Below are 107,228 nucleotides of genomic sequence, written 5' to 3' on the forward strand. Positions count from 1 at the left end.
TCGCCGACCGGCACATCTCCCCCGGCAGCCGGCTGCCGTCCGAACGGTCCCTGGCCCACCGTTACCACGTGAACCGGCAGACGGTGCGCAGCGCGCTCCAGCTGCTGCGCGAGGAGGGCCTCGTGGTCACGGACCGGCGGGGCACCTTCGCGGCCGGTGCCGGACACGCGGCTCCCGCGCCCGCTCTGACGGTGCGTCGGCAGCACTTCCCCGGCGGCACGGAGGCGGCCGAGGCGCTGGTCCGCGCGGCGCTGGGGTGGGAGGTGCCGCCCACCGCGCTCGCGGGCCGGCTGACGCTGGTGCCGGGCGAACCCACCCTCGTCCACCGGCATGTGGTGCTCAGTCCGGGCGGAACGCCGTTGCAGCGCTCCGTCTCGTGGTTCTCCCGGCCGGCCCTCGCGGAGATCCCGCAGCTCGGCCGGTACCGGCGGGTCACCGGCTCCGCGCAGCAGCCCGACCTGAGGCTGCTCTACCACTGGATGCACCAGGCGGGACTGCGGCTGACCCGGCGCGAGTCGATCGCCGTGCCGCACGGGCCCGCCACCGGCGTCGGCGCGGACGACGCCCGGCTGGTCGTCCACCGGGTGGTGAGCGACCAGCACGGGCACGCGCTGGAGATCACGGACATCGACTTCGCGGCCCATGCCGCGCCCTGGACCTACGAGTTCTCGGCCTGAGCCGTGGACTCCGGTCCCGGACGGGGCCGTTCGCGGGGTGTCAGACGATCCCCTCGGCGATCTCGGCCTCCTCGCGCGCGCTGCCGTACGCCGACGGCGTGCCGTACGAGCGGCGGGCGACGTACCACCACAGGGTGGCGAGGACGAGCACCACGGCGAGCGCGATGGCCGCGTAGTTCATCGAGTCGATGGTCACCGGGGACTTCTGCGGCAGGCAGAAGAGGACGGTGACGAGAGCCACCCAGATCACGGCGGTCCAGCCGATCGGCCGGCTCCACCGGCCCAGGCTCCACGGGCCCGGAGTGAACCGCTTGCCCGCCCGCAGCCGCAGGTAGATCGGAATGGCGTAGGCGGGGGTGATGCCGATGACGTTGATGGCCGTCACGGCTCCGTAGGCGGTGGCGGAGTACAGCGAGGGCACCGCGAGCAGGGCGGCGACGGCGACCGAGAGCCACACGGCCGGCACCGGGGTCTGCGTGCGGCTGCTGACCTTGCGCCAGAGGGCCGACCCGGGAAGGGCGTTGTCGCGGCTGAAGGCGAACACCATCCGGCTGGCGGCGGCCACCTCGGCGTTGCCGCAGAACAGCTGGGCCACGATCACCACGAGCAGCAGGGCGGTGGCACCGCCGCTGCCGAGCGCGTCGAGCAGGATCTGTGCGGGCGGGACGCCGGTGGCGCTGTTCTGGGTGCCCACGTAGTCCTGGATCGCGAAGGTCAGCCCGGCGAGCAGCGCGAATCCGGCTATCCAGGAGACCCAGATGGCCCGGACGATGCCCTTGGCCGCGCTGACCGAGGCGTTGGAGGTCTCCTCGGACAGGTGGGCGGAGGCGTCGTAGCCGGAGAAGGTGTACTGCGCGAGCAGGAGCCCGATCGCGGCGACGTAGAGCGGGTTGGCCCAGCCCGTGTCGTTCACGAACTCGGTGAAGACGAACTCCGTCGACTGGTGGTGGTCCGGGACGATGGCGAGGGCGCCGACGATGAGCGCGACGCCGCCGAGGTGCCACCAGACGCTGACCGAGTTGAGGAGGCTCACCAGCCGGACGCCGAAGAGGTTGAGCACGGCGTGCAGCAGCAGGATCACGAGGAAGATCACGAAGGTGCCGCCGGGCGTGGGCACGATGCCCCACTGGAGGTTGAGGAAGGCTCCGGTGAAGAGCGCGGCGCCGTAGTCGATGCCCGCGATCGCGCCGAGCAGGCCGAGCAGGTTGAGCCAGCCGGTGTACCAGCCCCAGCGGCGACCGCCCAGCCGGTCGGCCATGTAGTAGAGCGCGCCGGAGGTGGGGTACGCGCTGGTGACCTCCGCCAGCGCCATGCCGACGCAGAGCACGAACAGGCCGACACCCGCCCAGCCCCACAACATGACGGCGGGGCCGCCGGTGCCCAGGCCGAAGCCGTAGAGCGTCATGCAGCCGGAGAGGATGGAGATGACGGAGAAGCTGATGGCGAAGTTGCCGAAGCCGCCCATGCGGCGGGCGAGGACGGGCTGGTAGCCGAGCTCCCTGAGTCTGGCCTCCTCGTCCTGGGCCGTGGGGGGCCCCGGTGCCGTGTCGACGGGGACTGTGCGGGACATGCCAATTACCTCCGGGGAAGGGGTCGGGCGGGGTGTTCGGAACCGGGGAGCGGCGCGACGAGGCCGGGTGTCAGCCGTCGAGGCAGCGGGCGCGGGCCCGCAGGAAGACCTCCTCGGCCAGCACCCGGTCGTCGGGGCGGGCCGTCCGGTAGGCCCACGGCAGCACCGTGTAGTACGGGCCGAGCGCCTCGAAGACGCGGGCCGCGTCGGCGAAGCGCAGGGCGCCGAAGAGGGCGTGGGCCAGGTGGTTGAGGTCGAGGAGCGAGGCCTCGTCGGTGGCGCAGAAGAGGAACCAGGTGTCGAGCGCGCGCTGCGCGTCGCGCACGGCGTCCTCGGCCACCCAGTGCAGGTCGAGGGCGCGCTCGTGACCGCGCTCGCGCCGGTAGCGCTCGACCCGGACATAGAGCGGGAGGGCGTGCAGGGCGGAGCCCGGCGGGGCCGAAGCGGCGGCCCACTGGACGTAGTTCACGGCCTCGGCGAGCGGTCCGGAGCGCCGGGCGTAGAGGAACTGGAGCATCCGGTGGTACGCCTCGCGGTTGTGCGGGTCGCGCTTCTCGGCCTCGGCGAGGAGTCCCCAGGGGCCTGGCGGGAGCATCGGCGCCGGGGGGCGCAGCCGGTGCTCCTCCATTCGCTGCCGGTCGTCGAGGGCCGCAAGGGCGAGCAGGCAGATCCAGGGCACCGGGTCGTCCGGGGCCGCCGACGTGGCGTGGCGACAGGCCGTCCACGCCTCCTGCCACAGCTCGCGGGTCCGGGCGTGACCGGCCCGGTGCGCGCGCACGGCCCGCTCCACCACGACCCGGGTGTGCATGACGGTGGCGGCCACGCTGTCCGGCTCCTCGGCGCGCCAGGCCTGGACGACGTCGGTGCCGGCGGCGACCGCGGCGAGCACCTGGGTGCGCTGGGTCCAGCCGGCCCAGCCGTCCGTCTCCTCGAGTAATCGGGCCATGGCCACCCAGCGGCCGGTCCGCAGGTCCTGGACGGCGTTGCGCAGGGCGTGGTCGTGGCCCGCCGGATGGTAGACCGGCCGGAAGCCGTGCCCGGCCATCAGGGCGCGGAGCGTGCGGTGGGCGACATGGGGTGTCCTCGGTGGGGTGGAGGGGGTGGTCAGTCCCCCCGGTGGGGCGTCCCGGCCGTTGATCGGCGATCACTATAGAGGGCTCTGGACGATCGAGGTCCAGTTTCATATCTGATCGTAACTATCCAGCCACGGACCGAATTTGACTTTCAGTCAGCTGCGCAACGCAGCTGACATGAACGCCGTCGGCGGCTTGACGGGTGGGGCCGGCTGCACCAGGATTTCCGCTTCGATGATCACGGCAGGCGGCGTCCCAGGATCACGGCGGCCCGCCTCCGAGGACGGGAGCACGAGGATGACGGGCCCGGTACTCGCCGTGGACCAGGGCACTTCGGGGACCAAGGCGCTCGTCGTCTGCCCCGAGCGGGGTGTCATCGGAAGCGGCTCGGCCCCGGTACGGCCCCGCTACCTGCCCGGCGGCCTCGTCGAGGTCGATCCGCGCGAACTGCTCGACTCCGTGATCGCCGCCGGTCGCGCCGCGCTCGCCGAGGCGGGCACCCCGGTCGTGGCCGTGGGCCTGGCGAACCAGGGTGAGACGGTGCTGGCCTGGGATCCGGCGACCGGCGAACCCCTCACCGACGCCCTCGTCTGGCAGGACCGCCGCGCCGCCGAGCTGTGCGCGGAACTGGCCGTGCACGGGGATTCGTTGCGGCAGTGGACCGGGCTGCCGCTGGATCCGTACTTCGCCGCCCCGAAGATGGCCTGGATCCGCCGCCACCGCACCGGCGCGGGCGTGGTCACCACCAGCGACGCCTGGCTCGTCCACCAGCTCACGGGGGGTTTCGTCACGGACGCCGCGACCGCGGGCCGTACCGGACTGCTCGACCTGGACACCGTGTCGTGGTCCGCCGACGCCCTCGACGTCTACGGTCTCGGCGGCGAACGGCTGCCCCGGGTCGTCGACGCGGACACCCGCGTGGGCACCACGACCGCGTTCGGCCCGCCCCTGCCCCTCACCGGGCTGCTGGTGGACCAGCAGGCCGCGCTGCTCGCGCAGAGCGTCACCGAACCGGGCGCCGCCAAGTGCACGTACGGCACCGGCGCGTTCCTGCTGGCCCAGACCGGCCAGCGCCCCCGCCGCGGGGACTCCGGCCTGGTCAGCTGCGTCGCCTGGCGGCTCGCGGGCCGGACCAGCTACTGCCTCGACGGCCAGGTGTACACCGCGGCCTCCGCCGTGCGCTGGCTCACCGACCTCGGGGTGATCTCCGGGGCCGAGGAGCTCGACGGCGTCGGCGGCTCGGTGCCGGACACGGGCGGCGTCACGTTCGTGCCGGCGCTGGCGGGGCTCGCCGCGCCGTGGTGGCGCGGCGACGTCCGCGGGTCGCTCACCGGACTCGGCCTGGACACGACCGGCGCCCATCTGGTCCGCGCCCTGTGCGAGGGCATCGCCGCCCAGGTGGCCGAACTGGCCGACGCGGCGGCGTCCGACCTCGGCGCGCCCCTCACCGCGCTACGGGTGGACGGCGGCCTGACCAGGTCCGCGCTGCTGATGCAGACACAGGCGGACCTCCTCCGGCTGCCCGTCGAGGTCTCGGCCCTGCCCGACGCGACGGCGCTGGGCGCCGCCGCGGTCGCCCGGCTCGGTCTCGATCCCGGCCTCGCGGTCCACGAGGCCGTACCGGACTGGAAGCCGTCGGCCGTCTACGAGCCGCGGATCACGGCGGCGGAGGCGGGCGAGCGCCGGGCGAGGTTCCGCGACTCCGTGGCGGCCCTCCTCGACGCGGGTCCGGCGGAGTGACGGCGGAGCGGTCCCGGGACACCGACCGCCGCCCGGACGGCGAACGGTGCGTGGGCGTGGACGGACACAGCGGCGCCGGGACACGGACGGAAGGGCGCGGGCCGGCGTCACAGGGCGCCCCGGGGGTGGGTGCGTGAGGCGCGCGGCAGCGGGGCGCGGGAGCACGGACCGGGCCACCGGGGAGGGGCTCGTCACCCGCGGGGGTGCGCTGCCCGACTCCGGCTCGCCCGGCGCGGAGTACGACGTCGTGGTCGTCGGCGCCGGCGTCGTCGGCTGCGCCGTGGCCCGGGAGCTCGCAGGTCACTCCCTGCGTGTCGCCCTCGTCGAGGCGTCCGGAGACGTCGGCGACGGCACGTCGAAGGCCAACACCGCGATCCTGCACACCGGTTTCGACGCCGTCCCCGGCTCACTGGAGTCCGGGCTCGTCCGCGAGGGGCGGCGCCGGCTCGCCGCGTACGCGGCGGAGACCGGCATCCCGGTCGAGCCGGTCGGCGCGCTCCTCGTCGCCTGGGACCAGGAGCAGCTGGCCGCGCTCCCGCGCCTCGCGGACAAGGCCGCGGCCAACGCGTACCGCGCCACCCGGCTGCTGGGACCCGACGAGCTGCGTGCACGGGAACCCCACCTGGGGCCCGGCGCTCTGGGCGCGCTGGAGGTCCCCGGCGAGTCGATCGTCTGCCCGTGGACCACGACGCTCGCGTACGCCACCCAGGCGGTCCGCTCCGGAGTCGACCTCCATCTGAACTGCCCCGTGCGGAACGCCGACCCGGGCCGCCCGCACCGGCTGCACACTCCTCGCGGCACGCTGGGCGCCCGGTTCGTGGTCAACGCCTGCGGGCTGCACGCCGACACGTTCGACGCACTGTTCGGCCGGCACGACTTCCGGGTGACGCCGCGCCGCGGACAGCTGATCGTCTTCGACAAGTTCGCGCGCGGGCTGGTCCGGCACATCCTGCTGCCCGTCCCCGGCGCGCTCGGCAAAGGGGTGCTGGTCGCCCCGACGGTGTACGGGAACGTCATGCTCGGTCCGACCGCGGAGGACCTGGACGACAGGACGGCCACCGGGTCGACCGCCGAAGGGCTGGCGGCGCTGCGCGCGCAGGGCCGCCGGATCCTGCCCGCGCTCCTGGACGAGGAGGTCACGGCCGTCTACGCCGGGCTGCGGGCCGCGACCGAAGTGGACGACTACCGGGTGTCGGCCCGCCCGGGCCTGCGCTACGTCACGGTGGGCGGCATCCGGTCCACGGGGCTCACGGCCTCGCTCGCGATCGCGGCGCACGTGGTGGGGCTGCTCCGCGACGCCGGACTGAGGACCGGCGAGCCGCGCCCGCGCACCCCGATCCGTATGCCGAACCTGGGCGAGGCGTTCCCCCGGCCGTACCGGGACGCCGAGCTGATCGCCGGGGACGGCGCGTACGGCAGCGTCGTGTGTCACTGCGAGCGGGTCACCCGCGGGGAGGTCCGGGACGCGTTCGCCTCGACGATCCCTCCCGCCTCCCTGGACGGCCTGCGCCGTCGCACCCGGGCGCGGGGCGGGCGGTGCCAGGGATTCCACTGCGGTGCGACGCTCCGCTCGATGCTGGAGGAGGCGGGGCGGCCGTGACCGGGGACCTGGAGCGCGGCGTGGACGTCCTCGTCGTGGGGGCCGGTCCCGCCGGGCTGGCCGCCGCCGCCCGGCTGGCCGCCGCGGGGGCAGGGCGGGTGGAGGTGCTGGAGCGGGAGCAGCGTGCCGGCGGCGCGCCGCGGCACTGCGCGCACGGCGGCTTCGGCCCGCTCGACGGGCCGGGCTACGCGCGGCGCGCGGTCCGTACGGCACTGCGGGCAGGCGCCACGATCCGTACCGGTGTCACGGCCACCGGCTGGTCCGGGCCGCTGACGCTGGACGTCACCGCTCCCACCGGCCTGGAGCGGGTCACGGCGCGGGCGGTGGTCCTGGCGACCGGCGCCCGGGAACGGCCGCGCAGCGCACGGCTGGTGCCGGGGTCGCGGCCGGCCGGTGTGCTGACGACCGGCGAACTCCAGCAGTCCGTCGCCCTGTTCGGGCTGCGCGGCGAACGGCTCGGCCGCCGTGCGGTCGTGGTCGGCGGGGAGCCGGTGGCCGCTCACGCGGTGGGGGCCCTGCGCCGGGCCGGGCTCGACGTGGTCGCGCTCGTGACCGAACTGCCCGGGGGACCGGGCCGGTTCGGCGCCGTCACGCCGCCGCCGCTGGTCGCCGGCGCGACCGTGACCGAACTGCTGGGCCGCGGGCGGCTCACGGGTGTGGGGGTGCTGCGCCGTGACGGGCTGCGGGGCGTGATCCGCTGCGACACCGTCGTCTTCACCGCCGACTGGATCCCGGAGCATGAACTGGCCCGCTCCGGTGGGGTGCCGCTGGACCCGGGGACCCGGGGGCCGGCCGTGGACGGCGCGTTCCGTACGGCGTCCGCGGGCGTCTTCGCCGTCGGCAACGTGCTGCGGGGCGTGGAACCCGCGGCCTGGGCCGCGGCCGAGGGGCGGGCCGCTGCCGACGCCGTGCTGGACCTGCTCGCCGGGCGGGCCGCCGAGGACCCGGGGGTGCCGGTGGTGGTCGAGGGGCCGCTGCGCTGGGCGTCGCCGAACCGGATCACGGGCGCGGGCCACGGCCGCCCGCTCTTCGTCCGGGCGGCGCGGCCGCTGCTCCGGCCGGTGGTGACGGTGACCCAGGACGGGCGCGTACTGGACCGCCGTCCCGTTCAGGGCACGGCCGGGCCGTCGCGGTCGGTGCGACTGGGGACCGCGTGGTCGCGTGCGGTCGATCCGGCGGGCGGGCCGCTGGTGATCCGGGCCGAGGACTGAGCCGCCCGGAGTCCCCGCCCCTGCCGGCTCGGGAACGGCGCGGGCCCGTCAGTGGCCTGGTCCTGTGGCATGTGTCCGGACCCGTTGACCACCCCTCGCTCCACGCCTCATGCTCATGACAGAAATCTCTCCCATCCCTTCTTCCCCACGGAGGTGTCATGGTCCGGCGCACGGTCAGATCCCTGCTCGGCCTGGTCCTGCTGGTGGTCACCGCCCTCGCGGGCACGGTCGCCACATCGGGTACCGCCCATGCCGACGAGTGCTACACCTGGGGCCGCACGCTCTCCTCCGGCATGTCCGGGGCGGACGTCACGCAGCTGCAGATCAGGGTGGCGGGCTACCCCGGCTACGGCGCCGTCCTGGGCGTCGACGGCGCCTACGGCCCGGCCACCAAGGCCGCGGTGACCCGCTTCCAGCAGGCGTACGGCCTCGCCGCCGACGGTGTCGCGGGACCCGCGACCTTCGCCAAGCTGTACGCGCTGCAGGACGCCGACTGCACACCCCTGCACTTCACCTACGCCGAGCTGAACAAGTGCAACGGCGACTTCTCGGGCGGCGCCGTCGGCGCGGCCACCGCGAAGTCCAACGCCCTGCGCGCGATGTGGAAGCTGGAGGCGCTGCGCCACGCGCTCGGGGACGTGCCGATCTCGGTGAGCAGCGGCTTCCGCTCGTACGCCTGCAACTCGGCGGTCGGCGGCGCCTCGGACAGCCGGCACCTGTACGGCGACGGCATCGACCTGACCGGCTCGCCCTCCCTGTGCACGCTGGCCAAGCAGGCCCGCAACCACGGCTTCAACGGGATCCTGGGCCCCGGCTACCCGGGCCACGGCGACCACGCCCACGTCGACACCCGGTCCTCCCGCTTCTGGTCGGCGAGCAGCTGCGGGATCTGAACCGGTCGGCCAGACTGACCGCATGCAGGACAAGCGCAGCGCCGGGCTCCTTCTCTTCCGCGAGGCGGCGGGCGGCGGCATCGAGGTGCTCATCGGCCACATGGGCGGACCGTTCTGGGCGTCGAGGGACACCGCCGCCTGGTCCGTCCCGAAGGGCGAGTACGGCCCCGAGGAGACCCCCGAGGCCGCCGCCCGCCGCGAGTTCGAGGAGGAGCTCGGACTGCCGGCGCCCGCGGGCGAGCGGATCGCGCTCGGCGAGACGCGGCAGGCGAACGGAAAGACCGTCACGGTCTGGGCCGTCGAGGCCGATCTCGACCCGGCCCGGATCGTGCCGGGGACCTTCACCATGGAGTGGCCGCGCGGCTCCGGCGTCCGCCGGGAGTTCCCCGAGATCGACCGCGTCGGCTGGTTCTCCCCGGAGCGGGCGGCTCCGCTCCTGGTGGCCGGTCAGCAGGTCTTCCTCGAACGCCTGGTCACGCACCTGACCGGGCGGGGCGAGCCTCCGTTGTCAGACCCGTAGGAGAGGGTGGAAGGCGCCAATCTGTCGAGAGGGAGCCCGACATGACCACGATCACCGCCCGTGAGCGCGCCGCTGCCCAGGCGTACCTTCGTCTGCTGGAGTCCACGCAGGCGGTCCTGACCGATCCGCGCCTCGCCCCGTACGCCGGGGCCATGCTGACGAACCCCATGGCCGAGGCGGACGCGGCCCTGCGCGCCGCCGGCCTCGACGGCAACGAGGCCCATCTCCTGCACCTCGTCTCGGCCCTGCGCGCGTCCCCCGCCGAGGAGCGCGGCAGGGCGGGGTGAGGGGCCGGCGCCGCGAGCCCTACCGGCGCTGCTTCGGAGACAGGTCCTGGCCCCAGGTGACCGGGAGCGCGCGGACGCTGTTGCCCACGAAGCTCGCGTGGCGGGTCAGCTCCTCCTCGGGGACGGCGAGGTCGAGGTCAGGGAAGCGGGTGAAGAGCGCCTCCAGGGCGATGGTGGCCTCCATGCGGGCGAGCGGCGCGCCCAGGCAGTAGTGCGGTCCGTGGCCGAGGGACAGGTGCTTGGCCGCGGGGACCCGCGTGATGTCGAAGCGGTCGGCGTCCGGGCCGTGCGCCTTCGCGTCCCGGCCCGCGGCCGAGTACCCGGCCAGGACCGGGGTGCCCCGGGGGATGAGGGTGCCGTCGACGGTGAGGTCGCGGGTGGGGTAGCGGAACGGGAAGTAGCTGACCGGGCTGTCCCAGCGCAGGGTCTCCTCCACCACCGCCGCCCAGTCGGCGCGCCCTTCCGCGAGATGGGCGAGCTGCTCGCGGTGGGCGCACAGGGCGCGTACGGCGTTCGTGATGAGGTTGAGCGTCGTCTCGTGCCCGGCGATGATCATCAGGACGAGCGTGCCGATCAGCTCGGCCTGGCTGAGCCGGTCGCCGCCGTCGTCCCGGGCGGCGATGAGCGCGCTGGTCAGGTCGTCGCCGGGGTTCCGGGCCCGGTCGGCGGCGATGGCGGCGAGGACCTCGGCCAGTTCGCGGTTGGCGGCCATGGCCTGCTCGGGTCCGATGTCGGTGGCGACGACCTGGCTGCTCAGGTGGTGCAGGCGGTCCTGGTGGGCGGCGTCGACGCCGAGGAGTTCACAGATGACGCCGAGCGGCAGCGGCAGGGCGTAGTGCCGGCGCAGGTCGGCGACGCCGCCTCCGTCCCGGGCCGCCTCGGCGAGGCCGTCGAGGAGGGAGGCGGTGACGGACTCGATGCGCGGACGGAGCTCCTCCACGCGCCGGGCCGTGAAGGCCCGGCTGACCAGGGAGCGCAGCCGGCGGTGGTCGGCGTCGTCGGCGGTGGTCATCCCCTGGACGGTGGCGAAGGTGCGCAGGGGCCAGCCGTCCGGGATGCGCCCCTCGGTGAGAGCGGTGAAGTGGTGCGCCCCCTTGGCGACTTCGGGATGGGAGAGGAAGTCCCGCAGCGCGTCGTGCCCGAGGACGGCCATGCCCTCGACCTCGCCGGGCAGCACCACCGGGGTCACCGCTCCCTGCGCGAGCAGCCGGGCGTTGGCCGCGTGCGGGCAGCCGCCGGCCGGGTCGAGGCGGTGGGGCGTGGCGTTCAACGGGCACTCCTGACTGCTGAAGCGGGCCGGACTGGGGGGCGTCTTGTCGATCAGGCCGGATCAGTGAGCGGCGTCCTGGGGCTTCGGATCCACGGCGGAGGAGAGAGGCATGGCGGAGCCATGCCGACCGACGACGACGCCGGAGACGGAGCCTCAGGACACGGCGAGCCCGGCAAGATCGACAAGACACCCCCCAGGCACGTGAGCGGTCAGATCCTACGGTCAACCGGCCGTCCGGCGAACCCGGTTGGGCACGTCGGTCCGCCGGGCGGCGGCCCCGGCAGGTCCCGGAGAGGCCCTGCCGGGCCCGTACCGCACCCGTGGGACCCGGCGGAACGCGCCGGGCCGGCCCCGTCGGCCGCCCGAGCCCGGCGGGAGGGCCTCAGACGTCGGCCAGCGCGGCGTTCGCCCGCTCCGTGACCAGCGTCAGCACGCGGCCCGCCACTTCCAGATCCTCGGCCGGAATGCCGGCGTACAACCGGGCGGAGATCTCGGCGCTCGCGGCGGCTGCGCTCTCGTACCGCTCCCGACCGGCGGCCGTGAGCCGCAGGCCGGACCCGTCCGCGGGGTCCGCTTCCAGGAGTTCCGCGGCGGTCAGCTCCTCGATCACACCGAGGACGACCGACTCGTCGATCTTCAGCGAGCCGGTGACCTCGCCGACGAGCTCGTCGCGGCCGACGGACTCGCCCGCGACCGCGACGGCGCGGAGTGTGACGTTCTGGTGGAAGGTGGCGCCGTGCCGTGCCAGCACGTCCTCCAGGAGGGCACGCGCGGCGTGGTGCGCCAGGGCGACGACGCGGGCGTCGACGGCGGGTGCGGTGGTGGTCATGGCTGCTCCTCTTCGTGTTCCGTGTACGGATCGAGTGGTGCGTCGAGCAGGGTCGCGATGTCACGGGTGAACTGCCGTGCGCGCGGGCCGTCCTGTCCCCCGAGCGGTTCCAGCAGCTGGTCCAGGAGACCCTGGACCACCGTGATCGCGCGGCCGGTGACCTCGCGTCCCTGCTCCGTGAGCGACAGCTGCATGGCGCGCGGGTCGTCCGGGTCCCGGGTACGGGCGACGAGGCCGGCGGTCTCCAGGGCGCGGGCGAGCTTGGAGACGTAGAGCGGTTCGAGCCCCGTGTGGTCGGCGAGCCGCCGCTGGCTCGGCCGCAGCCCGGAGCGAGCCATGCCGTACAGCGACGCCAACACCACGTACTGGGCGTGGGTCAGGCCCAACGGCCCGATCGCCCGGTCGACCGCCACACGCCACTTCATCGACAGCCGCCAGACGAGGAACCCCGCGGTGGCGCGCTCATTCACTGAACTCACGAGAGATACCGTACATGGCTACTATGTACATGGCTAGTATTTTGCAGGGAAGGCCGGGCCACCCCGGACGGGGCGCGCGGCGCCGAGGACGGGCTCCGCGTCCGAAGCCCCCGACGGCGCGACTCCTGGGCCGGCGCCCTAGGGCCGCGGGCGCCGGCCCAGGAGTTCGGCCAGGCCGCGGCGGGTGGCGGCGACCACGACGTGCTCCCCCGGGCGCAGCACCCGGTCCGGGTCCAGCTGCCAGACGAAGCCGGCGCGGGGGCGGTCCGGCGGGACGGAGCCCGCCGTGAGGGCGATGACCCGCCAGGATCCCGGGTGGAACGCCTCGGACACCTTGCGCTCGTCCAGGAGCGGATTGCCGGCCACCTCGACGGCCGCGAAGAGCAGCACCCGGCGCTCCACCGGGATGGCGCCCAGGATCCGGCGGCCCATCATGGCCCCGGCGAAGGCGGGCGCGGCCAGGTGCGAGACGCTGCGGCTGCGGGTCAGGGCGTCGGGGTGGGCCGTGCGGAGCGTGCGGTAGACGGCGGTGGCGAAGTCGTCGTCGTAGAGCCGCAGCGCGACCCTCAGGTCGGCCTTGAGGGACCGGGCGGACAGCGCCGCCTCCAGGTTGGTGATGTCGATGCTGGTCAGGGCGAGCAGGGCGTGGGCGCGGTGGATGCGGGCCGCTTCCAGGACGCCCTCCTCCGTGACGTCCCCGATGACCGTGGGCACCCGCAGCCGGCGGGCCAGCGCCACTCCGCGTGCTTCCGGGTCCGACTCCACGCAGACGACGGGGATGTTCAGCCGGCGCAGGCGCGCCAGGACGCGCGTGCCGACCTTGCCGAGCCCCAGCAGCACCACGTGTCCGGACAGGGTGCGCGGGGGCCGGCGCAACGAGGTCGCCGAGCGGAAGGTGCCGAGTCCTTCGAGCAGGGCCGCGATCAGGACGGGCAGCAGGAGCAGGCCGACGAATCCGGCCAGGATCTGCAGCACCTGCCGGCTCGTCGGCTCGCCGACGGCAGGATCACCGATGGCGAAGATGTCCAGGAGCGTCAGATAGGCGGCGTGCAGCGGATGGTCGCCGGTGGCGATCGAGGAGGCGAGGGCGATCGCGGCGACGGCGGCGGCCACGCCGGCGAGGGACCAGCGCAACCGGCGGGAGAAGAGGGAGGCGACGGGCAGCACCGAGGTGCCGAACCGCTTGGACCGCAACGTCGGCCCGGCGTAGCTGATCGCCTCCAGGGCGACGGTGCCCCGGCCGGGTGCCGCGGCCACGGCCCCTTCGTCGGGCAGCAGCTGCGGGCCCTGGTCGCCACTGTGCTCCGAGCCCTCGAGGCCGGCCGGATCGTTGGCGGTCGCCGAGAGCAGGGCGAGCGTGCACAGCCCGGGGTCGGCGCGCTCCCCGCCGGCGGCCGGGGTCCGCTCCACGGCGTGCAGGAGCAGGCCGCCCGCCTGGACGACCTTGCTGGTGCCGGCGATCGCGGTGGCCGCGAGGGCGGGGGCCGCGGTGTCGGCGTCGGACAGGACGGTGGTCGAGGCGTCGAGCAGCCCGGGGTCGAGGCCGGGCTCGGCGACGGCTGCGGCCTGGTCGAGCAGGGTCTCCAGATGCTGGCCGAGCCGGCGGTTGTAGAGCCGGATGACCAGCCGCAGGCGGGGGTTGAGCCGGCGTGCGGCGAGCGCGTCGCGGATGTTGGTCTCGTCGTCCTCGTGGACCAGGGCGAGTGCCGCCGCCCGTTCCACCCCCGCGTCCAGCAGTGCGGTGTCGTCCACCTCGGCCGTCTCGACCACCCGGAGGGCGCGGTCCGCGGTCGTGCCCCGCGGATCCGCGGCCGCGGTGCGGGCCACGGCGGCGGTGACCCGGCCGAACAGCGCCTGGGCGAGCCCCGCGCCCGGTCCGGGCCGGACGGACGGTCGCGGCGCGGGCTCCCGCGGCGCCGGTACGAGCAGGGTGACGCGCTCCCCGTACACATCCTGGAGCTCGCGGGCCAGCCGGTGCGCGAGGACGTCGTCGCCGCAGACGATCATGTGGCCTGCCGGGACGGCGTGGGACTGCCGGTCGGGACGGGCCACCGGCGCGCCGGACGGCGCGCCCTGCGGTGCCGCGACGGCCGGTCGCGCGTCGGGCTGGGGCTGAACGGGCCTGCTCTGGTGCGGGAGTGAGGACACGTCACCAGCATGCCTTGCCGTGCCGACAGTTCCGCCGCCCGGTCGGAACGGTCCGGGCACGGCTGTCCCGCCGCACCGCGTCGGCCGTCCGGAGGCACCGTCCCCCAAGTGGGCCGACGCCTGTACGCCGGTCGGCGCACTTCGATCTGCGGGCTGCCCGAGCGCTTCCTACGGTGGCTGAATGATCGTCAAGTCTGCTGTCCGTCACGCCGTCGTCGGCACCGTGGCGCTGCTGCTCGCGCTGCCCGTACCGGCGGCCTCGGCCTCGTCCGTCACCGAACCCGCGCCTCCCGCGGAACGCCAGGTCGATCCCGCCCGCCTCTACCGCTCCGGCACCCAGGCGCAACCGCTGGCCGGGGCACCCGACGTGCCGAGCCTCTCCGCCCTCTCCTGGGTGGTGGCCGACGCCGATTCGGGTGAGGTGCTGGCGGCGCGCAACGCGCATCGGCGGCTCCCGCCGGCGAGCACCCTGAAGACGCTCTTCGCCGTCACCGCGCTCCCTCACTTCGACCACGAGCAGCGGCACACCGTGGAGGACTGGGAGCTGGAGGGCATCGGCGCGGGCAGCAGCCTCGTCGGCGTCCAGTCCGGATACTCGTACAAGGTCTCCGACCTGTGGAACGGCGTGTTCCTCAGCTCGGGCAACGACGCCGTCCACGTGCTGGCCGCGATGAACGGCGGCTGGGAGTCCATGTCCCGTCAGATGCAGGAGAAGGCAAAAGCGCTGGGCGCGTACGACACCCGTGTGGTGTCCCCGGACGGGTACGACGCACCGGGTCAGGTCTCGTCGGCGTTCGACCTCGCGGTGTTCGGCCGGGCCGGGCTGCGGGACCCCGCGTTCGTCCGGTACTGCTCGACCCGGTACGCCGACTTCCCCTCCGGCTCGTGGTCCTACGGGATCCGCAACACGAACCGGCTGCTGACCGGCGAGGACGGCGTGGACCGGTACCCCGGCCTCATCGGGGTCAAGAACGGCTACACGAGCGGTGCCGGCAACACCTTGATCGCCGCCGCCCGCCGTGACGGGCGGACCCTGGTCGTCTCGGTCATGAATCCCCAGTGGGGCGGCGGTCGCGCCGTCTACGAGGAGGCGCGGACGCTGCTCGACTGGGGATTCGAGGCGGCGGGCCACGTACGGCCCGTGGGCTCGCTGCAGCCCCCGCAGGCACGGGCCGAGTCACCGGCGAAGGTGCAGGCCAAGGGGGCGCGGGAGGCGGTGAAGAGCAAGACACAGGGGAGCACCGCTCCGCAGGCCGGTCCGGAGCGCGGCGCGCGCAAGGCGACGCCCGCGGCGGCGGCCGGAGCGTCGCCGTCGCCGTCGGGGCAGGCGTCCGCACCTCCGGCCCGGGCGGCCGCCCTCTCCGGCCCGGGACAGGGCGCGGCGCACGAGGTCGCGCATTCCGGGACCGCTCCGGCGGGACTGTGGTCGGGGCTGCCGCTCGCCCTGGTGGGTTCGGCGCTCGGTGCGGCGCTGACGCTCTGGATCTGGCGCAGGCGGACGACCCGGCGTGAGGACGGCGGCGCCGAGGTGTGAACCGGGTGGACGCCGAAGGAAGAGCGGCGACGTCCCGGTGGTGCCGTCCCCGCGACAGGGGCACGGCACCACCGGGACGGCCGGTCGGGAGCAGCCGGTCGCCGCGCCTCCCGTCAGGCCGGCAGGAAGTCGCCGAGGAGCACGGCGAACTCCTCCGGATCCACCAGCCGTATGCCCAGCTCCTCGGCCTTGGTCCGCTTCGAGCCGGCCTTCTCGCCCGCGACGACCAGGCCGGTGCGCTTGGAGACGCTGGAGGAGGACTTGCCTCCGGCGCGTTCGATGAGCTCGTTCATCTGGTTGCGGCTCAGGGCTTCGAGGGGGCCGGTCATGGCGCCGGTGACGACGACCGAGAGGCCGGCCAGCGGGCCCGCCGCGGTGTCCTCGGCCGGGGTCTCGGCCTCGGTGCCGGGCGGGGGCGGCGGGGTCGCCCCCGGTTCGGTCATGTTCACCCCGGCGGCGACCAGCTTGTCCACGACCGGGGCCAGTTCGGCGAGCTCGGCCACGATGACCGGCGCCTTCTCCGCCCCGATCCCCTCGACCTGCTGCATCGCCGCCGCGTCGGCCGCCCGGATGTGGTCCATCGTGGCGAAGTGGCGGGCGATGCGGCGGGACATCGAGCGGCCGGTGCCACGGACGCCGAGCGCGCACAGGACCCGGCTGAGCGGCCGGCTCCGGGCGACGGTGAGCGCGGCCAGGAGGTTGTCGGTGCTCGTCTCGCCCATCCGGTCGAGGCCCAGCAGCTGCTCCCGCGTGAGCGTGAAGAGGTCGGCCACGTCGCCGACGAGGCCGGCGTCCACGAGCTGGACGATCCGGCTCGCACCGAGCCCCTCGATGTCGAGCTGGTCGCGCCCGACCGCGTACGAGAGGGAGGCGACGAGATGGCAGTCACGGCCACGCACGCACCGCCACCGCTGCTCGCTGCGGTCGATCTCGGAGCCGCACTGCGGGCACGCCTCGGGGAAGCCGATCGGCTTCTCCTCGCCCGTCCGCAGGTGGGCGACGGGCGCCTCGACGCGCGGGATGATGTCGCCGGCCTTGTAGACCATGACGTGGTCGCCCAGCCGCAGGTCGCGCCGGGTGATGTCCGACGGGTTGTGGAGCGTGGCGTAGGTGACGGTGCTGCCGTCGATCTCGACCGGTTCCAGGACCGCGCGGGGCGCGATGATGCCGGTGCGTCCGACGTTCCACTCGACGCCGAGCAGCCGGGTGACCTTCTCCACGGCGGGCAGCTTGTAGGCGATGGCCCAGCGCGGCGCGCGGGAGCCGGAGCCGGCCTCACGGCGGTCGGCGGCGAGGTCCGCCTTGATCACGATGCCGTCGATGCCGAAGGGGAGTTCCGCGCGGAGCGCGGCGATCTCCGCCACCCGGGCCAGCACGTCCTCGGCGCCGGTGACCACGCGGCCGGGGACGGCGGTGGCGGCGGACGTGTGGAGTCCGAGGACCGCCGCGTAGGCGAGGAGTTCGCTGTGCGCCCGGTCGTCGAGCACCGCCACCGGGTCGCCGCCCGCGTCCGGCGCGCCCGCCGCGTCCTCGGTACCCGGGCCGCCCGGGGTGCCGGTGCCCGTGGGCTCGCGCAGCGGCAGCATGTCGTAGGCGAAGAACGTCATCTCGACGCGGTACGCGCGGTCCTTGGCCCGCAGCGTGCCGGCCGCGGCGTTGCGCGGGTTGGCGAAGGGCTCGGCCCCGTGCGCGACCCTGACCGGGTTGGCCGCCTCGAACTGCTCGGTGGTCATGAGGACTTCGCCGCGGACCTCCAGCGTGACCTCCTCGGCGAGCCGCTCGGGCAGGCCGACGATGGTGCCGATGGCGTGCGACACGTCCTCGCCGGCGGTGCCGTCGCCCCGGGTGACGAGCCGGGCGAGCCGCCCGTGCTCGTAGCGGGCGGCGACGGCCAGTCCGTCGAGCTTCGGTTCCACGCTCCAGCGCTCGACGGCCCGGCCTATCCGTCGCTCCAGGGAGGCGGTCCAGCTCGTGAACTGCTCGGCGGAGAAGACGTTGTCCAGGGAGAGCATCGGCCGGGTGTGCGGCACGTCGCCGGTGGCGGCGCCGCCGGCGACCTTGCCGGTCGGGGAGTCGGCCCGCACCTGGTCGGGGTGGTCGGCCTCCCACGCCGCGATCGCCCGCCCGAGGCGGTCGTAGGCGTCGTCGTCGAGCGGGGACGTGCCGCCCGCGTAGTAGGCGGCGGCAGCCTGCTTGGCGTCCTCGACCGCCTGCGCGTACGCGGCGGCATCGGCAAGACCCGAAGTCGTTGTCATGGGTCCATCCTGCCGGTGACCACTGACAACGGGCTCCCGCCACCGCGGGCGGGCGCCTCCCGCCCCGCGGGACCGGCTCGCTCGCGGGTCAGGCGCCCGGCAGGCTCTCCAGCGCGGGCCGGGCCACGGGGCCGCCGCCCTGCCCGACGTAGCGCTCGGCCGCGTGGACCGCCTCCCGGGCGTCGCGCTCGCCCATGAGGACGCACAGCGTGTACGCGGTGTCCTCGAGGCGCCGTCGGATCGACAGGTCGCACGGCCGGGCCAGGACCACCCTCTCCTGGTTCCGGTAGTGCCGCAGCAGCCGGTCGATCGCGTTTCTGTCGGGCAGCAACATCATGTCCTCCTGGCACGCCCCCCTCCCCTCTCTCGCTACATGTTCGGGGCACTCGCGCACCTTCGCGAGTCGCACGGACACGTTCCGTGACGGGCCGGCGAGGCCGAGGTGCGCGCCCGTACCGGATGGCGGAAGGTCGAGACATGAACCCCAGCGAGCGACTGAGGGTGGTCGTCACCGGCGCGACGGGCAACCTCGGCACGAGCCTGGTCCGGGCACTGGAGCGGGAGCCGCGGATCGCCTCCGTGCTGGGTCTCGCCCGGCGCCGGCCGGGGCTCATCCTCTCGAAGACCGAGTGGGCTGAGGTGGACCTGTCGATGGAGCGCGACGGGCCCCGGCTCACGCAGTACGTCGAGGACGCCGACGCGGTCGTCCACCTGGCGTGGGCCTTCGGGCCCACCCACGACCCCGTGGCGACCTGGCGGACCAACGTGCTCGGATCACTGCGGCTGTTCGAATCGGTCGCGCACGCGCGGGTGCCGGTGCTCGTGCACGCCTCGTCCGTGGGGGCGTACTCCCCCGGCCCGAAGACCGGGGCGGGCGTGTCGGAGTCCTGGCCGACCCATGGCTGGCCGGGCGCCGCGTACACCCGCGAGAAGGCGTACCTGGAACGGGTCCTGGACACCTTCGAACGCGACCATCCGCAGATCCGGGTGGTGCGCATGCGACCCGGGTTCCTCTTCAAGGCGGAGTCGGCGAGCGAGCAGCGCCGGATCTTCGCGGGCCGGTTCTTCCCGGGCGCGCTGCTGCGACCGGAACTGCTGCCCCTGGTCCCGGAGTTCGCGGGTCTGCGCTTCCAGGTGCTGCACACCGACGACGCCGCCGACGCCTGTCTGCGGGCGCTGCTGCGCGATGTCCGTGGCCCCTTCAACCTGGCCGCCGATCCGGTGATCGACGGCCGGGCGCTGGCCGGGCTCTTCGACTCCCGGGCGGTGAAGGTCCCCGGCCGTGCCGTGCGCGGGGCGCTCGCCGCGGCCTGGCGCATGCGCATGGCCCCCGCCTCCCCCGGCCTCTTCGACGCGCTGCTCCACCTCCCCCTGCTGTCCACCGAGCGGGCACGCCGGGAACTCGAATGGGAGCCGTCCACCAGCTCGTTGGAGGCGCTCGACGCCTTCCTGCGGGGCGTCCGCGCGGGCGCCGGCGACGCCACCGCGCCGCTCGCGGGGCGCCGGATCGGCTAGGTCCCTGGTCCGGCCCGGCGGGACGGACCGGGACTGCCGGACGTGCCCGCGGGCCGCGGGTGTTCAGTCCAGGCGGTGGGAGGGCCAGTCGACGATGCGGATCGCGCCGCCCGCCGCCTCCCGGCCGCGGCAGTGGGCGCGGTGCCCGACGGCGAGTGCGTCGATGTCGAGGTGACGGCCGAACTCGTCATGTCCGGCGAGGCGTTGGGCATACGACCAGAGCGCCGGATGGTCCGCGACCCGGTCCATGGCGGCGGCGTCGAGGTGCCAGCGGTGGACCGTGTCGAGCTGGACGAGCGTCACCCACACCTGGACGTCGGCGGCGGTCGGCGCGGATCCGAGCACGTAGGGGTGGCGGGCGAGTCTGCGCTCCAGCGAGCCGAGCGCCGCGAAGAGCACGGTGAGCGGGTCGCGGTGGGCGGACTGCTCGTCGAGCCCCAGTTCGCCGGCGTGCTGGGCCGCCCGGTTGACGCGGCGGGCGCAGAGGTCGCCGATCGCCTCGATCTCGGCCTCGCGCCCCTCGGGCACCAGGTCGGGGCCGTCGCCGCGGAACCGCAGGGCGAGGTCGCGCAGGATGTCGGGCACGTGCGTGCTGACGATCCTGCCGGTCCAGTCGTCGCCCAGGACGGGGGCGGCGGCGGGTCCCGCGTACTGGTGCGCGCTGGCCTCGTAGAGCGGCCGCAGGGCGGTGTAGCCGCCGTCGGCGGTGTCGGGGGCGGCGGGCAGGAGGGTCAGGGGGACGGTCTCGTCGAGTCCGAGGAGGCTGTGGGTGACGGCGATGCCCAGACAGCCGGGCGAGGACGGCGTCAGATGGAGGCGATAGCGGTGCGGGACGGCGTAGTGGCCGCTGCGGACGTCGCAGCCGATCCGGCCCCGGAAGGGGGGCGCCACGATGGAAGGGGTGACGGACATGCTTCTCCCTGGAGGTGCTCGGTGCCGGGGCGCGACGGCGCGCGGCGGCTCGGCGCGCGCCCGGAGGCAGCGGAGTTGCGGGACGGAGGAGAGCGGGGGCCCGACGGAGCGGGGCGGTCAGGCGGGACGTCCGGGTCCCGGAGGGGACCTACCGGGCGGCGCCGGCGCGGTGCGCGCGACTCGCCGCGCTGCACACCCGCAGCAGATCGATGTGGCGGCGGGAGGTCAGGGGCAGCGAGCGCGGCAGCGGGACGGTACGCGACCTGTCCACCACTTCCGTGCGCACCATGGTTCCCATTCCCTACCTGTTCGCTCGGTTTCCCGTCCCGAGTGTGGGATCGCCCGCGTCCGGCGTCAAGAGGGCGGACGCACCGAGGGACGGCCTCGGCGGGGCTCGCGCGGCCCGGGCCGGTGGGCCTCGGTCGCCGCCGGCCCGCGTTTCGACCCGTGAGCGTACGAATCCGGTCACGACGGTGCGGAATAATGCAGGCATGCGCATCTCAGCCAGGGCCGACTACGCGGTGCGTGCCGCCCTTCAGCTCGCCGCCGCCCAGGACGCGGCGCCGTTGAAGGCCGAGGCGATCGCCGAGGGCCAGGGCATCTCGCACAAGTTCCTCGAAGGGATCCTCGGCGACATGCGCCGGGGCGGTCTGGTGCTGAGCCAGCGCGGGGGCAACGGCGGATACTGGCTCGCCAAACCGGCCGAGTCGATCTCCGTGGCGGACGTGATCCGCTGCGTGGACGGCCCGCTCGTGTCCGTGCGCGGAGTCCGCCCGCCGGAGCTTTCGTACACCGGGGCGGCCGAGTCGCTGCTGCCGCTGTGGATCGCCCTGCGCGCCGGCGTGCGCCAGGTGCTCGACGGCGTGTCCCTGGCGGACGTGGCCGCGGCGAAGCTGCCGCCGGAGATCTCCGCCCTGGCGGAGGACCCGGAGGCCTGGACCAATCCCTGACGCCGGTGACCCGGCGGCACTCCCCCATGAGGACATCTCGGCTGCCGAGACGTCACTGTCCATGATGTGAACGCCTCTTGGGCGCCCCGCCCTCCCTCTGCGACTATCCCTACTATTCCAGTGGGAATACTAGGGATCATGCGAGGTGACGTGAGAACGCCGAAGAAACCAGCGATGCGCCCCACCTCCGGACGGGCCGACCGGCCTGCGGACGACGAGATCTGGCGCCGCATCACCCGGGAACTCGCCGACGACCTCGCGGTGGACGCGCTGTCCAGAGACCGGGCCGGCAAAGCTCCGTTCGACGAGCTCGCCCGGCTGCAGGAGGCCGGGCTGCCCGCCCTGCTCACCCCGCCCGGCCCGGACGGGCGGGGGGCCGACTGGCGTGCCGCGTGCGCGGTGATCCGGGAGATCTCGGCCGCCGACAGCTCCGTCGGTGAGCTCCTCGCCCATCACTACGCCCTGTCCTGGAGCGCCCGCTTCTTCGGCGCCGCCGCCGGACCGCAGGCCGTGGAGGACCGCGCGGCCGGGGAACGGTGGCTGCTGGCCGGAGGCGTCGACCAGCCCGTCGGCGCCGGCGGGACCGGCCTCACCCTCACACCGGTCGACGGCGGCCATGTGCTCGACGGCCGGCGCGCCTTCGCCTCCGGGGTCGCCGTGGCGGACCGGCTGGTGGTCGGGGCGCGGTGCACCGAGACCGGTGACTTACTGGTCGCCCTCGTCGACCCGGCCCACCCCGCCGTCTTCACCGACGCGGGCACCGATCGCGTCGGGCAGCGTCTCGCGGGAGCCGGCACCGTCACGTTCGACCGCGTCCCGGTCGCGCCCCACGACCTCCTCGGCTCGCTCCCCCGCGACGAACACGCCGCCTCCCCCTTCGCCACCCTGGCCCCGCTCGCCCTGCGACTGGTCCTGGTCCACGTCGGGCTCGGCATCGCCGAGGGCGCGCTGGCCGAGGCCCGGGACGTCAGCCGGGCCGCGCAGGCCGCCGTGCCGCACGCCCACCCCGCCCCCGACGGAGTCGACTACCCGGTCACCGGCGGCGACGATCCCTACCTCCTGCTGGCCTACGGGGAGTTGGCCACGGAGGCCCACGCGGCCGCCGCGGTCGTCGAGCGGGCCACGGACGCGCTGGCGCGCGGGCTCCCCGCGGAGCACGCGCTCGGCGTGGACGAGCGCGCCGACATCGCCGTGCTGATCGCCGCGGCGGAGGCGGTGACCAGCAGGTCCGCCGTACGGATCACCACCCGGATCCTGGAACTGGTCGCCGGCACGGAGGCCGCCGACACGGCGCCGACGGGACCGGGCTTCGACCGCTTCTGGCGGAACGCGCGCGCCCTGACGGCCCCCACGTCCTCGGCAGGCCGGCTGCGGGCCATCGGCGACCACTACCTCAACGGAACCCACGCGCGGCTCACCCTGCTGGCCTGACCGACGGGACGCACCCTCGACGAGACGCCGCACGGCGGCCGTTCGGGACGGGCGGACCGGCATGTCAGGACGTCCGGCCCTCCCCTCGACCGGCCTTCGGGCCCAAACTGGAGGCAGCGGGCCGGGCCGGACGGCCGGGCCATCGACGTCACGGAGGCAACCTGATGAGTCGTGAGATCGTCGCGGGAGTGGACGGATCCCCGGAGAGCCTCGCCGCGGCGGACTGGGCCGCGCGCGAGGCGCACCACCGGGGCCTGCCCCTGCGGCTGGTGCACGCCTGGCGATGGGAGCCGCTGGACATCCCGCTCGAACAGGACCGGGGGTCCCAGGAACGGATCGCCGAGCAGGTGATCCGCGAGGCGGAGGCCAGGATCGCGGCGCGCCGCCCCGGCCTCGCGCTGACCGCGGAGGTCCTGCACGACACGCCGGTCGCCGCACTCCTCAGCACCGAGAAGGAGGCGGAGATGCTCGTCATCGGCTCGCGCGGGCACGGGGCCCTGGCGGGCTTCCTGCTCGGCTCGTACGGACAGCAGATCATCGCGGAGGCCACCCGTCCGGTCGTGGCGGTGCGCTCACGGGACGGCGACGGGGTCGAGGCCACCGACGGCGACAGCCACGTCGGCGGGGAGATCCTCGTCGGTCAGCAGGGCGGGCCGGAGGACAGCGCCCCCGCTCTCGGCTTCGCGTTCGAGACGGCCGCGGCGCGGGGCGTGCCGGTGCGGGCGGTACGGGCCTGGAGCCTGCCGGCCCTGTACGCCTACAGCCCGGCGTCGATGGCACTGGCGGACCAGGCGGGCGGGCTCGTCCCGTTCGAGGAGAAGGCCCTGCGCGAGGCCGTGGCGCCGTGGCGGGAGCGGTTCCCGGACGTGCCGGTGACCGAGCACGTGGAGGTCGGGAGCGCAGGGCAGGTGCTGCTGTCCTCGTCCGGAGCCGCCGGGCTCCTGGTCGTCGGGCGCCGGGCCCGGCGTGGGGCTCTCGGGTCGCGGATCGGGTCCGTGGCGCACGCCGCCCTGCACCTGGCGCCCTGCCCGGTGGCCGTCGTTCCCCACGTCTGACGCGCTCATTCTCGACCGGTCGGGGAGGGTGGTCAACGAGGGTTGACGCCACGGGTTGACGAGGTGTGTCGCGGTGGCGGAAGCCGGAAAGTGATACGCCCGTCGCCCCGGCAGCGCTCCCCCTGCCGAACCCCGGGCGGCCTCGGACAGAGAGCGGAGCCCCATGGACCACCACGACGCACGCAGCCCGCACGGCCCGAAGGCGAGCGGCGGCCGTCACCGCGGAGGAGGAAACCGGCGGCGGGTGCCGGGCGTGCCGTCCTTCCGGACGGCGGTCACCCTCACGGGGGTGGCGGCGGCCGTCCTGACCGCGGCCCTCGGCGCCTACGTGGCGGCGACGGAGCGCGCGGCAGGGACGGAGCCCCGGGCGCGGACGGCGGCCGGGTCCGTCCCGGCACCGCTCGCCGCGGGGGCCGCACCGCCGACGGCACCGCCGGCCGGGTACGGCGCCGCCCGCCCCGCGACCGCGCCGGCCCGGGTCTCCCCGGCGGGAACCGTCTCCGGGCCGGTCCGGGGACGCTCACCCTCGCCCGACGCGGGTTCCACCGCACCCCTTACGGGCACGCTCCCGCCCGCCCCGATCCACCGGGAGACCGGCCGGACGACCGGCGCTCCGGTCGGCAGGGGACCCGCCGACTACGTCGAACAGGTCATCGCCCTGGTCAACGAGGAGCGGGAGAAGGCGGGTTGCCGCCCGCTCCGGGCCGAGCAGCGGCTCCGGTCCTCGGCCCAGGCACACGCGGACGACATGGCCGCCCGCGACTACTACGAACACCAGTCCCCCGAGGGCCGGAACGCGGGCGACCGGATCAGCCGCACGGGCTATGCCTGGTCGGCCTGGGGCGAGAACATCCATCGCGGCCCGAAGTCCGCCGTCCGGGTGATGGAGGACTGGATGGACAGCGACACCCACCGGCACAACATCCTCAACTGCTCCTTCAGGGAGATCGGTGTCGGTGTGGCCCTCACCGCCAACGGCCCGTGGTGGGTGCAGAACTTCGGCGCCCGCCGCTGACGAGGCGCGCGCCGCCCGCCCGCCGGGCACCGGTACGGCGGCACGCGGGTCCGGCTCAGCCGGCGGGCCTGGCCAGCTTCTGCACCCAGACCGTGCCGTCCGGGCCGGGCACGGCGGCGACACCGGTGTCGCGGTAGCGGCAGTCCAGCATGTTCTCCTGGTGCATCCCGCCGTCCATCCAGCTGTCGAAGACCGTCGCCGGGTCGCGCATCCCGCGCGCGAGGTTCTCGGCCCAACGGCTCCACGCGTATCCGGTGTCCGAGATCCGGGTGTCGGCGAACTCGCCCTCGGGGCTGCTGTGCCCGTAGTAGTCGCGGCGCACCATGTCCCGGGCGTACGCGCGGGCCGCCTGCGTGAGCCGGTCATCGGTGCGCAGGGGAGCGCACCCCTCCTTCGCGCGGCGCTGGTTGACCAGCCGGGTCAGCCGTTCCGCCGCCGTGGGCGTCGGGGTCGGCGCGGGCGTGGCCGTGCGGCTCGGGCGGGGCGTGGTGGGCGGCGGTGGTGCGGGGGAAGCCGGGGCACTGGCCCGCACGGGGGGCGCCGCGGCGGGGGCGACCGGCGCGAACTCCCGCTCCTCGGGCGCCGAGGGGACGAGGAGGATGATGCCGCCGAGGACACCGAGCGCGGCGGCGCCGGCGATCCAGGCCCGGCCCAGGGTGCCGCCGCCCCCGCGCGGGCCCGGGACGGAACCGGGCGGGAGGCCCGCGCCGCCCGCCGCCGGATCCGCGGGAGCCGCCCCCGCCGGATCGGGGGCCGGAAGCCCGGTGGCGGAGGGCGCCGCCGGCTCCGGCCAGGCCGCGGTGGCCAGGTCGCCGGGGGCCACCGGTGCCGACCGCAGGCCGAGCAACGGCGCCACCAGGCCGAGGCCCACCAGCAGCCCCTCGGCGGGGGCGAGTCCGGCACGGGCGGGGGCGCACGTGGAGCAGGTCCGCAGGTGGCGGGCGATCCGCTTGCGCCACAGCGGGGAGGGGTGGCCGTCCCAGCCGTCCAGGATCCCGGCCAGTTCGGGGCAGGGCGGCGTCGCGGCCAGCGCCCGTACGACGGCCCGGCCCGTCTCCAGCTGCCCCTTCATCCGCTGGACGCGGACGGCGGCGTGCTGCGCGGTGAGGTCGAGCGCCTCGGCCAGTTCGGCGCGGCTCAGTTCGCCGGTGGCCTCCAGCCACCACAGGGAGAGCAGTTCACGGTCCGTCTCGTCGAGCCAGCGGGTCGCCTCGGCGACCTCGCGGCGCTGTCCGGACAGGCCGAGGCGCAGGATGGTCAGGTCGACGAAGTCGCCGCCCGGGTCGGCGAGCTCCGCGGCCCGGTCGAGGCCGGGGAGCGCACCGTGCTGCCGGTCGCGCCAGCGCCGGCGGATCTGGTTCATGGCTATCGCGACCAGCCAGGAGCGGAAACGCGCGGGGTCGCGCAGTCCGGGCAGGCCGTCGAGGGCACGGAACATCGTCTCCTGGACGACGTCGTCGACGTCGGCGTGACCGTCGAGCGCCCGGCCGACGATGTTGTAGACGAGGGGAAGACAGGCCCGCACCAGGCGTTCCCGGGCAGCGGGGTCTCCCGCCGCGGCCGCCTCCACCAGCTCGGCCGCGCCGTGCTCGTCGCTGTCCATGTCGTGCTCCCTCGTCCCTGGGCCTTCCCGTCCCCGTACTGAGGAGACCCGTGGGCGCGGGCGAAATAACAGTTATGCCGTTGGATGGTGCAGGCGCGGCACGACGGCCGCGTTCCCCGCCCGGACGGCCTCGATGACCGCCTCGTGGATGTCGCGGCTCTCCACCTCGGAAGCGCACGGCACCGGACTGCCCGACATGGTGAACCAGTCGGACGCGCCGCTGTACTGCACGGCCACACGTGCTTCGTCATCCGCCCAGGTCGTGTGTATGGTCACGTCGCCCGTGAGCACACCGACCTCGTCGGTGAGCACCCCACCACGCCCGGTATAGACCCCGGCGGTCGTCCATGATGCCCAGCTCATCCATCCAGGTTCACACCCGGACGGCACATCCGCCACCGACGGGACCGCCCCGGTCGGACAGGTGTCCGGCCGGGGCGGAAAGGCGGTCGCGCCGGATCAGGCGAGGGACGCGATGGCCTCGTTGAGCGTGGCGGACGGGCGCATCACGGCCGCGGCCTTGGCCGGGTCGGGCTGGTAGTAGCCGCCGATCTCGGCCGGGGAGCCCTGCACCGCGGCGAGCTCGGAGACGATGGTGTCCTCCTGCTCGGTGAGGGTCTTCGCCAGGCCGGCGAAGGCCGTCGCGAGCTGCGCGTCCTCGGTCTGGGCGGCCAGCTCCTGGGCCCAGTACATGGCCAGGTAGAAGTGGCTGCCGCGGTTGTCGATACCACCGAGGCGACGGGTCGGCGACTTGTCCTCGTTGAGGAAGGTGCCGGTGGCGCGGTCGAGGGTGTCGGCGAGGACCTGGGCGCGGGCGTTGCCGGTGGTGGTGGCCAGGTGCTCGAAGCTGGCGGCCAGGGCGAAGAACTCGCCCAGGCTGTCCCAGCGCAGGTAGTTCTCCTTGACGAGCTGCTGGACGTGCTTCGGCGCGGAGCCGCCGGCGCCCGTCTCGAAGAGGCCGCCGCCCGCCATCAGCGGGACGACCGAGAGCATCTTGGCGCTGGTGCCCAGCTCCAGGATCGGGAAGAGGTCGGTGAGGTAGTCGCGCAGCACGTTGCCGGTGACCGAGATGGTGTTCTCACCGCGACGGATGCGCTCCAGGGAGAACGTCGTGGCGTCGACGGGGGCGAGGATCTTGATCTCCAGGCCCTCGGTGTCGTGCTCCGGCAGGTACGCGTTGACCTTGGCGATCAGCTGCGCGTCGTGCGCACGGGTCTCGTCCAGCCAGAAGACGGCCGGGTCGCCGGTGGCGCGGGCGCGGGTGACGGCCAGCTTGACCCAGTCCTGGATCGGCAGGTCCTTGGTCTGGCAGGCGCGGAAGATGTCGCCCTCGGCGACCTCCTGCTCCAGCACGACGTCACCGGCGGCGTCGACGAGGCGGACCGTGCCGGCCGCGGCGATCTCGAAGGTCTTGTCGTGGGAGCCGTACTCCTCGGCCTTCTGCGCCATCAGGCCGACGTTCGGGACGGAGCCCATGGTCGACGGGTCGAAGGCGCCGTGCGCGCGGCAGTCGTCGAGGACGGCCTGGTAGACACCGGAGTAGCTGCTGTCCGGGAGGACGGCGAGGGTGTCGGCCTCCTGGCCGTCCGGGCCCCACATGTGGCCGGAGGTGCGGATCATGGCCGGCATCGAGGCGTCGACGATGACGTCGGACGGGACGTGCAGGTTCGTGATGCCCTTGTCGGAGTCGACCATCGCCAGGGCCGGGCCCTCGGCGAGCTCGGCCGTGAAGGAGGCCTTGATCTCCTCGCCGGCCGGAAGCGCGTCGAGGCCCTTGAGGACGGTGCCGAGACCGTCGTTGGGGGACAGACCGGCGGCGGCGAGGACCTCGCCGTACTTCGCGAAGGTCTGCGGGAAGAAGGCGCGCACGACGTGGCCGAAGACGATCGGGTCGGAGACCTTCATCATCGTGGCCTTGAGGTGCACGGAGAAGAGGACGTCCTCGGACTTCGCCCGGGCGACCTGCTCGCTCAGGAAGGTCCGCAGGGCGGCGGCGCGCATGACGGAAGCGTCGACGACCTCGCCGGCCAGGACCGGTACGGACTCGCGCAGGACGCTGACGGTGCCGTCGGCGGCCACGTGCTCGATGCGCAGGGTGCCGGCCTCGGCGACGACCGTGGACTTCTCGGTGGACCGGAAGTCGTTCTCGCCCATCGTGGCGACGTTCGTCTTCGAGTCCGCGGACCAGGCGCCCATGCGGTGCGGGTGCGTCTTGGCGTAGTTCTTGACCGAGCCCGGGGCGCGGCGGTCCGAGTTGCCCTCGCGGAGGACCGGGTTGACGGCGCTGCCCTTGATCTTGTCGTACCGGGCGCGGACGTCCTTGTCCTCGTCGGTCCGCGGGTCGTCCGGGTAGTCCGGGAGGGCGTAGCCCTGCTCCTGGAGCTCGGCGATCGCGGCCTTCAGCTGCGGGATGGACGCCGAGACGTTCGGGAGCTTGATGATGTTGGCGGCCGGCGTCTTGGCCAGCTCGCCGAGCTCGGCGAGGGCGTCGTCGATGCGCTGACCCTCTTCGAGACGCTCGGGGAAGCTCGCGATGATGCGGCCGGCCAGGGAGATGTCACGGGTCTCGACATTGATCCCGGCGGTCGAGGCATAGGCCTGGATCACGGGCAGGAACGAGTACGTCGCCAGGGCGGGCGCCTCGTCGGTGTGCGTGTAGATGATGGTCGAGTCAGTCACCGGGTGTGCTCCGCTCCACGTCTGCGTCTGCGAGATTGCTCGACATCAAGATATCTCCTCCTCGGGCTCCTCGGTAAAGGGCCCCGTCCATCGGTACGGGACGGGGCGTCCGTCGAGGTCGACGTGGCGCAGCAGGGCGAGCACCAGCAGGGTCGCGGCCGCGCCGGCGCCGACGGCGAGGGCCTGTCCGGCCTGGTGGGCGAGCCGGGGCAGGGAGGGGTCGCCGGTCGCCGTGAGCAGGTAGTCGAGAAGCAGGACGAGGCCGATCCCGAGGCCGAGGACGGCGACGCCGGCCAGCGGGCCGGTGACGAAGAGGGCGCGCAGCGGGAAGCGGCGACGGGGCGCGGGGGCGACGCGGCCGCGGCGGGCCAGCATCCCGACCAGCCCGCAGCCGACGGCCAGGACCAGCAGGTCGGCGCCGATCGCGTCCCCGGGCCGGTGCCAGCCGGCCGCCAGGGTGTAGGCGCCGACGGCGGTGGCCCAGAGCGCGCAGAGTCCGGCGGCGAGGCCGCGCATGCGGAAGGGGACGACGACGAGCAGGCCGAACATCACGCTCATGGCGATCGTGGTGTGCCCGCTGGGAAAGGTGTTGTCCACGAGGTGCGGCGGCGCCCCGACGAGGTCAGGGCGCCCCAGGACGAACTCCTTGAGCAGTTCGGCGAGCAGGAGGGAGCCGGTGACGGTGGCGAGCGCGACGGCGGTGAGCGCGTAGCGCCGGCGCAGGACGCCGATCAGGGTCAGCACCACCAGGGCGACGGCGAGGGAGGAGAGGGTGACGTACCGGAGCGTCGGATGCGCCTGGTGGGCGGCGGCCAGCGTCCCGTCGGTCACCCGCCCCGCCAGCGCCGCGTTCTCCCAGCGCTGACCGGTGGCCGTGAGCACGAGTGCGGCGTAGACGACGGCCAGCAGGCCCACCGAGACGAGGGAGGCGGCCTGCATGCGCTTGCGCACCCGGGTGCAGAAGGAGTCGGCGGCCTCACCGGCGACGGCGGCGTACCACCAGGTGCCGGGCGCCGGGGGCGGCGTGAAGCCGTCCGTACGGGGCCTGTCGAAGGGAGCCATGTCCCGATTCGAACCCGGCGCGCCGTCCCGCGCCCGCTGGAGGCACCCGAACGACACGCCGAGGAACGGGCACCCGGCGGCGGTGCGGGCTCCACCGGGCAGGACGGAGCCGCCCTCCCGCGGCCCGGCGCCGGGACACCCCGCGGGCCCGGCGGGGCTCGGTCGTCCGGATCACCCGGCCGACGGGCGCATGAACGGTCCCGCACCGTCCAGGACCCCCGCGATCCGGTCCCAGGTCCCGCGGTCCCGCGGCAGCGCCGGCAGGACGGTGCCGCGGCCCGTTCCCCAGGCGTCGGCCAGCGCGACCGGGTCGCCGCCGCCGGCCGCTCCGGCCGCGAGCGCCGCCGCTCCCAGGGCGACGAGTTCGGTCTCCGCCGGGACGACCAGCGAGCGTCCCGAGAGCCGGCGGACGGTGTCGCGCCACACCCGGCCCTGGGCTCCGCCGCCGACGAGGCGCAGCGGGCGATCGGCCACGGCGGGGTCCGCGGGATCCTGGCCGCACGAGGTGAGGAGCTCGTCCAGGGCCCGCAGGACGGTGAAGGCAGCGCCCTCGTAGGCCGCCCCGAGGATGGCGCCCGGGGTCGTGGTGTGCCGCAGCCCGGTGAGCAGGCCGGTGGCGTGCGGCAGGTCGGGGGTGCGTTCGCCGTCGAGGTACGGCAGGACGACCACGCCGTCACCCGGCAGGGCATCCTCCCGGTCGAGGCCCAGGAGCCGGGCGAACCGGTCCACGGCCTGGGTGCAGTTGAGGGTGCAGCCGAGCGGGAGGTACGTCCCGTCGGCGGCGGCGAACCCGGCAAGGCTCGGGGCGGCCGGGCGGGTCCGGGTCGCGGCGAACACGGTGCCGGAGGTGCCGAGGCTGACGACCGGGTGGTCGAGCAGCCCGCCCTCGCCGAGACCGAGGCCCACCGCCGCAGCCATGTTGTCACCGGTGCCGGCGGCGACGGCGACGCTCTCGGGCAGGCCGAGTGCGTGGGCGGCCGCCGGCGTGAGGGTGCCGACGCGCGTGGCGCCGGTGGGAGCCACCGTCGGGAGCAGGGCGGGGTCGAGGCCGAGGAGATCGAGCAGCACCGGGTCGTAGGCGTGGTCGGCGGTGGAGTACCAGCAGGTGCCGGAGGCGTCGCCGGGGTCGGTCGCGGCGACGCCGGTCAGCCGCTCGGTGAGGAAGTCGTGCGGCAGCCGGACTCCGGCGGCCGCGGCGGCGGTGGCGGGTTCGTGGGCCCGCAGCCATTCCCACTTGGCGGCGGTCATCGCGGCGACCGGAACCGAGCCGGCGCGTTCCAGCCAGGCGCCCGGTCCGCCGAGCGCCTCGGTGAGGGCGGCGGCCTGCGGGGCGGAGCGGGTGTCGTTCCAGAGCAGCGCCGCCCGCAGGGGACCGCCCGCCGCGTCGAGCACGACGAGGCCGTGCTGCTGACCGGCGACGGCGATCCCCACGACGTCACCCGCCGGCACGCCCGACTCCTTCAGGCCGCGGCCGACCGCCTCCCGCAGCGCCGACCACCACTGCTCGGGGTCGCTCTCGCGCGCGCCGTCGGTGCCGGTGACCGTGTGCGGGGCCCGGCCGACGGCGAGCAGCGCGCCGGTGACGGAGTCGACCACGGCCGCCTTGGTGGACTGTGTGGAACTGTCCACGCCGATCACCACGGGGTTCTGCACGGGCATGGATGCCGCCTCTCCTGTCGATGGTGCGCCGTCGCACCGGTCCGGATCCCGTAGGCCGGCCGACGGGATCCGGACCGTCGGATCCCGATTCCCTCTGGCGCGGACGCGCCCTGGTGCCGTATTAGTTATCACAGAAAACAAATCGGTCGCCCAGACCCCGAACGAGAGGACCGGACCATGCCCGCCCCCTTCGTACCCGCCCCCGAGGACCGGTTCACCTTCGGCCTGTGGACCGTCGGCTGGCAGGGCCGCGATCCCTTCGGCGACGCCACCCGCCCGGCCCTCGACCCCGTCGAGTCGGTCGAGCGCCTGGCCGGCCTCGGCGCGTACGGCGTGACGTTCCACGACGACGACCTCATCCCGTTCGAGGCCTCCGAGGCCGAGCGCGAGACGGCGGTCAAGCGCTTCCGGGCCGCGCTGGAGCGCACCGGCCTGAAGGTGCCGATGGCCACGACCAACCTGTTCACGCACCCCGTCTTCAAGGACGGCGGCTTCACGGCCAACGACCGCGAGGTACGCCGCTTCGCGCTGCGCAAGACGATCCGCAACATCGACCTGGCCGTCGAGCTGGGCGCCACCACCTACGTCGCGTGGGGCGGCCGCGAGGGCGCCGAGTCCGGCGCGGCGAAGGACGTCCAGGTCGCCCTCGACCGGATGAAGGAGGCCTTCGACCTGCTCGGCCAGTACGTCACCGAGCAGGGCTACGACCTGCGCTTCGCGATCGAGCCCAAGCCGAACGAGCCGCGTGGCGACATCCTGCTGCCGACGATCGGACACGCCCTCGCCTTCATCGAGCGCCTGGAACGCCCGGAGCTGGTCGGCGTGAACCCGGAGACGGGCCACGAGCAGATGGCCGGCCTCAACTTCCCGCACGGCATCGCGCAGGCGCTGTGGGCGGGCAAGCTGTTCCACATCGACCTCAACGGCCAGTCCGGGATCAAGTACGACCAGGACTTCCGCTTCGGGGCCGGAGACCTGCGGCAGGCGTTCTGGCTGGTGGACCTGCTGGAGTCGGCCGGGTACGAGGGACCGCGGCACTTCGACTTCAAGCCCGTCCGGACCGACGGGTTCGACGGCGTCTGGGAGTCCGCGAAGAACTGCATGCGCAACTACCTGATCCTCAAGGACCGCGCGGCCGCCTTCCGCGCCGACGCCGAGGTCCGGCAGGCGCTGGCGGCCTCCCGGCTGCCCGAGCTCGCGGTCCCCACGGCGGCCGACGGTCTGGCCGCCCTCCTCGCGGACCGGTCCGCGTACGAGGACTTCGACGCGACGGCGGTGGCCGAGCGGTCTCTCGCCTTCGAGCACCTGGACCAGCTGGCCCTGGAGCACCTGCTCGCGGTGCGCTGACCAGCGCCGCCCTCAGGGACGTCCTCCCGACCGGCCCGGCACGCCGGGAGCCCGGCAGGACACCCCTCGGGACCGGTCGGGGCGTCGGGTGGATCCCCACCCCGGACGCCCGATCGGGCCGGCGCGACCTCGCTCCGGCCCTGCCCCGGCCCCCCGCGCCTCGTCCGGACCCCTCCCGTCCCGCTGCGGTCAGGACGAGGCGCGGACCACCAGCTCCGTCGGCAGCACGCGGCGGGGCTGCTCGGCGGACTCCTGCGCGATCTCCTGCAACAGCAGGCGCGCCATGGTGCGGCCCATCTCCTCGATCGGCTGGCGCACGCTCGTCAGCGGCGGGTCCATGTGCCGGGCCACCGCCGAGTCGTCCACCCCGACCAGCGCCACGTCCTCGGGGACCCGGCGGCCGGCCTCCCGCAGCACGGACCGCGCGCCGGCCGCCATCACGTCGGAGGCGGCGAAGACCGCGTCCAGGTCCGGGTTCCGCTCCAGCAGGTCGCGCATCGCCAGCCGGCCGCCCTCCTCCGTGAAGTCGCCGGTCGCCACCAGCGACTCGTCGGGCGTCAGGCCGGCCTCCGTCAGACCGGCCCGGTAGCCGTCGAGGCGGCAGCGGGCCACGTACATGTCGAGCGGACCGGTGATGGTCGCGATGCGGCGCCGGCCCCGGCCGGCCAGGTGGGCGACGGCGGAGCGGCCGGCGCCGATGTTGTCGGAGTCGACGAACGCCACCGGCTCCTCCTCGGACCGGCGTCCGTTGAGCACGGCGGGCAGCCCCAGCATCCGCACCTGGTCGGGCAACGGGTCCTCGCGGTGCACGGACACCAGCAGCACGCCGTCGACGCGCTGGGCGGCGAGATAGTGCTCGAAGCGCTGCCGCTCCTTGTCGTCACGGATCAGCGTGAGCAGCAACTGCTTGTCGGCATCGGCGAGTTCGACGCTGACGCCGCGGATGATGTCGAGGAAGTACGGCTCGGTGAAGAGTCGGGCCTCGGTCTCGGGGATCACCAGGGCGACCGCGTCGGTACGGCTGCCGGCCAGCGCCCGCGCCGCCCGGTTGGGGACGTACCCGAGCTCGGCGACGGCCCGCTCGACGGCCTTCCTCGCCTGGTCGCTCACCCGGGGCGAGCCGTTGATCACCCGCGAGACCGTGCCACGGCCCACCCCGGCCCTGGCCGCGACCTCCTCCAGGGTCGGCCTGCCGGTCTGCCGTCCGCTCCCCACCATCTGCCGTCTCCCCTCACGTTCCGGTGTGCCGCTGACCCTATCCCGATGGGAGCGCTCCCATGATCCTCTCGCCGTCGACCCGCCCCGGCCCGGGTCGGGCGCCGGGCGCCCTGGTCAGGGGTTGCTCCGTGGGGCGAGTTCGGCCATGGCACCCCACCCCTGCCCGGGCACCTCGACGTTGATGATCTCGGGCGTCGCGGCGATCGCGCCCGCCATGGCGTCGAGCCCCGCCGCGAAGTGGTCGGAGGCGACGTGGGCGGCGCCCGCCTCGGCGTCGGCGAAAGCCTCCAGGAGGACGTACACGTGCGGGTCGTCCACACTGCGCGACCAGTCGAAGAAGAGGTTCCCCGGCTCCGCACGGGTGGCCCGGGTGAAGTCGGCCACGAGCTCGAGCCAGGAGTCGGCGGCCTCGGGGCGGGCGGTGAAGCGTACGGCGATGAAAATCATGCCTCCAGCCTGGGCCCGCCGGGGCGGCGGGGCCAGCGGACGACCGGCGGGACAGGCGTACGACCCGATGGGATGACACTCACATTTCCGACAGATCTCACCCTGTTGGGCGTATTCTCGTCCGGGTATGTCCCGCCCGTCCCGATCCTCGAACGCAAACGGAGGCCGTGTGCGCCGCCCCTTCAACGACGTCGACACGACCACCTCGCACCCTTCGGGACGGCGCAGCCGCACACGGATCGCGGTCCTGGTCGCCGCGGCCGCCGTCGCCGCCGGCGGGGGCCTGTACATCGCCGGCCTCGTGGCCGCGGGGGACGACATATCCCAGGGCACAACGGTGGCCGGCGTGGACATCGGGGGGATGAGCCGCGCCGAGGCCCAGTCGAGACTGGACGCCGCCGCCCCCGACTCCTGGACACGCGCCATACCGATACGGGTCGGCGACAGCGCCGGCACGGTCCCCCCCGGAACCGTCGGCCTGCGGGTCGACACCGCGAAGACCGCCGAACGGGCCGCCGACTCCTCGCGTGACCCGGTGACGGTGATCGGCCGCCTCTTCTCCTCCGGCGAACGGGCCGTCGAGCCGGTCGTCGCCTTCGACCAGGGACGCGCCGCGGAGGGCCTGACGGCCGCCTCGCGGACCTACGACCGCGAGAAGGCCGAGGGCGCCGTCTCCTTCAAGGCCGGCAAGGCCGTGGTGGCCGAGGCGCGCACCGGGCAGAAGCTGGACACCGCCCGGGCCGTGGACGCGCTGCGGAGCGCCTACCCCTCGACCGGCCGGAGCCCGGTGGCGCTGCCGACGGCGGTGTCCCGTCCCACGGTCGGCGAGGCCGAGGTCGCCCGCTTCATGAAGGAGTTCGGTACTCCGGCGATGTCGGGTCCGGTGACCGTGACCGTCGACGGCACACCGCTGCGGATCTCCCCCGCGACGCTCTCCGACCACCTGAAGGTGAAGGCGGACGACCACGGCCGGCTCTCCGCGTCGCTCGACGCGGAGGGGCTCCGGCGCGACCCGGACGTGGCACGTCCGCTCGACGCCCTGGCCACCGGCCCGGTCGAGGCGAAGCTCGGCGTACAGGGCGGTCGCGTGGTGGTCGAGTCCGACGGCCGCGCCGGGCACGAGGTGACCGCCGCGGCACTGGGCGACGCCGTCCGACCCCTGCTGACGAAGACCGGCGACACCGCGCGCACCGCCCCCGTCGCCACCCGGCTGATCCAGCCGGAGCTCACCCGGAAGTCCGTGGCGGAGCTCGGGATCAAGGAGCAGATGTCCAGCTTCACGGTCGAGTTCCCGACCGCGCCCTACCGGACGACCAACATCGGGCGTGCCGTGGAGCTCATCAACGGCTCGGTCGTGAAGCCCGGCGAGGTCTGGAGCTTCAACAAGACCGTCGGCGAACGCACCAAGGCGAACGGCTTCGTGGACGGCACGATGATCCTCGACGGTCAGTACCACTCCGCGCCGGGCGGCGGGGTCTCCGCGGTCGCCACCACGACCTTCAACGCGCTCTTCTTCGCCGGGGTCAAGCCGATCGAGCACGGGGCGCACTCGTTCTACATCGAGCGGTACCCGGCGGGCCGCGAGGCCACGGTCGCCTGGGGTTCGCTCGACCTGAAGTTCCGCAACGACTCCGGGCACGGCATCTACATCTCGGCGCGTGCCACCGACCACTCGGTGACCGTCAGCTTCCTCGGCACCAAGAAGTACGACCGTGTGGAGGCCGTCGAAGGCCCCCACACCAAGCTCACGAAGCCGGCGGAACGCAAGGGCACGGGCGAGAAGTGCGAGCCGCAGACCCCGCTGGAGGGCTTCGACGTCTCGGTGGACCGCGTGTTCCACAAGGGCGGGGCGGAGGTCGGGCGGGAGACCTTCCACACGCACTACACCCCGCGCGACCGCGTCACGTGTGAAGAAGCGGCGCCTCAGCCGCCAGTATCCCGAGCAGGTGAGTGACGGCGTCCGCGACGGCCGTGCGGGCAGGACCGAGGTAGCGGCGGGGGTCGACGGTGTCGGCGTGTTCCGCCAGGTGGACCCGTACGGCCCGGGTGAACGCCTTGTTCAGGTGTGTGGAGACGTTCACCTTCGTCATCCCGGCGTTGACCGCCCAGCTGAGGTCCACGTCCCCGACGCCCGACGAGCCGTGCAGGACGAGGGGCACCGGCACGGTGTCCCTCAGTCGTGACACGAGGGCGAAGTCGAGGACCGCGTCCCGGGTGAGCATCGCGTGCGAGCTGCCCACGGCGACGGCCAGGGCGTCGACGGCGGTGGCGGCCACGAAGTCCCGCGCCTCGTCGGGATCGGTGCGCACTCCGGGGGCGTGCGCACCGTCCTTGCCGCCCACCTCGCCGAGTTCGGCCTCCACCCAGACGTCGTGACGATGGCAGTACGCCGTCGTCTCGCGCGTCGCGGCGACATTCTCCTCGTACGGAAGCTTCGAGGCGTCGAACATGACGGAGCCGAATCCGAGCCGGACGGCTTCGTGGACGAGCTCGGGCTCCTCGGCGTGGTCCAGGTGGACGGCGACCGGGACGCTCGCGCGGCGCGCCGTGGCGAGGGTGGCGAGCGCGATCGGCTCCAGGGAGCCGTGGTAGCGGGCGGTGTTCTCGCTGATCTGCAGGATCACGGAGCGGCCGGCCGCCTCGGCGCCGGCGACGATGGCCTGCGCGTGCTCGATCTGGACGACGTTGAAGGCGCCGGCGCCGATTCCGGCCTCGCGCGCCCCGAGGACGATCTCGCCGGTGGGGACGAGCGGCATCAGGCGCCCTCTCCGGCGGGCACGGAGAGGACCACGGACCGGGTGAGGTTGCGGGGCCGGTCCGGGTCCTGTCCCTGGGCCTCGGCAAGCAGGACGGCGAGCCGCTGGGCCCGGACGAGGTCGGCGAGCGGATCGAGGGCGCGGGGCGCGAACGGATCACTGTCGTCCGCGCCGGAACCCGAGCCGGAGCCGGAACCCGAGCCCGCGCCCGAGCCCGCGCCCGAATCCGCGACGAGCGTGCCGCCGACGCGGGCGACGTCGTCGGCGAGCCCGGCGGGTACCGGTCCGAACACCCAGGCCACCCGACCGGGTCCGGTGATGCTGATCGGCCCGTGCCGGTACTCCATCGCCGGGTACGCCTCGGTCCAGGCTCCGGCGGCCTCCCGCATCTTCAGCCCGGCCTCCAGCGCCAGGCCGTAGGTCCAGCCGGTACCCAGGAAGGTGAACTGCTCGGCGTCCGTGACGGCGTCGGCCAGTGGTTCGGCGACGGCGCGTTCGGCGTCATCGGCGGCCTGCGCCACGGTGCGGACGCCGGCCGGGAGCGCGTCCTCGGCCTCCAGGTGCGCGCGGAGCAGGGCGAGCGCGGTGGTGGCGAACCGGGTCTGCACCACCGACTCCTCGTCGGCGAAGTCCAGGACCGCGACGGCGTCGGCCGCCGTCATCACGGGGGTGGCCGGGTCGGCGGTGAGGGCGCCGGTGACGGCGGTGCCCCGGACCTTGGCGAGCAGGTCGAGGACCTCGGTCGTGGTTCCCGAGCGCGTGATGGCAAGGATCCGGTCGTAGTCGCGGCCCAGGGGGAACTCGGAGGCGGCGAAGGCGTCGGTCTCGCCGTGCCCGCCGCTCTCCCGCAGCTGCGCGTAGGCCTGGGCGACGAACCAGGAGGTGCCGCAGCCGACCACGGCGACCCGCTCGCCGCGCACGGGAAGAGCGGCGCGGTGACGGGGAAGGGTGTCGGCGGCCTCACGCCAGCAGGCGGGCTGGGACGCGATCTCGACGGCGGTGCGGGAGGGACCCGTGGTGGGCACGTGCGGCTCCTTCACAGAGTGAGTCATGCTTGCTTGTGCGTGAAACAGCAGACTTTCAAGCACTTCCGAGCATCATTATGATGCGCAGTATCCATCAGCGAGGGCCCGCGGTCCAGCGTCGCCACTTTGAGGACAGGCGCCCTAGACTCGCGATCCCGCACGGCGTGCGGTGCACCGCCCGGAAGGAATCCCGATGTCGAAGCACGAGCGGTGGAACACGCTCCTCGAACTGCTCGCGGCCACCGGCCGGCTGGAGGTCGAGGAAGCGGCGGCGACCCTCGACGTGTCGCCGGCCACGATCCGCCGGGATCTCGACGAGCTCGCCGAGCAGCGGCTGCTCGTCCGCACCCGTGGCGGCGCCGTCCCCCAGGGCGTCTCCTACGAGCTTCCGCTGCGCTACAAGTCCTCCCGGCACGCCTCCGAGAAGCAGCGGATCGCCGCCGCGGTGGCCGAACTCGTCCACGAGGGCGAGGTGGTGGGTCTCAACGGCGGCACCACGACCACCGATGTGGCGCGCGCTCTCGCGCTGGGCTTCGGCGCGGCGCGGCCCGAGGCGTCCCCCGGCGCGCCGACCGCTCCCGCCCTGACCGTGGTCACCAACGCGCTGAACATCGCCGCCGAACTCGCCGTGCGGCCCCAGATCAAGCTCGTCGTGTCGGGTGGCGTGGCCCGGCCCCAGACGTACGAACTCGTCGGCCCGCTCGCCGCCGGGGTGCTCGGCGAGGTGGTGCTCGACGTCGTCGTCCTCGGCGTCGACGGCATCGACCCGGGGCTCGGCATCATGGCGCACCACGAGGACGAGGCGGGCATCAGCCGGCTCTTCGCCGAGCGGGCGAGCCGGGTCGTCGTGGTCGCCGACGCCTCGAAGATGGGGCGGCGCGCCTTCGCCCGGATCTGCGGACTCGACCGGGTGGACGTCCTGGTGACGGACACGGCGATCCCCTCGGAGGCGGTGCGGCAGCTCACGGACGCCGGGGTGAAGGTCGTCACCGTCTGACCGCCCGCACCGTCATGCCCGCCGCTCCCACCCGGTCGTCGGGCCCCCTCCCCCGCTCCGGCCCCGGAAAGGTGTCCCGCCGGTCGTGCCGGCCGGCGAAGGCTCGGCGTGATCGGCGGGACACCTCCCGGGGCGCCCGGCTCAGCCGGTGGCGATGCCCGGGTCGCTGACGCCCACGGCGCCGTTCTCCACGTGACCCGCGAAGCGGCGCAGGAAGGTGGCGGCCCGGTCGGAGACCACCGACACGTCGTACCAGCGACCGCTGCCGCGCAGGTCGACCGTGTGCCGGACCGTGGCGCCCTTCGCCACCTTGAAGGTCTGCGACCCGCCGCCGTACGCGGCGGCGCGGGTGACGGTCAGGTTGACGTCGACGGCGCCCGGGTTGGTCAGGGTCAGCACCAGGTTGCCGCTGACCGCGTCGTGCCGCGCCGTCACCTCCGGGCCGGCCGTCGTGCCGGGGCCGCGGAAGGTGCGCAGGAACCCGCCGGGGCCGGTCACCGTCAGGTCGTAGACCCCCTTGGAGTACGCGGAGTTCCAGGTGTCCGAGACGGTCTTGCCGGGCCCGGCCGTGTACGTCCACGGCCCGTCCGTGCGGACCGGCGCCGTGACGTGGAAGAACGCGCCCGCCCTGGCGCCGGCGCCGAACGTGAGGGTGTAGCGGCCGGTGGAGGGGGTGGCCGAGCCGTCGACGACCAGCTCGTACGGCAGCGCCCGGGTGGGCCGCGTGCCGCGCTCCTGCACCGGCAGGGCCGGCTTGGCCGGCGGCTTCGGGACGTAGCTGGGGTGCCGGTCGCCGTCCGGCGGCCGGTAGCCCGCGGTGTCGGGCAGCGCCACCGGGGCGGTGTCCTCGCGCCCGAAGTCGAAGGCCGAGGTCAGGTCGCCGCAGATCGCCCTGCGCCAGGGCGAGATGTGCGGCTCGGCCACACCGAAGCGTCGTTCCATGAAGCGGATGACCGAGGTGTGGTCGAAGACCTCGGAGCAGACGTAACCGCCCCTGCTCCAGGGGGAGACGACGAGCATCGGGACCCGCTGGCCGAGTCCGTACGGTCCGGCGGCGTAGCGGGCGTCGCCGGGGAAGTGGTCCAGGGAGGTGTCGACGGTGGACAGCCCCTGGGCGGCCGAGGCCGGCGGGTAGGGCGGGACGACGTGGTCGAAGTAGCCGTCGTTCTCGTCGTAGGTGATGAACAGGGCGGTCCTGCTCCACACCTCGGGGTCGGAGGTCAGCGCGTCGAGGACCTGGGCGATGTACCAGGCGCCGTAGTTCGCGGGCCAGTTGGGGTGCTCGGAGAAGGCCTCCGGAGCGGCGATCCAGGACACCTGGGGCAGGGTGCCCGCGGCGACGTCGGCGCGCAGGACGTCGAAGAGCCCGTCGCCGTTCTTGGCGTTGGTGCCGGTGCGGGCCTTGTCGTACAGGGGGTCGCCGGGCTGGGCGTTGCGGTAGTTGTCGAAGTACAGCAGCGAGTTGTCGCCGTAGTTGCCGCGGTAGGCGTCCTCGATCCAGCCCCAGGACCCGGCGGCGTTCAGCCCGTCGCCGACGTCCTGGTAGACCTTCCACGAGATCCCGGCCTGCTCCAGGCGTTCGGGGTACGTCGTCCAGCCGTAGCCCGCCTCGTCGTTGCCGAGCACGGGACCGCCGCCCGTGCGGTCGTTGCCCGTGTGGCCGGTCCACAGGTAGTAGCGATTGGGGTCGGTCGCCCCGATGAAGGAGCAGTGGTAGGCGTCGCACACGGTGAACGCGTCGGCCAGCGCGTAGTGGAACGGGATGTCGCCGCGGTCCAGGTACGCCATGGTGCCCGAGGACTTCGCGGGTATCCACTGGTCGTACCGGCCGTTGTTCCATGCCTTGTGGCCGCCGGCCCAGTCGTGGTTCAGCCCCGCGATGAACTGCATGCCGAGGTCCGCGGCCGTCGGGTGGTAGGGCAGCACCTCCTTGCCGCCGTCCGCCTGGTACCAGACGGGCTTGCCGCCGGGGAGCGTCACGGGGCGGGGGTCGCCGAAGCCGCGGACACCGCGCAGGGTGCCGAAGTAGTGGTCGAAGGAACGGTTCTCCTGCATCAGCACGACGATGTGCTCGACATCGGCGAGAGAGCCGGTGGTGCGGGCGGCGGGGATCGCGGCGGCACGGGCGATGCTGCTGTTCAGGGCCGCGAAACCGGCGGTGGCGCCGGCGATCTGGAGGAAACGGCGCCGATCGAGTTCGGTCATGTGTCTGAGCACCTCTGATGGATTCCGGGGGAACGGTGGTCCGGGCGAGCCCAAGATCAGTGGGGCGGGAGGACGGTGCGTGGCGACGACACGTGGGGGCGCGGTACAGGACGTGAACGGCCGGCCGAACGGGCGCCCGCACACGGCCGGGTTCACCGTAGGGGGACGGCCGGGGGCCGCGGGGGCGGTCGTCGAAGAGTCCATGGAGTCGTACCGGAAGTCCATGCGCGGACGGGGACTTCCCGGGCGGACCGGTTCCCGGACCCGGCCGCGGACCGCACGTCCCGTGTGCCGTACGTCTCCGCGTACTCCCGGCCGTGGACGGGAACCGCACATGTCCGGAAACTGTCCCTCAAGGGGGCGATCGCACCCACGACGCCGAGGGGGCGGGGATGAGCACATGGACGGTCCCGGGGTACACCGAGTCCCGGGAGCTGGGATCCGGCGGCAGCGGACGCGTCGTCCTCGCCGTCCACGACGGGACCGGCATTCCGGTGGCCGTGAAGTACCTCAGTGAGCGGATGCGGTCGGACTCCCGCTTCGTCCGCGACTTCCGGGCGGAGGCCCGGCTGCTGGGGGCGCTGCACTCGCCGTACGTCGTCGGACTGTACGAGTACGTGGAGGCGCCGGGCGGCGCGGCGATCGTGATGGAGCTGGTCGACGGCGTCGCGCTGCGCGCCCTGCTGGCGCGGGAGGGCTCGACCGGGCCGGAGGCGGCGCTCGTCGTCCTGAAGGGATCCCTGCTGGGCCTGGCCGCCGCGCACCGGGCGGGAGTCGTGCACCGCGACTACAAGCCCGAGAACGTGCTGGTCGCGCCGGACGGCTCCTCCAAGCTCGTGGACTTCGGCATCGCCGTGGACGACGGCAGCCGGCCCGGCGTCGCGGGCACGCCCGCCTACATGGCACCGGAGCAGTGGAACGGCGAGCCCGCCTCGCCCGCCGCCGACGTGTACGCGGCGACGGCGACCTTCTTCGAGTGCCTGACCGGGCGCAAGCCGTACTCGGGCGAGAACTTCGCCGAGCTGGCCCTGCAGCACCTCGACGCGCCCGTGCCCGACGACGCCGCGCCCGAGCCGCTGCGCCCGCTGATCCGGCGCGGCCTCGCCAAGCAGCCGGAGGAACGGCCGGGGAACGCGGCGGAGTTCGTCACCGAACTGGAGTCGGCGGCCGTGGCGGCGTACGGAGAGGACTGGGAGGAGCGAGGGCAGCGGAAGCTCGCCGCGCTCGTCGCCCTGCTGCCGCTGCTCCTGCCGTCCGCCGGAGGGGTGGCGGCCGGCACCACGGCCTTCGCCACGACCCGCTTCCACGACGTTCCCCGGCGCCTCGGCCGGTGGACCCTGCGGGGGCTGCCGGCGACCGCGGCGGCACTCGTGCTCGGCCTCCTCATCGCCCTCACCGCGCGCGCCGGCGACGAGGCCCGGGGCGACACCACGGACCGGGCCACGGCCGTCACCACGGCCGTTCCGGTCGCGACACCGGCCGGGGCCGACCCGACGGCCGAGGCACCCGGATCCGCCACCCCGTCGGAGAGCCCGACGGCTCCGAGCGCCGACCCGACCGCCTCCGGCACCGCGGACACCGAGGCGCCGACTCCCACGGACACACCCACGGACGCCCCGACGGACGTGCCGACCACGACCGCACCGGCCACGCCGACCGCGACGGTTCCGACCTCGGAACCCCCCTCGTCGAGTCCGAGCACCCGGCCGGCCGGTGTCCGCTCGGTCTCGGTGACGGGCCTGCGCCAGACCGGCACGAGCACCGCCGAGGCGACGTTCGACGTCACGACCGACGGCACCGGCCCGGTGACCGTGAGCGTCGCCTGGTACACCGGCGACACCAAGGGTGAGCTCGGCGTACCGGACGGCTCCGCGACCTACCGGCGCAGCGGGGCGACCCGCTACGCCCTCACGCTGACGCACGCCTTCCAGGGCGGCGGCTGCTACTGGGGGGTGCGCGCCACGACGAACCCCGTCGCGGCGAACGGCGGTTCCACCCAGCAGATACTGATCAGGCGGTGCGTGATCGGATGAACGATCCCCGGGTCCCCTACGACTCCGAAGAAACGGTCCGCCGGTCGGCGTCCGATCCGGCCGACGGTCCCGCCGGCCTTCCCTCCGACGATCCCTCCGGCCGTCCCGCCGACGGTCCCGCGGCTGGTTCGGCGAGCGGGTCCGCGTCCGGCCCGGAGGCGGGCATCGCGGAGTACAGCGCGACGGTCCTGGGGAGTCACTGGTTCGAGCGCCCGGCGGAGGAGGTCGCGCCGGACCGCGTCGAGGGCGAGGTGCTCCGCTTCGGACCGGGCGTGACGGCCGCCGCGCTCCGGCGCGGGGGCGGTACGTCGACGACGGCCGAGATGATCTGGCACGGCACCCTGCCGGGCGCCGGAGGCGCCGCCCCTCCCCCGCCGCGGCGCAGGCTGCGGGCGCTGAGCCGGTACGCGCTCGCCGCGGTCGTCCTTCTCGCGGTACTCGGCCACCTCGGCTGGCAGCGCTTCGGCCCCGCCGTCTCCGTACACCGGGTGACGGTCGACGCCCCACGGGAGACGCTCGGTTGCGACGCCACGGCGGACGTCGTGGCGGTGCTGGCGACCGACGGGCGCCCGGGCACGATCACCTACCGCTGGGAACGCAGCGACGGGACCACCTCCGGATCGCTCCGCGAGGACGTGACCCGAGGTCAGAAGGAGGCGCGGCTCCACCTGCTGTGGACGTTCCACGGCCAGGGCTCCCACGCGGCGACGGCCACCCTGGTGATCGACTCTCCCGCGGGTTCCACGGCCACGGGCACGTTCCGCTACCGCTGCGGCTGAGCGCGGGGCGGCCGGGGCACGCCGCAGCCGTCCGCGCGGCCGCGGCCGCCCGTCAACCGGTGACGACCGCGGCCCGGACTCCCTCGGGGCGCTCGGCCGGCGTCAGCCACAGCCGCGGCTGCGACCGCCCGTACGACTCGGCGGCCGCCGCCTCCCGGAGGAACCGCCCCTCGGCGTCGGGCCACACCACTTGCGGCACCGGGAACGGCGGGCGCCGGACCCGGTCAGCCGCCGCGGCGGACGCGGGCGGCCTGGCGGGCCTCGGCCGTGCGGCGGGCCTCGGCGGCGCGGCGGGACTCGTTCTTGGCCCGGCCCGGCCGGCCGGGGGTCGTGCCGATGCCGCGGAAGGCGGCGCCACCGCGCTGGGGGCGTTCCTTCTCGGCCGGGGCGCTGCCGCCGACCGGGACGCCCGAGGGGGCCTGGGCGCCGGTGATGCGGGTGAGTTCGGCCTCGCCCGAGCGGACCTGGGTGACCTGCGGGCGGATGCCGGCGTCCGTCATGACGCGGGCCATGTCCCGCCGCTGGTCGGGCAGGACCAGGGTGACGACGCTGCCGGACTCCCCCGCCCGGGCCGTCCGGCCGCCACGGTGCAGGTAGTCCTTGTGGTCGGCGGGCGGGTCGACGTTCACGACCAGGTCGAGGTCGTCGATGTGGAGGCCGCGGGCGGCGACGTTCGTGGCGACCAGCACGGTGATCTCGCCGCGCTTGAAACGGTCCAGGGTGTGGGTGCGCTGCGGCTGGGACTTTCCGCCGTGCAGGGCCGCCGCCCGGACGCCGCTGCCGAGCAGGTGGCGGGTGAACCGGTCGACGGCGTGCTTGGTGTCCAGGAACATGATCACCCGCCCGTCGCGGGCGGCGATCTCCGTGGCGGTGGCGAACTTGTCGGCGCCGTGGACGTGGAGCACGTGGTGCTCCATCGTGCTGACGGCGCCGGCGGACGGGTCGACGGAGTGGACCACCGGGTCGTCGAGGTACTCGCGCACCAGGTGGTCGACGTTCCGGTCCAGGGTGGCGGAGAACAGCAGGCGCTGGCCGCCCGGACGGACCTGGTCGAGGAGTGCGGTGACCTGGGGCATGAAGCCCATGTCGGCCATCTGGTCCGCCTCGTCGAGCACGACGGCGTCGACCTGGTCGAGTCGGCAGTCCCGGCGTTCGACGAGGTCCGTCAGCCGGCCGGGGGTGGCGATCAGGACCTCGGCGCCGGCGCGCAGCGCGGCGGACTGCCTGCCGATCGACATGCCGCCGACGACGGTGGCGAGGCGCAGCCCGAGCGCGCGGGCGTACGGGGTGAGCGCGTCGGTGACCTGCTGGGCCAGCTCACGGGTGGGGACGAGGACGAGCGCCAGCGGCTTCTTGGCGTCGGCGCGGCGGCCGGCCGTGCGTGCCAGGAGCGCCAGGCCGAAGGCGAGGGTCTTGCCGGAGCCGGTGCGGCCGCGGCCGAGGACGTCACGGCCCGCGAGGGCGTTCGGCAGGGTGGCGGCCTGGATGGGGAAGGGGGTGGTGACGCCGAGGTCGGCCAGCGTCGTCCGTACCGCGGCGGGCAGCTCCATGGCGTCGAAGGTCTCGGCCGCCGGAAGTCCGGGCGTGACGGTGACGGGAAGCGCGAACTCCCCCTTCGACGGAACGGGCCGACGGGTGTCGTTCGTGCGGTCCGAGCGGTTCATGGGGTGCCTTCCTCGACAGGCCGCGCGTCACGCGGTTCGCGCCGGGAATTCACCGGCCGAATTGCGCGGGCGAGCGGAGGGGTGATGTCCGTGGGAAATCCGTCCGCGGCTCCGCGGCATGGCGCGCGGGCGGCGGCGGGAAATGACCGGGCGGACACCGCGGGAGATCCGCGGCCGGTCGATCCCCCGGAGAACGGCGACGAGCCGGCGCCCGCACCCTGAGGGTGGGGACGCCGGCCTCGGCGCGTGCTTCGGAACGTCGGGCGACGTCAGGCGGGGAGGATGTTCTCCGCCTGCAGGCCCTTCTGGCCCTGCGTGACCTCGAAGGTGACCTTCTGGCCCTCGAGCAGCTCCCGGAAACCGGAAGACGCGATGTTCGAGTAGTGGGCGAAGACGTCGGGGCCGCCGCCGTCCTGCTCGATGAAGCCGAAGCCCTTTTCCGAGTTGAACCACTTCACGGTTCCGGTAGCCATGTTTTTCTCCTTCGGGGCAGTACCCGGGGACTCACACGGTGCGAATCCCGGTGTCGTCGCGATGATTGCCCGTCGGAAAAACACCGAAAAACAAAAATGCCCGGCGATATTGCTACCGCCCAGGCACTTGAAGTCATATGGGAACCACAACTGCAACAGCTGTCGACTGTAGCACAAAACGGACCGCCGGCGCGGGCGGAATGCGCCGCAGGGATTCTCCGCACCCGCCCGGAAAGCGCCCGAGGGGGGCGCCCTGCCGATCGGGCCGGGAGTCCGCGAGGAGCGACAGGACGCCGGCTACGCCGCTGGGGGCTCCGCCGCCGGCCGGATCTTCGCGGCGCGGTGCTCGGTCACCGCGTACCCGAGTCCCGGCAGCATCACCAGGACCGTCAGCCACAGCGGCACGCTGAACAGCGTCCCGTCCCCCGCCACCCGCTCGGTCAGCACCGCGGCGGGCAGGCCGACGACGAGGCCGACCACCCACGTCCGGCCGAGACCGAGGGATCCGCGACGCAGCTCCAGCAGCACCGTCGCCGCCGCGAGGGCGGCCCAGAAGGCCAGCGATCCCGGGGTGACGTCCACCGCCGGGGACCACCGGCGGAGGTGGACGAACAGCAGCAGGACGCCGGCGACCAGGGGGATCAGGGCCGCCATCCGCAGCGCTCGCCGGTACAGCGGGCGCCGGGCCCTCGCCCAGGAGGCGGCGAAGGCCGGTACGTCGTCGCCGACGACGTCCCGCGGGGCGCGGCCGGCGGCCGCGGCGTCCTCCAGGTGGGCGGCCAGCTCGGCCAGCATCTCGCGGACGGCGGCGTCGTCGATCCCCCGGTACTCCCAGTTGCTACGGCAGACGGCGAGTATCCGCTCGTTCGTCATGGTGTGGTTCCCCCGTCGGTGCGTCGGTGTCGACCAGGATCCGTCCCGTCGCGACGGTGAACTCCCGCCACACGGAACGCCCCCGGTCCAGTGCGGTCCGGCCCTCCTCGGTGAGCCGGTAGTACTTGCGCGGCGCCCCGCCGCTGGAGGACGGGGCGCGGTACGACGCGACGAGCCCGGCCCGCTCCATCCGTGCCAGCAGCGGATAGATGCTGCCCTCGCTCACCAGCTCCAGGCCGCTCTCGTCGAGGGCCTCCACGAACTCGTAGCCGTACCGAGGACGTTCGGCGATGAGGGAGAGCAGGCAGAGGTCGAGCACGCCGCGCAGGAGCTGGCTCCGCCGTTGGTCGGCGGCGGTCGGCAGCTCCTTTGTCATGCGGTGCATGATAGTGACGCACTGTCTTGCGCCGCAAGGCAGTCGCACCCCGGCCGGGTGATCGGCGGGCGGACACCGCGTCGCGCCGGACGCGCCGGACGCACCATGGTGCGCACCGGGACGCCCCCGACCGCACCGCACCGCACCGCACAAGGAGACGCCATGACGCCGGCCGAGCAGCCGACCGTGCCCCACCGCAACGTCCAGCCGCCGACGGCGCAGGCCTCCTTCGGCGCCGGGGTGGTCGTGACCGACGGGGCCGGGCGGGTGCTCCTCGGGCTGCACCCGTCCGGGACGTGGGAGCTGCCGGGCGGGAAGGTCGATCCCGGCGAGTCCATCGAGGAGGCGGCGGCGCGGGAGCTGGCGGAGGAGACCACGCTCGCGGCGGACCCGGCCGATGTGGAGGTCGTCGCCCTATTGCTGGACTCCCTCACCTCGCCGGCGCTGACCCGGATGACCGCAGTGACGGTGGTACGGGCGTTCACCGGCAGCCCGGCGGTGGCCGAGCCGGACAAGATCGAGCGCTGGGAGTGGACGCCGCTCGACCGGCTGCCGCAGTCGCTGTTCCGGCCCTCCGCCCAGGCGCTGAAGGCGTGGAACCCCGAACTCCCCCTCGAAGACAGCCCGTTCCACCACTACCCGTTCGCCGCACGGAACCGCCCGGCCGACGCCGGGGACTGAGGGGCGTCCTGCCGGGCTCCGCCGCCCTCGGCCGGGCGATCCGCGAGCCCGGCGCGGGGCGTGGGTGCCGGTCCGTGGCGGCCCCGCGTGTCGGTGCGCCGGGGCGGGCCGGGCGAGGTGCCCGGCCCTACCGTGGGGCCATGGTCACCGCCCAGCCGTGGAGGGTCACGCACGCCGGCGCCCCGTCCTCGCCCCTCCCCGCGTCCGGCGCCCTTCCGCTCGCCCTGTCGCCCTCCGGGGCCGGCTCGGCCGGTGGGGCGGCACCGGCCGACCGGTCCGGCTGGTCCGTGACCGGCGACCGCGGCGCCTCCCTCGTCGAGCAGGGTGGGCGCGACGGGTCCGACGGTCTCCGGCTGACGCACTGGTCGCCGTCCGCGTACCGGGTGGAGACGAGTCGGCACCTGTCGGGGCTGCCCGACGGGCCGTACACACTGACCGCCTGGGCTCGCTCCGGCGGCGGGCAGCGGGCCGTCCACCTCGTGCTGCGCGACCACGCCGGCGTCGAGCAGCGCACGGACCTGCCGCCGACACCGGCCGGTGAGTGGATCCGCGTGGTCGTCTCCGCCGAGGTGACCGGCGGCCGGTGCACGGTCGGCCTCGGCTCCGACGCCGGGGCGGGCCAGTGGGCGCACCTGTCCGACATCACGCTGACGCCGGGCGGGACCGGACTGGCGGTGAAGGGCGGCGATCTGTCGAGCCTGCCGAGGATCGAGGAGCGCGGGGCGGTCCACCGGTACGCCGACGGCACGCGCGGCGACGCGTTGGCCGTGCTCGGCGCCGCCGGGATGAACCTGGTCCGGCTGAAGGTCTGGGTGAACCCGGCCGACGGCTATGACGGCACGGCGCGCGTCCTCGCCATGGCGCGGCGCGCCGCGGCCCTCGGCCTGGGGATCCTGGTGGACTTCCACTACTCGGACACCTGGGCCGATCCGCGCAACCAGGTCAAGCCGGGCGCCTGGGCGGCACGTTCGTACCGCCGGCTGCTCGAGGAGGTGCACGCCCACACGTACGGGGTGCTGAGCGCCCTCGCGGCGCAGGGCACGCCACCCTGCATCGTCCAGATCGGGAACGAGATCGACGCGGGGCTGCTGTGGGAGGACGGGAGCACCTCGCGCTGGGAGGGGCTCGCGGGACTGCTGACCGCCGGGGCCCGCGCGGTCGAGGCGGCCTCACCGGGCACCCGGGTGGCGCTGCACCTCGCGTGCGGCACCGACAACGCGGCGACCCGCCGGTGGTTCGACCAGGCCGTCGCGCGCCGGGTGCCGTTCGACGTCGTCGCCCTCTCCTACTACGGCTACTGGCAGGACGGGCTCGCCGCCCTGCAGACGAACCTCGACGACGTCGCCGCGCGGTACGGCCGGCCGGTACTCGTCGTGGAGACGGGCTACCCGCACGCGCCGGGCGACGGCCGGTTCCTGGGGCACCCGGTCGCCGATCCCGCCGAACCGGTGGCCGGCTATCCGGCGACCCCGGCCGGGCAGGCGGCGCATCTGCGGGACGTGATGAGCGTCGTCGAGGCCGTCCCGGGCGGACGCGGTCTGGGCGTCGTCTACTGGGAACCGGCGTGGACGGCGGTCGCGGGCAGCGCCGGTCCGGCCTCGCTCGACGGCTGGGAGCACCAGGCGCTCTTCGGTCCCGGGGGACGGCTGCTGGAGGCGGCGCGCTGGTTCCGCCACCGCTGAGGGACCGGGATCCCGGTGCGGCCGGTGGTCCGACGGCCGGGCCGGTGCCGCGGTGGACTCGGCGCGCGTGCCGGAACGTCCCAACGGCCCGACCTCTCACGGACCTTGAGCGATCGAAGATTTCGATCACCGTGATCGAGCATCCCCATCCCCGACGCGTTGAGTGCGACGCCGGCTGCCGTAAGGATCGGACCACGCCCATCGCGCCTTCCCACACGGGGTGTTCCATGCCGAAGACCAACCGCCGCCCGGGGACGTTCGTCGTCTCCACCGTCTCCTCCGACGCGCACACGTGGAACCTGGTCTTCCTGCAGCTGATGCTGGAGGAGTACGGCCACGAGGTGGTCAACCTGGGACCCTGCACGCCGGATCAGGAGATCGTCGACGCCTGCCTGGCCACGCGCCCGGACGTACTGGTGATCAGTACGGTCAACGGGCACGGCAGGCTGGACGGGCTGCGGCTCATCCGCGTCCTGCGCGGCCACCCCGAGCTCGCCGACCTGCGCGTGGTCATCGGCGGCAAGCTCGACGTGGCGGGTGAGGCCGGCCGTGACGGGCACGGCGACGCGCTGGCCGAGGCCGGGTACGACGCCGTGTTCGACTCCGACGACGCGCTGGACGAGTTCGCCGACTTCCTGGGCGAGTTGCGGCCCCGGCGGCGGGCCCCCGTGGAGTCGGCGGCATGAACGGCACGGTGACGCCCCCCGTGGGCCGGTTCTCGCGCCATGTCCACCGGTCGCGCGCGGCCGGCCCGCTCGTGGTGCAGCCGCGGATGGGCTTCGCGACGCCCGAGCGGATGCGCGCGGGACTGGCGGCGGTGCGGGACCTGGCCGCCGGCCCCGCTCCCCGGGCCGTCACGGCGGGCACCGTCACGCTCGACAGCTTCACCCGGGTCGACGACCATCGCGGGGCGCTGCGCGCGCTGCGGTCGGGCGCCGAACTGAACGGCTTTCCGCTGGTGGTCCACGGCCCCGAGGCGACCCGCGCGATGCTCGCCGGGATCGTGGCCGAGGACTTCCCCGTCCAGGTGCGGCACGGGTGCGCCCTGCCGCTGCGGCTGCTGCGGACGATGGCCGCCGCGGGCGTCGACGCCACCGAGGGCGGCCCGGTCTCGTACTGTCTTCCCTACGGCAGAGTGCCGCTGCGCGACTCGGTGCTCGCGTGGGCGCGCTGCTGCGAACTCATCGCCGCCCAGGACGAGCCGATGCACCTGGAGAGCTTCGGCGGGAGCATGCTCGGGCAGCTGTGCCCGCCGTCGGTGCTGGTCGCCCTGACCGTCCTGGAGGCCCTGTTCTTCCGTGCGCACGGGGTGCGCAGCGTCTCGGTGAGCTATGCCCAGCAGACCCACCCCGGGCAGGATCTGGAGGCCCTGTCCGCGCTGCGGCGGCTGGCCGGTGAGCGGCTCACCGGCACGGACTGGCACGTGGTCCTCTACACGTTCATGGGGGTGTTCCCGCGGACACCGGTCGGCGCCTTCCGGCTGGTCGAGGAGAGCGCCCGGCTCGCCGTGCGGGGAGGCGCGGACCGGCTGGTCGTGAAGACGCCCGCCGAGGCGCACCGGATTCCGACGGTGGCGGAGAACGTCGACGCCCTGGAGTTCGCCGCGGCCGTCGCGGCCGACGAGGCCGGCCGCTTCGCCCCCGCCGGGCCGGCTCGGGTCACGGGCGTGTACGAGGAGGCGGCGCTGCTGGTCGACCGCGTGCTGGAACTCGCGGACGACGTCGGGGAGGCGCTGGTGCGCGCGTTCGCGGCCGGACTGCTGGACGTCCCGTACTGCCTGCATCCGGACAACGCCAACCGGGCCCGGGCCCGGGTCGATCCGTACGGTGTGCTGCGCTGGGCGGACCCGGCGGGCGTGCCGGTCGCCCGGGACACGGTCCCGTCGCGTGAACCCGTCGGCCCCTGGGGGCTGCTGGGCATGCTCAGCTTCCACGAGCGGCGCTGCGACGCCGAGGACCTGCTGGGTCGCCGGCCGGCCGAGGGGGTGTCCGCGTGACCCCGCCGACGCTCGCCGCCGTCCGGGCCCGCGGCGCCGTCGGCGCCGTGGTGAGCCGGGACGTGCCAGGGCTCTCGTACCGTACGCCGGAGGGGCGTTGGAGCGGTCTGGACACGGACGTGGCGCGGGCCGTCGCGGCGGCGGCGCTCGGGGACCCGGAGGCGGTGGAGTGGCTGCCCGCCGATCCCGACGCGCGGTTGCGGCCGCTGCTGGCGGGCACTGCGGAGCTCACCGTCGCCAACGTCACGTGGACCATGGGCCGTGAGGCGGAGTTCCCGGTGCTGTTCGCCGGGGTGACCTGCTACGACGGGGAGGGGTTCCTGGTCCGCGCCGACGACGGCTTCGCGGACGCGTCGGACCTCGCCGGCCGGCCGGTCGCCGTCCAGGCGGGCACGACCAGCGCGGCGAACCTGGCCGCCTGGTTCGGGCGCCGGGGCACCGCGGTGCGGACCGTGGTGTCGGACTCGGTGGCCGGCGCGCTCGCCGCCTACGCGGAGGGCCGGTGCGCCGCCCTGGTGCTGGACCGGGTGGCGCTGGCGGGGCAGCGGTCCCGGCTCGCCGCCCCGGAGCGGCACCGGATCCTCGACACGGTCATCTCGCGCGAGCCGATGGCCGCCGCCGTGCGGGACGACGACCCCCACTGGCTGCGACTGTGCCGGTGGGTGCTGCATCTGCTCCTGGCCGCCGAGCACGAGGTGGCCGAGGCCGGGCCGGACGCGCGGGACCGGACCCTGGCCGGGGTCGCGCGGGCCGCTGGCCGGCACGGGCCGGCGATCGGACTCGACCCGGAGTGGGCGGCGCGGGTGCTCGACGCGGTCGGCACCTACGCCGACGTGTACGAGCGCGCCCTCGGCCCCGGCTCCGGACTCGACGTGCCGCGCGGTCTCAACGCGTTGTGGACCCGCGGCGGCCTGCACCATCCCGTACCCCTGCACTGAACCACCCTGCCCGAGCCGCGCCGCGGGCCCGTACCGCACGGCACCCGGCGGCACCCTCAGATCGGAGACACACCCCATGACACTCGTCAGCGACCCCGCCGCCCCCCGCATCGCCGTCGTGGGGGCGACCGGCGCGGTCGGCGGCACCCTGATCGACCTGGTCGAGGAGCGCGGCCTGCGCCACCGGGAGCTGCACCTGCTGGCCTCGCCCCGGTCGGCCGGGCGCGAGATCTGCGTCCAGGGCCGGTACTACACCGTGCGCGACGTGGCGGAGTTCGACTTCGGCTCGGTGGACCTCGCGTTCTTCTCCGCGGGGACGGCCGTCAGCGAGCGCTGGGTCCCGGTGGCGGTGGCCGCGGGCGCCCTGGTCGTCGACAACACCGTCGCCTTCCGGATGGATCCTGCGACACCGCTGGTGGTGCCGCAGGTCAACGCCGGTGCGCTGGAAGCGCGTCCGGCGAGCGGGATCGTCGCCAACCCCAACTGCTCGACGATCCCCCTGGTGCGCGTGCTGCGGGACGTGGAGCGCCGCTGGGGGGTGCGCCGGGTGGTCGTCAGCACCTATCAGGCGGCGTCCGGCCTCGGTCACTCCGGGGTGGAGGAGCTCCAGGAGGCGACGGCGCTCGCGCTGCAGGACCCCGGCGCGGAGCCGCTGTCCAAGGAGTTCGTGCCGTCGCTCGCCTTCAACGTGGTGCCCCGGATCGACCGCGTCCTGGACAGCGGCTTCACCCGCGAGGAGGAGAAGCTGCTGCACGAGTCGCGCAAAATCCTCGGACTGCCAGAGCTCGACGTGACCGCGACCTGCGTCCGGGTGCCGGTGATCAACGGCCACTCGGAGGCGGTGTGGGTGGAGTGCGCCGCCGAGGTCGACCGGGGGGAGCTGGTGGCGCTGCTGGCCGGGCTGCCGGAGGTCACGGTGCACGACGGCGGGGACGGCGCGTTCCCGACGCCGGCGACGCTCGACGACCCGCACCGGGTGCACGTGGGACGGATCCGTGTGTCGCCGACGGACCCGCGGGGATTCTGGCTGTGGCTGGTCGCCGACAACCTGCGGATCGGGGCGGCCCTGAACGCGGTGCAGATCGCGGAGGAGCTCGTGGCCAGGGGCACGCTGTGACGGGGCCGGCGGTCCTGAAGTTCGGCGGGTCGAGCTTCCCCTCCCCTGAGGCGTACGACGGCGTGGCGGCGGGCCTGGAACGGCGGATCGCCCGGGACGGGCGGCCTCTGGTGGTCGTGGTGAGCGCGGGGCCGGGCGAGACGGAGGGGCTGCGGGAGCGGCTGCACCGGATCGATCCGCGGCCGTGCGACGAGAACGCCGCGGGCCTGATCACGCTCGCCGACACCGTGGGGGCCCGGCTCCTCGCGGCGGCCGTGCACCGGCGCGGGCTCGGCGTCGGCGTGCTGACGGGGCACCGCACGGGACTGGTCTCCGACGAGGTGTTCCTGCGGGCCCGGCTGGCGCGGATCGACCCGCTGCCGCTGCGGGAGGCGGCGGCCCGGCACCAGGTGGTGGTCGTGCCGGGCGGGCAGGCCGTCGACGGTCACGGCCGGCCGACCTGGCTGGGGAAGAACAGCTCGGACCTGTCGGCGGTGGCGGCCGCGGTGGCGACGGGCGCGGACCGCTGCGAGATCCACTCGGACGTCGACGGCGTGTACACCGGGGATCCGCATCTGCTGCCGGGCGCCCGGCTGGTGCCGAGGATCTCGTACGACGCGGCGGCGCTGATGTCCCGGTACGGGGCGAAGGTGATCCACCGGCGTGCGGTGGAGCTGGCCCGTCGGCACCGGATCGAGCTGGTCCTCCGGGACAACAGGCCCCCGTACGACGCCGGCACGACCGTCGGGCCCGCCGGTGCCCCGGTGGCGTCCGTCGTTCTCGACCGCCGGTCGACGTGCCTGCGCTACGCCTCGGAGCACTCCGCCGACCTGGCGTTCGCGGCCCTGCACGCGGCGCACGTCGAGGCGGTGCGGTTGCCCGGCGGGCCGCTGGTCGCGGTGGTCGGCGGCTACGTCGACCTGGACGATTTCCACCGCCGGCACGGGCTGCGGTCCGGTGTTCCGGCGGGCGTGCCCGTGACCGTGCTGCGCGGGTCGGCGGGCACCACCCATCTCGCGGCCGACGGGGACGAGGCGCTGGTCCTCGCCCGCCGGCTGCACGACGAACTCGACGATTCCGGCGGTGCGCCGCGGCGTCTCCGCCCCGCGGGAGCGGGCGCGCCGCGAGCCCTTCGTCTCACGGGAGTGTGAGTCAGATGACCATGACCGTCGCCGACATCCGGGGGGTGCGGCCGGGCAGCGGCTCGGCGCTCGCCGTCCTCGGTCTGTCCGACACCGACCGGGAACGGCTGGCGCGTGAGCTGGCCGGTCTGACCGACCCGGGGGCCGACGTCGACCACGCGTCCACCCGCTGCCACCAGGTCTTCGCCGGCCTGCCGCTCGACGTGCTCCAGCGGATCCTGGACTTCGGGCGGCATCCGGACACCCCGGGGGTGGCCCTGATCGGCAACCTGCCCGTCGACCCGGTGCTGCCGCCGACGCCGCGGGACGGGCGTCCGTGCCCGGACAAGCCGGGGTACGTGGCGGAGGGCGTCCTCCTCGGGCTCAGTTCGCTGCTCGGCGAACCGGTCGGGATGCTCTCCGAGAAGGAGGGGCGGATCATCCACGACGTGGTGCCCGTGCCCGGTGGCGAGCGGACCCAGACCAACCAGGGCTCCGAGACGTTCCTGAACTTCCACAACGACATCGTCCACGACCCGGTGGGCCGCTACGACCTGGCCAACCCGGACTTCCTCGTCCTGGTCTGCCTGCGCGACGACCACGAGCGGCGGGCCGTCACCTCCTACGCGGACGCCCGTGACATCTCCGCCGCGCTCGCCGACGACGTGCTGTCGACGCTGCGCAGCCCGCTGTTCCGGCTGAACGCGCCCGGCAGCTACACCCGGCAGCACGCGGGCGGCGCGGAGGTCCTCTCCGATCCGGTGCCGATCATCAGCGGCAGCCGCGCGTACCCGGAGATCGCCGTGTCGGCCAACGGCGTGCACGCCATGACGAGCCGGGCCGGCGCGGCCCTCGACCGGCTGCGCGAGACCTGCCGGTCCGTCGCCCAGCCGGTGCGGCTGGAGCCCGGTCAGGCACTCCTGATCAACAACCGCAAGGGGGTGCACGCCCGTTCGGCGTTCACGCCGCGCTACGACGGGCTCGACCGCTGGCTCCAGCGCACCTACGTGCGGCGCAGTCTGTGGACCATCCGGCACCGGGCCGCGCCGGAGGCGGGTCGACGGATCCATCTCTGAGTCTCCGTCAGGCCGCGACCGGGGTCCGGTAGAACTCGGCCATGCAGCCGACCGCCTGGTCGACGAAGAGCCGCATCTCCCGGGTCAGCCGCTTGCCTCTGCGCCAGGCGATCTGGGTGAACACCTCGAACGGCGGCTCCCAGTCGAGGACGGCCAGGGTGCCGGCGTCGACGGCCTCCGTGACGGTCATGAGCGGAAGCAGCCCCACCCCGAGGCCGGCGGCGACGCCCCGTTTGACGGACTCGATGTTGCCGAACTCCAGGAACGGGGCCGCCTCGCCGGTGCCGTCGGCGAGCTCGGCCTCGAAGAGGTCGCGGTAGGCGCAGCCCGCCTCGGGTGCGAGGACGGGCACCGTGCGCAGGTCGTCGGTCGTCACGTGGCCGGCGTGGGCCAGCGGGTGGCCGGGGGCGGCGACCGCCACCAGCGGCTCCGCGCCGAGGACCACGGACTGCACGCCGGTGTGTTCGGTCTCGGCCTCCATCAGGAAGGCCAGGTCGAAGACGCCCTGGCGCAGCGCGTGGCAGGTCTCGACGCCGAGGCTGGGGCGCAGCACCAGGTGAAGGCGCGGGAAGCGGTGGTGGAAGAGTTCCAGGACCGGCGGCATGCGGTAGGAGGTGAGGCTCTCCATGGTGCCGATCGTCAGGAGTCCGGCGGGGTCGGAGAAGCCGGCGGTGGCGCCCCGGGCCTCGTCGGCCAGGGTCATGATCCGTTCGGCGTAGGGAAGCAGACGCTCCCCGGCGGGGGTGAGGCGGATCCCTCCCCGGAGGCGTTCGAAGAGCTCGACGCCGAGTGAGCTCTCCAGCCCCTTGATCTGCGCGGTCACGCTGGACTGCGCGTACTTCAGCTCGGAGGCGGCCCGGGTGAAGCTCAGGCGGGTCGCCACCCGATGGAAGGTCGTCAGCTGTCTGATGTCCACGTGGTCTCCGTGAGGTGCCGAGAGGCCGGGGCGGTGCGTGACGGTTCGGTGGCGAGCGGCGGGTTACTGCCAGCCCATGTCGTCCTGGGGACCGTCCGTGGTGGTGCTCGTGCCGCTGGTCTGTCCCGTGGTGGTGCCGGTGGCACCGTCGGCGAGGACCGTTCCGGCCGCGGTGGAGGCGACGGGGACGAGGAGGGCGGCGGCGAGGGCGGCGGCTGCGGCGGTCGAGGCGATGCGGGCGCGGAACATGACGGATCCCATCCGGTGCTGGTGGAGTGACATGAGGGGTGGAGGTCACGTGGCGCGTCCCGCGGTTGACGCGCTCGTTGTCTCCGAGAAGTCCGGTGGGGCTGCGACCCCGCCGTGCAAGAAGCATCCGCCCGGTCACGGGGCCGAGGAAAGGGAAGAAGCCTGGCCCGAAGGGGCCCTGGCCCATAGAGGCCACCGGGCCGCCGTCGGCGGAACGCCCCGCTCAGGACGCGGGGGAAGGAGGGGCGCGGGGCGCGCGGAGGGCCCTGCGGCGGGGGTGGTGGGGGCGGCGTGGCCGGTTCGGGCCGCGGACGGACGGCACGCGTTCCGGTGATCCCCTCGATCCGCCGTGGCGTCTTTGGCATCATCGACCCGAAGCGATGGCGACGGCGCTTCAATCGGGGGTACGGATGCTGGAATCTCTGGGCCTGGACGGTCCCACCGAAGCCGTGTACCGCTGCATGCTGGCGAATCCCGGGGATGATGCCGCGGCTTTGGCGAAACGTTTGGACCAGGCAGAAGGGGACATCCACCGAGCCTGGGAGCGGCTCACCGAGCTCGATCTCGTGCGCGAGCTCGGGGACGGAAGCGGCCTGCGGCACGCCATCAGCCCCGAGCTGGGCCTGGAGTACCTCCTCGCCCGCCAGCAGGCCGAGTTCGCCGAGCACCGGCAGCGCATCGCCGCCTCCCGCGCGGCCGCGTCCCGGCTCATCTCCGAGTACGCGGGGCTCCAGCAGCCGGCCACCGGGCACGCCAGCGTCGAGCATCTGAACGGCGTCGACCAGATCCGCGCGCGCCTCGCCCAGCTCACCAACGACGTGCAGAGCGAGGTCATGGCCTTCGTCCCGGACGGCGCGCAGACCCGGGAGAACATGGCCGCCTCCCGCCCGCTGAACGAGCGGCTCCTCAAACGCGGGGTCGCGATGCGGACGATCTACGTCGACAGCGTCCGCAACAGCCCCGCCACCGTCGAGCACGCCAACTGGCTGACCAGCCAGGGCGGTCAGGTGCGCACCGTGGCCACGCTGCCGACGCGGATGACGATCATCGACCGGAAGACCGCGCTCATCCCGGTCAACAGCGAGGACAGCAGCGCCGGGGCCGTGGCCCTGACCGGCCACGGCACCCTGACCGCCCTGTGCACCCTCTTCGACACCACCTGGGAGGGAGCCCAGCCGCTCGGCGAGGCGTGCCCGTCACGGGGCGACGACGAACGGCCGAGCCGGCAGGAACTCGCCGCGCTCCGGCTCCTCGCCGAGGGGCACACCGACGAGGGCATCGCCAAGCGGCTCGGAGTCTCGCACCGCACCGCCCGCCGCATCGCGACCGTGCTCATGGAGCGCCTGGGCGCGCGGAGCCGGTTCGAGGCCGGCGTCCGCGCGGTCCGCAGCGGCTGGCTGCCCTACGAGCCGTGACCGGCGCGCGGGGCGGCCCGGTCGAGCGGCCGCAGACCGGCGAACCGGCCCGCGTGGTACAGCAGCGGCGGCCTGTCCCCGGGCGGGCAGTCGCCGGTGAGCAGTTCGGCGACGACGATCCGGTGGTCGCCGGCCGGGACCCTTCCGGCCACCCGGCACACCAGCCGCACCGGGCAGCCGGTCAGCCGGGGCACGCCCCACGGTCCCGGCTCCCAGTCCGCGCCGCCGAAGCGGTCCGCGCCGCTGTGGGCGAAGAGCGCGGCCAGCGCGCTCTGCCCCTCGTCGAGCAGATGGACGCCCAGGTGGGTGGCGGTGGCGAGCGCGGGCCAGGTCGAGGCGTCGGTGCCGACCGTGAAGGCGAGCATCGGCGGTGCGGCGGACACCGAGACCACCGAGGTCGCGGTGAAGCCGTACGGCCGCCCGTCCCCGCCCCGCGCGGTGACGATCGCGACGCCGGCGGGATGGCGCCGGAAGGCCGACCGGAAGAGCCCGTCGAGAGCGGACTGCGGCACGCCCGGGGCGTGGGTGACGGGCTGTCCGGTGGCGCCCGGTGTCGTGGTGATCGTCATCCGACCCGGCTTCCTTCGAGCAGCTCGCCGATCACCTCGGCGAGGGCCGGCGCGCTGCCGGACCGCATGACGCTGAAGTGGTCACCGGGCACGAGCCGGGTGCGCACCGGACCGTCGCTGTGGCGCGCCCAGCCCTGGGCGAACCAGTCGACGTCGCCGGGCCGGTCCGCGACGAGCAGTTCGACGGGTCCGCGGTAGGGGGTCGCCTTCCAGACGGACGCCGCTCGGGTCATGGCGGTGAACATCCGCGCGCGGGCCAGGATCTCGGTCCTCTCCCCGTCCCGGACGAGCCCGGCCTCGGTCATCCGGTCGAGGACCGCTCCGAACTGCGCCTCGGTGTCGAGGGGCCGCAGTGCCGCCAGGTCGATCGCGAGCGGTGGGCGGCCCATCGAGAGGGCGAAGCTGTCGGCGAAGGCGCCGGCCGACTCGGCGTGCCCGAGGGCTTCGGCGAGTTCGGCCGGGGGCTGGGTGTCGAGGAGCGTGAGCAGTCCGACCGTGTCGCCGTCGGCCTGGAGCCGGGAGGCGACGGCCCAGGCGATGCCACCGCCGAGGGACCAGCCGAGCAGGTGGTAGGGACCCTCGGGCTGGATCTTCCGGATGCTCGCGCAGTAGCGCTCGGCGAGGTCGTCGAGCGACTCCTCGGGTGCGCCCGGCACGATCGGGGCGGCGTCCACGCCGTACACCGGGCGGTCCTCGCCGAGGTGCGCCGCCAGCGGATAGTAGGAGGCGGACGTGCCGGTGCTGGAGTGCAGGCAGAAGAGCGGGGGGCGGGTGCCCCCGGACCTGATGGGGGTCACCGTGGCACCGGTGGCGGCGACGGCGTTCTCCTCGCCCGCGGACTCGGCGAGTTCGGCGATGGTCTGGTGCTGGAAGAGCTGACGGGCGGTGATCCGGATGCCGCGCTTGCCGGCGAAGTCGACGGCCCGGATGACGGTGATCGAGTGGCCGCCGAGCTCGAAGAAGTTGTCCCGGATGCCGACGGACTCGATCTCCAGGGCCTGCTTCCAGACCTCGGCGAGCTCCTTCTGGAGCGGGGTGACCGGGGCCTCGGCGGCCTGCGCCGCGTCGCCGGCCGCCGGGTCGGGCAGCCTGAGGCGGTCCACCTTGCCGTTGGCGTTGAGCGGCAGTTCGTCGAGCCGGACGTAGCGGGCGGGGATCATGAACTCGGGGAGGCGGCCGCGCAGATGGGCGCGCAGCTCCTCGGCGTCGGGCGCCCGGTGCTCGGGGGCGGCGACGAGGTACGCCGCCAGGTACTGGGCGCCGGCGGGGCCGCGGGCGGCGACCACGCACGAGGCGACCGCGGGATGGTCGCGCAGCACGGTCTCCACCTCGCCGAGCTCCACCCGGAAGCCGCGCACCTTGACCTGGTCGTCGCCGCGGCCGAGGAACTCCAGGCGTCCGTCGGGGAGCCACTTGGCGTGGTCGCCCGTGCGGTACATGCGGGCGCCCTCGTGCGGGCTGAACGGGTCGGGCAGGAACCGCTCGCGGGTGAGCTCGGGCTGGTGGAGGTAGCCGCGGGAGACGCCGTCCCCGCCGATGTACAGCTCACCGGGGACGCCGACGGGCAGGGGTGCGCGGTGGGCGTCGAGGACGTACACCGAGGTGTTGGCGAGGGGGGTGCCGACGGGCACGGTGGGGGCCTCGGTGTCGCGGCCGTCGATGGGTCCGCCGGTGGACCAGACCGTGGTCTCCGTGGGCCCGTACATGTTGTGGAACGCGGCGCCGGTGGCCTCGCGCAGGCGCAGGGCGAGGGCGGTGGGCACCGCCTCGCCGCCGACGAGCAGGACGTCGAGCGCGCCGAGGGCGCGCCGGGCGTCGCCGTTGGGGTCGTCGAGCATCAGCTGGGCGAGCGACGGGGTGCACTGGAGGTGGGTGACGCCGTGCCTGCCGACGAGTTCGGCGAGCGTGGCCTCGGCCGGGGCGTCGTCCGCCGTCGCGCCGCCGGCGCTCGTGGTCTCCTCCTCGGTCCCCGCCTCGACCAGGCGGCGGAGCCGGTCGAGCGAGACGAGTCCGTCGAGGACGTGGTCGGCGTCGATGCCGAAGTCCACCAGGCAGGCCACCTCGTCGACCCCGATCTCGCCGAGCCGGTCCACGAGTTCGAGGCAGTCCTCGGGGGTGCCGAAGAGGCCGCTGGTGTGCACGTAGCGGTCGAAGGAGTGGTTGAGCAGCGCGTCGAGGTCGTCCTCGCCGATGTTGCGCGGGTCGATGTCGACGCCCATCCGCTGGCCGAGCACGCGGACCAGGTCGAGGGAGGTGCGCAGGTAGCCGATGAAGGGCTCGCGGACCAGCTCCAGGGCGCGTTCGCGGTCCTCGTCGAGGAAGGCGTGCAGCATCAGGGTGACCTTGCCGCCGTCCGTGCCGAACTTCTCCCGCCAGGTGTCGTGGTAGAGCCGGATCGACTCGGCGAGCTGGTCGAGGTCCTGGCCGAGCAGGTGGGTGAGGATGTTGGCGCCCTGCTCGGCGGCCGCCTTGAAGGTGGCGGGCGTGCCGCCGGAGGAGAGCCAGACGGGGAGCTCGGGCTGGATCGGGCGGGGCCGGATGCGGACCTCGACGTCCTTGCCGTTGCCGGCCTTCAGGGTGGCGGACTCGCCGCGCCACAGCGAGCGCACGGTGGCGATGCCGTCGATCATGACCTGCTTGCGGTCGTCGTAGTTCTCCGGCGCGAAGACGAAGTCGTCGTGCAGCCAGCCGGAGGCGAAGGCCATGCCGACGCGTCCGCCGGAGAGGTTGTCGACGACGGACCACTCCTCGGCGACGCGCACCGGGTGGTGGAGCGGCAGGACGACGCTGCCGGAGCGGATGGAGACGCGCTCGGTGACCATGGCGAGGGCGGCAGCGGTCACGGACGGGGCCGGGTACAGGCCGCCGAACTCGTGGAAGTGGCGCTCGGGGGTCCAGACGGCGGAGAAGCCGTTGCGGTCGGCGAACTTGGCGCCCTCGATGAGCAGCCGGTACCGGTCGGGGGCGCCGGCTCCCCGCTCGCCGGCCGGCGCGTCGCCGGGGGCATCCGCGGCGCCGCCGTCGGCTCCGTCTCCGGAGTCGCTGGCGAAGTAGAAGAGGCCGAACTCCATGGGCCGTGTGCGGCGGCGGGGCGCCGCCGGCGCGGAGCGCAGCAGCTCGTGCGGCCGGCCGCTCGCCACGACGACCTTGAAGCCGCGCGTCAGCGTCCAGAACATCTCCACTTCGGACATGTCGAAGGAGATGCTGCTGATGGCGAGCCAGGTGCCGGGCGAGTGCTCGCCCAGCCGCTCGTCGAGGCCCTGGAAGAGGTTGACGAGCTGGGCGTGCTCCACCATGACGCCCTTGGGCCGGCCGGTGGATCCGGAGGTGTACGTGACGTACGCCAGGTCGTGCGGTTCGACGACGGTGCCGGGGGCGGTGTCCGGGACATCCCCGAGGGTGTCCGCGGACAGGTCGACGAGGACCGGGCTCGCCGGCCCCTCGGCGGCCTCGGCGGCGGCGGAGAGCCGCTCCGTGCTGTAGGCGTCGACGAGGACGGCGGCGGGGGCCGCGTCGCCGAGGACGTGGGCCAGGCGGGCGGCCGGGTAGTCGGGGTCGAGCGGGACGAACGCCGCCCCTGCCTTGAGGACGCCGAGGAGTCCGGCGGGCATGTCGAGGGAGCGGCCGAGGCAGACGCCGACCAGCGAGCCGCGGCCGACGCCGAGGCCGCGCAGCCGGTGCGCGATGCGGTTGGCGCGCCGGTCGAGCGCCGCGTAGTCGAGCGAGTCGCCGCGGTGGACGACGGCGGTGGCGTCGGGGGTACGGGCGACCTGCGCCGCGAAGGCGGCGGGGACACCGCCGGCGTTCTCGACGGGGGTGCGGGTGTCGTTCCAGCGGACGACGGTCTGCTCGCGCTCCTCGGGGGTGAGCAGGGCAAGTTCGCCGAGCCGGGCGTCGGGGTGGGCGACGGCCGACTCCAGGACCCGCCGGTAGTGGCCGAGGAGCCGGGAGATGCGGTCGGCGTCGAAGAGCTCGGTGGCGTACTCGGCCATGAGGTCGACGCCGCCGGCGGAGCGCTCGGACAGGCCGATGGTCCAGTCGAACTTGGTGGTGCCCATGTGCAGCGGCAGGCCGGTCATCTCGATGTCGCCCATGCGGACGGTCTCGACCGGGGTGCCGAGCTGGTAGATCGCGTGCTGGAAGAGCGGGTTGCGGCTCTGGTCGCGGTCCGGGCGGAGCTCTCCGACGAGCTGGTCGAAGGGGAGGTCCTGGTGCTTGTGGGCGCCGAAGACCGTGTCGTTGGTGCGGGCGAGCAGTTCGCGGAAGGTCGGGTCGCCGGCGGTGGAGGTGCGCAGCACCACGGTGTTGGCGAAGTAGCCGATGAGCGGCTCGAACTCGGTGCGGGTGCGTCCGGAGAAGACCGAGCCGAGGACGATGTCGTCCTGGCCGGTGTAGCGGGACATCAGGGCGGTGAGTCCGGCCACGGCCACCGGCAGCAGCCGGGTCCGCTCGCTCTCGGCGAGCCGGTTCAGGTCACGGTGCAGCTCGGGCGGCAGGTGCTCCGCGACGGTGTCCCCGGTCCACCGGGGGTCCGCGGGCCTGGGGCGGTCTCCGGGGAACTGGAGGGCGCTCAGGCCGTCGAGCCGGTCGCGCCAGTACGCCAGCGAGCGGCCGCCGTCCGGGCCGGCCAGCCGCTCCCGCTGCCAGACGGCGAAGTCGCCGTACTGGATGGGTAGTTCGGGGAGCACCGGAGCTCGGCCCGAGCGGCCCGCGAGGTAGCACTCGGTGAGTTCCTGCACCATGCGGGTGGTCGACCAGCCGTCGGTGGCGATGTGGTGCATGGCGAGGACGAGCACGTGGTCGTCCTCCGCCTGCCGGGCGAGGGTGGCGCGCAGCATCGGCCCGGTGGACAGGTCGATGCGGCGGCGGGCCTCCTCGGCGGCGACGGCCCGGGTCCGCTCCTCCCGCTCGCCCCGGGGCAGCCCGGAGAGGTCGAGGACGCGCAGGGCGGTGTCGCCCCCGGCGGGGTCGACGATCTGGCGGGGCCCGTCCGGGGTGGAGGTGTAGCGGGTGCGGAGCGTGTCGTGGCGGGCGGTGACCGTGGTGAGCGCGGCGCGCAGCAGCGGCACGTCCAGCGGGCCGCGCATGCGCAGCGCCAGCGGCGTGTTGTAGAAGGCCAGGCCGTCGGACCACTGGTCGAGGAACCACAGGCTCTGCTGGACGTAGGAGAGCGGCAGGGGCTCGGTGCGGTCGGCCACGGGGATGCGGTCGCTGTCTGCCCGGCGCTCGCGGTGGGCGCGCAGCTCCTGGATCAGCGCGGCGCGCTGTTCCGGGCTGAGCCCAGCCAGTCGGTCGTTGACGTTTCGCGGCATACCGGGGCTCCTCGTCGACGTGTGTGTCTCTGCGGCAGCATCCCGGCCGGGCCGCCGGCGGTGGAGTCGGGGGAAATCCGGACTCGGCCGCGCGGCCCGCCCGCTGACAGCGTGAGCGCCCGTCAAACGCATCACGTGTGAGGGGCGATCGTGACAACTACGGGAGTGACCGCGACAGCGACCGGCGTACGGCCCGGTCCACCGGTCGACGAGTACGCCGCCGCGTACGGCGTGGGCCGGTACGCCGCGCGGACGGCCCGGGAGGGCTTCGTCGCGCTGCGGCGCGACGCGGTCCGGCCGCTGCTGTCGGACCGCGCGCTGGCGGAGTTCCAGGGCGCCTGGGAGGACCTGGAGCTCGACGCGTGCATTCCGGGCGGCAAGCTGTTCCGGCGGCGCCGCTACGGCCGGATCCGGGTGGACGTCGCACCCGGCGGTGCCGGCGTGGAGACCGCGGTGTCGTTCGCGCCGCTGCCGCACACCGCGTTCCGCCAGGACGTGATCCGCATGTGGCGGGGCGAGGAGCGGGTGTTCGCGCCGATCGCGTCCGACGTGCTGCTGCACGAGGGCATGCGGGCCCTGGTCGGTCTGGACGCCCGGATCGCGACCGCCGTCTCCGGCGTCACGGCCTGGGAGGTCGGCGTCCACCTCGTACGGATCCTGGCCGAGCCGGGCGGCGAGGGCGAGCCGACGCCGGAGGGCCGGCACCGCGACGGCCACTGCTTCGTCGGCATGCACCTGCTGCGCAGGGAGCGCTGCGGCGGCGGCCTGTCCACCGTCCACCCGGAGGGCGGCGACCCGGTGCGGCTGACCCTGCTGGACCCGCTGGACTCGATGTTCGTCGACGACGCCCGGGTGACCCACGAGGTGTCGCCGATCAGCCCGCTGGGCGGCACCGGCGTCCGCGACATGCTGCTCGTGGACCTCAACCCGGCTCCGGCCGGGGAGTGACGCCCCCGATGGACCGCACAGCGGAGATCGGCCTGCTGCGGGCGCTGGTGGACATCCCGTCCGTCTCGGGCACCGAGCGGGAGATCGGCGCGTACCTCGCCGGAGTCATGACGCGGCTCGGCTTCGACACCCGGATCGACGAGGCGGGCAACGTGCACGGCAGCACCGGCGCCGCGACCGGCCCCGAGCTGCTGCTGCTGGGCCACATGGACACGGTGCCGGGCGAGGTGCCCGTCCGCATATCGGGCGATGTCCTGTACGGGCGGGGCGCGGTGGACGCGAAGGGGCCGCTCGCGGCCATGGTGTGCGCAGCGGCCCGGCTGGCGCACCGCACGGACGCCCGGATCACCGTCGTCGGCGCCGTCGACGAGGAGCGGGCGTCGGCCGGTGCCCGGCACCTGGCCGGCACGCTCCGCCCGGACGCCGTGGTGATCGGCGAACCGAGCGGGGCGCACTGCGTCGGCATCGGCTACAAGGGCGTCTTCCGGTTCCGGATGACGGCCGAGCAGCCGGCCGCCCACACCAGCTCGCCGGAGCCCACGGCCGCCGAACTGGTCGCCGACCTCTGGTTCGCGGTCCGGGAGTGGCTGGCCCTGCGCTACGGTCCGGACGTCCCGCCCGGGGCCCCGTCCGGGCGCACCTCCGTCCCCCTCTTCGACCAGGCGCTGCCCTCGGTCGTCGGCATGGGGGGCGACCTCACCCGGGCCTGGATCGAGGTGTCCTGCCGGGTGCCGGTGCACTTCGACGCCGCCGCGTTCCGCGCGTTCCTGCAGGAGCGGTCGGCGGGCCGGCCGGTCACGGTGATCGAGCAGGTCCCCGCCGTACGCGCGGCACGCACCGACCCCGTCGTCCGCGCCCTGTCCGCGGCGATCCGGGAGGCCGGCGCCCGGCCGGTCCCCAAGCTGAAGCTGGGCACCGCGGACTGGAACGTGGTGGGCCCGGTCTGGGGGGTGCCGACGGCCGCGTACGGCCCCGGTGACTCCCGCCTCTGCCACACCGAGAACGAGCACATCGCTCTGCCGGAATACCTGACCGCCGTCGACGTCCTGACCGCGGCGCTGCCGCGGCTCGCGGCCGCGACGGCGCCCGTCGGCACCGCACCCGGTGCCCTCACTGGAATGGGAGGCGGCACGCCGTGACCACAGTCCGACGACCGCTGGCAGTTCTGACCTCGCGGGTCCGTGTGGAGGAGCGCCTGCTCCTCCAGGAACTGCGCAGGCGCGACATCGAGTTCGAACAGCTCGACACCCGCCGTCTGACGTTCTCGCTGGACGGCCCCGGCCGGCTCCCCTACCGGGGCGCGCTCAGCCGGGAGATCTCGCACACCCGCAACGCCTACGCCAGCCGGCTGCTGGAGCACGCCGGGGTCCCGGTGCTGAACAGCTCCCGGATCATCAACCTCTGCGGCGACAAGCTGCTCACCACGCTGGCACTGCGCGAGGGCGGGCTGCCCACCCCGCGGGCGATGGTCGGCCTGGTGCCGGACGCGGCGCTCGACGAGCTCGACGGCTTCGGCTACCCGGCCGTGGTGAAGCCGCTCACCGGCTCCTGGGGCCGGATGGGTGCCCGGCTGCACGACCACGAGACCGCCGAGGCGATCTTCGAGCACCGCGCCGCGCTGCCGGGCCCGCAGCACCAGATCACGTACGTGCAGGAGTACATCGACAAGCCGGGCCGGGACATCAAGGCGTACGTCCTCGGCGGCGAGGTGGTCGGCGCGATCTACAAGATCTCCGACCACTGGCGCACCAACACCGCGCTGGGCGGCCGCACCGAGGTCTGCCCCCTCACCGACGACCTGGTCAAGCTGCTCACCGCGACGGCGGAGGCGATCGGCGAGGGCGTCCTCGGGGTCGACGTGATCGAGCACCGGGACGGCCGCATGGTCGTCAACGAGGTCAACCACACGCCCGAGTTCCACGGAGCGATCGAGGTCCTGGGCACCGATCTCGTCGGCGCCTACGTCGACTACGTGCTGAAGCGCCTCGCCGTCTGGGACGCCGAGTGAGCACGGACGGGCGCCCGAGCGGGGGCTCGGCCGGGGCGCGGACCGCGGACGGCCGGCACGCCCCGGTGCCGCTGGCGGGGCCGCGGGGCCTCGACGGCGGGCGGCTGGAGCTGCCGGCCGGCCGGTACGACTGGCTGCACGTGCGGTTCCGCGCCGCCGAGGCGGCGACCGTGACGTGGTGGCTGCACTACGCCACCGGCGCGGACCCGGAGACCCTGCACGTACCGGCCGGGGAATCGGTCGCGGTACGGGTCCCGGTGGCCCGGCGGGCCGAGCTGCGGGCCGTCGGACTGCCCGAGCACCCGGCGCTCACGCTGCTCGCGGTGACCGCGATACGTCCTCCGGCGACCCGCCGGAACACGCACGAGGCGGACGAGTTGGTGACGACATGACGAAGCTGGCGATGTTCGGCGGGGCGAAGACGCTGCGCCGGCAGGACATGACGAAGGAGCTCACCGGCTGGCCGGTGATCACCGAGGAGGAGCACGCCGCGGTGCGCGGCGTGCTCGAGGGCGGGCTGTTCACCTCCAACGACGCGGGCCGGGGCGAGGTCTCCGCGCTCCAGCGGGACTGGGCCGAGTACACCGGCGTCCGGCACTGCGCCGCCGTGTCCAACGGCACCGCGGCGCTGGAGCTGGCGCTGGCCGCACTGGACCTGGAACCGGGCTCGGAGGTGCTGGTCCCGGCGCTCACCTTCATCGGCACCGCCGTCCCGGTCGTCCAGCGGCTGCTCGTCCCGGTCTTCGTGGACGTCGACCCGGTCACCTTCACCATGGACCCGGAGCGGGCCGAGGCCGCGATCACGCCCCGGACGAAGGCCATCGTCGTGGTGCATCTCCACGGCCTGCCCGCCGACATGACGGCGCTGCGGGCCCTGGCGGACCGGCACGGGCTGCGGCTGATCGAGGACGCCGCGCAGGCGCAGGGCGCGCACTACCAGGGCCGCCGGGCGGGTTCGATCGGCGACATCAACGCGACCAGCCTCAACGTGGTGAAGAACCTCCCCACCTGTGGCGAGGGCGGGCTGATCACCACCGACGACGACGAGCTGTACGAACGGGTCGTGCTGCGCCGCCAGTTCGGCGAGGACCTGCGCGCGGGCAAGGACCGCGACTACATCTCGCGGATGCTGGCCGGCAACGAGAAGCTGAGCGCCGTCCAGGCGGCCTTCACCCGGCGGCAGCTGGCCCGGCTCGACGAGTACCACCTGCTGCGCGCCAAGAACGTGACGGGCTTCCTGGACCGGATCGGCGGGCTCCCGGGCGTCGTCGCCCCGTACTGCCCGCCGGACCGCACGCACGCCTGGCACATCCTGCGGCTGCGGTTCTCGGCCGCCGCCCTGGGCCACCCGGAGATCTCCGACGGCGCGCTGCGGGCCGTGGTCCAGCGGGCGCTGCGGGCCGAGGGCGTGCCCGTGCAGCCGTACCAGGTCGTGCCGCTGCCCGGCCAGCGGGCGTTCCAGCGCCTGACCGGCCTCGGCGGGTACCCCTGGCGGATCCCCGGGGTGGAGCGGCCGGACCACCGCATCGAGAACTTCCCGGTGTCGCTCGCCGTGATCGACGACTCGCTGACCCTGCAGCGCATCCACCTCAACCCGGCGGCGGGCCCGGTGCTCGACCGTTGCGCCGAGGCCTTCGAGAAGGTCTGGGCGCGGATCGACGACCTGCTGCCCCTGGCCCGAGCGGCGGAGCACCGGCCTCCGTGGCACGCGGCGATGAACGCTCCCGAGGAGACCCCGTGACCACCGCACTCGACACCGCACCCGCCCCGGCGGCCCCGGGCGTGACGGGACCCGTCGACGGCGCGGCGCGTGAGGCCGCCGTGTCCGCCGGGGCCACCGGCCTCGCCGCACCGGCGGGCTCGGCCCGGCCGGCCGAACTCGCCGACCTCGCCCACGAGGTGCGGGAGCTGGTCCTGCGCATGGGGACGAGCCCGCACGGCACCCACGTCGGCGGCAGCCTGTCGTCCGCGGACATCCTGACCGTGCTCTACCACCGGGTGCTGCGGCTGCGGCCGGAGGACCCCGCGTGGACCGAGCGCGACTGGTTCGTACTCAGCAAGGGGCACGCGAGCGCCGCCCTGTACGCCGTGCTGGCGCAGCGCGGCTTCATCGACCGCGCGGAGCTCGACACGTACAGCAGACCGGGCAGCCGGCTGGCCGGCCACCCGCTGCGCCGGCTGCCCGGTGTGGAGTTCCCCACCGGGTCGCTGGGGCACGGTCTGTCCCTGGCGTCGGGTGTGGCGCTCGCGCTGCGCCGCACCGGGCGGGCCGGCCGCGCGTTCGCCCTGCTGGGCGACGGCGAGCTGCAGGAGGGCTCGGTGTGGGAGGCGGCGATGACCGCCGGCCACTACGGCCTGGACAACCTGGTGGCGGTCGTGGACCGCAACGGGCTCCAGATCACCGGCTCCACCGAGGACTGCGTCGGCCTCGAACCGCTCGGGGAGCGCTGGCGCTCCTTCGGCTGGGCGACCGTCGAGGTGGACGGGCACGATCTCGCGGCCCTGGACGAGGTGTTCGCCTCGCTGCCGCACACGCCGGGACGTCCGACGGCCGTCCTCGCGCGGACGGTGAAGGGGCGGGGCGTGCCGCTCTTCGAGGGCAAGAAGAAGTCCCACTCGGTGCAGCTCAGCCCCCGGCTGTTCCAGCGTGCCATGACCGGCCTGAACGCGAGGAGAGCACGATGACGACCCCGACGATCGAGGCGGCGCGCCCCGGCGCGGTGCCCGAGCCGGACTGGCAGGAGCGGTACGGGGTCGCCTCCCGCGACGTGTACCGCAGGACGCTCGTGGAGCTGGCCCGGGAGGATCCGCGCGTCTTCTGCGTCGACTCCGACATGGGCGGCCTGGAGACGCTGTTCGGCGAGGAACTGCCCGCGCAGTACGTGAACGTGGGCATCGCCGAGGCCAATCTGATGGGTGTCTCCGCGGGCATGGCGGCCACCGGCCTCCTCCCCTACGCCCACACGATCTCCGGATTCGCCGCGACACGCGCCTGCGAGCAGCTGAAGGTGGACGTCGCCGGCAACGACCTGCCGGTACGGGTGGTGGTGACCCACGCCGGTCTGTCGGCGGGGCACTACGGTCCGACGCACCACGCGGTGGACGACCTGGCGATCGTGCGGACCCTGCCGAACATGACGGTGGTGGTTCCGGCGGACGCGGTCGAGACCGAGTACGCGGTGCGCGCCACCGCGGATCTGCCGGGGCCGCTGTTCCTGCGCCTGGGCCGGGCGGCGACGCCGCTGGTCCACCACGAGCCGTACGAGTTCCGGCTCGGCGAGGCCCGGCTGCTGCGGGCCGGCGACGACGTCACGCTGGTGGCGACGGGCCCGTACCCGGTCTCGATGGCGCTGGAGGCCCACGAGGCGCTGGCCGCCATGGGGATCTCGGCGCGCGTCCTCAACATGCACACCATCAAGCCGCTGGACCGGGACGCGGTGCTGCGGGCGGCGCGGGAGACGGCCGGCATCGTGACGGTCGAGGACCATCTCGTCGCGGGCGGTCTGGGCGCGGCGGTGGCGGAGGTCGTCACCGAGGAGGCGCCCTGCCGGGTGCGCCGGATCGGCGTCCCGGACCGCTTCTTCGACCATGTGGCGGACGAGCGCGAGCTGCTGGTCGAGGCCGGTGTGAGTCCGGAGCGGATCACCCTGGCCGCGGCCTCGCTGGTCCGGCCCGCCGGATGACACGGCCGCTCCGGCCGGGGGCGGCGGACCGGCCGGCGGGTCAGCCCCGGGCGGCGGGGCTGCGCCACCAGGCGAGCAGCCCGCCGTGGACGAGCCGGGGCTGGACGAAGGCGGGAACGCGCGCGGCCGGGCGGCCGAAGAACTGCGACCCGTCGTCGTCCACGCGGTCGGCGGCGCGTACCGACTCCCGCTCCAGGAAGGCGCGTTCGACCGCCGTGGCGGCGGGCAGGCAGTCGACGCCGAGGAGCCCGTCGGCCCCGGCCGCGGGCATCCCGGTGCCGGTCACCCGCAGGGTGCCGCCCGGCACGGACCACCAGGTCGCCACCCAGCCGGTGACGTCGCGGTCGTACGCCCCGGCGAACGCGTCGGCGCCGGAGCGGCGTTCGACCGGCTCGCGAGGGTCGCGCACCATGTGGACCTCGGAGAGCGGCTTGTCCTGCGCCCCGAAGTGGCGGACCGTGCGGAACCCGACCCGCGCGTAGAACGCGGGATTCCCGCGCTCCACGACGGCGTCGAGCACCACCCGGGCCGCGCCCGCGGTCACGGCGGCGTCCTCGAACCGGGCCAGGAGACGGCGTCCGAGCCCTCCGTGGCGCACCCAGGGGGCCACGGCGAGCCGCCGGACCTCCCAGTCCCCGTCGGCCCGGATCGTCGCCCGGACGCTGCCGGCGACGTCGCCGTCGACGGTCGCCACCCACAGCGGCCGGCCCGCGGCGAGATCGTCCCGCACGTCCCGGGCGGTCTCCCGCGCCCCGTCGGCCACCGGCAGTCCCGGGACCAGGTCCCCGACCTCGTAGGCCGCCGAGGTCACCGCGGCCACCCGCTCGGCGAGCGGGCCGGAAAGGGCTTCGACGTATCGGATTTCGACGGCTTCGGCCGCCGTTTCAGTGGTGAACACAGCCGCAACATACTGGATGTGATGAGATTGGGAAACACCGTCATCGACCTTTCCGCGCACTACGACAACCGCGGAATACAGCCGCCGGACGAGCCCGGTGAATTCGGGTTCAATATCTGGCGCAATACCTTTCCGGCGGAGGAACTGCCGGAACCCGGATCGCTCGTCGAGGTGGCCGGAACGGCCTTCGCGTTCCCGCCCCGGCCCGCCGCCGGGGGCGACAACATCCGCTGCCGCGGCCAGCTGGTCGAGCTTCCGGCCGGGGCGACCGGCGGCCGCTACGACTGGATCGGCCTCGTCGGGGCCGCCGAGCGGCGCACCGAGGACGAGGTGGAACTGCACTACCGCGACGGCTCGGTGAGCCGGGCCTGGCTGCGCATGTCCGACTTCTGGCCCCAGACCGCGGCCTACTTCGACGAGCCCCTGGCCTTCCGCACCGCGAGCATGCGGTACCCGCGCCACACCCACCGCCATCACGCGCCCGCGCTCTGGCAGCAGCGGATCGCGGTGGTCCGCCCGGAGCCGCTGGCCGCGGTCCGGCTGCCGGACAACCCCGCCATGCACGTCTTCGCGATGACCGCCGTAGTGGACGAGGAGAGCCGCCTTGCGCGTTGAACTGGCACCGGTCGGATACTGGCGGCACGAGCTGTCGCACTGCCTGCACACCACCGCCGGGGTCCTGCTGGGGTTCCACGGCCTCGACCCGGTCCACGTCCTGGGCGCCGGCTGGGGCTTCGACTACCGGCCGGGGGACGTCCGCAGCGAGGAGTACTACCTGCCGGGCGCCGCCGAGGACCTCTTCGGCGGGCTCGCCCCGCACCACCGCATCCACTCCCGCTGGCACACCCCGGCCGACGCGGAGGAGGGCCGCCGGCAGGTCCGGGCGGCCCTGATGGCCGGTACGCCGGTCGCGGTGGCGGCGGACAACTTCCACCTGCCCTTCCGGCCCGCCTACCGCGACGTCCACACCAACCACCTGATGGTGCTCTACGGCTTCGACGACACCACCGGGGACGTGTTCGTGGCCGACCCGGTGCCACCGGCCTTCCAGGGCACCATCCCGCTGGCCGCGCTGACGGCGGCCCGGGACTCCGGCAACCCGGTGGTGCACGACCGGGACATGTTCTTCACCGCGAACCCGATCGGCAACCGCTGGCTGGAGATCGACGTCGACGCGGACCAGCCCGTCTTCGACCTGCCGTTCGTGCGCGGGGTGGTCGCCGCGAACCTGGTGGGCTTCCGCGCGCCGGACGCCGCCGGGGCCACCGGGGGCCTCGCGGGGCTGCGCCGCTTCCTCACGGACGCCTTCGACCGGCTGCCGGCCGACCCCGCGGTCGGCGACGAGGTCTTCGTGGTGGTCGGCCCCGTCCTGGCGGTGACCGGGCTGCACGCCGAGTTCCTGCGCGACGCCGGCCGCCGCTTCGGGGACACCCGTCTGCTCGAACTGGCCCGCGAGGTCGACCGGGTGGCGCACCACTGGTCCGCCCTGCGGATCGCGGTGGCCACGGCGGGGCCCGAGCGGGCCTCCTCGGTCCCCGGGCTGCTGCGCCGGACGGCGGCCCTCCTCGACGCGTACGACCACGTCCTCGACGGCCTGGAGCGCTGGTCCCGGACCGCGTAGGGGTTATCCCCGACTGCCTCGCACCGTGGTGTGAAGGGAGGCTCGACCCGGCGCGGAAAACGAATGCGCCGACCGCACGAAAAGGCCCGGGTGCGACCCGGATTCCCGGACGACCACACCGTTCCGTTCACCTGTCCCACCGGAAAGGAATTCCCTTGCTCAAGGAAGCATGCCCCGAATGCGCGGGCGATGTCACCGTGGCACCCGAGATCGAGCTGAACGAGATCGTGGAATGCGCGGAATGCATGGCGGAGCTCGAGGTCGTCTCGCGCGACCCGTTCATCATGGCCATGGCTCCCGAGGCCGAAGAGGACTGGGGGGAGTAGGAAGTGATCCGCGCCGGAATCGTCGGAGGAGCCGGGTACATCGGGGGCGAACTGCTCCGGATGCTGACCGGCCACCCCGAGGTCGAGGTCGTGGCCACCACGTCGACCCGCCTGGCCGGCAGGCGGGTCGACGGCAGCCACCCCAACCTGCGGGGCCGTACCGACCTCAGCTATGTGTCACCGTCCCAACTACCCGACTGCGACGTGCTGTTCTTCACGTCCTCCAGCCTGGACGACCTGGCGGGACGGGCCGAGCTGGCCGCCCGGGCCAAGATCGTCTATGACCTGAGCGCCGATCTGCGGCTCAAGGACCCCGCGCTCTACCGCAAGCACTACGGCCGGGAGCACCCCGCGCCGGAGCTCCTCCCCGAGGCGGTCACCGGGCTTCCCGAGACCCATCGCGAGGAACTGCGCACCGCCGACCTGGTGAGCGTGCCCGGCTGCATGGCCACGGCCTCCATCCTGGCCCTGCGCCCCCTGGCGGCCGAGGGACTGATCGAGTCCACCGTCACCGTCGACGGCCGGGTCGGCTCCAGCGGCTCCGGGGCGTCGGCGGGCGAGATGAACCTGCACTCCGAACGCAGCGGCGTCCTGCGGGTGTTCGCCCCGCTCAACCACCGGCACCAGGCCGAGATCAGCCAGGCGACGGGGCTCGACGCCCTGATGACGGCGACCGGGGTGGACGCGGTCCGCGGCGTGCAGGCGGTCTGCCGGGCCACGGCCCGGCCCGGCGTCACCGAGGCGCAGATCCGGTCGGCGTACCGCGCCCACTACGCGGACGAGCCGTTCGTCCGGGTCGTCGCGCAGAAGCGGGGCAACTACCGCTTCCCCGAGCCCAAGATCCTGCTCGGCTCGAACCACTGCGACGTCGGCTTCGCGTACGACCCCGCCTCGGGCCAGCTCCTCACGATCGGAGCACTGGACAACCTGGTCAAGGGCGGTGCCGGCAACGCGGTCCAGAGCCTGAACATCCGGATGGGCTGGGACGAGCGGGCCGGGCTCGACTTCACGGGCCTGCACCCGCTCTGAGCCACGCACGCCGTCCTCCCACGGCGTCCCCTCCCCTCATCCCGACTCCCTCACGCCGATCCGATCCGCTTCCGAGAGGCAGCAAGAGATGAATCACCCCGTCACCGTGGTCAAGTGCGGCGGCAGCCCGGAGATCGACCGGGAGGCGATGTGCGCCGACATCGCCGCGCTCGCCGCCGGCGGCCACCGAGTGGTGCTGGTGCACGGCGGCGCCGCCGAGGTCGACCGGCTGGCGGACCGGCTCGGCGTCCCGCAGCGCCGGCTCACCACCCCGAGCGGCTCGTCGAGCCGCTACACCGACCCGGCGACGCTGGAGGTGCTGCAACTTGCGCTGGCCGGGAAGGTGAAGCCGGCGCTGGTCGCCGCCCTCGTACGGGGCGGCGCCCGCGCGGTCGGGCTGACCGGCCTCGACGGCCGCACGGTCACCGCCCGGCGCACCGCCGCGCACCGGGCGGTCCTGGACGGGCGGAAGGTCATGATCCGCGACGACCACAACGGGCGGATCAGCCGGATCGACCCGGCCCTGCTGCGCCTGCTGATCGACGACGGGATCGTCCCGGTCCTGTCGCCGCCGGCACTTGCGGAGGACGGCGCGGCGGTCAACGTGGACGCCGACCGGACCGCCGCCGCCGTGGCGGTGGCGCTCGGCGCGGCGCGGCTGGTGCTCCTCACCGGGGCGCCGGGCGTGCTGGCCGACCACCGGGACGAGTCCTCGCTGCTCTCCGGCTACGAGGTCCCGGCGGAGGGCCCGGTCGGGGACGCGGCCGTCGGCGGCATGAAGGCCAAGCTCCAGGCCGCCCGGGACGCCCTGCTCGGGGGCGTGGCCGAGGTCCTGGTGGCGGACGGGCGCACCGGCCGCCCGGTCTCCGCGGCGATCGAGGGTGCCGGAACCACCGTGCGGACGACCGCCGCACGGGACACGGGCGGCGCGGCGCCGCTGACCACGGTGGGGAGCCGATGACGATGCCGGACAGCACGAACACCCACACCTCCGCGTCGCCGCGGGCGGCGGGGACCGACGGCCCCGCGGGACCGTCGGCCGCGGGCGGAAGCGGCGGCGCCCGGAGCCTCGCCGAGACGCGCAAGGCCCTGCTCGCGCTGCGCGAGCGCCAGCGCGACACGGCCAAGGCCACCACGGACACCATCACGCGCGCCACCCGGGACCGGGCCCTGCCCCTCTCCTTCACCCAGCAGCGCCTGTGGTTCCTCAACCAGTGGTCGCAGGGACAGCCGGTCTACAACGCCCCCTCGGTGCTGCGGCTGCGCGCCCCGCTGGACCTGGCCGCCTTCCGCCGGGCCCTGACCGCGCTGTTCGCGCGGCACGAGATCCTGCGCACCCGCTACCCCGAACAGAACGGCGTGGCCTACCAGCACGTCGACCCGGCTCCGGCCGAGGTCCCCCTGGCGGTCGTCGACCTGTCCGGCGCCGAGGACCCCGAGCAGGCGGTGCGCGAGCACGTCCTCGCCGAGGTCCGGCACTCCTTCGACCTCGCCGCCGAGCACGCGCTGCGCGCCTCGCTGGCCCGGCTCGGTCCCGAGGAGCACATCCTCGTCCTGGCCATGCACCACATCGCCACGGACGGCTGGTCCACCGACATCCTCACCCACGAACTCGTCGAGCTGTACCGGGCGGAGAGCGCCGGACGGGCTCCCGTGCTGGCCGATCTTCCCGTCCAGTACGCGGACTTCGCCGTGTGGCAGCGCGGCCGGCTGACCGGCGACGTGCTGGACCGCCAGCTCGCCTACTGGCGGGAGCGGCTGACCGGCCTGCCGACCCTGGACTTCCCCGCGGACCGGCCCCGGCCCGCCGAACCGACCCGCGCCGGCGCCACCCGGGTGGAGCTGCTGCCGCCGGACCTGCTGGCGGACCTGCACCGGCTCGCGCTGAACGAGCGGGCCACGCTGCTGACCGTGGTGCTCGCCGCGTTCAACGGGCTGATGTCCCGCTACACCGGCCAGGACGACATCGTCCTCGGCTCGGTCTTCTCCGGCCGCACCCGCCCCGAGATCGAGCAGCTCATCGGCTTCTTCTCCAACACCCTGGTGCTGCGCACCTCGACGGCCGGGGACCCCACCTTCCGCGAGCTCCTCGCCCGCACCGGCGAGACGGTGATGGGCGCCCACTTCCACCAGGACCTGCCGTTCGGGATGCTCGTGGACGAGCTGGCGCCCGAGCGCGACCCCAGTCGCAACCCGCTCTTCCAGACCTGCTTCACCCTGCAGCACGCCGCGGCCGGCGAGGCCCGGGTGGGCGAGCTGTCCGCCGAGCCGTACCCGGTCGACCCCGGCACGGCCCGGTTCGACCTGGCCGTCCAGCTGACCGAGGTGCCGGGCCAGGGCCTGCGGTTGTGGGCCGAGTACTCCACGGAGCTCTTCGACGCGGGCCGCATCGAGCGCCTCTTCGGCCACTACGCCCGGATCCTGCGCGCGGTGGCCGCCGATCCCGGCCTGCGGCTGAGCGAACTTCCCCTGCTGACCGAGCCGGAGCGCCGGCGGCTCCTGTCCGACTGGAACGACACGGGCCGGGAGTTCGGCACCGAGGACCTGTGCCTGCACCAGCTCTTCGAGTCCGCCGCCGACGCCCGCCCGGACGCGGTCGCCCTGACGTACGAGGGCGAGCGCGTCGGCTACCGGGAGCTCGACGAGCGGGCCAACCGGCTCGCCCACGCGCTGCGGGAGACCGGCGTGGGACCGGAGTCCGTGGTCGGCGTGCTGGCCGCGCGCGGTCACGCCCTGCCCACCGCCTTCCTCGCCGTGCACAAGGCCGGCGGCGCCTACCTGCCGCTCGACCCCGACCATCCCGCGGCCCGCCGGGAGCTGCTGCTGGCGGAGGCCGGCGCGACCGTCGTGGTCACCACCGCGGAGCTCGCCGGGACCCTCCCCGACACGGTCACCGCCGTCCTCGTGGACGATCCGGGGCTCGGCTCCCGGCCGGCGGAGCGGCTGCCCGCCGCGGCGGGTCCGGAGAACCTCGCCTACGTCATCTTCACCTCCGGTTCGACCGGCCGCCCCAAGGGCGTCCAGGTGGAGCACCGCTCGATCGTCAACTTCGCGCGGGCCATCACCGAGCTGTTCCGGATGGGCCCGGACGACCGGGTGCTGCAGTTCGCCAACCCGTCGTACGACGTGAGCCTCTTCGACTTCTTCTCGGCGCTGACCAGCGGGGCGGCGCTGGTCCAGGCGCCGCGCACGACGCTGCTCGACCCGGACCTGCTGACCGGGCTGATGCGCGCCGAGCGGGTGACGGTCGCCGACCTCCCGCCGGCCGTGCTCGGTGCGCTCGACCCCGGTCGACTGCCCGACCTGCGCACCCTGTTCGTGGGTCTGGAGGCGTTCCCGGGGGAGCTGGTCAACCGCTGGAACACGGGGAGCCGCGAGTTCCACAACGGCTACGGGCCCACCGAGGCCACCGTCGCCTGCGTCGACCACCGGTGCGAGAAGACCGAGCACACGGCGATGCCGCCGATCGGTCTGCCGCTGGCCAACTACCAGGCCCACGTGGTCGACCGCTTTGGCGCCCTGGTGCCCGTCGGGGTGCCCGGCGAGCTGCTCGTCGGCGGGGTCGGGGTCGCCCGCGGCTACCTCGGCAACCCCGAGGAGACCGAGCGGAAGTTCGTCCCCGATCCGTTCGGGGCGCCGGGTGGGCGGCTCTACCGCACCGGGGACCTGGTGTCCCGCCGGGCGGACGGCCGTCTGGACTTCCTCGGCAGGGTCGACCAGCAGATCAAGATCCGCGGACTGCGGATCGAGCCGGGCGAGATCGAGCAGGCCGTCACCGCGGAGGCCGAGGTCGCCGAGGCCGTGGTCGTCGCGCACGGCGAGGGTGCCGACGCCCGGCTGGTCGCCTACGTCACCGCCGCGCCCGGCGCGGAACTCGACATCGAGTCGCTGCGCCACCGGCTGGGGGCCCGCCTCCCCGCGCATCTGGTGCCTGCCGTCTTCGTCCCGCTGGCGGAGCTGCCGCGGGCGGCCAGCGGCAAGCTGGACCGCAAGCGGCTTCCCGAGCCGGACGCGGCCACGCCCGTGGCCGCCTTCGAGGCGCCCACCACGGCGACCCAGCTGGCGCTCGCCGGGATCTGGACGGACATCCTCGGCCGCGACGGCTTCAGCGTGCACGACAGCTTCTTCGGCGTCGGCGGCAACTCCCTGAAGATCACCCAGTTCGGTGCCCGGGTCCGGGCCCGCTTCGGGGTCGAGCTGGAGCTGCGGGACCTGTTCGTCAACAGCACGCTGGGACAGCTCGCCGACCTGATCGAGCGGCGTGAGCTGGAGTCCGTCGACGAAGCCGAGCTGCTGGCCCTGCTGGAGCTCGCGGAACAGGACGACGCCCGATGAGCGCCCCCGGGACCCCGACCCGTACCCCCGCTCCGACCGGCTCCCTCCCGGACGCCGGGACCGCGACCGGCACCGGCACCCTCGCCGGGCTCTCGGCCGGCGAGGCCGCGTTCCGCCGGCAGGTCCGCGAGCTCCTCGCCGACGACTCCGTCCGGCGCCTGGCCGAGGAGATCGCCGCGTACCCCCCGGGAGTCGAGGCCGCCCATCTGGACGTCCGCCGGCGCCTCGGGGAGCACGGCTGGCTCGCCCCGAACTGGCCCGAGGAGTACGGCGGTTCGGGTCTGGGCGCGGCCGAGGCGGCGATCGTCACCGAGGAGATGACCCGCGCCGGAATCCCGGACGACGTGCATGTCCTGAGCATCGACATCGTCGGCCGGTTCCTCCTCGAAGTGGGCACCGAGGAGCAGAAGAAGCGTCACCTGCCGCCGCTGGCCGCCGGAGAGGAGATCGCGACCGTCCTGTTCACCGAGCCGGAGGCCGGCTCCGACCTGTCCGGGCTGCGCACCACCGCCCGCCCGGACGGCGACGGCTGGCGGCTGTACGGCCGCAAGATCTACAACATGAAGTCGCTCTACGGCGAGGTGGCGCTGTGCGCCGCGCGCACGACCGACTCGCCCGTCGCGATGCACGGGATCACGCTGTTCCTGCTGCCCCTGCGCTCCCCCGGCGTCCATGTCGAGCCCGTCCCCGCGATGTGCAACGACCGGTTCAACCTGGTCGTGATGGACGGTGTGCGGCTGACCGGGGCGGACGTCGTCGGCGAGGTCGACGACGGCTGGCGGCTGATGACCGAGCTGCTCCAACTGGAGCGCACCGGGATCGACTTCCACGCCAAGGCGCGCCGCCTGCTCGATCTCGTGATCGAGCGCGCCGCGGCCGGCGGCCGGCTCGACGACCCCGCCTACGCGCTGCCGATCGCCGCGCTGGACGCCCGGCTCAACGCCGGGCACGCGATGGCCTGGGAGCAGGTCCGCCGGCTCGGCGCCGGCCGCCCCGACCCGGTCTCCTCGGCGATGGCGAAGTGGTACGTCTCCGAGCAGATCCGGCCCGTCCTGGAGACCGGCCTGGAGGTCGGCGGCCTCGACGGCGTCCTCACCGCGTGGGACGGCGGCGCGCCCGACGGCGGCCTGCTGGAGGCGGGGATCCGCCTCGGCCCCTCGCACCGGCTGGCCTCCGGGACCTCGGAGGTCATGCTCTACCTGATCGCCACCAACGGGCTGGGGTTGCTGTGACGACGACCGCGCTGCAGGAGCTGTACACCGACGACCTGGCCCCGGTACTGCGCCGGCTCGGCGAGCGCCCTCGCGGCGCGGGCGCCGACGCGCCTCCGGACGAGGAGGACGCCGGGATCCGGGCGGCCGTGTGGGCCACCCTGGCCGAGCTCGGCGCGCTGCGCCTGGACCGGCAGGCCGACCTGGTCGAGGCCGTCGAGCTGATGGGGGCGGCCCTGCACCAGAGTCCGTTCGCCGACACGGTGACGGCGGCCGAACTCCTGACGGCGACCGGGGCGCCGGAGTACCGCCCGGTGCTCGACGCGATCGCCGAGGGCGCCGTGACGGTGGCCCTCGCCGTCCGTGCCGAGGGACGTACCGGCCCGGGCACCCCCGGTCCGCTCGTGATCGAGGGGGAGGCGGGCGCGCTCACCGTGAGCGGCACCCGCGTCTTCGTGGCGTTCGCCGCCGACTGCGGCCGGCTGGCCGTGACGGGCACCGTGGACGGCCGCGTCGTGCTCGCGCTGGTGCCGTCCGACGGTCCGGGGGTGCGGCTGCGCCGCCAGGACGACATCGGGCGGGGCGACCTGTACGAGGTGGTCCTCGACCGCGCGGCCGTGCTCGGTCCGGTCCACGACGTCGACGCCGCCTACCCCGGGGTGCTGGCCCGCGCCCGCGTCCGGCAGGCGGCGCTGCTCGCGGGCTCGGCCCGCGGCGCCCTGGAGCTCACCCGGGACCGGCTCCTCTCCCGCCACGTCTTCGGCGAGCCGCTGGCGCGCCATCAGGCGCCCGCGTACCGGCTGGCCGCGCTGGCCGCCGAGATCTCCACCGTCCTCGCCTTCGCCCGCGCGTGCGCGGCCGCCGCCGACCGGGGGGAGGACGTGCGCCGTCACGGTGCCCAGGTCCTCCACCTGGCGGGCGAGCTGGCCCGCCGCACCGCGGCCGAGGCGGTCCACCTGCACGGCGCGTACGGCATGACCGAGGAGTGCGACGCCCAGCTCTTCCACCGCCGCGCAGCCGTCGACGCCCAGTGGCTCGGCACGGGCACGGAGCTGCTGCGGGAGACGGCCGCGCTGCTGACCGCCGCCCACCGGGCCCCCTGACCCCGAAAGGTCCCCTTTCCATGCCGGCCGATCCCGCCGTGTCCCCGTTCCTCGATCCCGTGCCCCTGCTGCGGGACCTGATCCGTATCGACACCACCAATCCGCCCGGCGACGAGAGCGCCCTGATCGCCCACCTCGAACGCCTCCTGGTGGACGCGGGCGTGAGCGAGTACAAGGTGGTGGGCCCGAGCCGGGAACGCGCCAACCTCGTGGTCCGCTTCCCCGGCCGGGGCGAGGCTCCCCCCCTGCTGCTGCACGCCCACGCGGACGTCGTCCCGGTGACGGGGCAGCGGTGGACGCATCCGCCGTTCGAGGGCCGCCTCGTCGACGGCGAGGTGTGGGGCCGGGGCGCCATCGACATGAAGGGCGGCCTGGCGATGATGCTGGCGGCCCTGTTCCGGCTGCGGGAGCGGGGCGAGCGGCCGGCCGGGGACGTGATCCTGGCCGTCGTCGCCGACGAGGAGAACGGCAGCACCGCGGGCGCGACGTACCTCGTGGAGAACCATCCCGAACTCTTCGACGGCGTCCGCTACGGCATCGGCGAGGAGGGCGGCGCCGGCATCGAGCTGGCGGGCGTCCGCTTCCACCCGATCGTCGTCGCCGAGAAGCGTCCCGGCTGGCTGCGGCTCACGCTGCGCGGCCCGGGCGGGCACGGCTCACGACTGGCCGCCCCCGGCAATCCGGTGGCCCGGCTCGGCGGGGTGCTCACGGCGCTGAGCGGCGTGCGGCTGCCCCGCCACCGCACCCCGGCCGCGGACCGGATGCTCGCCTCCCTCGCCGGGGCGCTGCCCGGCCCGCTCGCCGCCTCCGTCGAGCGCCTGCGGACGGACGACGCGGACGACGCGCCGCCCACCGGGCTGCCGCTGGACGAGGCCCTCCAACTGGACTCGGTGCTGCGGCACACGGTCAACCCGACCGTGGTGCGCGCCGGCCGGAAGATCAACGTGATCCCGGCGGAGATCACCGTGGACGTCGACGGGCGGATCCTGCCGGGCGCGTTCGAGGTGGCGGACCTGATCGCCGAGATCCGTCCGCTGATCGGCGAGGACGTCGCCGTCGAGCTCCTCCACGAGGACCCCCGGGTGCGCCCGGAGCTGATCGCGGAACCGGAGTTCGGGGCGTTCTACGACCGCCTGGAGTCGATCCTGCGGACGGCGGACCCCGAGGCCGTGCCGCTCCCCATGATGAGCCCCGCCTCCACCGACGCCGGGATCTTCGCCCGGCTCGGCATCCGCTGCTACGGCTGGCTGCCGCTGCGGCTGCCCGCGGGCAGCGACCACCGACGGCTGCTGCACTGCGCGGACGAGCGGGTGCCCGTCGACGCCCTCGAGTTCGGCACCGAGCGCCTCATCGAGCTGCTGCGCAGCCACCCCTGACCCGGCCCCTGCGGACGAAGGCCCGTGACCTCATGGATTCCGACCTCCTCTCCCCCCGGCGCGCCGCGCTGCTGAAGCGGCTGCGCGAGCAGCGCGGCCTCGCCGTCGCCACGGACGGCGTCACCCGGCGTCCCGACCCCGACGCCCCCGCCGGCCTGTCCGGTGGTCAGCGCCGGCTGTGGTTCTTCGACCAACTGCGCCCCGGCAGCCCGGTGTACAACATCGGCTGCGGGGTCTGGCTGCGCGGACCCTTCGACACGGCGGCCCTGGAGCGGTCGCTCGGTGCGATCGTCCGCCGCCACGAGGCGCTGCGCACGGTGTTCCGGCCGGGTCCCGACGGGTCCGTGGAGCAGGTGGTGCTGCCCGCGGCGGACACGCCCATCCCGCTGGTCGCCGTCGCCGAGACCGGCGCGGACGCCGCCGTGGCGCTCGCCGGACGCATCGCGGCCGAACCCTTCGACCTGGCGGAAGGGCCGCTGCTGCGCTGCCGGCTGCTGCGCAGCAGCGACGGAGAGCACCTGCTCGTACTGGCGATGCACCACGCGGTGTCCGACGGCTGGTCGCTCCAGGTCCTCGTCGGCGAGCTGGTGGAGCTGTACGGCGCGTACACGACGGGAACGGAGCCGCGCCTGCCGGAACTGCCGGTGCAGTACGCCGACTACGCGGCGTGGCAGTCCCGGTGGCTGGAGTCCCCCGCCGCCGCCGGTCAGCTGGAGCACTGGCGGTCCCGGCTCGACGGGGCGGCCCTCGTGGAGGTCGCCACCGACCGGCCGCGCCCGGCGGCTCCGTCGTTCGCGGGCGCCCAGACCCGCTTCCGGGTCGGGCCCGAGGCCGGACGCCGGATCTCCGACCTGGCGGACGGCTGCCGTACCACCCCCTTCGTGGTGGGCATCGCCGCCTTCGCGGCCGTGCTCGGCCGGTTCAGCGGACAGCGGGACGTGGTGGTGGGGACGCCGGTGGCGGGCCGGGGGCGGGCCGAGGTCGCCTCGCTGGTGGGCTTCTTCGTCAACACCCTGCCGGTGCGGATCGACCTGTCCGGAGACCCGAGCCTGCGGGACCTGGTGACCCGGATGCGGGACGAGGTCCTGGACGCGCGGGGGAACGCCGACCTGCCCTTCGACCACCTCGTGGAGGAGTTGCGGCCGCAGCGCGACGCGGGCGGCCGGACCCCGCTGGTCCGTCACCTCTTCCAGAGCGACGAGCGCCCGCGCGCGTCCGTCGTCGTCGGCGAGCTGGAGATGGTGCCGGTACGGCTCGACACCGGGACCGCCAAGTTCGACCTGGCCGTCGACCTCACCCCGCGCGCCGACGGCGGCTTCGACGGGCTGATCGAGTACAGCACGGAGCTGTTCGACGCGGAGACCGCCGCCCGGATCGGCACGGCGCTGCGCCTGGTGCTGGAGACCGGCGACCCGGAGACCGCGCTGTCCGCGCTCGCCGTGCTCACCGAGGAGGACCGCACCCGGCTCGTGGCGGACTGGAGCGGCGCCGGGGTGCCCCCGGTCCCCGCTCCGCAGCCGACGGTGCACGCGCACATCGAGGCGCAGGCGGATCGCACCCCGGACCTGGTCGCGGTGGAGTGCGAGGGCCGCACCCTGACGTACGCCGCGCTCGACCGCCGGGCCAACCGGCTGGCGTGGGCACTGCGGGAGCTGGGGGTGGGGCCGGGGAAGCCGGTCGGCGTGGCCCTGCCGCGCTCCCCCGAGCTGATGGTCACCCTCCTCGCGGTGCTCAAGGCGGGCGGCGCGTACCTGCCGCTCGAGGCGGACTACCCCCAGGCCCGCATCGAGACGATGCTCGCCGACGCCGGGGCCGAGGTGGTGGTCACCGACACCACGGCCGTGCCGGCCGGACTGGTCGAGGCGGCGACGGCGGCCGGGGCCCGGGTGCTCTGCCACCGGAAGGACGCCGGCCTGATCGACGGGCGGCCGGAGGACCGGCCGGACTCCGGGGCCGGCGCGGGCGACCTGGCGTACGTGATCTTCACGTCCGGTTCCACGGGCCGCCCCAAGGGCGCCATGAACGAGCACCGCGCGGTGGTCAACCGCCTGCTGTGGATGCACCGCACCCTGGGCCTGGCCGAGGGTGAGGGGGTCCTGCAGAAGACTCCCGTCGGCTTCGACGTGTCCGTGTGGGAGCTGTTCTGGCCGCTGATGGTCGGCGGCCGGTGCGTGCTGGCCCCGCCCGGCAGCCACCGCGACCCCGAGCGCCTGTGCGCGCTGATCGAGTCGGCCGGCGTCACCACCGTCCACTTCGTGCCGTCGATGCTGGCGGCCTTCCTCGGCGCGGACCGGCTGGAGCGGGCCGGTACGGCGCTGCGCCGGATCGTGTGCAGCGGCGAGGAACTGCCCGCCGCGCTCGCCGACGCCTGCGCGGCGGCGTTGCCGGAGGCGGCGCTGTTCAACCTGTACGGGCCGACCGAGGCCGCCGTCGACGTGACCTGGTACGCGTGCGCCGAGGGCTATGGCTCCTCCGTGCCCATCGGCCGCCCCCTCGACGGCGCCCGGGTGTACGTCGTCGACGCGTCCGGCCGGCCCGTGCCCGTCGGCGTGCCCGGTGAGCTGCTGCTCGGCGGGGTGGCAGTCGGCCGCGGCTACTGGCGCCGACCGGGGCTGACCGCGGAGCGGTTCGTGCCGGACCCGTTCGGCGAGCCGGGCGGCCGGCTGTACCGCACCGGCGACCTGTGCCGGTGGCGGAGCGACGGCACGATCCAGTACCTGGGCCGCATCGACCACCAGATCAAGCTGCGCGGCATGCGGATCGAGCCCGGCGAGATCGAGGCGGCGCTGCGCGCCCGGCCGGAGGTCGACTCGGCCGTCGTCGGGCTGCGCGCCGGACGCTCCGGCACTCCCGTCCTGGTCGGGCACGTGCGGCCCGCGGGCGCGCCGGACGCCGCCGACGACGGCGCCGGACTCGTGGAGCGCCTGCGGGCGTACCTGCGGGAGACGCTGCCCGCGCACATGGTGCCCTCCGCCCTGGTGCTCGTACCGGAATGGCCGCTCAGCCCGAACGGCAAGCTCGACCGCGCCCGGCTGCCCGATCCGCTGCCGGCCGAGTCCGGTGCCGGGCACACCGCCCCGGCCAGCGACCTGGAGCGGGAGCTGTGCGCGCTCTGGTCGGAGGTGCTCGGGGTCGAGCGGGTCGGCGTCACCGACAACTTCTTCGACCTGGGCGGGCACTCCCTGCTCGCCACCAAGCTGATCGCCCGGGTACGCGCCCGGCAGGAGGTCGAGCTCCCGCTCGACCGGCTGTTCACGGCCCCGACGGTCCGGGCCATGGCCCAGGCCGTGACCAGCGCCCGCCGCCGACCCGCCTCGGCGCCCGCGCTGCGCCGGATCGACCGGTCGCGCTACCGCGTACCCGCCCCTTCGACTTCGGAGTCCTGAGATGACCGAGGAACTCTTCACCCTGCCCGCCTCCTTCGGGCAGCAGCGGCTCTGGCTCGTGGAGCAGGCCCAGCGCGGATCCGCCCTCTACACCATGCGGGCCGCGCTGCGGCTGCGCGGCCCGGTGGACACCGGCGCGCTGGAGCGGGCGCTGACCGAGGTCGTCGCGCGGCACGAGGTGCTGCGCACGGTGCTGCGGCCGGCGGGCAACGAGATCGCCCAGATCGTGTCGGCCCCCGCGCCGGTCGAACTGCCCGTCGTGGACGTGCCGGACGGTGTCGACGGGGCCGTCGCGCTCGCCGCGACCCTCAGCCGCGAGCCGTTCGACCTGGCCGCGGGACCGCTGCTGCGCTGCTCCCTGCTGCGGGTCGGCGAGGACGACCACGTCCTGGTCGCCCTGGTGCACCACAGCGTCTGCGACGGCCTCTCCCTGGGGGTCCTGCTGCGCGAGCTGACGACCCTGTACGAGCCGTGCCTGCGCGGTACCGGGCACACGCTGGAGGAACTGCCCCTGCAGTACGCCGACTACGCGGTCTGGCAGCGCGAGCAGGTGGAGACCGGCGCGCTGGAGGAGCAGCTGGACCACTGGGCGACGCGGCTCGCCGGGGTGCGGGAGCTGCGGCTGCCGGCCGATCTGCCGCAGCCGCCGGAGCGGGCGTACGCGGCGGTCTCCGCCCCGGTGAAGGTGTCGGCCCCCGTGGTGCGGCAGGTGCGGGCGACGGCCCCGGGCGGCGGGGTCACCGCGTCGATGGTGGCGCTCGCGGGCTACGCCGTGGTCCTGTCACGGTGGAGCCGCCAGGAGGACGTGGTGGTCGGGATGCCGGTCGCGGGGCGGCCCGAGGTCGACCTGGAGCCGCTGGTCGGCTTCTTCGTCAACACCCTGCCGGTGCGCGTCGACCTGTCCGGCGACCCTTCGTTCGGTGCCGTCCTCGCCCAGGTCCGGGACCGCTGCGTGGAGGCGTACACCCACGCCGACGTGCCGTTCGAGCTGATGGTGGAGCGGGCTCAGCCGGAGCGGCGGGCCGGCCGGCTCCCGGTCGTGCAGACCCTGCTCAACGTGCAGCGGGCCGTCCCGCTGCACCTCGGATCGATCCCCGGCGTCCGGCTCGATCCGGTGGAACTCCCCGACACGGCACTGCACTTCGACGCGGTCGCGGACATCGTCGAGTCCGACGACGCGCTGCTCGGCCATGTCTCGCTCTCCGCCGACCTGTTCGTCCCGGAGACCGCCGAACTCGTCGCCCGCTCGGTGCTGTCGGTCCTGCGCGCGGCCTCCGCCGCGCCCGGCACGCCCGTGTCGATGCTGCCGTGCCCGGTCGCCGACGCCCGGGAGGCGCCCGCGGCGGCGGAGCCGGAGGCGCTCCCGGATCCGGTCGCCGCCCTCGGCGGCGGGCTGCCGGAGACGCCGGGCGAGCACCTGCTCGTCGAGCTGTGGCGGGAGGTCCTCGAAGTCGGCGAGGTCGGGGTGCACGACGAGTTCTACGCGCTCGGCGGCAACTCGATGCGGGCGGTCCGGATCGTCATGGCCGCCCGCGACCGCGGCCTCGAACTCCCGCTGGACCGGATGCTCGGCCGGCACACCGTCCGCGAACTCATGACGTCCGTCGGCTCCGGGGCCGTCCCCGTGGCCGTCCCCGCCCTCTGATCAGGAGAACCACCGTGTCCGCACCGACCACCGACGACTACGCGGTCCCCGTCCTGCCGGGCGAGGGCGCCACGGACTACGCCCGCTACATGCGCACGGACACGCTGCTGTCCCTGCAGCGGCGCCCCGAGGAGATGATCCACCGCGACGAGCTGCTCTTCCAGACCGTCCACCAGTCCACCGAGCTCTGGCTCAAGCTGGCCTGCCACGAACTCACCGAGGCGACCCGGCTGATCGAGGACGGTGCCTTCGACACGGCCGTACGGCTCCTCGAACGGGCCACGCTCGGCGCCCGGTTCGCCACCGACCAGCTGGAGATGATGCGCCGGCTGTCCCCCTGGGACTTCCAGATCATCCGTACCGTCCTGGGGCACGGCTCGGGCTTCGAGTCACCCGGCTGGAAGGCCACCCGCCGCACCACCGAGCTGCTCGGCCGGGTCTTCACCCGCGTCGTCGCCGAGCAGGGCATCGATCTGGCGGAGGTCTACCGGTCGCAGCCGGACACGGCGGCGCACCGGCTCGCGGAGGCGCTGATCGGCTGGGACGAGCGGATCTCGCTCTGGCGGATCGAGCACTGCAAGATGGCGCTGCGGCTCCTCGGCGACGACGTCGTGGGCACCAAGGGCATCCCGATCGGTGTCCTCACCAAGCTGATCAGCCACACGTTCTTCCCGGAGCTGTGGCACACCCGCACCGAGCTGACCCGCACCGGGCCGATGGGCGACGCGGTCGAGACCTCCGCCGTCGCGACGACGGGCACCGACGGGGGGCTGCGCACATGCGCGAGCTGACCGCGTGGCTCGACGCCCCCGAGGCCGCCGCCTTCCCCTACCGGCCGGTGCTCGCGGAGTTCCACCGGGTGGGCAAGCACTTCGTCGCGGACGGGCTGCTGGCGTCCCTCGCCGCGGCACGCGAGCGGCTGGCCGAGCTGCCCCCCGAGGCGTCCGTGGCGCCCGGCCGCAGGCTGCTCGACGGCTTCCTGGACACCGCGCTGGACAAGTGGGACGGGCGCTACGACTACCCGACCTACACCGCGCTCGTCCTGCTGGCGGCGCCGGACGCCGGTCCGGGGACCCGGGTGCGCGACCACCGGGACCGGCTGGTCTCGATGCTGCTGGCCGACCTGCTGCGCTTCGAGCGGGAGGCGGCGGCCGGCGCCACCGACCTCTTCCCCGAACTGCGCCCCGACGCCTCGCTGGTGGCGAAGCGGTACCGGCTGGCCCTGCGGGTGGCACTGCCGGCGCTGCGCCGCCTCGGGCTCGACCACCCGGATCCCGGTGCGGAGCCGGGCGAGGCCGCCGGACTCCTGTGGGAGACCGTCTCGGGGGCCCTGGACGAGGGGGAGCGCCAGGTGCTGCGGCTGAGCATGCTCCCGGTGTACGTCTCGCACGACGAGTACCTGTTCGTCCGGGTGCTGCAGGCCTTCGAGGCGACGTTCGCACTGCTCGTCGTCCGGCTGCGGGCGTCGATCGCGGCGCTGGACGCGGACGACGAGGCAGGCGCGGTGCGCAGTCTCGGGGTGGCCGAGTCCGCGCTCGCGGAGTCGGCGCCGCTCTTCTCGCTGCTGGCGACCATGCAGGCGGCGGCGTTCCAGGAGTTCCGGCAGTTCACGGAGGGCGCCAGCGCCATCCAGTCGCGCGGATACAAGCTCGTGGAGTCGCTGTGCCGTACCCCGGACGCCGAACGGCTGCACTCGCACGCCTACCGGTCGGTGCCGGAGGTCCGGGCCGGGGTCCTCGACGGGCAGCGGACGCTGGACGACGCCTACCGCGGGTACCGGGCGCGCCGGGGCGACGGAGAGGACGTCCGGGACGGGCTGACCGGCGCCATGGCCGGTTTCGCGTCGGCGCTGCGGCGCTGGCGGCAGACGCACTACCGGCTGGCGGTGCGGATGCTGGGCGAGCGCAGCGGCACCGGCTACACCGAGGGCACGCCCTATCTCAGCGCCGTGCGCCGGATACCCGTCTTCGACTCGGTGCCGTCGTCCTCCGCCCCGGAATCCGGGACGGAGGACGAGGCGAGGGCCGGTGCGGGCGCGCAGCGGACCGCCGGGGTGACGGTGGGCTGACCACCGGGGCCGGTCAGGCCGGCGCGCGGTCCGGGATCCGGCCGAGGGTCCGTACGGAACGCCCGCAGATCGGCAGGACGGACAGCAGCAGCACGACGGGCGCTCCCATCAGGGTGACGCGGGCGCCGACGGTGTCGGTGAGCACACCGGCGGTGGTCGTCCCCAGGGTGAGCATGCCGAAGGTGATCAGCCGGTAGGTGGCCGTCATCCGGGCGTAGACCCCGGGTGGGGTGAGCCGCTGACGCATCGTCACCGCGATGACGCTCCCGGCCGAGGCGCCGGCCGTGCCCAGGAAGTAGGCGAGCGCTGCCCACAGGAGGTCGCCGGAACCGCCGTCGACGGCGGTGAGCAGGAAGTACGCGGTGGTCGAGAAGGACAGCACCGTGAGGAACGCCCGGCCGAAGCCGAGCCGGCGGATCAGGGCCGGCGCCGTGAGGGCGCCGAGGATCGCGCCGATGCCCCCGGCCACCATGACCACTCCGAAGTCGGCGCCCCCGTGCCCGAGTTCGCGGACGAAGCGCATCAGGAACGCCAGGTTCACCAGGGCTATGCCGGCGTTGTAGATGCCGGCGTGCACGGCGACGGCGCGGATGGGGGCGCTGCCGAGCACCGAGCGGAGCCCTTCGGCGAGTTCACCGCGCAGGTCGCGGTCGGCCGGTCGCGGGACCGTCTTCTCGCGGTGCCGGATCAGCATCAGCGCGCTGGCCGAGGCGAGGTAGGACAGGGCGTCGAAGACGAGTGTGGCGGCCGGACCGAAGAGGCCGGTCAGCCAGCCGGCGAGCCCCGGTCCGCCCGTCCCGCCGAGCGCCTGGTTGACCGTCACCAGGCTGTTGGCCGCCGGGAGCTGCCGCTCCGGGAGCAGCCGGGGCAGGTAGGACGTGGCGGCGATGTCGTACACGATCGTCAGTGCGCCGCCGACCAGCGCGATGAGGTAGACGTGCCACAGCGCGAGGAGGTCCAGCAGGGCCAGTACGGGGACGCCGAGCACCAGGGCGAACCGGGCGAGGTCCGCGGCGATCATCACGGGCCGGCCCGCCCTGCGCTCCAGCCAGACCCCCGCGAACAGCGGCAGCAGGAAGAACGGCGCCATGTAGAGCGTCTGGAGCAGCCCCACCTGCACCCCACCGGCATCCAGGGTCGTCAGCACGAGCAGCGGCAGCACGAACTCGGTGATCTTCGACCCGAACTGGGACACCAGGTCCCCCGCCCACAGGGCCCGGTAGTCCCGGCTGGTGCGCAGCGGATGGCGTTCGGGTGTCCGGACGCCTCCCTCGGCCGCGCCGATCGGTTCGGTCGTCGTCATGGTCACCTTCCACGGGTCTCGTCCGGCATCAGCGGGAGACCGGGGACCGGGCACCCTGACGGACTCTCGCCGCCCGGCCGCCGCAGGGGCAGTCGGGGAAAGTACCGATCTCGTCGTGGGGCCGTGCTGGGCCAGGGTGAGGACCGTAGGCACCGCTGTGATCGAGGTGAGGTCGTTACCCATGAACTGGCGAGACGTACTTTCCGGTGCGGCGCGGAGTCGGCCGCACGCGACGGCCTTCCGCTTCCATGCCGAGGAGCCCGGACCGGCCGAGGAGCTGGACTACGCCGGTCTCGACCTGCGGGCGCGGACCATCGCGGCGCGGCTGACGGCGCTGGGACTCTCGGGGCGCACCGCGGTGCTGCTGTTCCCCGCGGGCCTCGACTACGTCAGCACCTTCTTCGGCTGCCTGTACGCGGGTGTCGTCGCCGTCCCCGCCTACCCGCCGAGCCGGCACCCGCGCTCCGTCGAGCGGCTGGCGGCGATCGTGCGGGACAGCGGCGCGGACACGGCGCTCACCACCGAGGTGATCCGGGGCCGGCTCGCGCCGCGGCTCGCCGGGGACGACGGGGTGCCGGCGCTGCGTCTGGTGGCGACGGACTCGATGACGCCGGACGACGCGCCCGACTGGCGGCCGCCCGCGCTCGACGAGGACACCGTCGCGTTCCTCCAGTACACCTCCGGATCCACCTCGACGCCGCGCGGGGTGGTCCTCAGCCACGGCAACCTGCTGGCCAACACGGCGATGATCGGCCGGGTCTTCGAGCTGGACACCGAGATGCGCGGGGTGTCGTGGCTGCCGATGTACCACGACATGGGGCTGATCGGCTCGGTCATGGGCACCGTCCGCGCCGGGGGCACGATGTCCCTGATGGCGCCGAGCACCTTCGCCCGTGATCCGCTGCGCTGGCTGACGGTGGTGAGCGAGGAGCGGGCGACCGTCACCGGAGGGCCCAACTTCGCCTACGACCTGGCGGTCGAGCGGACCACCGAGGAGGAGCGGGCCGCCCTGGACCTCTCGTCCTGGCGGGTGGCGTTCAACGGCGCCGAGCCGGTCCGGCCGGGCTCGCTGCGGCGCTTCGCCGACGCCTTCGCCGTCTCCGGCTTCCGCCCCGACGCCATGCTGCCCTGCTACGGCCTGGCGGAGGCGTCGCTGCTGGTCACGGGCGGGCCGGCCCGTACCGGCTTCCGCACCGCCGAGGCGCCGGACGGTTCCGGAGCGGTCGGCGAACTTGCCGCTTCGGGCGTGCTGCCGCCCGAACAGCGGCTGGAGATCGTCGATCCCGTGACACGCGGGCCGGTCGCCCCGGGCGGGATCGGCGAGATCTGGGTGGCGGGGCCCAGTGTCGCCCGCGGCTACTGGAACCGTACGGACGCCGTCGCCGACACCTTCGGGGCGCGGATCGACGGCGGGGACGGCACCGCCTTCCTGCGCACCGGTGACCTGGGCTTCCTCGACGGCGGCGAGCTGTACGTGACCGGGCGCCGCAAGGACCTGATCATCGTCCGTGGCCGCAACCACTACCCGCAGGACATCGAGCTGACGGCCGAGGGGGTCTCCCCCGCGCTGCGCTCGGGCGGCGGCGCGGCCTTCTCCGTCCCCGGCCCCGACGCCACGGAACAGCTCGTGCTCGTGCAGGAGTTGATCCACGGGCACGGTGTGGAGGACCCGGACGCGCTGGCCCGCGCGATCCAGGCGCGGATCGCGGAGCGGCACGAGGTCCGCCCGCACACCGTCGTGCTGATCCGTACGGCCTCCCTGCCCCGCACCTCCAGCGGCAAGGTCGCCCGGCACGCCTGCCGGGCCGCGCACCTCGACGGCTCGCTGCTCGTCGTCGGCAGCCACGGCGACGAGCCGGCGCGGACGGCCGAGGAGGCGGCCGACACGCTCGCCGTTCCGGCGCCGACCGACCCGGAGGGCGTCGTCGCCTACGTACGGGCGTGCGTCGCGGAGCTGCTGCGCGTCCCCGCCGAGCAGGTCCCGCTGGACGTGCCGGCCGCCGAGGCCGGTCTCGACTCCCTGGACACCGTCCGTCTCCAGCACCGGCTGCAGCGGGCGTTCCGGGTGGAGCTGACCGCCGAGGACGCCTTCTCGCTCGGGATCGAGGACCTGGCGGCGGCCCTCGTCGCGGGTGCCGGAAGCGCGGCGGACGCGCCGCCGGCGGACACTCCGCCCGGCGACGGCGAGCTGTCCCACGGCCAGCGGGCCATGTGGTTCCTGCACCAGGTCCGTCCGGAGAGCAGCGCCTACCACCTGTCCACCGCCTGCGCCCTCACCGGCGACCTGGACGCGGCCGCGCTGCGCCGGGCGCTGGAGGCCGTGGTCCACAGGCATCCGGCGCTGCGCACCACCTTCCCCTCCGTCGGCGACGGCCCCGTGCAGCGGGTGCACGCCGAGCTGCCCCCGGAGTTCACCGAGGCCGACGCGACGGGCTGGTCCGAGGAGCGCCTGCGGGCCGAGCTCGCGGCCCACGCGTACGCCCCCTTCGACCTGGCCTCCGGGCCGCTGCTGCGGGTGGCGCTGCTGACGTGCGGCCCCCGCGAACACCGCCTGGTCGTGGCCGCCCACCACATGGTGGCGGACCTCTGGTCGCTGGAGATCCTGTTGCGGGAACTCGGCCTGCACTACCGGGCGGAGACCGGAGGGACGGACCCCCTGCCCGCGGCGGTGCCGGGCTTCACCGCGGCGGCCGGCCGCCACTCGGAGCTGCTCGGCGGGCCCGAGGGCGAGCGGCTGTGGGAGTTCTGGCGGCGCGAGCTGACGGACGCGCCCACGGTCCTGGAGCTCCCGGCCGACCACGGGCGGCCGCCGGAGCAGCGGGGCAGGGGCGGGGTGCGCCGCTTCCGCCTGTCGGCCGCCACCTCGGCGCGCCTGGCGGAGCTCGCGCACGCCGAGGGCACCACGCTCTACACCGTGCTGCTGAGCGCCTACCAGCTGCTCCTGTCGCGGATCAGCGGGCAGCGGACCGTGCTGGTCGGCTCGCCCGTGCACGGCCGCGAGCAGGCGCACTTCGCCGACACCGTCGGCCCGTTCCTCAACACGGCCGTGCTGCGGGCGGACATCGATCCGGCCGAGCCCTTCACCGGGCTGCTGCGCCGGGCGGCCCGCGGGGTGCCCGCGGCGCTGCGCCACGCGGGGCTGCCGCTGTCGCTGCTGGTGGAGCGCAGCCGCGTGCCGCGCGATCCGAGCCGCTCCCCTCTGGTGCAGGCGCTGTTCACCTTGCAGGGCGGTCCGCTGGCCGGCTTCGTGCTCGGGGATCCGGCGGCCCGGTTCGACCTGGGCGGCCCGGAACTGCGGCCCGTGCCGCTGGACCCGCCGGACGCCCAGCTCGACCTCCAGCTGACCTTCGCCGACGTGGACGGCGTGCTGGCCGGCATGCTCCAGTTCGACCGCGACCTCTTCGACGCCGGGACGGCCGACCGGCTGGTGGAGCGCCTGACGGTGCTCCTCGACGCGGTGGCGGGGGACCCCGGCCTGCCGGCCGGTCTGCTGCCGCTGCTCGGCGCGCGGGAGCGGCGCACCCTGCTCCACGCCCTCAACGACACCCGGGTCCCGGACACGACCGGGGTGCCGGTGCACGAGCGGGTGGCCGCGCAGGCCGTCCTGACGCCCGACGCTCCCGCGCTGGCGTACGACGACGTCGAGTACCCGCTCGGCGGGCCGCCGGACGCGGCCCGGGCCGTCACGGTGCCGACCCTGACGTACCGGGAGCTGGACGAGGCCGTCAACCGGCTGGCCCGGCTGCTCCTGGCCCGCGGCCTGCGTCCCGAGGACGTCGTCGCGGTGCACCTCCCGCACGCCCGGGAGATGGTCGTCGCCATGCTCGCGGTACTGCGGGCCGGCGGCACCTACCTCCCCGTCGATCCGCACCTGCCGGCCGAACGCATCGCCTATCTGCTCGCCGACAGCGGTGCCCGCACCCTCGTCACCGACTCCGCGCTCGCCGGTGTCACCGCCGACGCCGGGATCGCCCGGCGACTGCTGCTGGACGAGCTCGGCCCGGAGCTGGCGGAGGCGGCGGGCACCCCGCCCGCGGTCACCGTGCGCCCGGCGCAGGCGGCCTACGTGCTCTACACCTCGGGCTCGACGGGCCGTCCCAAGGGCGTGCACATCCCGCACGGCGCGCTCGCCAACTTCCTCAGCGGCATGACGGCCCTGCTCGGTCCTGTCGCGGGAGACCGGCTGCTCGCCGTGACCACCTTCTCCTTCGACATCTCCGGGCTCGAGATCTACCTTCCGCTGACCACCGGCGGCTGCGCGCACCTCGTGCCGAGGACCGTCGCGGGCAGCGGCGAGCAGCTGCGGATGCGTCTCGACACCGGCGCGTTCGCCCTGATGCAGGCGACCCCGGCCACCTGGCGGCTGCTCTGCGACGCGGGCTGGCACGGCGCGCCGGGAACGGCCGTGCTCAGCGGCGGCGAGGCGCTCCCGCCGGGGCTGGCACGGCAGTTGCTCGACCGCGGCTGCCGCTCGCTGTGGAACCTGTACGGCCCCACGGAGACGACCGTCTGGTCGACCGCGGCCGAGGTGACCGAGCCGCCCGAGGGCGCCACGCCGATCGGCGGCCCCGTCGCGAACACCCGCGTGTACGTGCTCGACGAGCGCCTGGAGCCGGCTCCGGCCGGCGTCGCGGGCGAGCTGATGATCGGCGGCGACGGTCTGGCGCGGGGCTATCTGGGCCGCCCCGGCCTCACGGCCTCGGTGTTCGTCCCCGACCCGTACGGCGACACCCCCGGCGGCCGGCTCTACCGCACCGGTGACCTGGCGAAGCTCACCGCCGACGGCCGGATCGAGCTGCTGGGCCGGATCGACAACCAGGTGAAGGTCAACGGGCACCGGATCGAGCTGGGCGAGATCGACGCCGCGCTCGGTTCGCTGCCGTCGGTGCGGATGGGTGTGGCGGTGGCACACCGCCCGGATCCCGACGGGCCCGCGACGCTGGTGGCGTACGTCCGGCGGAACGAGCGGGTGGGCGGGGGCGACTTCGACGAGCGGGCCGCGGCCGGCGACCTGCGCCGGGCCCTGGCCCAGGTGTTGCCCGGCTATATGGTTCCCACCCGCTTCGTGTGGGTGGACGACTTCCCGCTGAACACCAGCGGCAAGGTGGACCGGGCGGCACTGCGCGCCCCGACCCTGCCGACGGGCGGCGCCCCGACCGGGCCGGCCACCGCGACCGAGCGCGAACTCGCCGTGATTCTTGGTGGGTTGCTGGAGGGGGCGGTGATCGGCCGGACCGACAACCTCTTCGACCACGGTGCCCACTCGCTGCTGATGTCGCGCTTCGCGGTGCGGGTCCACGAGTCGCTCGGGGCGCAGCTGCCCCTCCGGGTGATGTTCGAGAACCCCACCCTGGAGCGCCTCGCGGCGGCGGTGGACGCCCTGGGCGAGGGCCCGTCCGCGAGCCGCATCCGGCCGATCGACCGCACCCGGGCGGTCACCCTCGCCGCGCCGGGTGGCGGGAAGGACAAGCTGCGGGCCCTGCGCGCCGCACGCCAGCTGAGCCGGCAGAGCGGCTCATGACGCATCCCGTGGAGACGAAGCAGATGAACCCGACCCTGTCCGCCGTCGCGGAACCCACCGCGCCGCTGGTCTTTCCCGCCACGCCCGCCCAGCAACGGATCATGATCATCGAGCAGCTGTACCCGGGCGGCTCGGCCTATCACGTCCCCTTCGCGGTCCGGCTGCGCGGCACCCTGGACACCCCGGCGCTCACCTCGTCCGTCCGGGAGGTGGCGCACCGTCACGAGTCGCTGCGCACGGTCTTCCGCACGGTCGACGGCGTGCTCGGCCAGGTCGTCGAGGACGACCCGCACGTGGAGGTCGCCGTCCGCGACCTCACCGGCGATCCGGCCGCCACGGACGAGGACGCGCTGTCCTCGCTGATCGCCGAGGGCGCCGCACGTCCCTTCGACCTGACGGGCCGCCTGATCCGGGTCGAGCTGCTCCGGCTGGCCGACGACGACCACGTCCTGGCCGTCACCCTGCACCACCTGATCTCCGACTCCTGGTCCTGCGGGATCTTCGTCGGGGAGCTGGCCCGGCTGTACGCGGCGCACCGCTCCGGCGAGGAGGCCGGGCTGCCCGCTCCCGAGGTCCAGTACGTCGACTACACCGCCTGGCAGCAGGAGCAGCTGGACGAGGCCCGCACCGAGGAGCTGCTCGGCTACTGGCGCGAGCAGCTGCGCGGGGCGCCCCCGGTGCTCGAACTGCCCGCCGACCGGCCGCGTCCGGCCGTCCAGTCGTACCGGGGCGCCACCCTGCCCGTGCGGCTCACGCCGGAGACCTCCGCGGCCGTCACCCGCGCGGCGCGGGCGCTGGGCGTCACCCCGTTCGCCGCGCTGCTCGCCGCCTTCCAGACGGCCCTGGGCCGCTGGACGGGCGGCGAGGACATCACCGTCAGCAGCGGGGTCGCCAACCGCACCCCGCAGGTCGAGGGCCTGATCGGCTGCTTCATCAACGTCCTGCTGTTCCGGACCTCCCTCGCGGACGACCCGACCTTCGCCGAACTGGCGACGCAGGTAGGCCGTACCGTCCTGGACGGCGTCGAGCACCAGGACCTGCCGTTCGACCGGCTGGTGGAGGACCTGGCCCCCAAGCGGGACCTGAGCCATCAGCCGCTCGCCCAGGTGATGTTCCTGGTGCAGAACGCGCCCATGCCCGCGGTCTCCGTCGGCGACCTGTCCCTGGCGGCCGTCCCGGTGCGCCGCAAGGCGACCCATCTCGACCTCAACGTCCAGTTGTGGGACGCGGACGGTTGCTTCGAGGGCGTCATCGACTACAGCACGGACCTCTTCGACGTGTCGACGGTCGAGCGGATGTGGACGCAGTACGCGACCCTGCTGGCCGCCGCCGTCGACCGTCCCGAGGAACCCGTCGGAACCCTTCCGCTGCTGCGAGCCGAGGACGAGCACCGCCTCGTGACCGAGTGGAACGACACCGGCACCGAGGCGCCGGCCGCGCTCGCTCCCGCGCTGATCGAGGCGCGGGCCGCCGCCGTCCCGGACGCTCCGGCGGTCGTCTCCGACGCCGGGACCCTCACCTACGGGCGGCTCAACGCCGAGGCCAACCGGCTGGCCCGGCTGCTGATCGACCGCGGCGCCGGACCCGAGCGGATGGTCGCGCTGATGCTTCCGCGGTCGGCCGGACTCGTGACCGCCGTGCTCGCCGTCCTCAAGACGGGCGCCGCCTACGTCCCGGTGGACCCGGCGCTGCCCGCCCACAGGATCGCCTACCTGCTCGCCGACTCCGCCCCCTCCGTGGTGGTCACCACCGACGACGTGCCGGCGGCCCTCACCGGCGGCACGCCCCGGATCGTCCTCGACGCCGGCGACGTCCGGGAGGCCCTCGCCGGGTACCCGGACCACGACCCGACGGACGCCGACCGCATCGCGCCGCTGCGGGCCGGGAACCTGGCGTACGCGATCTACACCTCCGGGTCGACCGGCCGCCCGAAGGGCGTCCTCATCGGGCACCGCGCCCTGGCGGACTACCTGGACGCCTGCCGCCACGACTACCCGGGGCTGGCCGGCTCCTCCCTGCTCCACTCCCCCGTGTCGGTCGACCTGTCGGTGACGACCCTGCTCGGCCCGCTCACCGTCGGCGGCCGCATCGTCGTCGGCGAACTGGACGGTCTGCGCGACCGCCTGCCCGGCGGTGAGGGCCGGCTCGACCTGCTCAAGATCACCCCGAGTCATCTGCCGCTCGTCCAGGCCCTGCCGGAGGAGTTCTCGCCGACCCAGGACCTGGTGATCGGCGGGGAGGCGCTGATCGGCGAGGTCCTCGACCAGTGGCGGACGCGCTTCCCGGGGACGGCCGTCGTCAACGAGTACGGGCCGACCGAGGCCACCGTCGGCTGCGTCGCCCTCCGGGTGGAGCCCGGGGACCGGATCGGCCCCAGCGCGGTGTCGATCGGGCGGCCGATGTCCCGCGCCCGCGCCTACGTGCTCGACGGACGCCTGCGCCCGGTGCCCGTCGGCGTGGCGGGCGAGCTGTACGTGGCCGGCGTCGGGCTCGCCCGCGGCTACCACCGGCGGCCGGGGCTGACCGCCGAGAGGTTCCTCCCCGACCCGTTCTCCGGCCCCGGGGAGCGCATGTACCGCACCGGCGACCTGGCCCGGTGGACCGCCGACGGGCAGCTCGACTACCTGGGCCGCATCGACGACCAGGTCAAGGTGCGGGGCTTCCGCATCGAGCTGGGCGAGATCGAGGCGGCGCTCGCCGCCTGCCCCGGTGTCGCGGAGGCGGTGGTCAACCCCGTCCGGGAGACCGGCGAGACGACGCTGGCCGCGTACTACGTGCCCGCCGACGGCGCGGCCGTGACGGTCTCCGAGCTGCGGGCCCTGCTGCGCCGCACCCTGCCCGACCACATGGTCCCCGCCCATTTCGTCGCCCTGGACCGGCTGCCGCTCGCGGTCAGTGGCAAGGCCGACCGGTCGGCGCTGCCGGCCGTGGGCAGCGCCCGCCCCGACCTGCAGGGCTCCTTCGTCGCGCCCCGGACCCCGCTGGAGAGCCTGCTCGCCGAGGTGTGGGGCAGCGTCCTCAACATCGAGCGGATCGGGGTCAGGGACGACTTCTTCGAACTCGGCGGCTACTCGCTCGCCGCGACCCGGATCGCCGCGCTGATCGGCGAGATCCTCGGCGTCGAGATCCCGCTGCGGGCCGTCTTCGAGGCGACCGACGTGGAGCGGCAGGCGGCCGTCGTGGCGGCGGCGGGCGAGGAGCAGGGCGTGGACGTGGCGGCGGTCGCCCGGCTCGCCCAGGAGATCGGCGACCTCAGCGACGAGGACGTGGACGCGCTGCTGGCCGGCTGAGGCGGACGGCACGTACGGCCGCCGGCCGAGGGCGGACCGGCGGCGAGGGACAACCGACCAGGAGTGGAAAGACGATGCGGACGACCGAAGCGACCGACCTGACCGAACCCGCCCGCCTGACGGACCCGACCGGACCGGAGGCCCTGACCGACCCGGGCGGCCCGGACGACCTGCACGCGCTGCCCTGCCTGCACGAGCGCGTGGCGCGGTGGGCGGCGCGCACCCCCGACGCGCCCGCCCTCCGCTTCGAGGGCGCCACCTGGACCTACGCCGAACTCGACGGCCGCGCCAACCGGCTCGCCGCCCATCTGCGCCGGCTCGGCGTGGCGCGCGAGTCGGTGGTCGGGGTGCTCATGGAACGCGGCCCGCACCTGCCGCTCGCGATGCTCGCGGTGCTGAAGGCCGGCGGCGCGTACCTGCCGATGGACCCGGAGCAGCCGGCCGACCGGCTCGGCTACCTCCTGCGGGACGCCGGCTGCGACATGGTCGTCACCTCGACGGCGCTGGCGGCGCGGGTGCCCGACGAGGCCGCGGTCGTCTGCCTGGACGACCCGTACACCGCGGACATGCTGGCGGCGCTGCCGGACGTCGACCCGGGGCTGCCGGCCCGTCAGGACCAGCTGGCGTACGTGATCTACACCTCCGGATCGACGGGGCGGCCGAAGGGAACGCTGGTGCCGCACCGCGGGGCGGTCAACCTGACCGCCCACATGGCCCGCCAGTTCACGATCGGTCCCGGCGACCGGTGGCTCCAGTTCACCAACCCCTGCTTCGACGTGCACGTCCTGGAGGTCTTCGGGGCGCTCACCAACGGCGCGACCCTCGTGCAGGGTTCGGCGCTGACGCTGCTCGACCCCCGCGCGCTGACGGCGCTGATGAGCTCCGAGGGCGTGTCGGTGGTGTCGTTCACCACGGCGATCCTGCCGCTGCTCGACCCCGCCGACCTGCCCGCGCTGCGGGTGCTGAACGTGGGCGGCGAGCAGCTGAGCCGCTTCCAGGCGGACCGCTGGTCCTCGGCGGAGCGGGTCGTGAACAACCAGTACGGTCCGACGGAGGTGACGGTGGCCTGCACCGAGCAGCGCCACGATCCGGCGGCCGGCGTCCCCAAGCCGCTGATCGGCGAGGCGATGCCGAACCTCCGGGCCCTCGTGGTCTCGCCGGACGGCGAGCCGGTGCCGGCGGGCGAGTACGGCGAGCTGCTCATGGGCGGCGCGGGGGTGGTCCGCGGCTACCTCGACCGGCCGGGGCTGACGGCCCTGAAGTTCGTGCCCGACCCCTTCGGCGCCCACGGCGAGCGGCTGTACCGCACGGGTGACCTGGTGCGGTGGATGCCCGACGGGACGGGTCTGGAGTTCGCCGGCCGGATCGACACGCAGATCAAGCTGCACGGCCACCGGATCGAGCCGGGCGAGGTCGAGGAGGTCCTGCTGTCGCACCCGGGGATCAAGGACGCGGTGGTGGACCTGCACCGCCCGTCCGAGGAGGGCTCGGAGCCCGTCCTGGTCGCGTACGTCACCGGTCCGGAGGTGCCCGGCACCGCCGCGGTCCAGGCGTATCTGGGAGAGGTGCTGCCCCTCTACATGGTGCCGGGCCGCGTCGTCGTCCTCGACGAGATCCCGCTGACCCGCAACGGCAAGGTCGACCGGCGGGCCCTGGCGGCCGCCTGACGGCCGCCGGCGGATCGCGGCGCCCGCCCCGGCCTCGGGCGGGCGGCCCGCCGGCCGGGGTGCCCGGCGGGGCGAGCCGGGTCGTCACACGGCCGGCGCCGCCTCCTCGACCCTGGCCGGCTCCCCCACCGGGAGCCGGACGGCGCGCAACAGCTCGTAGAACGGCTGGTGATGGGCGGCGAACTCGGCGAGCAGCGGGGTGTTCCCGACCGTGTGCCGGTAGCTGGACCGGCTCTTGGAGAAGCCCGTGCTGTTGCTGACCGCCACGTGCCAGCGATCGGTGCGCTGCCACTCCTCGCGCTTGCTCGCGCTCCAGTTGAGCGCCTCCTCGCGGTAGGTGAGGCCGAGCGCCGCGCAGTACGCCGCCATGGTCTGCGCGGGCCGGTTCACCAGGTCGTCCGAGTCGACGACCACGGGAGGCGGGCCGCCCGCGTCCAGGACCGCCCGGTACACCTCGTACAGGCCCTCGATCCCGATGTCGGAGACCGTCATGTCGGGCTGGAGGGCGTAGAACGAGGCCGCGACCTCCTCCGGCCTGCGGATGAGGAAGGTGTGCCGGGTCCCGGCCAGGAAGCGCCGGTCCTCCAGGACCTCCGCGTAGCGGTGGTCGGTGGTGTCCTTGAAGAACACCTCCCGGTCCTTCGCCAGTTCCACGACGGCGTCGATGAGTTCCCGCTCGGAGCGGACCACCCGCCCGGCGACCTCGGTCTCCCCGAAGTCGGCCACGTTGCAGAACGGCTCGTGCAGTGCGGTGAGTTCGCCGTACTGCAGCATCGACCGGAAGAACGCGGTCGAACGCGATCGTGGTGCCGCCCAGAGCGCCGTCACCGGCATGTCCGCCTCCGTGTCCGGACGGGCCCTCGCCGTCCTGGTGCGCCCAGGCAACAGGCCACCGCTGTCGATCGGCTCTCGATCCGCTATCCGTTCGCTGTCCGTCCGCCGGCGGCGCGTCGCGGGCCGGCCGGCGGCGGGACGGACAACGGCGGGACGGGCAGCGGCCCTCTGTCAGGAGATTCCCTGGCTTACGGCCGGACGGCACCCCTGCGACCTTCGGTGCGGAGACTTCCGCCGAGCATGGGAAACGACGAGATGAGCGAAGTGATGGAGCCGCCGACCCTGCCCGGCTCACCGGGCACGGAGCCGGCGGCGAGCCCCCCTGATCCGGAGTCCCCCGCGGCCCCGCCGCGCCGCCGCACCCGCTGGTGGCGCCGGCTGCGGGTGACGGCCTGGTGCCTGACGGTCCTGCTCGTGGTGACCGTCTGCGCGGCCGGCCTGACGGCGACCCGCACGGTGCGCGCCTCCTTCCCGACCGTGGCCGGCGAGCTCGCGGTACCGGGACTTCAGGGCCGGGTGACGGTCGCCAGGGACGCCGCGGGCATCCCGCAGATCTACGCCGACAACGCCCACGACCTGTTCCTCGCACAGGGCTTCGTGCACGCCCAGGACCGGTTCTGGGAGATGGACGTGCGCCGGCACATCACCTCCGGCCGGCTCGCCGAGCTCTTCGGCGAGAGCCAGGTGGAGACGGACTCGCTCATCCGCACCATGGGCTGGCGACGGGTCGCCGAGCGCGAGCTGGCCCTCCTCGAACCGTCGACCCGGTCCAACCTCGACGCGTACGCGGCGGGGGTGAACGCCTATCTCGCGGACCACCGGGGCGCCGACCTCTCCGTCGAGTACCCGCTGCTCTCGCTGGGCGGCCTGTCCTACACGCCGGAGCCCTGGAGCCCTGCCGACTCGGTGTCCTGGCTGAAGGCGCTCGCCTGGAACCTGAACGCGACCCTCTCCGACCAGGTCAGGCACTCCCTGCTGGCCGTCACTCTTTCCGACGCCCAGGTCGACTCCCTCTTCCCCGAGTACGACTTCGCCCGCTGGCGGCCGATCGTCACCGACAGCGCGAGCAGCCAGGGCACCGTCCCGGCCGCCGCGACGCCGGACGGACGGGCCGCCGCCGGCACGGCGGTCACCCCCGCCGCCGCGGGCGGCGGACTCGCTGCGACGTCGGCGAGCCCGCTCGGCCTCGCCTCGGACGCGCTGGACGGCGTCGACCGCGTGCTCGGACCGCGCGGGTCCGGCATCGGGTCCAACTCCTGGGTGGTGTCCGGCAGCCGTACGGTCTCCGGAAAGCCGCTCCTCGCCAACGACCCGCACCTGTCGCCCTCCATGCCGGGCGTCTGGTACCAGGTCGGACTGCACTGCACCGCGGTCACCGCCTCCTGCCCGTACGACGTCTCCGGCTTCGGCTTCTCCGGCATGCCGGGCGTCATCGTCGGGCACAACGCGGACATCGGCTGGGGCGTCACCAATCTGGCGCCCGCCGACACCGACCTGTTCGTGGAGAAGCTCGACGGCGCCTCCTCGTACCGCCACCGGGACCGCACGCTGCCGCTGGAGACGCGGAAGGAGGTCATCCGGGTCGCCGGCGGCGACAGCCGGACGATCACCGTCCGCTCCACCCACCACGGCCCGCTGATCTCCGACGCCTTCCCCAAGGCGAAGGCGATCGCCACCGACGGCCGCGCGCCGGGCGTCGACCGGGCCGGCGGCGGCGACCACGCCGTGGCCATGCGGTGGAGCGCGCTCGACCCCGGACGAACCATGGACGCCGTCTTCCGACTCGACGCGGCCAAGGACTGGGCGTCGTTCCGCGCGGGCGCCGCCCTGTTCTCCTCCCCCGCGCAGAACCTCGTCTACGCCGACCGCCGAGGCCACATCGGGTACCAGGCACCCGGCCGGATCCCGGTGCGGGCCAAGGGCGACGGCCGCTGGCCCGTTCCCGGCTGGACCGGCGAGTACGACTGGAAGGGCTTCGTCCCCTTCGACCGCCTGCCCCGCTCGTTCGACCCCGCGTCGGGCTACATCGTCACGGCGAACAACGCCGCGGTCGGCCCGTCCTACCCCTACCCGCTCACCCGGAACTGGGGCGACGGCTACCGCAGCGAGCGCATCGCCGAGCTGATCGAGAAGAGCGGGAAGCTGGACGCGGCCGCGATGCAGCGGATCCAGCTCGACACCTACAACGGCAACGCCGCGACCCTCACGCCGCTGCTCCTCGCGGTCACGCCCGGCAAGGACGCGCGGGCCGCCCAGGACCTGCTGCGCGGCTGGGACTTCGGCCAGGGCGCCGACTCGGCGCCCGCCGCGTACTTCAACGCGGTCTGGAGCAACCTGCTCAGGCTGACCTTCCACGACGAGCTCGTGGGCAACCGCGCCCAGCTCCACGTCGACGGCGGCGGCCTCTGGTACGAGATCGTCCGCCGGCTCGCGGCACGCCCCGACGACCCCTGGTGGAGCAACTCCAGCGATCCGCGGGGTCTGCGCACCCGTGACGACGTGCTGAGGGCCGCGATGGACGACGCGGCCGAGGAGCTCTCGGGACGGCTCGGCGACGACCCGCGCGCCTGGCGCTGGGGCGCCCTGCACACGCTGACCCTGCGCAACGAGACGATCGGCACGGGCGGCCCCGCGCCGGTCCAGTGGCTGCTGAACCACGAGCCGCTGGAGGTCGGCGGCGGTTCCGCCACGGTCGACGCGACCGGCTGGGACGCCTCGCAGGGCTACGAGGTGAACTGGGTGCCCTCGATGCGGATGGTCATCGACTTCGCCGACTTCGACGCCTCGCGCTGGATCAATCTCACCGGCGCCTCGGGCCACGCCTTCCACGCCCACTACGACGACCAGACGGACCTCTGGCGCGAGGGCGGAACCCTCGCCTGGCCGTCGGGCCGGGCCGCCGTGGCCACCGCCACGAAGGACCGGCTGACTCTCCACCCCGAAGGAGCGGGAACAGACGGATGACAACCACGACAGTGTTCAGCCCCGCCGGACCCGCGGCGCCCCCGGCCCCCGGCCGGTCGGCGCCCCCGGCGGGCGGTCCCGCCCCGGTCTGCACCTGCCGCCCGGGCGCGACGGTCTGGCTCACGGGCCTGCCGAGCGCCGGCAAGACGACGATCGCCGAGGCACTGGCCCGCCGGCTGCGCGACGAGGGGCGCCGGGTCGAGATCCTGGACGGCGACCGGTGCCGCACCTTCCTCTCGGCCGGTCTCGGATTCTCCCGCGAGGACCGCGACACCAACGTCCGGCGGATCGGCATGGTCGCCGAGGTGCTGGCGCGCAACGGCCTCCTCGTCCTCGTCCCGGTGATCGCCCCGTACGCGGCCGCGCGCGACGCGGTCCGCGACAGCCACCGGGCCTCGTCCACCCCGTACCTGGAGGTGCACGTGGCCACTCCGGTCGACGTGTGCTCGGCGCGCGACGTGAAGGGCCTGTACGCCAAGCAGGCCGCGGGCGAGATCAGCGGGCTCACCGGGGTCGACGACCCGTACGAAGTGCCGGCGGACCCCGATCTGCGGATCGAGTCGCAGCGGCAGACCGTGTGGGAGTCGACGGCCCGCCTGCACGACCTCCTGACGGAAAGGGATCTCGCATGACGACCTTCGCGACCGAGCCGGCCGCAGCCCACGACACGCCGAGGGGGGCGTACGCCCTCGGCCATCTGGAGGCGCTGGAGTCCGAGGCGGTGCACATCTTCCGTGAGGTCGCGGGCGAGTTCGAGCGGCCGGTGATCCTCTTCTCCGGCGGCAAGGACTCCATCGTCAT

The 107,228-nt window shown here is 74.4% G+C and carries 84 protein-coding genes and 1 pseudogene (1 of these 85 cut by a window edge); 53 read left to right on the forward strand and 32 right to left on the reverse strand.

The genetic code is table 11. The annotated features are described in order from the left end of the window. On the forward strand, window positions 1–677 hold the 3' portion of the coding sequence (locus ACGFZF_RS32535) for a GntR family transcriptional regulator (RefSeq protein ID WP_393560074.1). It extends 76 nt beyond the left edge of the window; only the last 677 of its 753 coding nucleotides appear in the window; its start codon lies off the left edge, out of view; the stop codon is at window positions 675–677. A 40-nt stretch (window positions 678–717) separates the two neighbouring features. On the opposite strand, the gene ACGFZF_RS32540 is transcribed toward ACGFZF_RS32535, so the two are convergent. Both ACGFZF_RS32540 and ACGFZF_RS32545 read right to left on the reverse strand, forming a co-directional pair. Next, window positions 718–2,247, reverse strand: coding sequence for an amino acid permease (locus tag ACGFZF_RS32540; RefSeq protein ID WP_356605316.1), 1,530 nt, complete (start codon window positions 2,245–2,247; stop codon window positions 718–720). A 70-nt stretch (window positions 2,248–2,317) separates the two neighbouring features. Beyond that, a complete protein-coding gene (locus ACGFZF_RS32545) occupies window positions 2,318–3,292 on the reverse strand; it encodes a hypothetical protein (RefSeq protein ID WP_393560076.1) in 975 nt (324 codons plus the stop codon). Window positions 3,293–3,617: 325 nt separating this feature from the next. Here ACGFZF_RS32545 and ACGFZF_RS32550 point away from each other — a divergent pair, with 325 nt between their 5' ends. The 6 genes from ACGFZF_RS32550 (at window position 3,618) to ACGFZF_RS32575 (ending at window position 9,571) form a co-directional block, all read left to right on the forward strand. After that, a complete protein-coding gene (locus tag ACGFZF_RS32550) occupies window positions 3,618–5,060 on the forward strand; it encodes an FGGY family carbohydrate kinase (RefSeq protein ID WP_393560078.1) in 1,443 nt (480 codons plus the stop codon). A gap of 208 nt (window positions 5,061–5,268) precedes the next feature. After that, entirely contained in the window at window positions 5,269–6,660 is a 1,392-nt protein-coding gene (locus ACGFZF_RS32555) for an FAD-dependent oxidoreductase (RefSeq protein WP_393560233.1), read from the forward strand. Next, window positions 6,657–7,871: an FAD-dependent oxidoreductase gene (locus tag ACGFZF_RS32560; RefSeq protein WP_393560080.1), complete on the forward strand. Its 1,215-nt coding sequence runs from the start codon at window positions 6,657–6,659 to the stop codon at window positions 7,869–7,871. Before ACGFZF_RS32555 ends, ACGFZF_RS32560 begins: the two co-directional genes overlap by 4 nt. Window positions 7,872–8,029: 158 nt before the next feature. Continuing rightward, the gene (locus ACGFZF_RS32565) at window positions 8,030–8,764 is read left to right on the forward strand and encodes a D-Ala-D-Ala carboxypeptidase family metallohydrolase (protein WP_356605322.1); all 735 of its coding nucleotides are present in this window, start codon (window positions 8,030–8,032) and stop codon (window positions 8,762–8,764) included. Between the two features lie 22 nt (window positions 8,765–8,786). Beyond that, the gene (locus ACGFZF_RS32570) at window positions 8,787–9,284 is read left to right on the forward strand and encodes an NUDIX domain-containing protein (RefSeq protein ID WP_393560083.1); all 498 of its coding nucleotides are present in this window, start codon (window positions 8,787–8,789) and stop codon (window positions 9,282–9,284) included. A 41-nt stretch (window positions 9,285–9,325) separates the two neighbouring features. Further along, window positions 9,326–9,571: a hypothetical protein gene (locus tag ACGFZF_RS32575; RefSeq protein ID WP_147979452.1), complete on the forward strand. Its 246-nt coding sequence runs from the start codon at window positions 9,326–9,328 to the stop codon at window positions 9,569–9,571. A gap of 19 nt (window positions 9,572–9,590) precedes the next feature. On the opposite strand, the gene ACGFZF_RS32580 is transcribed toward ACGFZF_RS32575, so the two are convergent. The 4 genes from ACGFZF_RS32580 to ACGFZF_RS32595 all read right to left on the reverse strand — a co-directional run bounded on the left by ACGFZF_RS32580 (window position 9,591) and on the right by ACGFZF_RS32595 (window position 14,156). After that, entirely contained in the window at window positions 9,591–10,841 is a 1,251-nt protein-coding gene (locus ACGFZF_RS32580) for a cytochrome P450 (RefSeq protein ID WP_393560085.1), read from the reverse strand. Between the two features lie 382 nt (window positions 10,842–11,223). After that, window positions 11,224–11,670, reverse strand: coding sequence for a MarR family transcriptional regulator (locus tag ACGFZF_RS32585; RefSeq protein ID WP_393560087.1), 447 nt, complete (start codon window positions 11,668–11,670; stop codon window positions 11,224–11,226). Beyond that, window positions 11,667–12,095: a MarR family winged helix-turn-helix transcriptional regulator gene (locus ACGFZF_RS32590; RefSeq protein WP_393560236.1), complete on the reverse strand. Its 429-nt coding sequence runs from the start codon at window positions 12,093–12,095 to the stop codon at window positions 11,667–11,669. Before ACGFZF_RS32590 ends, ACGFZF_RS32585 begins: the two co-directional genes overlap by 4 nt. 192 nt (window positions 12,096–12,287) lie before the next feature. After that, window positions 12,288–14,156 (reverse strand): NAD-binding protein, encoded by a 1,869-nt coding sequence (locus ACGFZF_RS32595; RefSeq protein WP_393560238.1) that lies wholly within the window; start codon window positions 14,154–14,156, stop codon window positions 12,288–12,290. Window positions 14,157–14,478: 322 nt separating this feature from the next. Between ACGFZF_RS32595 and ACGFZF_RS32600 the strand changes: the two genes are divergently transcribed. Continuing rightward, window positions 14,479–15,831 (forward strand): D-alanyl-D-alanine carboxypeptidase family protein, encoded by a 1,353-nt coding sequence (locus ACGFZF_RS32600; RefSeq protein ID WP_393560089.1) that lies wholly within the window; start codon window positions 14,479–14,481, stop codon window positions 15,829–15,831. A 113-nt stretch (window positions 15,832–15,944) separates the two neighbouring features. Here ACGFZF_RS32600 and ligA read toward each other — a convergent pair whose 3' ends face one another. Together ligA and ACGFZF_RS32610 are read right to left on the reverse strand one after the other, a co-directional pair. After that, the gene (ligA, locus tag ACGFZF_RS32605; protein WP_393560091.1) at window positions 15,945–18,086 is read right to left on the reverse strand and encodes an NAD-dependent DNA ligase LigA; all 2,142 of its coding nucleotides are present in this window, start codon (window positions 18,084–18,086) and stop codon (window positions 15,945–15,947) included. Between the two features lie 88 nt (window positions 18,087–18,174). Continuing rightward, window positions 18,175–18,423, reverse strand: coding sequence for a DUF5133 domain-containing protein (locus ACGFZF_RS32610; protein WP_393560093.1), 249 nt, complete (start codon window positions 18,421–18,423; stop codon window positions 18,175–18,177). 140 nt (window positions 18,424–18,563) lie between these two features. Here ACGFZF_RS32610 and ACGFZF_RS32615 point away from each other — a divergent pair, with 140 nt between their 5' ends. Then, window positions 18,564–19,601 carry an NAD-dependent epimerase/dehydratase family protein gene (locus tag ACGFZF_RS32615; protein WP_393560095.1) on the forward strand — a complete coding sequence of 346 codons (1,038 nt, stop codon included), beginning with the start codon at window positions 18,564–18,566 and terminating at the stop codon, window positions 19,599–19,601. 63 nt (window positions 19,602–19,664) lie between these two features. Here ACGFZF_RS32615 and ACGFZF_RS32620 read toward each other — a convergent pair whose 3' ends face one another. Then, window positions 19,665–20,513 (reverse strand): glutathione S-transferase C-terminal domain-containing protein, encoded by an 849-nt coding sequence (locus ACGFZF_RS32620; RefSeq protein WP_393560097.1) that lies wholly within the window; start codon window positions 20,511–20,513, stop codon window positions 19,665–19,667. Between the two features lie 148 nt (window positions 20,514–20,661). Further along, window positions 20,662–20,802 (reverse strand): hypothetical protein, encoded by a 141-nt coding sequence (locus ACGFZF_RS32625; RefSeq protein WP_393560099.1) that lies wholly within the window; start codon window positions 20,800–20,802, stop codon window positions 20,662–20,664. A gap of 202 nt (window positions 20,803–21,004) precedes the next feature. Between ACGFZF_RS32625 and ACGFZF_RS32630 the strand changes: the two genes are divergently transcribed. The 4 genes from ACGFZF_RS32630 to ACGFZF_RS32645 all read left to right on the forward strand — a co-directional run bounded on the left by ACGFZF_RS32630 (window position 21,005) and on the right by ACGFZF_RS32645 (window position 24,964). Beyond that, complete coding sequence (locus tag ACGFZF_RS32630; RefSeq protein WP_393560101.1) at window positions 21,005–21,463, forward strand: RrF2 family transcriptional regulator; 459 nt, start codon at window positions 21,005–21,007, stop codon at window positions 21,461–21,463. Between the two features lie 174 nt (window positions 21,464–21,637). After that, window positions 21,638–22,894: an acyl-CoA dehydrogenase family protein gene (locus ACGFZF_RS32635; protein WP_393560103.1), complete on the forward strand. Its 1,257-nt coding sequence runs from the start codon at window positions 21,638–21,640 to the stop codon at window positions 22,892–22,894. A 164-nt stretch (window positions 22,895–23,058) separates the two neighbouring features. Beyond that, entirely contained in the window at window positions 23,059–23,949 is an 891-nt protein-coding gene (locus ACGFZF_RS32640; RefSeq protein WP_393560105.1) for a universal stress protein, read from the forward strand. 163 nt (window positions 23,950–24,112) lie between these two features. After that, entirely contained in the window at window positions 24,113–24,964 is an 852-nt protein-coding gene (locus tag ACGFZF_RS32645) for a CAP domain-containing protein (RefSeq protein WP_393560107.1), read from the forward strand. A gap of 55 nt (window positions 24,965–25,019) precedes the next feature. Here the strand turns inward: ACGFZF_RS32645 and ACGFZF_RS32650 are convergent, their stop codons facing one another. The 5 genes from ACGFZF_RS32650 to xylB form a co-directional block, all read right to left on the reverse strand. Beyond that, window positions 25,020–26,567, reverse strand: a complete 1,548-nt coding sequence (locus ACGFZF_RS32650) for a sigma-70 family RNA polymerase sigma factor (RefSeq protein WP_393560109.1) — start codon at window positions 26,565–26,567, stop codon at window positions 25,020–25,022. A gap of 72 nt (window positions 26,568–26,639) precedes the next feature. Further along, window positions 26,640–26,930, reverse strand: coding sequence for a hypothetical protein (locus ACGFZF_RS32655; RefSeq protein ID WP_393560111.1), 291 nt, complete (start codon window positions 26,928–26,930; stop codon window positions 26,640–26,642). 96 nt (window positions 26,931–27,026) lie between these two features. Further along, window positions 27,027–29,246 (reverse strand): NADP-dependent isocitrate dehydrogenase, encoded by a 2,220-nt coding sequence (locus ACGFZF_RS32660; protein ID WP_393560113.1) that lies wholly within the window; start codon window positions 29,244–29,246, stop codon window positions 27,027–27,029. 45 nt (window positions 29,247–29,291) lie between these two features. Next, window positions 29,292–30,308, reverse strand: coding sequence for a phosphatase PAP2 family protein (locus ACGFZF_RS32665; RefSeq protein ID WP_393560115.1), 1,017 nt, complete (start codon window positions 30,306–30,308; stop codon window positions 29,292–29,294). A 171-nt stretch (window positions 30,309–30,479) separates the two neighbouring features. Continuing rightward, window positions 30,480–31,967, reverse strand: a complete 1,488-nt coding sequence (xylB, locus tag ACGFZF_RS32670) for a xylulokinase (RefSeq protein ID WP_393560117.1) — start codon at window positions 31,965–31,967, stop codon at window positions 30,480–30,482. Between the two features lie 177 nt (window positions 31,968–32,144). Here xylB and xylA point away from each other — a divergent pair, with 177 nt between their 5' ends. Continuing rightward, window positions 32,145–33,314 (forward strand): xylose isomerase, encoded by a 1,170-nt coding sequence (gene xylA, locus ACGFZF_RS32675; RefSeq protein WP_393560119.1) that lies wholly within the window; start codon window positions 32,145–32,147, stop codon window positions 33,312–33,314. A 189-nt stretch (window positions 33,315–33,503) separates the two neighbouring features. Here the strand turns inward: xylA and ACGFZF_RS32680 are convergent, their stop codons facing one another. After that, window positions 33,504–34,532, reverse strand: coding sequence for a LacI family DNA-binding transcriptional regulator (locus tag ACGFZF_RS32680; RefSeq protein ID WP_393560121.1), 1,029 nt, complete (start codon window positions 34,530–34,532; stop codon window positions 33,504–33,506). Window positions 34,533–34,646: 114 nt separating this feature from the next. Continuing rightward, window positions 34,647–34,979: a putative quinol monooxygenase gene (locus tag ACGFZF_RS32685; protein WP_393560124.1), complete on the reverse strand. Its 333-nt coding sequence runs from the start codon at window positions 34,977–34,979 to the stop codon at window positions 34,647–34,649. A 127-nt stretch (window positions 34,980–35,106) separates the two neighbouring features. Between ACGFZF_RS32685 and ACGFZF_RS32690 the strand changes: the two genes are divergently transcribed. After that, window positions 35,107–36,933 carry a VanW family protein gene (locus ACGFZF_RS32690; RefSeq protein WP_393560125.1) on the forward strand — a complete coding sequence of 609 codons (1,827 nt, stop codon included), beginning with the start codon at window positions 35,107–35,109 and terminating at the stop codon, window positions 36,931–36,933. On the opposite strand, the gene ACGFZF_RS32695 is transcribed toward ACGFZF_RS32690, so the two are convergent. Together ACGFZF_RS32695 and ACGFZF_RS32700 are read right to left on the reverse strand one after the other, a co-directional pair. Beyond that, window positions 36,881–37,735: a ketose-bisphosphate aldolase gene (locus tag ACGFZF_RS32695; RefSeq protein ID WP_393560127.1), complete on the reverse strand. Its 855-nt coding sequence runs from the start codon at window positions 37,733–37,735 to the stop codon at window positions 36,881–36,883. The genes ACGFZF_RS32690 and ACGFZF_RS32695 overlap by 53 nt on opposite strands. Continuing rightward, on the reverse strand, window positions 37,735–38,760 hold the full coding sequence (locus tag ACGFZF_RS32700; protein ID WP_393560129.1) for an SIS domain-containing protein: 1,026 nt from the start codon (window positions 38,758–38,760) through the stop codon (window positions 37,735–37,737). Before ACGFZF_RS32700 ends, ACGFZF_RS32695 begins: the two co-directional genes overlap by 1 nt. A gap of 193 nt (window positions 38,761–38,953) precedes the next feature. Between ACGFZF_RS32700 and ACGFZF_RS32705 the strand changes: the two genes are divergently transcribed. Beyond that, entirely contained in the window at window positions 38,954–39,757 is an 804-nt protein-coding gene (locus tag ACGFZF_RS32705) for a DeoR/GlpR family DNA-binding transcription regulator (RefSeq protein ID WP_393560131.1), read from the forward strand. Between the two features lie 141 nt (window positions 39,758–39,898). On the opposite strand, the gene ACGFZF_RS32710 is transcribed toward ACGFZF_RS32705, so the two are convergent. Beyond that, window positions 39,899–41,962, reverse strand: coding sequence for a phosphocholine-specific phospholipase C (locus ACGFZF_RS32710; RefSeq protein WP_393560133.1), 2,064 nt, complete (start codon window positions 41,960–41,962; stop codon window positions 39,899–39,901). Window positions 41,963–42,354: 392 nt separating this feature from the next. Here ACGFZF_RS32710 and ACGFZF_RS32715 point away from each other — a divergent pair, with 392 nt between their 5' ends. Both ACGFZF_RS32715 and ACGFZF_RS32720 read left to right on the forward strand, forming a co-directional pair. Beyond that, the gene (locus ACGFZF_RS32715) at window positions 42,355–43,995 is read left to right on the forward strand and encodes a protein kinase (RefSeq protein WP_393560135.1); all 1,641 of its coding nucleotides are present in this window, start codon (window positions 42,355–42,357) and stop codon (window positions 43,993–43,995) included. Further along, entirely contained in the window at window positions 43,992–44,774 is a 783-nt protein-coding gene (locus tag ACGFZF_RS32720; RefSeq protein WP_393560137.1) for a hypothetical protein, read from the forward strand. Before ACGFZF_RS32715 ends, ACGFZF_RS32720 begins: the two co-directional genes overlap by 4 nt. Before the next feature lie 52 nt (window positions 44,775–44,826). On the opposite strand, the gene ACGFZF_RS32725 is transcribed toward ACGFZF_RS32720, so the two are convergent. The 5 genes from ACGFZF_RS32725 to ACGFZF_RS32745 all read right to left on the reverse strand — a co-directional run bounded on the left by ACGFZF_RS32725 (window position 44,827) and on the right by ACGFZF_RS32745 (window position 48,160). Further along, window positions 44,827–44,964, reverse strand: coding sequence for a hypothetical protein (locus ACGFZF_RS32725; protein WP_393560138.1), 138 nt, complete (start codon window positions 44,962–44,964; stop codon window positions 44,827–44,829). A gap of 34 nt (window positions 44,965–44,998) precedes the next feature. After that, window positions 44,999–46,438: a DEAD/DEAH box helicase gene (locus tag ACGFZF_RS32730; protein WP_393560139.1), complete on the reverse strand. Its 1,440-nt coding sequence runs from the start codon at window positions 46,436–46,438 to the stop codon at window positions 44,999–45,001. 269 nt (window positions 46,439–46,707) lie between these two features. Then, complete coding sequence (locus ACGFZF_RS32735) at window positions 46,708–46,911, reverse strand: cold-shock protein (RefSeq protein WP_393560141.1); 204 nt, start codon at window positions 46,909–46,911, stop codon at window positions 46,708–46,710. 297 nt (window positions 46,912–47,208) lie between these two features. Beyond that, entirely contained in the window at window positions 47,209–47,784 is a 576-nt protein-coding gene (locus tag ACGFZF_RS32740) for a hypothetical protein (protein WP_393560143.1), read from the reverse strand. Beyond that, window positions 47,750–48,160 (reverse strand): PadR family transcriptional regulator, encoded by a 411-nt coding sequence (locus tag ACGFZF_RS32745; protein WP_393560145.1) that lies wholly within the window; start codon window positions 48,158–48,160, stop codon window positions 47,750–47,752. The genes ACGFZF_RS32740 and ACGFZF_RS32745 overlap by 35 nt, the downstream gene beginning before the upstream one ends. Before the next feature lie 162 nt (window positions 48,161–48,322). Here ACGFZF_RS32745 and ACGFZF_RS32750 point away from each other — a divergent pair, with 162 nt between their 5' ends. From ACGFZF_RS32750 to ACGFZF_RS32785, 8 genes are all read left to right on the forward strand, one after another. Next, a complete protein-coding gene (locus ACGFZF_RS32750) occupies window positions 48,323–48,841 on the forward strand; it encodes an NUDIX domain-containing protein (protein ID WP_393560147.1) in 519 nt (172 codons plus the stop codon). 140 nt (window positions 48,842–48,981) lie between these two features. Then, the gene (locus ACGFZF_RS32755) at window positions 48,982–50,523 is read left to right on the forward strand and encodes an arabinogalactan endo-beta-1,4-galactanase (RefSeq protein ID WP_393560149.1); all 1,542 of its coding nucleotides are present in this window, start codon (window positions 48,982–48,984) and stop codon (window positions 50,521–50,523) included. 227 nt (window positions 50,524–50,750) lie between these two features. Then, window positions 50,751–51,209: a cobalamin B12-binding domain-containing protein gene (locus ACGFZF_RS32760; RefSeq protein ID WP_393560151.1), complete on the forward strand. Its 459-nt coding sequence runs from the start codon at window positions 50,751–50,753 to the stop codon at window positions 51,207–51,209. Continuing rightward, the gene (locus ACGFZF_RS32765; RefSeq protein ID WP_393560153.1) at window positions 51,206–52,519 is read left to right on the forward strand and encodes a methylaspartate mutase; all 1,314 of its coding nucleotides are present in this window, start codon (window positions 51,206–51,208) and stop codon (window positions 52,517–52,519) included. The genes ACGFZF_RS32760 and ACGFZF_RS32765 overlap by 4 nt, the downstream gene beginning before the upstream one ends. Beyond that, window positions 52,516–53,457, forward strand: a complete 942-nt coding sequence (locus ACGFZF_RS32770) for a transporter substrate-binding domain-containing protein (protein ID WP_393560155.1) — start codon at window positions 52,516–52,518, stop codon at window positions 53,455–53,457. The genes ACGFZF_RS32765 and ACGFZF_RS32770 overlap by 4 nt, the downstream gene beginning before the upstream one ends. A 76-nt stretch (window positions 53,458–53,533) precedes the next feature. Beyond that, window positions 53,534–54,574, forward strand: a complete 1,041-nt coding sequence (locus tag ACGFZF_RS32775) for an aspartate-semialdehyde dehydrogenase (protein ID WP_393560157.1) — start codon at window positions 53,534–53,536, stop codon at window positions 54,572–54,574. Beyond that, window positions 54,571–55,704, forward strand: a complete 1,134-nt coding sequence (locus ACGFZF_RS32780; protein WP_393560159.1) for an aspartate kinase — start codon at window positions 54,571–54,573, stop codon at window positions 55,702–55,704. Before ACGFZF_RS32775 ends, ACGFZF_RS32780 begins: the two co-directional genes overlap by 4 nt. A gap of 5 nt (window positions 55,705–55,709) precedes the next feature. Beyond that, window positions 55,710–56,750, forward strand: coding sequence for an oxygenase (locus ACGFZF_RS32785; protein WP_393560161.1), 1,041 nt, complete (start codon window positions 55,710–55,712; stop codon window positions 56,748–56,750). A 7-nt stretch (window positions 56,751–56,757) separates the two neighbouring features. Here the strand turns inward: ACGFZF_RS32785 and ACGFZF_RS32790 are convergent, their stop codons facing one another. After that, complete coding sequence (locus ACGFZF_RS32790; protein ID WP_393560163.1) at window positions 56,758–57,666, reverse strand: LysR family transcriptional regulator; 909 nt, start codon at window positions 57,664–57,666, stop codon at window positions 56,758–56,760. Window positions 57,667–57,729: 63 nt separating this feature from the next. Beyond that, window positions 57,730–57,927, reverse strand: coding sequence for a hypothetical protein (locus ACGFZF_RS32795; RefSeq protein WP_393560165.1), 198 nt, complete (start codon window positions 57,925–57,927; stop codon window positions 57,730–57,732). Between the two features lie 398 nt (window positions 57,928–58,325). On the opposite strand from ACGFZF_RS32795, the gene ACGFZF_RS32800 reads away from it, so the two are divergent. Next, complete coding sequence (locus ACGFZF_RS32800; RefSeq protein WP_393560167.1) at window positions 58,326–59,330, forward strand: helix-turn-helix domain-containing protein; 1,005 nt, start codon at window positions 58,326–58,328, stop codon at window positions 59,328–59,330. Here the strand turns inward: ACGFZF_RS32800 and ACGFZF_RS32805 are convergent. Further along, window positions 59,318–59,899 carry a flavin reductase family protein gene (locus ACGFZF_RS32805; protein ID WP_393560169.1) on the reverse strand — a complete coding sequence of 194 codons (582 nt, stop codon included), beginning with the start codon at window positions 59,897–59,899 and terminating at the stop codon, window positions 59,318–59,320. The genes ACGFZF_RS32800 and ACGFZF_RS32805 overlap by 13 nt on opposite strands. After that, complete coding sequence (locus tag ACGFZF_RS32810; RefSeq protein ID WP_393560171.1) at window positions 59,896–65,211, reverse strand: MupA/Atu3671 family FMN-dependent luciferase-like monooxygenase; 5,316 nt, start codon at window positions 65,209–65,211, stop codon at window positions 59,896–59,898. Before ACGFZF_RS32810 ends, ACGFZF_RS32805 begins: the two co-directional genes overlap by 4 nt. Window positions 65,212–65,376: 165 nt before the next feature. Here ACGFZF_RS32810 and ACGFZF_RS32815 point away from each other — a divergent pair, with 165 nt between their 5' ends. The 7 genes from ACGFZF_RS32815 to ACGFZF_RS32845 are packed head-to-tail and all read left to right on the forward strand — an operon-like array spanning window position 65,377 to window position 71,850. Then, on the forward strand, window positions 65,377–66,159 hold the full coding sequence (locus ACGFZF_RS32815; RefSeq protein WP_393560173.1) for a 2OG-Fe dioxygenase family protein: 783 nt from the start codon (window positions 65,377–65,379) through the stop codon (window positions 66,157–66,159). A gap of 8 nt (window positions 66,160–66,167) precedes the next feature. Then, on the forward strand, window positions 66,168–67,298 hold the full coding sequence (locus ACGFZF_RS32820) for a M20/M25/M40 family metallo-hydrolase (RefSeq protein WP_393560175.1): 1,131 nt from the start codon (window positions 66,168–66,170) through the stop codon (window positions 67,296–67,298). Further along, complete coding sequence (gene lysX, locus ACGFZF_RS32825; RefSeq protein ID WP_222723585.1) at window positions 67,295–68,167, forward strand: lysine biosynthesis protein LysX; 873 nt, start codon at window positions 67,295–67,297, stop codon at window positions 68,165–68,167. Before ACGFZF_RS32820 ends, lysX begins: the two co-directional genes overlap by 4 nt. Beyond that, window positions 68,164–68,559: a hypothetical protein gene (locus ACGFZF_RS32830; protein ID WP_393560178.1), complete on the forward strand. Its 396-nt coding sequence runs from the start codon at window positions 68,164–68,166 to the stop codon at window positions 68,557–68,559. Before lysX ends, ACGFZF_RS32830 begins: the two co-directional genes overlap by 4 nt. Beyond that, window positions 68,556–69,908, forward strand: coding sequence for a DegT/DnrJ/EryC1/StrS family aminotransferase (locus ACGFZF_RS32835; protein ID WP_393560179.1), 1,353 nt, complete (start codon window positions 68,556–68,558; stop codon window positions 69,906–69,908). Before ACGFZF_RS32830 ends, ACGFZF_RS32835 begins: the two co-directional genes overlap by 4 nt. Continuing rightward, a complete protein-coding gene (locus tag ACGFZF_RS32840) occupies window positions 69,905–70,852 on the forward strand; it encodes a transketolase (RefSeq protein WP_393560180.1) in 948 nt (315 codons plus the stop codon). The genes ACGFZF_RS32835 and ACGFZF_RS32840 overlap by 4 nt, the downstream gene beginning before the upstream one ends. Continuing rightward, window positions 70,849–71,850, forward strand: coding sequence for a transketolase family protein (locus ACGFZF_RS32845; protein WP_393560182.1), 1,002 nt, complete (start codon window positions 70,849–70,851; stop codon window positions 71,848–71,850). Before ACGFZF_RS32840 ends, ACGFZF_RS32845 begins: the two co-directional genes overlap by 4 nt. A 40-nt stretch (window positions 71,851–71,890) precedes the next feature. On the opposite strand, the gene ACGFZF_RS32850 is transcribed toward ACGFZF_RS32845, so the two are convergent. Beyond that, window positions 71,891–72,748, reverse strand: coding sequence for a GNAT family N-acetyltransferase (locus ACGFZF_RS32850; protein WP_393560184.1), 858 nt, complete (start codon window positions 72,746–72,748; stop codon window positions 71,891–71,893). 21 nt (window positions 72,749–72,769) lie between these two features. On the opposite strand from ACGFZF_RS32850, the gene ACGFZF_RS32855 reads away from it, so the two are divergent. The 13 genes from ACGFZF_RS32855 to ACGFZF_RS32915 all read left to right on the forward strand — a co-directional run bounded on the left by ACGFZF_RS32855 (window position 72,770) and on the right by ACGFZF_RS32915 (window position 90,848). Then, a complete protein-coding gene (locus tag ACGFZF_RS32855) occupies window positions 72,770–73,363 on the forward strand; it encodes a hypothetical protein (RefSeq protein WP_393560185.1) in 594 nt (197 codons plus the stop codon). Next, a complete protein-coding gene (locus ACGFZF_RS32860) occupies window positions 73,353–74,369 on the forward strand; it encodes a BtrH N-terminal domain-containing protein (RefSeq protein ID WP_393560187.1) in 1,017 nt (338 codons plus the stop codon). Before ACGFZF_RS32855 ends, ACGFZF_RS32860 begins: the two co-directional genes overlap by 11 nt. A gap of 155 nt (window positions 74,370–74,524) precedes the next feature. Then, on the forward strand, window positions 74,525–74,695 hold the full coding sequence (lysW, locus tag ACGFZF_RS32865) for a lysine biosynthesis protein LysW (protein ID WP_147980279.1): 171 nt from the start codon (window positions 74,525–74,527) through the stop codon (window positions 74,693–74,695). 3 nt (window positions 74,696–74,698) lie between these two features. After that, on the forward strand, window positions 74,699–75,724 hold the full coding sequence (gene argC, locus ACGFZF_RS32870) for an N-acetyl-gamma-glutamyl-phosphate reductase (RefSeq protein WP_393560190.1): 1,026 nt from the start codon (window positions 74,699–74,701) through the stop codon (window positions 75,722–75,724). A gap of 88 nt (window positions 75,725–75,812) precedes the next feature. Continuing rightward, a complete protein-coding gene (locus ACGFZF_RS32875; RefSeq protein WP_393560192.1) occupies window positions 75,813–76,685 on the forward strand; it encodes a [LysW]-aminoadipate kinase in 873 nt (290 codons plus the stop codon). A gap of 2 nt (window positions 76,686–76,687) precedes the next feature. Further along, on the forward strand, window positions 76,688–80,059 hold the full coding sequence (locus ACGFZF_RS32880; protein WP_393560194.1) for an amino acid adenylation domain-containing protein: 3,372 nt from the start codon (window positions 76,688–76,690) through the stop codon (window positions 80,057–80,059). Beyond that, window positions 80,056–81,291, forward strand: coding sequence for an acyl-CoA dehydrogenase family protein (locus ACGFZF_RS32885; protein ID WP_393560196.1), 1,236 nt, complete (start codon window positions 80,056–80,058; stop codon window positions 81,289–81,291). Before ACGFZF_RS32880 ends, ACGFZF_RS32885 begins: the two co-directional genes overlap by 4 nt. Next, window positions 81,288–82,373, forward strand: a complete 1,086-nt coding sequence (locus tag ACGFZF_RS32890; RefSeq protein ID WP_393560198.1) for an acyl-CoA dehydrogenase family protein — start codon at window positions 81,288–81,290, stop codon at window positions 82,371–82,373. Before ACGFZF_RS32885 ends, ACGFZF_RS32890 begins: the two co-directional genes overlap by 4 nt. Before the next feature lie 20 nt (window positions 82,374–82,393). After that, complete coding sequence (locus ACGFZF_RS32895; RefSeq protein WP_393560200.1) at window positions 82,394–83,749, forward strand: M20/M25/M40 family metallo-hydrolase; 1,356 nt, start codon at window positions 82,394–82,396, stop codon at window positions 83,747–83,749. Window positions 83,750–83,781: 32 nt separating this feature from the next. Next, the gene (locus ACGFZF_RS32900; RefSeq protein WP_393560202.1) at window positions 83,782–87,135 is read left to right on the forward strand and encodes an amino acid adenylation domain-containing protein; all 3,354 of its coding nucleotides are present in this window, start codon (window positions 83,782–83,784) and stop codon (window positions 87,133–87,135) included. Between the two features lies 1 nt (window position 87,136). Beyond that, window positions 87,137–88,780, forward strand: a complete 1,644-nt coding sequence (locus tag ACGFZF_RS32905) for a condensation domain-containing protein (protein WP_393560204.1) — start codon at window positions 87,137–87,139, stop codon at window positions 88,778–88,780. A 14-nt stretch (window positions 88,781–88,794) separates the two neighbouring features. Further along, window positions 88,795–89,571 carry a tryptophan 2,3-dioxygenase family protein gene (locus tag ACGFZF_RS32910; RefSeq protein WP_356605447.1) on the forward strand — a complete coding sequence of 259 codons (777 nt, stop codon included), beginning with the start codon at window positions 88,795–88,797 and terminating at the stop codon, window positions 89,569–89,571. Beyond that, complete coding sequence (locus ACGFZF_RS32915) at window positions 89,559–90,848, forward strand: tryptophan 2,3-dioxygenase (RefSeq protein ID WP_393560207.1); 1,290 nt, start codon at window positions 89,559–89,561, stop codon at window positions 90,846–90,848. The genes ACGFZF_RS32910 and ACGFZF_RS32915 overlap by 13 nt, the downstream gene beginning before the upstream one ends. A 13-nt stretch (window positions 90,849–90,861) precedes the next feature. Here the strand turns inward: ACGFZF_RS32915 and ACGFZF_RS32920 are convergent, their stop codons facing one another. Continuing rightward, a complete protein-coding gene (locus tag ACGFZF_RS32920; RefSeq protein ID WP_393560209.1) occupies window positions 90,862–92,151 on the reverse strand; it encodes an MFS transporter in 1,290 nt (429 codons plus the stop codon). Between the two features lie 181 nt (window positions 92,152–92,332). Between ACGFZF_RS32920 and ACGFZF_RS32925 the strand changes: the two genes are divergently transcribed. The 3 genes from ACGFZF_RS32925 (at window position 92,333) to ACGFZF_RS32935 (ending at window position 102,629) form a co-directional block, all read left to right on the forward strand. After that, a complete protein-coding gene (locus tag ACGFZF_RS32925) occupies window positions 92,333–97,672 on the forward strand; it encodes an amino acid adenylation domain-containing protein (RefSeq protein WP_393560211.1) in 5,340 nt (1,779 codons plus the stop codon). Then, on the forward strand, window positions 97,669–100,962 hold the full coding sequence (locus ACGFZF_RS32930; protein ID WP_393560213.1) for an amino acid adenylation domain-containing protein: 3,294 nt from the start codon (window positions 97,669–97,671) through the stop codon (window positions 100,960–100,962). The genes ACGFZF_RS32925 and ACGFZF_RS32930 overlap by 4 nt, the downstream gene beginning before the upstream one ends. Window positions 100,963–101,036: 74 nt before the next feature. Further along, complete coding sequence (locus ACGFZF_RS32935) at window positions 101,037–102,629, forward strand: amino acid adenylation domain-containing protein (RefSeq protein ID WP_393560215.1); 1,593 nt, start codon at window positions 101,037–101,039, stop codon at window positions 102,627–102,629. Between the two features lie 84 nt (window positions 102,630–102,713). On the opposite strand, the gene ACGFZF_RS32940 is transcribed toward ACGFZF_RS32935, so the two are convergent. Next, window positions 102,714–103,463 carry a sulfotransferase family protein gene (locus ACGFZF_RS32940; RefSeq protein ID WP_393560217.1) on the reverse strand — a complete coding sequence of 250 codons (750 nt, stop codon included), beginning with the start codon at window positions 103,461–103,463 and terminating at the stop codon, window positions 102,714–102,716. A 240-nt stretch (window positions 103,464–103,703) separates the two neighbouring features. Here ACGFZF_RS32940 and ACGFZF_RS32945 point away from each other — a divergent pair, with 240 nt between their 5' ends. The 3 genes and pseudogenes from ACGFZF_RS32945 to ACGFZF_RS32955 all read left to right on the forward strand — a co-directional run. Next, a complete protein-coding gene (locus ACGFZF_RS32945) occupies window positions 103,704–106,427 on the forward strand; it encodes a penicillin acylase family protein (protein ID WP_393560219.1) in 2,724 nt (907 codons plus the stop codon). Beyond that, a complete protein-coding gene (gene cysC, locus ACGFZF_RS32950; RefSeq protein ID WP_393560221.1) occupies window positions 106,424–107,059 on the forward strand; it encodes an adenylyl-sulfate kinase in 636 nt (211 codons plus the stop codon). The genes ACGFZF_RS32945 and cysC overlap by 4 nt, the downstream gene beginning before the upstream one ends. Further along, a pseudogene (locus ACGFZF_RS32955) lies at window positions 107,056–107,228 on the forward strand (sulfate adenylyltransferase small subunit); the annotation flags it as partial. The gene cysC and the pseudogene ACGFZF_RS32955, both read left to right, overlap by 4 nt.

The organism is Streptomyces sp. NPDC048338, assembly GCF_043201055.1.
Classification (GTDB): domain Bacteria; phylum Actinomycetota; class Actinomycetes; order Streptomycetales; family Streptomycetaceae; genus Streptomyces.

Excerpts from the sequence above, each read along its gene's own strand:
- ACGFZF_RS32540 (WP_356605316.1), bottom strand. The coding sequence starts at position 2,247 with ATGTCCCGCACAGTCCCCGTCGACACGGCACCGGGGCCCCCCACGGCC.
- ACGFZF_RS32545 (WP_393560076.1), bottom strand. The coding sequence starts at position 3,292 with ATGGCCGGGCACGGCTTCCGGCCGGTCTACCATCCGGCGGGCCACGAC.
- ACGFZF_RS32550 (WP_393560078.1), top strand. The coding sequence starts at position 3,618 with ATGACGGGCCCGGTACTCGCCGTGGACCAGGGCACTTCGGGGACCAAG.
- ACGFZF_RS32565 (WP_356605322.1), top strand. The coding sequence starts at position 8,030 with ATGGTCCGGCGCACGGTCAGATCCCTGCTCGGCCTGGTCCTGCTGGTG.
- ACGFZF_RS32570 (WP_393560083.1), top strand. The coding sequence starts at position 8,787 with ATGCAGGACAAGCGCAGCGCCGGGCTCCTTCTCTTCCGCGAGGCGGCG.
- ACGFZF_RS32575 (WP_147979452.1), top strand. The coding sequence starts at position 9,326 with ATGACCACGATCACCGCCCGTGAGCGCGCCGCTGCCCAGGCGTACCTT.
- ACGFZF_RS32585 (WP_393560087.1), bottom strand. The coding sequence starts at position 11,670 with ATGACCACCACCGCACCCGCCGTCGACGCCCGCGTCGTCGCCCTGGCG.
- ACGFZF_RS32590 (WP_393560236.1), bottom strand. The coding sequence starts at position 12,095 with ATGAAGTGGCGTGTGGCGGTCGACCGGGCGATCGGGCCGTTGGGCCTG.
- ACGFZF_RS32595 (WP_393560238.1), bottom strand. The coding sequence starts at position 14,156 with ATGATCGTCTGCGGCGACGACGTCCTCGCGCACCGGCTGGCCCGCGAG.
- ACGFZF_RS32600 (WP_393560089.1), top strand. The coding sequence starts at position 14,479 with ATGATCGTCAAGTCTGCTGTCCGTCACGCCGTCGTCGGCACCGTGGCG.
- ligA (WP_393560091.1), bottom strand. The coding sequence starts at position 18,086 with ATGACAACGACTTCGGGTCTTGCCGATGCCGCCGCGTACGCGCAGGCG.
- ACGFZF_RS32610 (WP_393560093.1), bottom strand. The coding sequence starts at position 18,423 with ATGATGTTGCTGCCCGACAGAAACGCGATCGACCGGCTGCTGCGGCAC.
- ACGFZF_RS32615 (WP_393560095.1), top strand. The coding sequence starts at position 18,564 with ATGAACCCCAGCGAGCGACTGAGGGTGGTCGTCACCGGCGCGACGGGC.
- ACGFZF_RS32620 (WP_393560097.1), bottom strand. The coding sequence starts at position 20,513 with ATGTCCGTCACCCCTTCCATCGTGGCGCCCCCCTTCCGGGGCCGGATC.
- ACGFZF_RS32625 (WP_393560099.1), bottom strand. The coding sequence starts at position 20,802 with ATGGTGCGCACGGAAGTGGTGGACAGGTCGCGTACCGTCCCGCTGCCG.
- ACGFZF_RS32630 (WP_393560101.1), top strand. The coding sequence starts at position 21,005 with ATGCGCATCTCAGCCAGGGCCGACTACGCGGTGCGTGCCGCCCTTCAG.
- ACGFZF_RS32635 (WP_393560103.1), top strand. The coding sequence starts at position 21,638 with ATGCGCCCCACCTCCGGACGGGCCGACCGGCCTGCGGACGACGAGATC.
- ACGFZF_RS32640 (WP_393560105.1), top strand. The coding sequence starts at position 23,059 with ATGAGTCGTGAGATCGTCGCGGGAGTGGACGGATCCCCGGAGAGCCTC.
- ACGFZF_RS32645 (WP_393560107.1), top strand. The coding sequence starts at position 24,113 with ATGGACCACCACGACGCACGCAGCCCGCACGGCCCGAAGGCGAGCGGC.
- ACGFZF_RS32650 (WP_393560109.1), bottom strand. The coding sequence starts at position 26,567 with ATGGACAGCGACGAGCACGGCGCGGCCGAGCTGGTGGAGGCGGCCGCG.
- ACGFZF_RS32655 (WP_393560111.1), bottom strand. The coding sequence starts at position 26,930 with ATGAGCTGGGCATCATGGACGACCGCCGGGGTCTATACCGGGCGTGGT.
- ACGFZF_RS32665 (WP_393560115.1), bottom strand. The coding sequence starts at position 30,308 with ATGGCTCCCTTCGACAGGCCCCGTACGGACGGCTTCACGCCGCCCCCG.
- xylB (WP_393560117.1), bottom strand. The coding sequence starts at position 31,967 with ATGCCCGTGCAGAACCCCGTGGTGATCGGCGTGGACAGTTCCACACAG.
- xylA (WP_393560119.1), top strand. The coding sequence starts at position 32,145 with ATGCCCGCCCCCTTCGTACCCGCCCCCGAGGACCGGTTCACCTTCGGC.
- ACGFZF_RS32680 (WP_393560121.1), bottom strand. The coding sequence starts at position 34,532 with ATGGTGGGGAGCGGACGGCAGACCGGCAGGCCGACCCTGGAGGAGGTC.
- ACGFZF_RS32685 (WP_393560124.1), bottom strand. The coding sequence starts at position 34,979 with ATGATTTTCATCGCCGTACGCTTCACCGCCCGCCCCGAGGCCGCCGAC.
- ACGFZF_RS32690 (WP_393560125.1), top strand. The coding sequence starts at position 35,107 with ATGTCCCGCCCGTCCCGATCCTCGAACGCAAACGGAGGCCGTGTGCGC.
- ACGFZF_RS32695 (WP_393560127.1), bottom strand. The coding sequence starts at position 37,735 with ATGCCGCTCGTCCCCACCGGCGAGATCGTCCTCGGGGCGCGCGAGGCC.
- ACGFZF_RS32705 (WP_393560131.1), top strand. The coding sequence starts at position 38,954 with ATGTCGAAGCACGAGCGGTGGAACACGCTCCTCGAACTGCTCGCGGCC.
- ACGFZF_RS32710 (WP_393560133.1), bottom strand. The coding sequence starts at position 41,962 with ATGACCGAACTCGATCGGCGCCGTTTCCTCCAGATCGCCGGCGCCACC.
- ACGFZF_RS32715 (WP_393560135.1), top strand. The coding sequence starts at position 42,355 with ATGAGCACATGGACGGTCCCGGGGTACACCGAGTCCCGGGAGCTGGGA.
- ACGFZF_RS32720 (WP_393560137.1), top strand. The coding sequence starts at position 43,992 with ATGAACGATCCCCGGGTCCCCTACGACTCCGAAGAAACGGTCCGCCGG.
- ACGFZF_RS32730 (WP_393560139.1), bottom strand. The coding sequence starts at position 46,438 with ATGAACCGCTCGGACCGCACGAACGACACCCGTCGGCCCGTTCCGTCG.
- ACGFZF_RS32735 (WP_393560141.1), bottom strand. The coding sequence starts at position 46,911 with ATGGCTACCGGAACCGTGAAGTGGTTCAACTCGGAAAAGGGCTTCGGC.
- ACGFZF_RS32740 (WP_393560143.1), bottom strand. The coding sequence starts at position 47,784 with ATGACGAACGAGCGGATACTCGCCGTCTGCCGTAGCAACTGGGAGTAC.
- ACGFZF_RS32745 (WP_393560145.1), bottom strand. The coding sequence starts at position 48,160 with ATGACAAAGGAGCTGCCGACCGCCGCCGACCAACGGCGGAGCCAGCTC.
- ACGFZF_RS32750 (WP_393560147.1), top strand. The coding sequence starts at position 48,323 with ATGACGCCGGCCGAGCAGCCGACCGTGCCCCACCGCAACGTCCAGCCG.
- ACGFZF_RS32755 (WP_393560149.1), top strand. The coding sequence starts at position 48,982 with ATGGTCACCGCCCAGCCGTGGAGGGTCACGCACGCCGGCGCCCCGTCC.
- ACGFZF_RS32760 (WP_393560151.1), top strand. The coding sequence starts at position 50,751 with ATGCCGAAGACCAACCGCCGCCCGGGGACGTTCGTCGTCTCCACCGTC.
- ACGFZF_RS32765 (WP_393560153.1), top strand. The coding sequence starts at position 51,206 with ATGAACGGCACGGTGACGCCCCCCGTGGGCCGGTTCTCGCGCCATGTC.
- ACGFZF_RS32775 (WP_393560157.1), top strand. The coding sequence starts at position 53,534 with ATGACACTCGTCAGCGACCCCGCCGCCCCCCGCATCGCCGTCGTGGGG.
- ACGFZF_RS32785 (WP_393560161.1), top strand. The coding sequence starts at position 55,710 with ATGACCATGACCGTCGCCGACATCCGGGGGGTGCGGCCGGGCAGCGGC.
- ACGFZF_RS32795 (WP_393560165.1), bottom strand. The coding sequence starts at position 57,927 with ATGGGATCCGTCATGTTCCGCGCCCGCATCGCCTCGACCGCCGCAGCC.
- ACGFZF_RS32800 (WP_393560167.1), top strand. The coding sequence starts at position 58,326 with ATGCTGGAATCTCTGGGCCTGGACGGTCCCACCGAAGCCGTGTACCGC.
- ACGFZF_RS32805 (WP_393560169.1), bottom strand. The coding sequence starts at position 59,899 with ATGACGATCACCACGACACCGGGCGCCACCGGACAGCCCGTCACCCAC.
- ACGFZF_RS32810 (WP_393560171.1), bottom strand. The coding sequence starts at position 65,211 with ATGCCGCGAAACGTCAACGACCGACTGGCTGGGCTCAGCCCGGAACAG.
- ACGFZF_RS32820 (WP_393560175.1), top strand. The coding sequence starts at position 66,168 with ATGGACCGCACAGCGGAGATCGGCCTGCTGCGGGCGCTGGTGGACATC.
- ACGFZF_RS32835 (WP_393560179.1), top strand. The coding sequence starts at position 68,556 with ATGACGAAGCTGGCGATGTTCGGCGGGGCGAAGACGCTGCGCCGGCAG.
- ACGFZF_RS32845 (WP_393560182.1), top strand. The coding sequence starts at position 70,849 with ATGACGACCCCGACGATCGAGGCGGCGCGCCCCGGCGCGGTGCCCGAG.
- ACGFZF_RS32855 (WP_393560185.1), top strand. The coding sequence starts at position 72,770 with ATGAGATTGGGAAACACCGTCATCGACCTTTCCGCGCACTACGACAAC.
- ACGFZF_RS32875 (WP_393560192.1), top strand. The coding sequence starts at position 75,813 with ATGAATCACCCCGTCACCGTGGTCAAGTGCGGCGGCAGCCCGGAGATC.
- ACGFZF_RS32880 (WP_393560194.1), top strand. The coding sequence starts at position 76,688 with ATGCCGGACAGCACGAACACCCACACCTCCGCGTCGCCGCGGGCGGCG.
- ACGFZF_RS32885 (WP_393560196.1), top strand. The coding sequence starts at position 80,056 with ATGAGCGCCCCCGGGACCCCGACCCGTACCCCCGCTCCGACCGGCTCC.
- ACGFZF_RS32895 (WP_393560200.1), top strand. The coding sequence starts at position 82,394 with ATGCCGGCCGATCCCGCCGTGTCCCCGTTCCTCGATCCCGTGCCCCTG.
- ACGFZF_RS32900 (WP_393560202.1), top strand. The coding sequence starts at position 83,782 with ATGGATTCCGACCTCCTCTCCCCCCGGCGCGCCGCGCTGCTGAAGCGG.
- ACGFZF_RS32905 (WP_393560204.1), top strand. The coding sequence starts at position 87,137 with ATGACCGAGGAACTCTTCACCCTGCCCGCCTCCTTCGGGCAGCAGCGG.
- ACGFZF_RS32915 (WP_393560207.1), top strand. The coding sequence starts at position 89,559 with ATGCGCGAGCTGACCGCGTGGCTCGACGCCCCCGAGGCCGCCGCCTTC.
- ACGFZF_RS32920 (WP_393560209.1), bottom strand. The coding sequence starts at position 92,151 with ATGACGACGACCGAACCGATCGGCGCGGCCGAGGGAGGCGTCCGGACA.
- ACGFZF_RS32925 (WP_393560211.1), top strand. The coding sequence starts at position 92,333 with ATGAACTGGCGAGACGTACTTTCCGGTGCGGCGCGGAGTCGGCCGCAC.
- ACGFZF_RS32930 (WP_393560213.1), top strand. The coding sequence starts at position 97,669 with ATGACGCATCCCGTGGAGACGAAGCAGATGAACCCGACCCTGTCCGCC.
- ACGFZF_RS32935 (WP_393560215.1), top strand. The coding sequence starts at position 101,037 with ATGCGGACGACCGAAGCGACCGACCTGACCGAACCCGCCCGCCTGACG.
- ACGFZF_RS32940 (WP_393560217.1), bottom strand. The coding sequence starts at position 103,463 with ATGCCGGTGACGGCGCTCTGGGCGGCACCACGATCGCGTTCGACCGCG.
- ACGFZF_RS32945 (WP_393560219.1), top strand. The coding sequence starts at position 103,704 with ATGGGAAACGACGAGATGAGCGAAGTGATGGAGCCGCCGACCCTGCCC.
- cysC (WP_393560221.1), top strand. The coding sequence starts at position 106,424 with ATGACAACCACGACAGTGTTCAGCCCCGCCGGACCCGCGGCGCCCCCG.